This window comes from Citrobacter sp. 172116965, from assembly GCF_013458095.1.
Taxonomy (GTDB): Bacteria; Pseudomonadota; Gammaproteobacteria; order Enterobacterales; family Enterobacteriaceae; genus Citrobacter; species Citrobacter braakii.
In genome coordinates, this window is the sequence record NZ_CP046673.1 from 2,127,670 (window position 1) to 2,240,634 (window position 112,965).

Here is a 112,965-nt window from a genome sequence, read left to right on the forward strand (position 1 = left end):
GAAAAACACTCAGCCCACTGGACATCATGTAATGACGAGAAAAAATATCGTTGGTCGTCTGAATGATGGCCTGGTTAGCTTAATGACCTCGCTCGGCGAGAAGATTGGCGCAGTGCGGTATAGCAGCAGTAAGCCTGACGTACCTGATAAAGAGCTGCTCGCGATGTATAAAAAATCGTGGGTGGTTAAAAAGTACATCAACAAAACCGCCGACGACATGCTGAAGTTGCCCCGTAAATTTTCGGGCGATGTCGATAGCTCCATAACCAAGCGCATCGCTGATGCTGAAAAAGAACTGAAATTGAACGCAGTCTTTCACAGCGCGCTGGGATGGGCCTCCCTGCTGGGAGATTCGCTAATCGTGGCTATCACTGATTGTGCCGATGACCAGATAGCCCTGCCGCTCAATTTGCAGAGCGAAGATATCGTTAAATTTCTGGTGTTCCGTAAAGGGGAGTACACGCCGGACAGTAATGTCATCACCGACATACGTTCGGACTGTTTTGGTGAACCGCTGACGTATCAACTTGATGTCGGGACAAAGCAACTCAGGTTTCACCACTCCCGCTGCTGCCGAACGAAGCTTGGAAATCACAGCATCAAGGACCGCGCCAAGTTTGGCACGTCAGACCTACAGGCGCCCTACGAGCACATCAAAACGTTCGACACTGCAATTCTGAGCACCGGCGACACCATTCAGGAGGCAAACGTCGATGTGCTGTTTATCCCCGGCATGAATAACCAGATCGCAGCGGGTCAGGAAGGACAGGTGCGCGAGTACGCCAGGGTGATGAAGGACACCAAATCTTCAACCGGGATGTTATTGATTGATGCTGGTGATACTCAGGCGCAGGGGCGCTATGAGCAAAAAAACGCGCAATTTACCGGGCTGTCGGATGTGATCAGCAAAATGGCGATTGTACTGGCCGGGGCGCTGGACAGACCGATAACGGTTCTGTTTGGTGAGTCGGCCAGCGGGTTCAGCAGCGGCGAGGAAGATAACAAATCCTATTACGAGACGATTAACGGCCTGCAGGAGTCCAGGCTTCGCCCTATGCAGGATTTCGCCGACCAGTTCACACTGGACAAACTCGCCATCACAGAAAGCCTTACCTACGAATATCCGACAATCGACAGCATTAACGAGGCTGACGAAGCTAACCGGTTTAGCCAGTATGCGACGGGCTTCAATACGCTGGTAACGTCGTCAATTCTGACGGAAGAGGTTGCCATCAGGGAGATGGTAAACCGCGGCGTGCTGAAGACTGTTACCGAAGCTGAAATCAAGGCGATAGTCAGCGTCGGGGCGAATGCTGGCTTCTGAGGGGATTATGGAATTAAAACTGCTTCTTGAGCGTAAGCAGGGACGTTTGAAACCGCGTCGCCGGCGAATGCGTCCACCAACCGCCAGTAAGCGCGCAGAGGTCTGGTATCGAGACAGGCTGATAGAGTTTGTCGATAGCATGCTTCAGACGCTCCTGGATGAGCTGGACAAGCCCACGCTCACCGACGCACCCGATACCACTCCTTTGTCGATTACGGCGCGCCTTGCGGCAGTCATGCAGCGTCTGGCGAGCATTTCAATTCAGGAGGTTGCCGCCCGACTCTCTGCCGGATTCGTTACGCGGGCAAACCTGCAGAACAAAGAGCAGACGCAGCGCACTTTCTCTCAGGCTTTTGGTATTGATCTGACCGGGATGCTCGGGGATGGCGCGATAAAGCCAGAAATGGAAAAGGCGGTTAATGACAACGTTGACCTGATCACCTCCATCCATACCGACTTTATCCACGATATCGGCGCGGCGGTCTTCGAGAACATGAAAGACGGTGGCCGACATGAAAACCTGATTGACATAATTAAGGAGCGCGGGAACGTCACCCGCAACCGCGCCAGGCTAATCGCACGTGACCAGACCTCGAAACTTAACGCAGACCTGACTGAAGCACGTAATGTGGCGCTTGGCCTTGACTTGTATGAGTGGGGCGGCACTGGCGACGAACGCGAGCGTGATAGTCACTTCGTTCTGAATCACATGCTCTGCAAATATTCCGACTCGACGGTCTACTCAGACGACGACGGCAAAACCTGGAAGAAACGCTCAACCATCGGGGCATTCATCGGCAAACCCGGAGAAGACTACCAATGCCGATGTCTGGCTCTCCCTCGCGTCTTATGGGGCTAATCAATGAAGTGGAAACGAACAGCGCAGGGGTATGTGATTACCACTGCGACTATCACCCGTGCCGGGCCGATTGAGTATTACGGTCATGAGCTGGGAAAAACTGGCAGCAACGCCAACAAAAAATTCACTGTAGTTCGAACCCTCGACGAACTCTCAAAACCAGAAACACTCGCTTCATTCAATGGGCTCCCGTTCACCATAACCCACCCCGACGACGGGGAGGTCACCGCAGCAGACCACAAAGACAAAGCATCCGGACACATTGCCAACACTCGCATCGAGGGCGGTGAAGTGGTTTGTGACGTTTTTCTGACGGATGCCGCGGGAATCGAGACGCTGGAAGAGACGGGGATCCGAGAAGTGTCCGTTGGGTATGAGCCTGCCGAACTCGAGGAAAGAGGCGGGAAGTTTTACCACATTAACATTCGCGGCAATCACGTCGCGGGCGTGGCAGCGGGGCGCTACGGGCCTCAGTGTAAGTTAAACGATAAAAAAGGTAAGCCAATGTTCAAAACATTAACTGACGCCCTGAGTTTCCTGAAGGGCAAAAAACTGAAGGATGCAGACGGTGTCGCGTTAACTCCTGATGAGCTGGTCGGCATGATTGCCGCGCTGGAAAAGGCGCTCGAAGAACTACAGGGGCAAGGGACTGAAGAGGCCACTGCTAAAGCACAGGAAGTGCTGGCGCAGCTCGCAGACCTGAAAAAGCAACTGGAAGGCGCGACGAGTACACCAGCGCCGAATGATGAAGATCCCGGTGCTGGTGACGACAAGGACGCGAAAATCACCGCGCTGGAAACCGAAAACGCCGATCTGAAAGCGAAAGTTAAAACGCTGGAAGAAGAACTGGAGAAGCTGAAATCCGGCAATGAAACCAGCACCACACTGGCAGACGCGAAAGCCCGCTTTCCTAAAGTCAGCTTCAATGATGCCAAATCAGCGCGTGACGTGCGCGCCGCCGTACTGGTGAGCACTAAAGCATTTAACGATGCTGAGGTCAAAGCAATGACTGACAGTGAAGTCCGTGCAGCTTATGCAGCTATTCAGGCCACCTCGAAGCCACGCAGTGAAATCGGTGCTCATCTGTTTAACGACTCCGCGAACAAAAGCACTAAAACCGCAACTCAACGCCTTGGGGGTAAATAACTATGGCTTTCGGATTTACTGATTGGGATGGTGCCGACGGCACTATTAAACCAGGTTCAATCAAACGCGCCTCCAGCTCTAACGATAAAGTCTGGGGAGAAGAGAACCTGACCGAAACGAAGTTGCCCTATGGCACGTTCGTAGCTGTCAACCCGGACGGCGGCGTGATGCCTCTCGCCGCTGGCCTGCGCATTCATGGGATTGTGGTGCGTGATATCTACGGTGACGGTGCACCGCATAACAAACAGGTCAACGTGGGGCATTTTTCCCACGGCGATTGTGTTGGCGCGCTGACAGTCGATGACGCTGATTTTACTCGTGGCGCGGCGGCCTACATCGTGGCGACGGGTGCCGATGCCGGGAAGGTGACAACAGAAGCAGCCGGCAACATTGATTTGGGTTACTGGGTTGAGGATGTAAGCGCAGGTAATAAATGCGTAGCGATCACCCTGGGTTACGTACAGCAAACGGCAGCAGGAGTATAACCAATGCCAATGGAAGCCGCAGATTTTGAAAACGTACTGCAAGAGGCGCTAACGGAGCGCGATATGCAGTTGCAGGAAAAAGAGTTGCCGGAAATTAACATCGGTGAAGCATTGCCGGTTAAAGAAGGTCTAGATTACTCACTTGATTACGTTGATTTCGGTGTATCTGAAGTGATGGGCTCTGTTAAAGACGGCATCATTGGTAACAAAACCAACAGCCTGAAAACTATTGATAGCGATATTGAATGGCTGAAGGCTCCTGTTGGCCAGTGGGCTAAAAGCGCAACCTGGACTCAGCAGGAACTGGAGAAAATCGCTCGCCTCAACATCAACTTGCAGACGAAAAAGCAGGATGATCTGTATGCCAACGCCCTCGCGACAATTCAGTATGCGGGCTACGTCGGCCACCAGGGTGTAAAAGGGCAGGAAGGCTTGCTGACAGGCAAGAGCGTTCAACTCGTCACTGACTCGTCAGGAAAGACCATTACTGACATGACCTCTGATGAGTTCGTGAAGCTGGTTCTGGATGCTTACAACGTGGCCTGGCGCAAATCCAACTATCGCATTCAGCCGACGAATATCGCAATGGACGCCAGCGACTTTATGCTTGCCATGCAGAAATTCGACCCTAACCCGATCGTTGTGGGTACTGACCTGCTGCCGATTGCGGCAATGGATCGCATTATGGCGGCGCTGCGCAAGGCTTCTGGTAATGAGTCCTTCAACATTTCCTTCGTAAAAGTTCCAAGCAATTACGCGGTAGGTATCAAAGCGGGTAAAACCCGCCTGGCCATCTACACCTACGAAGCCGATTACGTCGAAATGGAAGTGCATATGCCGGAACTGCTGGCAGCACGACAGCGTGATCTGCTGACATATGAGTGTGGCTATCGTTCTGCCTTCGGTGGCGCGATGTGGAAACAGCCGCAGTCCGCGGTGTACGTGGATTACAAATCCTCTCCGGCAGAGTAATCACAGGGGGTAGCATGGAATTCACCGTTCGTTACCCCGAGTTCGCCAGTGTTGCCCCTGCACGCATAGAGGGGGCGCTACAGGATGCAGCTAACCAGATGAGCCGCAAGGTGTGGAACAAGCTCTACGAGCAAGGGCTTCATGCTTTAGCGGCGCATCTGCTGTATGCGGCTGGCGCGCTCACTCCTTCGGGCAGTAGTAATGGCAAGCCTGTCCAGAGCATGACAAGTCGGTCAGTCGCCGGGGTCTCTTTGGGATTTTCCGCGCCGGATGCCGGGTTTGGGACCAGCCATGATGGGTACGGCTCAAGCTCATTCGGTCAGGAGTACCTGAGGCTTCGTAAGCTGGTAGGTGTGCATGTGCTGGCGATACGGTAGTTAACAGGAAGTGTTTGTTATGACTCCGGAAGAAACGCTAAAACTTACCACCGAATACCTGAAGAACCTGCAGGCGATGAAAACGCATTACGTTGCAGTAGGTTTGCCAGCAGGCAAGGTGGGTAATAAAACTCACGATGACGGAACATCGATTATTGAAATTGGTGCGGTTCACGAGTTCGGTGCTGAAATTGATCACCCTGGCGGGACGGGGTATATGGCAACCGGTGGAAAAGCTACTTTCACCCGCAAGACCTTCATGGGACCGGTTAGCGGATTTACAGCGGCTCACAAGATAACGATTCCTGAACGATCCTTTCTTCGCGCTCCCTTCACCCTCAAAAAGTCGGAAATTAACCGGGCAATCGAAAAAGCATGTGAGGCCGTAGGCTCCGGCCGTATGAATGCTGACACCGCTTTAAATTTGATAGGCGCGACGGCGCGAAATATCAGCGTGAAGGCCTTTGAAACAGCAGGCTATGGCACGTGGCCGGATATCACTGCTGCAACTAAAAAGGCTAAAGGATCGTCTGCGCCGTTAATTGATACAGGCGCCCTGCGTGGTGCCATAACGTGGGAGGTTCGTAAGTGAGCGACTTATCAGACCTTGATATGAGCGACGCATTAATCGGCTGGGAGCAGCCTGTAAAACTCAAAACCCGAACTGAAACCACTATCGATTTTGAACCGTCCGTGACTGTTAGCTGCCAGGACATTCTGGCGGTGGTACAAAGTGCGAACAAAGAGAATCTGACGCTGGATAGTCTGGACTGGTCGAAAGAGTATCTGCTGATTCATGCTCGGCTGAAAATTGAAACCGGTCAGTTTATCGAGAAGGGAGGCAAGGACTACAAAGTCGTGTCCCCGGCCGATTTTATGGATTACGGATTCTGCGCTGTCATCGCCGAGGAAACCCGGCTCCCGCTACTGGTGCCAACGCCATGACACAACCTCATTTGAAAGCGGTCGCTCGCTTCGTGCGTGACCTTCTGGACTACGACGAGCAGTTGATCAAGTTCGACCGTCGGAATGTGCAGGCGTCCGACTTTTCCACCAGTTATATCGTGGTCAACGGATCGCTACCGCAATCGATTCTGGCCAGAGGCCAGCGCTTTAATGGTGACACGGAAGTGATGACTTATAGCGCCTCAGTGAGCCACTCGATTGTCCTGGAGTTTTACGGGGACGGTGCATACAACAACGCTGAAAGCTTCCTGATGCTGAGTGAAAGCCAGCACGCTAACGAACTGCGCCGCACGCATTCACTCACCATCATGGCCGTCTCAAACATCATCGATGTGGGGCAACTCTTGGGACAGTCCCACAGCAACCGTGTTCACCTGAGTTTCAATGTTCAGTATGCCACTGCGCGGGACGAGCAGACGCTGCGCATCGATACGCCGCAGTTTCAATTTATAGAGGACAAATAAATGTCGGCATCAATCAATAACGTCATTAATGTGACGCTTCTCGAAGAGGGGCGTGCGGCGGCGCGCGATAACATCAACGTTTGCGCAATTATTACCAGCCAGACGGGGGTATTGAGCACCGCAGAGCGCTGGCGTTCATACAAAAGCGCACCCGCTGTCGAACAGGACTGGGGGGCTTCTTCGGTCACCGCAGCTTTTGCGAATGTGTTTTTCGGGACCAGTCCTAACCCGGTATCCGCGGGCGGCACGCTGATCGTCGGTTACTGGAATGCTGCCGGGGAAACGCTGCCAGCGACCAGCGGTGTACTGCGTGGTGGTGAGATTTCTCAGGCAGCCGTACTGCCAGCGTTACGCGAGAAGTCTGACTGGTCATTCAGTATTGAGATTGACGGAACGAAGCACGATGTAACCGCAATTAATGGCATGACTGCGGCGACACTGGCAGATGTCATCGCCCAAATCCAGGCGAAAATTACGCCAGAGGTCGCATCGGTTGTTTTTGATGGCAGCCGTATAGTGGTCACCAGCAAATCCACAGGGGCTGACTCTGTGGTTGGTTATTCGAAAGCAATCGCTGGTGGTTCTTTTATTGGTGATCTGCTGGCGATTGCTGAGGGTTCTGGCGCATCACAGACTAATGGCAGTGCATCAACAGATGTTTCACCGGAAACCCAACTGGAATCTCTCAGCAAACTCAAAGCGCAGGTCAACGTAAAAGGCGCGGCCTTCATCGACAAAATTCTCGATGCGCAGGTGCCGTTGATTGCTTCATGGTCTAAAGCGAACGCGGTAATCGTGTATGAGACATTTACCGGTTCGGCAGCTCTGGAAGTTGACCAGACTAACCCGGCATGGGCGGTAACACTCGCCAGTCAGAGTAATTTCCGCATGCTCTACAGCAAAGCAGGCAACCGGAAATTTGGTATCAGCTATATGGCCCGTACGCATACCGTTAATTTTAACGGGGAACGCACGGCGATAACCCTGCATCTCAAAACCATGAATGTCCCGGCAGAAGATTATTCGCAAACAGAGATCGATAAAGCTAAGCGTGTGGGGCTGGACATTTACACAACGATTAAGGATGTGCCCTGTGTACTCACCAGCGGTGCAAATGACTTTGTGGATAACGTCTACAACCTGATGGCTTACGTTGACGCAGTGCAAACGGATAGCTTCAATCTGCTGAAAACCACACCAACCAAAGTCCCGCAAACTTACTACGGTGTTGACCAGCTCGAAGACTGTGTTGAAAAGACCACAGTCGGATTTGTTCGTGCTGGTGTGTTCAATCCGGGTGCCTGGACGCTGCCTGACTTCTTTGGGGATCGGGAAATGTTTCTGCGAAATATCGAGCAAAACGGGTATTACGTGCTGGCCGGTGATCTGAAAGACCAGTCAACCGCAGACAGGCAGGAACGCAAATCCCCGGTTGTTCAGGTTGCAGTGAAGAATGCTGGTGCTGTTCACAGTGCCGATATCATCATCAATTTCAATAAATAAGGAGCGGTAAATGTCTCAGATTGTTATCAGTGCAGATACCGCGACCATCGTTCTTAATGGGCGAATCATCACGGATATCGCTGCGGGGGACTACGTCACGCTGACGCCATCCAATCCTCTTACAAGCCGCGCCAATAGTGCGAATAACGGCGTCACAATCTCCGGGCGTGTTGATGCCGGGGTGCATGTGATGGTGATACGTGTCCAGAAATTTTCTAACGATGATATCTGGCTTAACCAGCAGCGCAACGCCGCGATCCCCGTTGTCCTTAACGGCTCAGTTAAAGAGTCGTTCGTGCGCGACGGCGCGGCACTGAAGGAAACCTACGATCTTCAGGCCGGTTCTATCACCACACAACCGACGCAAACCAAAAACAACCAGGACGTTAACGCACTTATGGAATACACCATTGAGTACCGCAATGTCGTGCGTAACGTATAAGGCCAGATATGTCTAAAGAACAGCAGAAAAAAGCACTCGAGATGATCAAGGCGGTCTACGATGACGGTTTTGCTGAGATTAACGGCAACCGCTACGACTTTGCAGCGATGACGCACAAAAAACGCCGCAAGGTTTTTGCCTTCTTCACAGGCATTGCATCTGAGTTATCGCGGCAGTCTCTTGAGTTTCTGGACTCAGAGCGATTCGAGGAAATTGAACGCCTGATGTTCGATTACGTTCTGTTTGACGGTGTGCAACTGTCCAAGCAGCCGGAACACTTCGAATCCTACCCTGGTGATTACGTCATGCTAATCACAACAGCGCTTCAGGTTATCAGCCTGCCTTTTATGGGCGGGAGCAATATGAACTCACGTTCAGAAGCTCCAGACGTTCAGAAATTTACGTTAAATCCTCGAACATAAGCGACGACATGAGCATGTATCTGGCGCTGTCAAAGGCCGGATACGGCCCCTATCACGAACTTGTTAAATTAGACACACCAGAGCTGTTTGACATGCTTGAGTTCGAGAATATCAGCGCAGACATTCAACACTACGAGATGGAGAAGGCGCGGAATGGCGATAGTTAACGAGCTTATTACCAAATTCGGTTTTATCGGTAATCTGGCGCCGCAGGAAACCTTCAATGCGAATCTGAAAGCGTCTATTGGTTTGCTTGCAGGGCTTGGGACCGCGATTCAGGGATCTGCTGGGACGATGGCTGCATGGTTTACTTCTATCATTGACGGCCTCGATCCCCTTGTCCAGTTCCACCGCGAGACCGGGCTTTCTGTGGAAGGGCTGCAAGAGCTTGGACGCGTGGCAGAGCTTAACGGCTCCAGCATGGAGGCAGTGACCGATTCCATCGGCGAAATGACCATGAGGATTGGCGAGTTTGTTTCAACTGGCGAAGGTGAAATGGCTGATATTAGCAAGCGGCTGGGTCTTCAGTTCAAGGATGCCAAAGGCAATGTTAAAGACGCCACGCAAACATTCACCGAGTTATCAGATAGAATGCGCGGCATGAGCCAGGCTGAGAAATTCTCTGTCCTGGACAAGATGGGCATAGACCGATCAATGGTGCAGATGCTGTCACTCAGCCGCGAGGAGCTGGATAAGTCACTCAAACAGGCCCGTGACTGGGGTGTTGTAACCACAGAGCAGGCCGATGCTGCAGCCGAGTTTAACAAATCCCTTAAAGATCTTCGGATGGGCTACGACTCTGTATCCACACAGGTGGCGTTAGGTTTTCTTCCCATGCTGAAGGATGTCATTGACGGCATGAGGGAGTGGCTTCACACAAACTCCGACCTGATAAAGAACGGACTGCATCATTTAGGTGAAATCATTTTTTCAGTGGCGGGAATGATCCGGCGCCTGATGCCGCTTATCGCCATAATCGCTGCCGGATTTGTTGTGTGGAAAATAGCTGCTATTGGGCTGCGAACGGTGCTAGCGACTGTCTTTTCTCCAGTCCTTCTGATAACCGCCGCCATAGTAGCCATCATCCTTGTCATAGATGACCTGGTCGTGGCAATGCAGGGCGGCCAAAGTGTTATTGCTGATTTTTTCAAAGACACCTGGGGGATCGATATCGTACCCGGTTTGCTGGCGATTAAAGACGCGGTCATGGTGGTGGTCGATTACATCATCGAGGTATTCAAACAGGGTATTGAGAATATCAAACTGCTCTTTAGCGCGCTGAGTAAGCTGGTCACAGGTGATTTTCAGGGGGCATGGGATGATGTCGTGAAATCTTTCACTGAAAGTGTCGCTCTGCTCAGAAAGCCGTTTGATGAATTTATGCAGTGGGTGATGGGATTGTTCGCAAACCTCGGTGAGACAATTAAAAACACGATCAGCAACGCTGCTTCAAATGCCTGGAATGCGACAAAGTCATTCTTCGGGTTCGGTGAGGATGAACAGCAGCAGGGTGTAACTGGCGGCGGTAACGGCGGCATGAGTCCTGGTGGTATTCCTTACGGCATGAATGCGGCGGTGGGTCTCGCTGGTGGAGGTATGACAAGCAATTCAAATGTCAGCCAGCAGAACACGATTCACATCAACACATCCGATCCGGTTGTGGCCGGGAATACCGCGGCAGATAACCTGCAACAAAACATGAAAGATGCCAACCGGTTGAGCGGCAGAGGGGGGCGTTGATGGGAATTCTAGACGGCCTCATGCAGGCGCAATCTTCTGGCAAAGATACTGTTAAAAAGGTAGGGATCGGCGGGTTCTCAATGTTTGCCCGAGTGAGCGATGCTACTGAATACCCGTCTCAGGTTCCTGTAGACGTGCTGGAGGATGGCAGTAACGCGTCAGACGACATTATCAATGGCCCGCTGACGATAAAAATCAGCGGTGTTGTTGCCGATATCTATGTCGATGCGAAACCAAACTCTTCTTTTAGCCTGATGCCAGATTATTCGAAGTATGGTGAGGTGCTGGAGTACATCCCCACAAAGACGCAGCAGCAGTTGCAGAAAATGAATGAGATTGCCGATCGCGCAGAGCAGGCCATCTTAAAGGCAAAACGCCTGGCTGATAAAGGCGCCGACCTGTTTGGTCTGGTGGGCAGCCCGTCTACTGGCGGAGCGAAGGGGATCCGTGAGCAGTTCCTCGACTTCATTGAGGGGGTCTACTACGGCAAGCAGCTTATTTCCGTGGAGGTGGATTATCGCACTCATGAAAATATGGCATTAAGCGGCCTGACCATCAGCACCGACAATCAGACATTGGAAACAAAGTTTGAGGCCAGTTTTACAAAAATCACCTTCACGCAACTGACTACCGCACCGATTGAGCAGCATTTCAAATCCCCCTCGGCAGCTGCTAAATCAAAAACGGCAGGCGTTGCTAATAAGGGGGCGCAGACGCCCGCTGATAATTCTAAAAAAAGTAACGGGACCAGCCAGTCAAAATCAGTCATGACCTCGTTAAAAGGGGCGGCGAAATCTTTATTCTAATGAGATCAACGTATGGATCCGATAACCAACATCACTGACGAACCTATCCAGCGGCATATTCTGATTTTTGACCGTGGTGAGGCTGTGGTCACTATTCGTTATCTGCCCACGGTAGAAATGTGGAAAATGCGCGTCGAGTACAACGGCGATTACATCGACGGCGTGAAACTGTCGCTGGGAACGCTTCATTTTCGGCACAAGAACTGGCCTTTCGATATCGCGTTACTTTGTACTGACAGCTCCGGCATTGACCCGTATCGGGCTGATGACTTCGCCAGTGGTCGCATCGAAATGCACATGGTCACACCAGAAGAAATGGCGGAGATACGAGGGGGAGATGTACCGTAATGGATACTTTTTATCGTGACTACCGGCTAACAGTGGGAATTGGCAACCAGAGCGTGATTATTGAGCCACCGATCACCGTGTCATTCAAGGCGCTGGAAACCGTGGACAAGAAGTCACTCGGCAAGTTGAGTGTGTCCATCAACGGTTTAAAGCCCTCCACACGCCTGCAATTGCTCAAGTCCGAAGATGAAGAGAAGTATATCCCCGTTCGCCTCGAGGTGGGTTACGAAGGCAAGCTGCGCCAGGTATTTCAGGGTTCGGTTAAAAGCGGGGCGGTAAAACGTGAAGGTGCGATCCACATCGTCAGCCTTGAATGCGAAGACGGCGGTCACGACTATATCAATTCCTTCACATCGCGCACGGTGCGCGGTAAGGATCAGGTCGTCGATTCCGTTTTACAGGACATGCCAAACACGAAAAAAGGCTCTGTGACGAAGCAACAGGCGCTTATCAGGCCGAGGGTTCTGGTAGGTAGCTCCAGTAAAATTCTTACCGATACCCTTGCGCCTGACGAGTCATTTTTCATCAAAGATGAGCGCGTCCACATCCTAAAGGCTAATGAGGTTACATCGGGTAACATTCCAGTCGTGAATGCGCGTAGTGGCCTGCTAAACACGCCTCAGGCAACGAAGATCAGCGCACAGGATGACGGGGGGAAGAAAGCCAAAACGCCAACCAATGAGCCTGATTCCGACCCGGCGGGCAAAAAAGACACCGACTCAAGCACGCTAGCCCCTCAATCAAAAGGACAGCTTGTATTCGATACCAAGCTGAACCCAATGCTTCGGATTGGTGGTCTTTGTGCGCTTGAGAGTGTCACGAACCCCGCACTGAACGGGGTTTATAAGATATACCAGATTGAAACCAGCGGGCAGAACAACGGTACTGCGTGGCATCAGAAGGTCGTGTGCCAGCCTGCAGGGAATTATCACGTTGTTAGATAAAGGTATTCATTGCTGTTCATACTTATAAACAATTGGAAGCATTTATTTAACTTGCTATCATCACATTCCCTTTGCAAAGGAGATTTTGGGAAATGTCTTATATCGACTCTAATTTGATTGGCAATGAAGAAGTTTTGTACCGTGGGAAAGTAACACTTTTGGCACTGATCCCATGGATTATATGGGGACTAATTCTGGCTCCCTTTACTGTTGGGTTTGGGTTGTTGCTGATCCCCTTGGGGTATCTGGTATTAAGGTCTAGCGAGGCTGGTATTACTAACAAAAGACTGATTGCCAAGGCCGGGCTTATTAAGCGTGACACCGTAGAAATTCCGATCAAAAAAGTATCAAGCCTTCAGATTAAGCAAGGGATTTTTGGTCGTATCTTTGGTTATGGATCCTTGGTTATCAGTGATACTGGCTCAGCACATGCACCAATACGGTTTATTAAGGACCCAATGCGTTTCCGCCAGCGTTTCTTTGAGGTTCAGGAAGCCGTTGAAGCAGCATAGTTAGAAAAACTACTCCAGACGCAACAGACACTAAACCTGCCTAATCGCAGGTTTTTTTATGGGCTTAATTTATGATCGAAGAACTTCACGACACTATCGACCTTGGCGTTGAGTTCGCCTTGGCCGATGTTCACACCATTGTTGTCGCAAAAATAACGGTTGTAAATGACAACACGATCAGTTGCGTCCCGGTTATCAACCGGGTTGTGAAAGGTGAAAGTAAGCCTTTACCAGAGTTTATCGAAGTCCCGCCCGTGATTTTACAGGGTGGGGGGAGCTATATCGCCGAGCCGATTAAAGCCGGTGATTACTGCCTGGTGTTGATTTCTGAGCGCTGCTATGACGCCTGGTATGCCGGTAGTGACTTTGTTTCACCACTTGAAATGCGTATGCATGACTACTCCGATGGTTTTGCATTATGTGGCGTTAATCCGCAAGCAACCGCAATTTCCATCCCGAAGCGCAACCGGATGATGAAAGGAGATACCGACCATGAAGGAGACCTGAATCTTACGGGCAACGTCTCCATAACAGGCAACCTGTCGGTGTCAGGGGATATCAACTGCGCAGGTAGGCTGACGGTTGCGGCGGCTACTATCTGCGGGATTGACTTCGGCACGCATAAACATAAAGGCGACAGTGGAGGCACTACAGGAGGCCCGCAGTGATTGTTTCAGCACTGGATAAAGATGACGACTGGGGATTTGGACGCGGGCGTGCAAATTATATTACCGGCGGCGCAGCTATTGCGCAAAAAGCCAAATGCCGGATCCGCTCGTTCAAAAACGATAATCCTCTCAACATGGATGACAACATCGACTGGCTTTACCTGTTATCAGAAAAAAACACCGAGCAGGAGATTCTGCGGGAGATAGAGCGTGTGACGCTGGCGACGGATGGGGTTATGCGCATTACCGCCCTGGCGATGGAGGTCAATAAGGCCACCCGGTCACAAAAAATCGAACTCAGCATTGAGACCGTCTATGACCAGCAGACGATCACCTTCCCGGTCAACGGAGAGTTGAAGAATGGCACTACAGTTTAGCGACAACGGCCTTGAGACAAACACTCTCCGGGAGTTATTTCAGGAACTGAGCGACGGATATAAGGGAATTTATGGTCAGGATATCGATTTGGACCAGGAATCTCCCGACGGTCAACGCGTGGCAATCGAAGCTCAGGCTCGGGCAGATATTGAAGCCGCGCTGCAATGGCTTTATTCCCAAATGGACCCCGATTTTAATACTGGTGATATGCAGCAGATTATTGCCAAACTTCACGGTCTTTTCATGCGCCCCGGCTCCCGGTCTCAGCGTGACCTTAAAGTCACAACAGACAGGCCGGTGCTTCTCTATAGCGGGTACAAGATACGGGACCAGGCAAATCAGGTCTGGGCTATCCGACAGGACGTGACCGTTCCGGCGGGCGTCACAACAGCCACCTTTTTTGCTCAAAACTTTGGGAAAGTTACTGGGCTTGTGAACGACACCTTCACTCAACTCACACCAGAACTAGGGATTGTGAGCATTATCTCTGATTCTGCGGTTGTGGTCGGTCGGGATGAGGAAACGCCTGAAGAATTCAGGCAACGCCGGAACCGGTCGCTTGAGAACCCGGCAACAGGTAGCACTGGGGCGGCTTTCGCTAAAGTTGCTCAACTGACAGGTGTAATTGATCTGAATATCGGAGAGAACGACACAAAAATTGATAATCCGACAACGGGGATCCCGGCCAATTCAATATGGCTGGTCGTTGAGGGGGGAGCGATTTCAGAAATTGTGGAGGTGATGGTTAAACAGAAAGGCGGTGGAACGGGAACGAAAGGCAGCATAACCGGACGTTTTACCGAGACCCTGATTCGGCCTGACGGCACTTCATTTCTGATAGCCCATGAACTTCAGTTTGATCGGCCCATCTATAAGCCGCTTCATATCAGGATTAATGCCCGCCGGAAGATTCAAAGCGAACCGATAGATATCGATACTCTCAAAAAATCTCTTGCATCACGCACCATGCATATTGGTGAGTCTGTGGATGCCAATGAATTTTATGAGAATGGGTATGGGGTAGGACGGGTAAATTTTGTGCTGACCAATCTGCAAATTAGCAGTAATGGGGCAGATTACACCGATGCTGAGTTATCGCCAGGCTTTCAGGGAAAGTTCACGTTGAGTGTGGAAAATATAGACGTTAACGAGGTGGTCCAGTGAATGACGACATCATTAACCGCTACACGCTAATGCTCATCAAGCAATATTGGGAAAAGAAAAATGCAAGGTCAGAGATACAGGCCATGCTCAGGCACTGGCAAATCATCGCCGATTTTATTCGTAACCCAGATAACTTTGATCTCGACCGGGTTACCGGATACCGGCTTGATGTTATTGGCCGGATAGTCGGCCTTCCCCGCAGTGTGCCGGCTGTTATTGCACGTGTATTTTTCGGGTTTGAAGGACATCTGAATACCGCGGGCTTCGACAGTAAATCTAATGCCGCGTATGTCGGAGCACCTTTCTACAGCAAGTTTTCCCCGGCATATGGTGACTATCAACTGGCTGACAATGAGTATCGCAGGTTCCTTCGGGTCAAAATTGCGCGAAACGCCGCAGGTGCAACGATAGCGTCAGACGATCGGGTCAGCCTGCAGGATGTTATACAGACGGCTTTCAACGGCGAAGCTTACGTGACCGACAGAAAAGACATGACGCTTGCTTTGAACGTTTCGCCGCGGGTATCAGTTGAAGAGTTACGCCTGATTGTGAAGCTTGGCCTGCTGCCGAAACCTGCGGGCGTTCGATACGATTATTTTTATCAGGTGACTCCTGGTCTGACATTCGGTTTCTCGCGAAACCCTTCGACCAGAGGATTCGCCAGCAAGTTTAATACCGCCTACCAGGGCGGATTTTTTTCGAGGAAAATCCATGTCTAAGATTGCACGATATCAGGGAAATGTTCGGGCTTTTGCCTCTGATGCACAGGGAATGGAAAGAACCGTGTTTGGTGGAACAAATCAGGCGGATGACCTGACCTCGCAGATCACGGCATCTTTCCTTCGCGGATGGGGCATTGTTGGCGCTTCCGAACACCCCTCGCTTGAGGACTTCAATGCGGCAATGTATGCAATGAGTCAGTTCATTGCGTATCAGCACCAAATGGGGGTTCCAGAGTGGCATGCACGGCAGGAATACCATATCGGTTCGATCTGTACACATAACGGTGAATCTTATCAGTCCTTACAAAATGCAAATATTGGTAGCCAGCCGCCATCAGCAAAATGGACTCCTGTATTAACGTCAAAAAACGGTCTCGCAAACCTTGGTCTGGGAGAATTGGCTCTGGCAGGGACAATGACAGGCGTTTTTGATACCAATGGCTACCTGAAAGTCCCAGCTATCATTGGAGGTGTTAAGAAGACACTCATCATTCAATGGGGACAGGGAAATAACACACCATCAGCCACATCTCAGACCTCATACCCTATTCCATTCCCGGAAAAGGTTTTTCAGGTAATCCCGATTGGCTTTCAGGTTGCTGGAAACCAGCAATCATACGTAACGCTTAACAGCACAACTCCATTAGATAAATTTACCTGGAACGGCTTCTTCGCATCAGGAGGAACAGCTCCATCATTAAGTTCGCGAGCTGGGCAGGTTAGCTGTCGCTATATCGTTATTGGCTGGTAAGGAGGCACTAAAATGTACCAGTATTCACCATCTACAAATTCGTTTTATCCGGATGATTTGCTTTCTGCATATGAAAATGCAGGGACTCTGCCCAATGATTTAGCACCCGTTTCTGAGGATGTATTTCGTGAGTTCACCGCCACGCCTGAACCAGGCAAAATGAGAGTTGCAGGTAGTGACGGCCTGCCTGCATGGGGTGATACCCCGCCGCCCACCCATGAAGAATTGATCGCCATTGCCGAGCAGGTACGCCAGCAACTACTGACCCAGGCTGACGCGGTAATGCTCGACTGGCGAACGGAACTGATGCTGGGTGAAATCAGCGACACCAACAGAGCGAAACTGTCGGCATGGCTGGCTTATAAAACCGATGTGAAGGCGGTTGATGTGACAACCGCCCCCGATATCAAATGGCCTGAACTGTCCGTTTAGTTTGCCATTCCCCACGTGGGTAGCCCATTGCTACCCACAACACGCTTCATTCCCTCCGGTGGTACACCTAAAAACTCCAGAGCCATATCGTCATCGACGGGCTTAATATCATCAGGCAAAACGCCATTTGCACGGTATGCGTCGAGTAACACTGTCGGGTAAAATTGATTCATTGACGCGCTATAAAAGTAAATATTCATTATCACCACCCCTTCGCATACCAGTTACATGTCAAATTCGCCGGATTGACGTTATTACCCTCTGCGGTTGCGCAGCCAACTCTGAATTTTGAGTTACTGACAGGGAATGCCTGTGAAATCTCAGCATATGACGTGTCATTCGGATCTGAGCTAATCAAAACGAACACACAACGGTTCGGGAACGGGATGACGAAATCCCCATCGCCGTTTCCATAATTACCGCGCCCCCACTGCTCCAGAAATCCGTCTGGAGTCAACCGCCACCCGTAATCCGCTTTCAGCGATGTCCATTTGCTCATGTCCGGGATTTGTCCCGATCCGGTACCCACATCCTTTTTCGCCGCTGTTCCCAAACCAACCTTTGATGGAATGGGCGCGTGCAGTCATATTGGTTGCATTAGCTCTGCCACCTGATTTTTCACATTACAGATAGCATGCGTAACGGCGTGCCGTAGAAATTTCTGTCCTGGAGTTTTGATCCCGAAGATTTCCCGACGGCGCCACGAAACCAATGGCAACTGATTGATCTTGAATGATTGCAATAGTAAGTATCAGGAGGTGTTTTTTAGTGGGTTTTTGGTGTTAACTTACTGAAGTATATGGGTTATTGAGGTTTGAATTGTAAACAGGAATCGTATTCGGTCTCTTTTTGTGTACTTTATAAACCAAAAGGTTAGAATGCACGGTGCCAAAACACACGAAATTCTTTGTGCGGCATTTTATGCCTGCTACAACAATCTAAACATTTTTGCCCCCATATCCAAGTACTTTTCTGTCATTTTTCACTTTGGTCTTGGACTCGGTGCTATCTGCATCCCTTTATGCAAATGTTCTCGTAACGTGGCAGATGGATATGATTTAAATGTTGTACTATTGAAAATGACAGTATATTAATTTTTTCATGGCCATGGGGATATCGGATAAAGTTAATTGGTAATAATCTAAGGATTATGATTTATTATGAACGGGTTATAGCGATAAAATTATTAAAGATGGAATGGATATATGAATGACTCAGATGGTTATGTTTATATTTTAAAGAATGATGCATATCAGGATAATCTTTTTAAGATAGGGTTTACAAAGAACATGCCTGAGCATCGGGCTAAGCAATTGTTTAATGGAGTGACCGGTGTTCCACTACCATTCGATGTTGTTATGGCATGTAAAGTAGGAAATTATCGGGAAGCAGAAAAGAATATTCATCTTCGCTTAAAACCTTATAGAGTAAACCATAGAAGAGAGTTTTTTGAACTACCAATAGAAATTTGCAGTAAGGTAGTTCTAGATGAATGTAATAAGATAAATGCACGACTTAATTTCAATTGTATTAATCCTATAATATTGGTGGAAAAGAAAGAGATCGCTATTGAAATTGAAAAGTATCATGAGTCTAACTTTTTGATATCTATGAAAGATATACTTATGCAAGAAAAATATAATTCTAAATTAAATAGCGAGCAAAAAGATAGAATCGAAATATTGATGCTTGTATTAGCTGAGGTGTTCCCTAACGATCTTGCGGGTTGGTATGATGGATTTATGAAAGACCATGATCCGGAAAAAGAAATACAAATTGGGGAATCGTTAGTTAAGGCTTTTTGTAAAGCCAGGCGTTATTATGAATTCAATGCATATAAACAAGAAGTTTTTAATAGCCTGCTTCTACGGACCATTAATGATAAATCTTTTGTCATGAAAGCTATGGCTTCATCGGAGGTTCCTCATGACTTACTTTCAAGAATACTTGACTGTTACGATTTAAAGCCAACACCACTTGTCGTTATTACAGCGAATGGGATTAAAATGGATGCCCGATTACATATCCATAAATAATTATGTCTCGGATATAAATAGAAACGTCCCCGCCTTTCTGATGTATTTGCTAAAATTAAAGTTGCATGAGAACTATGTACAGGAGATCAAATGGGACTACCTGACAATGCTTATCAAAGAGTGGAAGCGACGTGCTGGCGACATGTTTGGGTGGTCGGGGATATCCACGGTTGCTTCTCATTATTGATGGCGAAATTGCGCCTGTGTCATTTTGATCCGTGGCAGGACCTGCTGGTTTCAGTGGGGGATGTTATCGACCGCGGACCAGACAGTCTGCGTTGCCTGAAACTACTGCGTAAACGCTGGATTATCGCGGTCAGAGGGAATCATGAACAGATGGGGCTGGACGCGCTGGCAACCGGGGAGCAATTCCTGTGGTTTATGAATGGCGGTTCGTGGTTTGCGCAGGCGGAGCAGCCAGCGGCGACAACCGCTCTTGAAACGTGTCGGCAATTACCCTGGATTCTGGAGCTGCGTTGCCAGAACGGCATACACGTTATTGCTCACGCAGATTACCCTGATGATAATTATCAGTGGCAAAAAGAGGTCGATTTACAGCGGGTACTGTGGGATCGCACAAGGCTGATGAATAAAGGCAACGGCATTCGTGGCGCGGATCACTTTTGGTTTGGCCATACGCCTCTGCGTCAGCGGCTGGATCACGAGAATCTGCACTATATTGATACCGGTGCGGTGTTTGGCGGCGAGTTGACGCTGGTGCAACTGCAATAATCAAAAATCGCTGTATTCCTGGGCCGGACGCCAGAAGCTGTCGATGTAGTCATCCGCGGGTAAACATCCGCCGTTACGAATACGCTGATCGTCCATCGATATCAGGCACTGCTGCTCAGTTTTGTAGACATCAACAACGATATCTTCACAACCGCCACCCAGGTAGCACACAAAAAGAACCAGCGTGAACATTCCATCCTCAAATGGTAAAGCCATAGCTGTAGTGTAGAAGATGTTGATAGATGAGGGAAATTAACCAAGAAATAACCCGTCTGGCGACGGGTTCTTTTTGAATCAGGCAAGGCGCATGATCCAGGCATCTGACTTACGATCGTAGTGCTCGCGAAATAGAACTGAATGTTCTCCGTTAAGAAGGGCCGGGACGCTGGTGTCGGCATCCCAGGCATCAAGTTGCATGCATAAATCCGGATCGGATTTACACGGAATGGTTAACGTTCGGTCCCCTGGCGATTCGCCATGTAACTCGGCGTCGTCGATTTCAAAAGCGCCAATGCGCACACTGGTTTTCATCATCGTGCTCTCCGTTTATTTGCTGGTTGTGGTACGACCAGTTAGGCCGTCCATTTTTCAGCGTAGTCAACGTTAGCAAAAGCGCCAGTAAAAACGTGCGTTATCCTGTAAAGAGTTTGCCATCCCGGACAAGATCGCGCGGGTAGCTATTCTTTAATCGCGATCCAATACGTTTCGCCAGGCCAATAGGCTGATGCTGGAACGTAACCAGCACATCGTCTGTGGTCGGTGCGGTCTGCGGGTAGACATCTCGTCCGCGGTACCACTCTTCGGCTTCGGCAAGGGTCAGTTCAAACGCATGGCTGTGATTTGTGCTGGCGAGAGCAATGATGGCTTCATGCTGCCAGCGGTACCCTTTATTGTGCGTTTCAGCGAGTTTGATGCCGAGTCGGGAAAAGCGGACTTTGCCGATCAGGGTTTCAATCTCAGTTGGGAATAGCCAAATCTCTTTATCACGCTGCCACAGGCGCAGAGTGTCTTCCCACTGCAATCCACAGGCGTTAGCGGCCTGAGTGACAAGCGCGGATTCACGTCCTTTAAGCGGGCTGAACGGGAAGTTACCGACTTTGTATTTTGGCGTCGGTAGTGCAGGGATCGCGGTGATTTTGCGCAGACGCGCGACGAAAAAACCTTCACAATCGTAGATCTGCGGGAACACATGCAGGAATCCTTCCGGGGTCAGGGCGCGTTCAGCCTGCGGGAATAAATCGCCCAGTGGTAAAAACTCGACGGCGTCCGGGTAGGTCTCAATCAGCCACTGCATAATGTCTTCATTTTCGTCACGGTTCAGCGTGCAGGTCGAGTAAACCAACGTGCCGCCGGGACGCAAGGCATGAAAGGCGCTGTCGAGAAGTTCGCGCTGGGTTGCGGCAATTTCCAGATTACTTTCTGGCGACCAGTTTTTTAGCGCATCGGGATCTTTACGCACCACGCCTTCACCGGAACACGGGGCGTCCAGCAAAATGGCATCGAAGGCTTCTGGCAACGCTGCGCCAAATACCCGCCCGTCAAATTGGGTTAGCGCGACATTGGCTATCCCGCATCGGCTGATATTGGCATGCAGGACTTTGACGCGACTGGCGGAAAACTCATTCGCCAGAATCGCACCCTGATTTTTCATTTTTGCGGCAATTTGCGTGGTTTTGGAGCCGGGGGCTGCCGCGACATCCATCACGCGATCCGGGGTATTGCCATCGGCAAACAGCGCGGCTACCGGCAGCATTGAGCTGGCTTCCTGAATATAAAACAGGCCGCTTAAATGTTCCGCGGTACTGCCGAGCGGTACTGACTTTTCATCATCGCGTTCGATCCAGAAACCTTCAGCGCACCAGGGTATCGGAGTGAGCGACCAGTTGTAAGGTGCTGTCAGAGCGAGGAAGTCGGCAACGGAGATTTTCAGCGTATTGACGCGGATGCTGCGACGCAGCGGACGCTGGCAGGCAGCGAGAAAATCATCAAATGAGAGCGTGGAAGGCATTGCTTCACGCATTTGGTTTAGAAAGGCGTCGGGAAAATAAGCCACTTGGTACCACCGGCAAAAAAACAGGTGCGCAGTGTAGCATAAGTGCTCCGGCGCGAGTATGTACGCCGGAGCAAGGGGAGAGATTAACGTGGCAGGGCGGTTCCCCATTCACGCCACTCTTTTGGTTCGCTTTCGAGCAGCAGGAAGTGTTTACCTGCCTGCGCTTTCGGGGCCAACGGCGTACCCGGTGGCGTAGCGAAGGCGATTCCGCCGCGAATGAACTGATTGAAGGTACCGGTCTTCACGACGCCGCCGGTCAAACCAAAGTCGAGATTGTATCCGGATGCCAGCCAGAACACGGAGTTGTTCCGCACCAGATGCTGATAACGCTGGCTAATGCGCATCGCCACCATCACGCGGTCAGAAAGCGAGCCCAGCGTCAGCCCAGTGACGGTCCCCACTTCAATGCCTCTGAACAGGACTGGCGTACCGATATTCAGCGAACCTGCTTCCGGCGCTTCTACCACAATACTCAGACCATCGAGGTAACGAGAGTCGGTAATGGTGGCTTCCTGCAGTTCAAAATCACGGCGCGGGTTACCGCGTCCTGGTTCAACGTTAATATACGGCTGTAAGATCGTATCCAGATGCTCGACGCCTGCCGCTGAGATTTGCGGTGTGATCACGGAGAAGCGGGTACCGCTACGGGCAAAAGTCTGCACGTATTCCGGATACAGAACCGCTTTTGCCTGAACTTCGTTACGGGCGGTGATCAGCTCAAGCGTCTGGATCTGGCCGATATCGATCCCCAGGTAGCGAATTGGCATGCCGGCCGCGAGTTTACCGGCATCGAACGCGTGCAGGGTTATCTGCCCGCCCACCGCACGCGCGGCGGTTTCGGAAGCATACAGAATACGCTTGTCGCCTTTGCGTTGGCTGGCGCTGGCGCCGCTGAGGTTATCGAAGCTAATCGCCCCTTTGAGCGCTCGCGACAGGGGAGATGCCTGTACGGTCAATCCGCTACCATTAAGCTGAACCTTTGCCCCGCCTTCGGCCCAGAATACGCTGTTGCTGGTCAGCAGGTTGCGATATTCCGGTTTGATATGCAGATCGATATCAAACGCATCGGCGCGTGGGCGAACGCTAATCACTTCACCGACCTCGAATTTGCGGTATAACACCACCGAACCGGCCTGCACATCAGGCAGCGTTTCGGCGCTCAGGCTGAGCGTGGTAGTTGGCAGATCGCTCAGGCTGTTTTCAATCGCTTTTTCCAGGTTGGCATACAACGGGTAGCTTTTTTTCATTTCACCCTTGGTACCGGGCAAAATACGAATGCCGCCGCTGAGCCATTCGCTGGCGCTGGCGCCAAGGAATTCCACGCCATCAAGCCCGACCTTGACGTCAACCCGGCTGTTGACCACAAACTTACTGTCACCTTGCACCAGGGCGCGATGCTGTGGTTCGATGGCAACGGTAAATGAAACACCTTTGCCAGAGAGCGTGCGATCAATCACCTGACCGACCTGTACGCCGTGAAGAATCAGTGGCTGACCGGCATCAATACCGTAACTCTCCGGCGCGGTCAGCGTAAGCGTCATGACGCCCGGATCGTGTAACAACGACTTCTCAGCAGGAATAACCGCAAACTGGTTACGCGGCTCGCCCTCGCCAGGTACCAGCTCGAAAGTTTTGCCCGTCAGTAACGAACTGATATTGGCATCGTTTAACGATAATTTAGGGCTGTGTAATTCAATCCGCGTATTGTCGCGCAGCAGCGTTACGACGCTGGGATCGACCGTCATTTCGCCGGTCACTTTACCGCCAGGATTTAAATCCAGTTTGGTCAGTTGCCCGACTTCTAATCCTTGATACATCAGCGACGTTGAGCCAGCCTTGAGTCCATCGCCGCTGGGTAAATCAAGCTTGACGATCACTCCCCGCTGGCTGTGCGCGAGATCCTGATACAAACCAAACGTGTCATCGGCCACCGCGGGTTTAGAGTCTTCGGGCGAATCAAAAGCAATGGCGCCATTGACCAGCGCCGCCAGACTCTCCAGCTTGATCTTCGCTCCGCTGAGGCTGACATCCGCATTCACACCGGACACGTTCCAGAAACGGCTGCCTTTTTTCACCAGGTTGGTAAAGCGACGTTCGATCAGCACGTCGATGGTTACGCCCTGATGATTTGGGTTGATGGTGTAGTCATACACCCGGCCCACCGGAATCTTGCGGAAATAAACCAGCGAACCGCTATTGAGCGACCCGAGGTCAGGGGCGCGCAGGTGCAGCATCAAATCGCCATTATCCAGACGATATTTGGGCTGCGTATCGAGGGCGACGAAATGATCTTCCGGCTCGCCGGTTCCGGGCATCATGCCGATATAGTTGCCGCCAACCAACGCATCCAGGCCAGAAACCCCCGCCAGCGACGCTTTCGGCGTGACCAACCAGAACTGGGTATCTTTGCGCAGAGCATCTTTCATGGTCGATTTGATGCTGACGCGTACTTCAATTTTGCGTAGATCTTCGCTGAGGTTGATATCCTGCACGGTGCCCACTTCAACGCCCTGATAGCGAACGGGAGTACGGCCCGGCACAATGCCGTCAGCAGACATAAAGTCAATGGTTACGGTATTGCCGCGATCTTCATAGCTTCCCCAGATAAGCCATCCTGCAATCATCAGCGCGATGAAAGGCAGCAGCCAGAACGGAGAGATACGGCGTTTAGTTTTAATCTGCGCTTCAGTCTGCGAAGCGGGCGTTTCCTGACTCATGTGCATCCCAAAGTAAGCGGCTGTCCAGCCATTCCACAGCAAGAATAGTCAATATTACCGCTGCGCCGAAATAAAACGCAGCTGGCCCCATAGTAAAAGCAAGTATCTGATCGCGATTAATCAGCGACATGGTTAAAGCGATAACAAAGAGATCCAGCATCGACCAGCGACCAATCCAGGTCACCATACGCAGCAGTTTGATGCGGGTACGCAATCCTTGCTCACATCTAAAATGGATGCTGATGAGCAACGTAAACATCACAATCACTTTGGTGAATGGCACCAGAATACTGGCGATAAAAACAATCGCCGCCACGCCGACGTTGCTGTTCGCCAGGGACATTATGCCAGACAGGATCGTGTCTTCCTGGCGGCCGCCATTGACATAAATTACCGAGATGGGCAGCAGATTAGCAGGCAAAAGCAGGACGATCGAGGCCAGCAGAGCAGCCCAACACTTTTGGATACTTTGATTCCTGCGCCAGCGTAACGGGATATGACAGCGAGGGCAGCGACCTCGGGCGTCCGGATAACCTGTAAAGTGGCAGCCGAGGCAGACGCGAAGTTTTTCATCGGGCCGACGGGCTGGTCTTTGCGGGTAGAAACGGTCCCAAAGCTGCTCAACGTTAAGGTGCGACAGCGTCAAAACACTGAGGATCACCAGCGCAATAAAAGCAAACAGACCTACACCGGGTTGCAAAAAAGCATAGTCCTGAACTTTGATTGATGCGACGCCAATGCCCACCAGATAGATATCAAGCATCACCCACTCTTTGAGCCTTTCCAGCATCAGCAGCACTGGGCGCAGGTTCATCCCAAGAATATTGCCAAACCACAGATAAGCGATTGAGGTCACGAGAATGATGGGCGCACCGGCAACGCAAAAGAGTACGAAGGATGCGGTGAGTGGGTCGCCTTGTCGGGTCATTTGCCAGATGCCTTGCAGCACATTGGCGTCAATGCGCACACCTAATAAATAGATGTGCAGAAGCGGTTCTCCCCAGGCAAAGGGCATCAGCAGCAGCATGGTGAAAGCCATAGCCGCCAGTCGTGTTAATGACCAGTCGCGTCCGTCACGAATTTTTGCCTGGCAGCGTGGGCAAAATGCACTTTGGTGCGAACGCATTTTAGGCAAGCTAAAGATCAGGTCACATTCAGGGCAACGATGGTAATGCGCACGAGGGAGTGCATCACCAATGGACCTGATGGCTATTTTTTTAGTCGGCGTGATGCGTGGTGTCGTTAAGGCCATGTATCGCGAATCAAATTGTTGAAGTAATGTTATCTTAACTCATGACGGGAATGATCTTGAGCATTAACGCATTTAATGTTTATTTTAGTAGGCTGCAGCTTTAAGTAAGACAACTAAGTGATTACATAATGAACAAAACAGAGCTATACACGGATCTGAACCGTGACTTTCAGGCATTAATGGCAGGTGAAACCAGTTTTCTGGCAACGCTGGCAAATACCAGCGCGTTGTTGTTCGAACGTCTTGCAGAAGTGAACTGGGCCGGTTTTTATCTGCTCGAAAACGATATGCTGGTGCTGGGACCTTTCCAGGGAAAAATCGCCTGCGTGCGGATCCCGGTAGGACGCGGGGTGTGTGGGACCGCAGTAGCGCAGAACCAGGTTCAGCGCATTGAGGACGTTCATGCTTTTGACGGACACATCGCATGTGATGCCGCCAGCAACGCTGAAATCGTCCTGCCAATCACCGTCGAAAATCAGATAATCGGCGTGCTGGATATCGATAGCACGGCGTTTGGCCGCTTTACTGACGAGGATGAACAGGGGCTGCGAACGCTGGTGGCACAGCTTGAAACCGTGCTTGCAACGACGGATTACAAAAAATTCTTTGCGCGCGTCGCAGGATAATCAACGGATAACGTAGCAATTACTGATGACGTCATTATAATGTCGCCTGTTCATGCCTGCGCTTGTTGGCTACGTCCGTTGTAATCAGGAAATTTCATGGAAAATCAACCTAAGTTGAATAGCAGTAAAGAAGTCATCGCGTTTCTGGCCGAACGCTTCCCGCAGTGTTTTAGTGCGGAAGGCGAAGCACGCCCACTGAAAATTGGCATTTTTCAGGATCTGGTAGAGCGTGTTGAGGGCGAAATGAACCTCAGCAAGACGCAGCTCCGCTCTGCCTTACGTCTCTATACTTCAAGCTGGCGCTATCTGTATGGCGTTAAATTGGGCGCAACGCGTGTTGATCTCGACGGCAACCCTTGTGGTGAGCTGGATGAGCAGCACGTTGAACATGCTCGCAAACAGCTGGAAGAAGCTAAAGCCCGCGTTCAGGCGCAACGTGCAGAGCAACAGGCGAAAAAACGCGAAGCAGCCGCTGCTGCTGGTGAAAAAGAAGACGCACCGCGTCGCGAGCGTAAGCCGCGTCCTGCACCGCGTCGTAAAGAAGGCGCTGAGCGTAAACCTCGCGCTGAGAAACCAGCAGCAAAAGCACCGCGTGCTCCTCGTGAAGAACAGCATACCCCGGTATCTGATATTTCAGTACTGACGGTAGGGCAGTCTCTGAAGGTGAAAGCAGGTAATAATGCGATGGATGCCACCGTATTAGAAATCACCAAAGATGGCGTCCGTGTACAGCTGAATTCGGGTATGTCTTTGATTGTACGCGCAGAACACCTGGTGTTCTGAAACGGAGGCCAGGCTTGGCATGAACACTTTTTTTAGGCTTACTGCGTTAGCTGGTCTGCTTGCATTAGCAGGCCAGGCACTTGCTGTGGAAGATATCACGCGTGCCGATCAAATCCCCGTTTTAAAGGAAGAAACCCAGCATGCGACGGTAAGTGAACGTGTGACATCGCGTTTTACGCGTTCGCACTATCGCCAGTTCGATCTTGATCAGGCGTTTTCGGCAAAAATTTTTGACCGCTATTTGAATCTGCTCGACTACAGCCACAACGTGCTGTTGGCGAGCGATATTGAACAGTATGCAAAAAAGAAAACGGTCCTTGGCGATGAACTGCGTACCGGCAAGCTGGATGTCTTTTACGATCTCTATAATCTGGCGCAAAAACGCCGATTTGAACGTTATCAGTACGCTTTAAGCGTACTGGCACGTCCAATGGATTTCACCGGTACCGACACCTTTAACCTCGACCGGAGCAAAGCGCCATGGCCGAAGAGCGAAGCAGAGCTTAACGCGCTGTGGGACGGCAAGGTTAAATTTGACGAACTCAGCCTGAAGCTGACCGGCAAAACCGATGCGGAAATTCGTGAAACGCTGACGCGTCGCTACAAGTTTGCGATTCGCCGTCTGGCGCAGACCAACAGCGAAGATGTGTTCTCTCTGGCGATGACGGCTTTCGCCCGTGAGATCGACCCGCATACTAACTATCTCTCTCCACGCAATACCGAACAGTTCAATACTGAAATGAGCCTGTCTCTGGAAGGTATTGGCGCGGTTTTGCAAATGGATGATGACTACACCGTCATTAACTCCATGGTGGCGGGCGGCCCGGCAGCCAAGAGCAAAGCAATAAGCGTTGGCGACCGTATTGTCGGCGTGGGTCAGACCGGTAAGGGAATGGTCGACGTGATTGGCTGGCGTCTGGATGACGTTGTTGCGCTGATCAAAGGACCCAAAGGCAGCAAAGTTCGCCTTGAAATCCTGCCTGCCGGTAAAGGAACCAAGACGCGTACCGTCACGTTAACGCGTGAACGTATTCGTCTCGAAGACCGCGCCGTGAAAATGTCCGTGAAAACCGTTGGCAAAGAAAAAGTCGGCGTACTGGATATCCCTGGCTTCTATGTTGGCCTGACGGATGATGTCAAAGTTCAGTTGCAGAAGCTGGAAAAACAGAACATCAGCAGCATCATTATCGATCTGCGTACTAACGGTGGCGGCGCGCTGACCGAAGCCGTTTCGCTCTCCGGTCTGTTCATTCCTTCCGGCCCGGTGGTTCAGGTTCGTGACAATAACGGTAAAGTGCGTGAAGACAGCGATACCGACGGCGTTGTGTACTACAAAGGCCCGCTGGTAGTGTTAGTCGATCGCTTCAGTGCTTCGGCATCAGAGATTTTTGCTGCGGCAATGCAGGATTATGGTCGTGCGCTGATCGTTGGTGAACCGACTTTCGGGAAAGGCACTGTACAGCAGTATCGCTCTCTGAACCGTATTTATGATCAGATGCTGCGTCCGGAATGGCCGGCGCTGGGTTCTGTTCAGTATACGATCCAGAAATTCTACCGTGTAAACGGTGGCAGTACACAGCGTAAGGGCGTTACGCCGGACATCATCATGCCGACAGGTAATGAAGAAACGGAAACCGGTGAGAAGTTTGAAGATAACGCGCTGCCGTGGGATAGCATTGATGCTGCGACCTACACCAAATCAGAGAATCTGACGCCGTTCGGACCTGAATTGTTAAAAGAGCACAATGCACGTATTGCCAACGATCCTGAGTTCCAGTACATCATGAAGGATATTGCGCGTTTCAATGCGATGAAGGATAAACGCAACATCGCTTCTCTCAATTATGCTCAGCGTGAGAAAGAGAATAACGAAGATGACGCAATGCGTCTGGCGCGTATCAACGATCGGTTTAAGCGAGAAGGTAAGCCGCCGCTGAAAAAACTGGACGATTTACCGAAGGATTACCAGGAACCAGATCCCTACCTGGATGAAACGGTAAAAATTGCGCTTGACCTGGCGCATCTTGAAAAAGAAAAGCCAGCGGAACAGCCCGCAACCAGTAAATAACCTCCAACAGGCACAAGAAATTGTGCCTGTTTTTTTAACAAACGCATGAAGACGTCAGTGTGATACGATAAAATGTAAAGTTGTGTCTTTCTGGTGACTTAGCACCTATGGATGCTTGAAAATAGCCATAAGACCCATACGATATGGGTAATCGCATAGTGCGTTTTGTTAAATTGAGGTTAAAAGAAAATTATGATGCGAATCGCGCTCTTCCTGCTGACGAACCTGGCTGTGATGGTCGTTTTCGGGCTGGTATTGAGCCTGACAGGGATTCAGTCAAGCAGCGTTCAAGGCTTGTTGATCATGGCACTGCTGTTTGGTTTTGGTGGTTCCTTCATTTCGCTGCTGATGTCCAAATGGATGGCGTTAAAATCCGTTGGTGGGGAAGTGATCGAACAGCCTCGCAATGAAAGAGAACGCTGGCTGATGAATACGGTAGCGAATCAGGCTCGCCAGGCTGGGATCGCTATGCCGCAGGTTGCAATCTACCATGCGCCAGATATTAACGCGTTTGCCACCGGTGCGCGCCGGGATGCTTCGCTGGTGGCTGTGAGTACAGGCCTGTTGCAAAACATGAGCCCGGACGAAGCTGAAGCCGTTATCGCGCATGAAATCAGCCACATTGCTAATGGCGATATGGTTACCATGACGCTCATTCAGGGTGTGGTGAACACCTTCGTTATCTTTATCTCACGTATTCTGGCGCAAATTGCCGCTGGCTTTATGGGCGGAAACCGCGATGAGGGTGAGGGCAGTAACGGCAACCCATTGATCTACTTCGCAGTGGCGACGGTGCTGGAACTGGTGTTTGGTATTCTGGCGAGCATTATTACCATGTGGTTCTCACGTCATCGTGAATTCCATGCGGATGCCGGTTCAGCAAAACTGGTGGGGCGTGAGAAAATGATCGCCGCGCTGCAGCGTCTGAAAACCAGCTATGAGCCGCAGGAAGCGACCAGCATGATGGCGTTCTGCATCAACGGTAAATCCAAGTCGTTGAGTGAGCTGTTTATGACTCACCCGCCGTTGGATAAACGTATTGAAGCGCTGCGCAGCGGAGAGTATTTGAAGTAAGTTAATGGCTGTCACGGGGCACCCGTTGCTCCGTGACTCATAAAACATAATGGCTATTTAAAGCTATCGATTAAAGCCTCGCCCAGACTATTCTGTCCCAGTTCTGCTTTACCTCTCATTCCGCCATTTTTTCTCTGCCGGAGACGAAAATATTCCTTGTCGCTTTATCTCTGGTAAAAACATTAGAGCCCCGCTGGCTGGCAAAAAGAACAGTGCCGGGCATTTGGTGAAACCCAGTGGTCGACGGGCTATCATTGACAGCCCGTCTGGTAGGAAAAAACTAAATCAGAACTGGTAGTTTAACGATACCCAATAGTTACGGCCCGGGTTTACATATCCCGTAGTGGATTGTGCAGTCTGATAGTAATCTCCTGCGTAGGTGCTATTACGGCCCACTTGGTAAAGTTTAACCTCGCTAAAGTCTTTATCCAGCACGTTATTGACCGCCGTATTCAGCGTCAGATCTTTGGTCAGCTTATAAGACATCCCCATGTCGAGAACGGTCCAGGCTTTTAAATCAGCGCCTTTATCGTCATAGACGGCCTTTTGTACTGCGCTGAGGTTGTTGTAATTTTCGGTAAAGCGTGGGGCTTTACCGCGATAACGTGCGCTCAGCCAGGCATTCATATCTTCCGTTGCCTGCCAGTTCAGGCGAGCGTTAGCCATATGTTTTGGCGTGTAGCTTAACGGCGCGCCTTTATTGTCACCATCTTTTTGCTTGCTCTGGGTGTAGGTGTAGTTGAGGGATAAAGTCAGCACATCCGACCACAGAGGGAAGGTGCTGGCAAATTCAACGCCATCGGTCCTTGCCTTGCCGCTGTTGGTATAGCTGTTGGTATTATCATCGATAGAATACGAGACAATTTTATTTTTGTATTCGGTATAGAAGCCGGTAATGTTGGCGTTCAGCCCGGTGTCGTTCTCGTAATACAGCCCGGTTTCGTAGCTGATACTTTCCTCAGGTTTTAGGTCCGGATTACCGACCGTATTCACGGTTCCTTGCGCGGTTACGCCGCTGATCCCGTTATGTAACTGGCTCAGTGATGGTGCTTTATAACCTGTCGTCACGCCGCCTTTGAGCGTCCATTCGTCGGATACGTCCCAAACCATATACGCTCGTGGGCTGAAATGACCGCCAAAGACATCGTTATGCTCGTAGCGTGTCCCTGCGGTTAAGGCCAACGAGTCGAGAATATGCCATTCATCTTCTACATAGGCTGCCCACGTTTTTTGATGGAACGTCTCGCCGGTATTGGCCAGCACCACACCGTCTTTCATCCGCGCATCCCAATATTCCCCGCCGAGGGTTAAGAGGTGCGAATCACCTAATGGCGTCAGCAGTACTGAGTCCAGAATGACGTTGGTGTTCTTCAGTTCACGTGCGTCACCAGCCCGGCCTGCGTTCTCTGGCGTGAGTGCGGAGGAGACCAATTGTCGTCCTTTGTTCTCAGTTTCATTCCAGCCGAGGGAGGATTTCCATGTGCCGAACGTTAAGGCGGTATCGTGGCCGAGGGTGACTTTGTTACGCTCATAGCGCAGCGTTTTATCGTAACCCCCCGTCAGGTTACCCAACTGACCGTCATCGTTGTCATAGCGCTGTCTGGCGGAGTCGAGATCTAACCATAGCGTATTGCTTTCATTCGTTTTCCAGTCGAGTCGCGTGCCGATGTTATAGTTTTCTGACTCGGTAGGATAAGGTACGCGGGTGGAGGAGGTATCGCTCAGGGAGGTAACGCTGGAACCCTGACGTTGGGTGGTGCTACCCCGAACCTGCATATCCAGTACGCCAGCGATTAACGGGCCGCTTGACCAGAAGTTGGCGACCGTGCTGTTACCCCATTTATTACTCTCTTGCAGGTTAACGCCGGTATTGATGGAGGTGCTCCATTTATCGGTGCTTTTTTTGGTGATGATATTCACCACGCCACCGATTGCGTCGGAGCCATAAAGCGTCGACATTGGGCCGCGGATCACCTCAATATGATCGATTGCCGCCAGTGGAGGCATAAAGCTGGTATTCATAGCTGAGAAGCCGTTTGGCGTCACATCGCTGCTGCCGTTTTGACGAATACCATCAATCAGGATCAGAGTATAACTGGCGGGCATGCCACGGATGCTGATCTCCAGGCCACCGGTTTTACCGGTGCTGCTTTCGACATCCACCCCTTCAACAGAACGCAAGGCTTCGCCTAAATCATTATATTTATTGGTTTGTAACTCTTGCTGTGAAATAACGGAGACGCTGGCGGCAGCGTTGGTGATTTTCTTTTCGTAACCGGAAGCGGTTACCACCATAACATCTTCAGCGAAGGTCAGGGGACTGGAAAATCCTAGACAGGACAGAACAACAGAAGCAATAGGTTTTAAGCGCATAGTCAAACTTCCTTTGTTAAAAATTCAAAGGAAGTAAGATAATTGATGGGAATGATAATAAAAATAATTATCATTATATGTTTACATAACTTATCACTTCTGGTGTTTTTCTTGAATAAATATACATAAATTGTCATTAGTTTTAGCTAAGTAAATAGCGGAAATGACCAATAATTAGTATTTGTAATCATTAGGTTGTAATTAATTTGCCATTAATTGACTGGCTAACATTTAATCTATTTTCTGTGATTCAGAGGGTACTCAATTAGGAGTATCAGAAAAAAGTATGATAATTTTATAGAATCGTCATACTTTTCTGCGCCGCATCATTTTTTTCGTCATTTCAGTCCGCCATAATCCCTTCCCCAGGAGACCGTTTAACGGCAATGAATCGTTGAGCGGCATAAAAATAACGCAAATCTGGATAACATAATGATTAAAGGCAAGCTGGCACTGCTTACGTGCGCATTGACTCTCGCATTAACCTCACCACTTCTCGCCGCGCAAAATGTGAGCGAGGGGCAGACGTTGAAGCTGGCAATTGGACCTGAGCCAACGGAAGGGTTTGACCCGATGCTGGGCTGGAGTCATGGCAGCTATTTGCTTTTGCATGCACCATTATTAAAACAAAACGCAGATATGAGCTGGGGTAACCTGCTGACGGAAAAAGTTGAAACCAGTGCTGACGGCAAAACCTGGACGTTGACGTTAAAACCCGACCTTAAATTCTCCGATGGTTCCCCGCTAACCGCTGAAGATGTGGTGTTCACCTATAATAAAGCCGCAAAGAGCGGCGGCAAAATCGACATGGGAAACTTTACTCATGCCAGCCTGAAAGATAACCGCACGGTAGAAATCACGCTGCGCAGCCCGCAGAGCACCTTTGTGAACGTGCTGGGCTCTTTGGGTATTGTTCCCGAAAAACGGTATGACGAAAAAACATTCGCCAAAAATCCGATTGGCGCGGGCCCTTATCGGTTGGTGAGTTTTCAGCCGGGGCAGCAGTTGATCGTGGAGGCGAACCCCTGGTATGCCGGTAAGAAAAATGATTTCAGTAAGCTGGTGTTTGTCTTCCTTGATGAAGATAACGCTTATGCCGCAACGCGCAGTGGCCAACTGGGACTTGTGCGTATTGCGCCTTCGATGGCGGTCGCCCCTCAACAGCAGAATTTGAAGCTTTGGGTACGCGACAGCGTGGAAAACCGTGGCATTGTGTTCCCGATGGTCCCTGCGGGTAAAAAAGACGCCAATGGTTATCCGGTCGGCAACGATATCACGGCTGATATCGCCATCAGACGCGCCATCAACTACGCCATCGATCGTAAACAACTTGCCGATCAGGTCATGGAAGGTCATGCGATTCCGGCGTATAGCGCGGTTCAGGGCCTGCCATGGCAGGGACAGTCAGTTGCGTTCAAAGATGGCGACAGCGAAAAAGCACGGATGATTCTGGAAGAAGCCGGCTGGAAGGTGGGGAAAGACGGCGTACGCGTGAAAGACGGTAAAGAGGCTCGCCTGACTCTATGGTACGCCAGCGGTGACAGTACGCGCCGGGATTTAGCCGAGGCCGTACGTGCGATGCTGGAGCCCGTGGGTATTCAGGTCTCGCTGCAATCCGGAAGCTGGGAAACCGTTGAGCGGCATATGCATGCGAATCCGACGCTGTTTGGCTGGGGAAGCCTGGATCCGATGGAGCTTTTCCATCACTACAGCAATCAGGCCGCGGGCGTGGAATACTACAATCCAGGCTATTACAGCAATCCCGTCGTTGAACAACATCTTAAACAGGCCATTGATGCTCCGGACTGGCAAAAAGCGTTGCCTTTCTGGCAACAGGTGGAGTGGGATGGCAAGCAAGGGGCTGGGGTGCAGGGCGATGCCGCCTGGGCATGGCTGCTGAACATTCAGCACACTTATCTGGCAAATCCGTGTATTGACCTGGGCAAAGGCGCGCCGGAGATCCACGGTAGCTGGTCCCTGCTCAATAATCTGGATGAATGGACCTGGACCTGCCGTTGATGAAGTCTGTTGTAGGCCATTTTCTACGGCTGATAGTGTTATTAGTGCTGGTTGCGGCTGGCACTTTTATGCTGCTCAGCTTTTCTCCTGTCGATCCGATTCGCGCCTATATCGGCAACGATCTCCTGCACGTGCCACCGGAACAATATGCGCGTATCGCTGCCCGCTGGGGATTAGACCAGCCGTTATGGGAGCGTTTTGGTCACTGGTTTATACGTGTATTGCAGGGCGATCTCGGCTACTCAATGTTGTTTAATGCACCGGTTGCCAGCGTAATCAAGGAGCGCTTTGCGACTTCGTTTGCCTTGCTTGGCGGCGCGTGGCTGCTCTCCGGCATACTGGGAACGGCAATGGGATTTGTCGCGGGTCGTTATCTGAATCGCTGGCCGGATAAAGCAATCTGTCGACTCAGCTATCTGCTTTCGTCGTTGCCGACCTTCTGGATTGGCATGCTGCTGCTGGCGTTATTTGCCGTGCGCTGGCCGGTATTTCCGGTCTGCTGCGCGTGGGAGCCGGGCAACAGTGGTGATATGGCCACGCTGGCTGAGCGTCTGCGCCATTTAGTGCTGCCCGTTTGCGCGCTAAGTTTATTGGGACTTGGCCAAATTACACTTCATACGCGGGAAAGTATCGCCAGCGTGATGAAAAGCGATTTTGTCCGTTTTGCGCGTTCTCAGGGTGATAAAGGCTGGTCGCTGCTGCGTCATCAGGTTCTGCGCCATGCTATCACGCCCGCGCTGTGCCTGCAGTTTGCCTCGCTGGGAGAATTGCTGGGCGGCGCACTGCTGGCGGAAAAAGTTTTTGCTTATCCGGGACTGGGACAGGCCACTATTGATGCCGGATTACGCGGCGATCTGCCGTTACTGATGGGAATTGTGTTGTTCAGTACCGTGTTAGTGTTCATTGGTAACTCGCTGTCTACCTGGCTTGTCCATGTGTTGAACCGTGCTCTGGAGCGACCTGATGCTCTATAATCCGACGCCGACGCTGATTCGTCTTCTGCTCTCTTTTAGCTGCCTGCTAGGCATTGCGGTGTATGGCGCAGCGACGCTGGATAACCCATTGAGCGTTAATCTGCTTGCCCGTCATTTACCGCCTGATGCGCTGTATTGGTTTGGCACCGATAACCTCGGTCGCGATCTGTGGATTCGTTGCTTTCAGGGCGCGTTAACCAGTCTGCAAATTGGTATTGGCGCGGCATTGTGCAGCGGCTTCATCGCATTACTGATGGCGGCGGTTTCACGTATACATCCGCGTATGGATGTACTAATGCGTCTGATTACCGATGCCATACTGTCAATGCCGCATCTGCTGTTGCTCATATTGATCTGTTTCACTCTGGGTGGTGGAAAGAATGGGGTGATTATGGCGGTTGCGTTGACCCACTGGCCGCGTCTGGCGCTAATCCTGCGTGCCGAAGCGCAGCGCGTGGCCCACAGTGACTATCTGACGTTAACCTGGCGTCTGGGACACGGACATTTTTACTGCTGGCGGCATCACTATCTCCCGGCATTGTTACCCCAGTGGTTAACGGGAACCTTGCTGATGTTTCCCCACGCGGTGTTGCACAGCGCGGCGTTGAGCTTCCTCGGTTTTGGGCTGGCGCCGCATGAACCATCGCTGGGCCTGTTGCTGGCTGATGCGCTGAGGTTTATCAGTCATGGCGACTGGTGGTTAGTGCTGTTTCCCGGGCTGATGCTATTCAGTCTGGTTATGTTATTCGATCAGCTCGCAAGGGCAGTGCATCGTTTATGGTTACGAGGTGACGCATGTTGAGTTTAAGACAGGTCTCGCTGGACGTGGCGCGTTATCGCTGGTACGGCGCGAGAAACTGGTCTTCGCTGTTGCAGGATATCTCTTTCGACGTAGCGCCTGGTCAGATGGTGGCGTTAGTCGGGGGAAGTGGGGAAGGTAAAAGCCTGTTGCTGCAATGTCTGCTTGATCTCTTACCGGACAATTTGCGCTTCAACGGCTCCATCACCCTGGAGGGGAAAACGCTGGACAGTGATGATATTCGCAAATGTCGTGGCAATACTTTCAGCTATGTCCCGCAAGGTGTTCAGGCACTTAACCCGCTGCTCTCGATTGAAAAGCATCTGCGCAGGGCAAGTCAGCTCTCTGGCCAGGCCTGGAATGCCGGAAAAATTGAACGATTGCTCCAGCGTAGCCAACTAGAAAGTCGCGTATTAGATGCCTTCCCACGCCAGCTTTCGGGGGGGATGGCGAAACGTGTTCTGGCCTGTCACGCGTCGCTGAGCCAGGCTCGCTATATTCTGGCTGATGAAATTACCGCCTGGCTTGATGCACCGCTGGCTAATCAACTGCTTGAACAGCTACGTGAGCAATGTGAGCAAGGGGCTGGCGTTTTATGGGTAACGCACGACCTTACGCTGGCCGCTCGCCACGCGGACCGCATTGTCGCGCTGCATCAGGGAAGGGTGTCGGATAACGTCAGCCGGGAACAGCTGTTACGCGGAGAGATCAGCGAGCATCTGCAACGCCAATGGCGGGCCCTGCCTGAAAGAAATCAACTTTTTGGAGAGCGCGATGCTGTGCTGTCGTGAGGTGACGATTTGTCAGGGAGGAAAGGTGCTATGGCAAAATCTGACCTTCTCTCTGCGCCCCGGAGAACGCATTGGGGTTTGCGCACCCAGCGGAACCGGCAAAACAACGTTGGGGCGCGTACTGGCGGGCTGGCAAAAACCGACCTCGGGTGACATTCTGGTTGATGACCAACCGCTGCCAATGCACCAGTATTGCCCGGTGCAACTGGTGCCACAGCATCCGGAATTAACCTTTAACCCGCGGCGTAGCACCGGCGATGCGGTTCATGATGCCTGGCGACCTGATGCTGAACTGCTTACCCGTCTTCACATCAACCCTGAGTGGTTAACCCGCCGTCCCGGACAGCTTTCTGGCGGTGAACTGGCGCGAATTACTTTACTTCGCGCGCTGGATCCGCGGACACGTTTTCTTATTGCCGATGAAATTACCGCCCAGCTCGATCCTTCCATTCAAAAAGATATCTGGGTATTGCTGCTTGAAGAGTGCCAGCGTCGGCCATTAGGTATGCTCATTATCAGCCATCAGCAGGCTCTGCTTGATCAGATCTGCTCCAGAAAACTCATTGAAGCGTGAGGCAATAACGTGCAGTAATGTCTATTGATTAAATTGTTACGTTATATTATAACAATTCACTCACAAACGATTTGAGGGTGAAATTTTGGCTATTCGTTTTAACAAACTGACAATCGCTCTGGGGATGCTTTTAGTCAGTGGGCAGGTTTTGGCGCATGGTCATCATTCCCATGGTGCGCCGATGAGTGAAGCAGAACAAAAGGCGTCGGAAGGGGTATTTGATGATAACCAGGTGCAGAACCGGGCGCTGTCCGACTGGGATGGCATGTGGCAATCTGTCTATCCGTATCTGGTCAGCGGCGAACTTGATCCGGTTTTCAAAAAGAAAGCGGAGAAAGATAAAAGCAAAACGGCAGAACAAATTAAAGCTTATTACCGTACAGGCTATGCAACCAATGTAGACACCATCGGCATCGAAGATGGCGTGATGGAATTTCACACCGGTAATCAGGTCGCATCGTGCAAATACGATTATGCCGGGTATAAAATCTTGCACTATAAATCAGGCAAGAAAGGTGTACGGTATCTGTTTGAGTGTAAAGCCGCTGACAGCAAAGCGCCTAAATACGTGCAATTCAGCGATCATATTATCGCGCCGCGTAAATCGAGCCACTTCCATATCTTTATGGGAAATACCTCGCAGGCTGCCTTGCTTGAGGAGATGGAAAACTGGCCTACCTACTACCCTTATCAGCTGAAGGGCGAAGAAGTAGTGGATGAGATGCTGCACCATTAATCTGGGCTAACCTTATCTGTACACACCCGCCACCAGTGGCGGGTTTTTTTAATTAATAACCTGCTCTTTCCATCACCTGTCGCATTCGTTAGCATATTGTATCGCAGCAAGTGCATGTGTTTTTTCAGGAAGAGGTTAACGTGTTCGCAGAGTATGGAGTTCTGAATTACTGGACGTATCTGGTGGGGGCTATTTTTATCGTGCTGGTACCGGGGCCAAATACGATATTTGTGCTGAAGAACAGCGTCGGTAGGGGAGTAAAGGGGGGGTATCTCGCCGCCAGCGGTGTGTTTATTGGTGATGCCGTGTTGATGTTTTTGGCCTATGCCGGTGTTGCTGCATTGATTAAAACAACGCCTGTTTTGTTCAATATCGTTCGTTATCTTGGCGCTTTCTATTTACTGTATCTTGGCGCGAAGATCCTGTATGCAACACTGAAATCGAAAGCAAGCGACGCCGCGCCCGAGGAAGTCCCGTTTGGCGCTATTTTTAAGCGCGCATTAATCCTGAGCCTGACCAACCCCAAAGCTATTCTGTTTTATGTGTCGTTCTTCGTGCAGTTTATTGATGTCAATGCGCCGCATTCAGGGCTGTCATTCTTTATTCTGGCTATTACGCTTGAGATAGTGAGCTTTTTCTATTTGAGCTTCCTTATTTTCTCCGGCGCGTTTGTGACGCAATATATCCGTACGAAGAAGAAACTGGCGAAAGTGGGGAATTCCCTTATCGGCCTGATTTTCGTTGGTTTTGCCGCCCGTCTGGCCACGCTTCAATCGTGATGCCATCGGCCCGCTGATTGCGGCGGGCCTTTAATATTGCGCTCTGCTTTTCATTTATAATCGTAGGGTTGTAACCAATAAATGGTATTTTAAATGTATATTTTGAGGCGTACCCTGTGTACAGCAGCGGTTCAATATGACTCGCTGGTTGTCGACTGGAAAAGGGAAGAAAAATGCTTCAAATTCCACAGAATCATATCCATACACGCTCTACGCCATTCTGGAACAAAGAAACGGCGCCTGCCGGAATTTTCGAACGCCACCTTGATAAAGGGACCCGTGCCGGGGTTTATCCTCGACTTTCGGTTATGCAGGGGGCGGTCAAATATCTCGGATACGCAGACGAACACAGTCCGGAGCCAGTAGAGGTGATGATTATTGAAGCCGGTCAGTTTGGCGTTTTTCCACCGGAAAAATGGCATAACATCGAAGTGATGACCGACGACACTTACTTTAATATCGATTTTTTCGTCGCCCCGGAAGTTCTGATGGAGAGTGCAAATCAACGAAAAGTCGTGCGCACCGGCAAGGAGTAAATCATGGGTAAAGCAACCTATACCGTAACCGTGACCAATAACAGCAACGGTGTTTCTGTTGATTATGAAACAGAGGCGCCAATGACATTACTGGTGCCGGATGTGGCAGCTGAAGTGGTCAAAGATCTGGTCAATACCGTGCGTTCGTACGATACCGAAAATGAGCACGAAGTCTGCGGGTGGTAGGCATTAGTCACTGCTACTGATTGAGTATATTAGTTTTTAATCTAAAAACTGCACTGCGCTTTGACGGCGCAGTGCGTTTTTTTTCTGGGCGAAACAGGGAAATATCCAGAAAGGATTCCTTAAGAATACCTTAAGAGATTCGCATTGATTGCTAATAGTTGATCATTCACAGGGGTTATGATCGCGAACCAGATATAAAACAGAACATCGCGCTTATGAAACTCAATACCCGACTTACATTACCCACAATCATTCTCGGATTAGCCATCGTGGCGATCCCGTTCGCCGCGAACTGGCATCTCCCGCTACTCAACGGTACTGTCGTCAGCTGGATTGAAAATGGCCAGGCGCTATGGCTGCTGTTTGGTGCCATATTTACACTCAGCTACATCAGGCCCTTATCACGTCCCGAAGGCGAGAAGCAATTTTGGCTTTGGGCGGCAGCGTGGTGGCTGGTATTACTGGGTCGAAGCACAAGTTGGGGCCGCGATTATTTTCCTGAGCATCCCAAACTCCTGTTCCGGGCTATCTCAGTGGTATTGATTGCCATGATTATTCTGCCAGTGCTGATTTCGAAGCGCTTACGCCAGGATATTGCCCGTCGCTTTCGCAATGAACCGCTACCTCTGTGGCTGTTAGCGATCACCACCTGTGCATTTTTGATCTCCGATACGGTAGAGCATCATCGTCTGCTGGCTCCCATCTTTCTGCACAATGCTCAGTATGGCGATCTGATTGAAGAACTGTACGAACTACCGTTTATGGCGGGATTGTTTCTGATGAACCTCGGCTTTATGCGGCGGGATAAGCAGGAGGAAGCTGCATCCATCCGCTTCAGTGAACCACAGCTGGCGAAGTCATGAGATAAGGCCTGAGTCTGGAAAGCCAGACTCAGGCGATGATGGCGGTGATTTACGCAATAGCCTCACATAGACGTGACTTCATATCGCTATACGTTTGTGCGGCATATTTTTCTGCCCACCCCTGATCGGTAATGTGCTCAATATTTACGGCGCAATATTTGGTTTCCGGCGTTTTCGAAATAGGATCGAGATTGTCCTGGGTTAACTCGTTACACGCGCCAATCCACCATTGATAGGTCATATAGACCGTTCCGGCATTGATGCGCTCGGAGACATCCGCGCGGCTGATAACCTTACCGCGGCGCGAGCTGACCCATACCAGATCGCGATGACGAATACCCAATTTTTCAGCATCATGGGTATTGATTTGCACATACCCAGGCTCGTCTGCCAGTGCTTGCAACGCTGCGCAGTTGCCGGTCATCGAACGGCAGGAGTAGTGCCCAACCTCACGCACGGTACACAGCACCAGCGGATATTGTTCATCAGGAACTTCTGCAGGCGCTCGCCACGGTGCGGCAAACAGTTTGCCTTTGCCATTGGCGGTATCAAACTGGCTGTGCGCGTAAAGGTAGGGCGTACCAGGACTATCGAGATCGGGACATGGCCACTGAACATGACCCATCTCACCCATTTTCTCATAGGTCACGCCGTAGAACAGTGGACACAGCTCGCGCATCTCATCCCAGATTTGCTGGTTATTTTGATACTGCATTGGATAACCCATTTCGCTGGCCAGCAGGCTGATAATCTCCCAGTCACGCTTTACATCACCGGTGGGTTCAATCGCTTTCTCAAAACGCTGGAAACCGCGATCGGCGCAGGTAAAGACGCCACCGTGTTCACCCCATGAGGTGGCAGGCAGGAGGACATCGGCCATTTCCGCCGTCTTGGTCATGAAGATATCCTGCACGACGATAAAATCGAGCGCGTTAAATCCTTCGCGGACCAGACCCAAATCGGCCTCGGTTTGCAGTGGGTCTTCTCCCATGATGTAGTAGGCTTTGATTTTGCCTTCGATAGCCAGATGCGGAACTTCGGTGATGCGGGTCCCAACCTTGTCATCCATCTGATTAACGTCAATGCCCCATGCGGTGGCAAATTTCTCCCTGACGGCGAAATCGGTTACGTCCTGATACCCTGGAAACTGGTTAGGTAGCACCCCCATATCGCACGCGCCCTGCACGTTATTTTGCCCGCGCACCGGGCCAACACCGACGTTAGGGCGTCCCAGATTTCCGGTCAGCAAGGCCAGGCTCGACAAACCACGAACCACGTCAACGGCCTGACCAAACTGGGTGACGCCCATCCCCCACATCACGGTGGCCGATGGCGCCGCAGCAAATGTACGCATCGCCTGACGAATCTGCTGTGCGGGAACACCGGTTAAATGTTCAACGTCTTCAGGCGCATACTCCTTAACGGTTTCCCAGTATGTTTCCAGTCCTTCCGCATGCTTTTGTACATACTCGCGATCGTAGAGTTGCTCCTCGATGAGAACATGGCCAAAGGCGTTGACCAGCGCCATATTGCAACCGTTTTTCAACTGCAAATGTTGGTCAGCGATACGGGCAGTTTCAATCCGGCGTGGGTCGCAGACAATGATTTTTGCACCGTTCTGGCGAGCTTTAATTACCCGGCGGGCCACAATTGGGTGTGAATCGGCACAGTTATAACCAAAGATCAGCAGGCATTTTGAGTTTTCAATGTCGCTGATGGAATTGCTCATGGCGCCATTGCCTAACGTTTCCTGTAACCCGGCCACGGAAGGGCCGTGACAGACGCGGGCACAGCAATCGACATTGTTGGTATGGAGCACGCCACGTGCGAATTTTTGCATCACGTAGTTGGTCTCATTCCCTGTTCCACGGGAAGATCCGGTGGTCATGATGGCACGAGGGCCATAGGTATTTTTGATTTCAGTTAAGCGTTTTGCGGTGTAACGAATGGCTTCATCCCAGCTAACGGGAGTGAATTTTCCACCTTTTTCATAACGGATCATCGGGCGGGTCAGACGGGGAGTCAGAAGGCGAGTGTCGTTAAGAAAGTCCCAACCATAATAGCCTTTCAGGCATAACTGATTTTGGTTCGTTACACCCTCTGCGGCCTCAGCGCGGATGATTTTGTTATTCTCAACAACAAGCTTGAGCTTGCACCCGGCCCCACAGTATGGGCATACACTGGTGATTTTTTTCATCAATAACAGACCTGTTAAATGCTGAAATAGCGCGAATTGTAGACGCAGTCACGCGATATGCATCGCGGACTACGATGTGTCGTAGTGACGGGCTGTTTAAGCATAAAGTGTGCCAGAAGTGAAAACCCAGCAATAGCAGGGGCTGACAGCCAAAGCGTTAAGCAGAATGACTGACGATTCGACATTAATGACGAGGCGCGACAAAATTAGTCTGCCAGTCAGCGATGTAACCTTATGAAACATCGGAAAAAGATGAAAAACAGAAGTGATAGCGATCACAAATTTTAATTTTTCAGCGCTATGCTATGCTTTTATACGACGAGTGAATCGTTAATTTAAAAACATAAGTGAGGGAAATTATGGGCATTATTTCATGGGTGGTTTTCGGTCTTATTGCTGGGATTTTGGCAAAATGGATTATGCCGGGTAAAGATGGCGGCGGATTCTTTATGACCATTATCTTAGGGGTTGTCGGTGCGGTAGTGGGTGGCTGGATCAGCACCTTCTTTGGTTTTGGTAAAGTCGATGGTTTCAACTTCGGCAGTTTCGCCGTGGCGGTGATCGGTGCGATTGTGGTGTTGTTTATCTACAGAAAAATCAAAAGCTAAGTAAACATACAGACAATAGAGGCCACTAATATGTGGCCTTTTTCTTAGGTCACCACCAGCCGAATTCTGTTCCCAGAACGACGATGATAGCCACGCCAATCATAATAAGCGTTGTTTTTTTCATCGTTATGCTCCCGGCGCAGCGTAGCCGCCAATAAAAAACCAGGATAAGAAAACGACAGCGGAAATGAAAATGATGACGGGGAAAATAATACCGAGTCGCATACGATTATCTGCCAGAGTTATTTAAAGACGGGTTAGCATAGCAGGGCTTAATGTACGACAAAAGTGGTTTTATCCTGACGCTTTTTATCCTTGTACATTGCGCTGTCTGCGAGGTGAAGCGCGCAGTTTACATCAGTCTCCAACGGATTAATTTCCACGATGCCAAGACTGGCGCCAGGATAAAATAGATGAATGTCACCCAGGTGGTAGTCACCGCAAATTTGCAGTTGTAGCTGATTTTTCACCTGCTGCAGGCGGTCTCGCGGATCCCTGTCATCTTCCGGTGACAGGCTCACGACTAAAAATTCGTCACCACCCAGTCGGCCAAGGATATCATTGTCACCGCATTCGCGAAGCAGACGCTGACCAATCTGGATCAGAAACTGGTCGCCAACCTCGTGGCCAAAGCGGTCATTGATCAATTTGAAATCATCCAAATCAATATAGGCAAAGATAATCTTCTGCCTGAGATGTCGGGCAAGGGAAAAAAGCGTCTCAACATTTTCAAAAATGGCGCGCCGATTCGGTAATCCGGTCAGGGCATCGGTGTAGGAGTGAGCAATCAGCGCGGCATTCGCTTCGCGTAACTGAGCAACCAGCGACTCTTTTTGAATTGACTGGGCGATCAGGCCCGCAAACAGATGTAACACCTGTTCGCCACGTTGGCTTAATGCGTGCTGGTGGCGACTGGTGGCGCAGAGCGTACCGTAAAACGTTCCGTCGGGAAGATGAACCGGCGTGCTCAGGAAAGTGGTTATCTCCAGCGCGCGGGCGGCGGTACACTCCGGCCAGCGAGCGGGGACGTTGTCGCTGTACAGACAGTTTTCGTCTATGGCGCGTTTGCATAGCGTCTCATCCCAGGGTACGGACAGCCCTTCAGGGATCTGCATCTGCTTGCTATTGCGCGCATACAAAATATGCTGCAGGCGGGCATCTAAATCGACCTTAGTTAAATAGGTGGATTCCATCTCAGTCACCACTTCCAGCATCTCCAGAAGTTGCCGAACCAGGCTCTCAACTGACTGCTCCGTGGCTAAGGATTGTGAGACTCTGGCAAGGATCATGTCCGACATGAGGTGTAAATGCTCCTGAGTAATGACTGGGCTGACGTGGCCCGCATGATAGAACATCAAGATGAAAGATGAAACACGCCATCCCGCTCAAAACTTAAACATTAAATTGAAAGCTGACAGTAAAACATGGAGATAGATGGAAAGTCGGGGTAACCTGCCGGGATAAGGTTTTTAACAGGAGTCGATATGAAACTGGCGTCTATTATTTTGCCCGGCTTGTTGGTGTTAGCGGGATGTACCACTCAGCCCGAAGCCCCCAAACCGCCGAATATTGGTCTGGCGAATCCGGCTTCGGTATATTGCGAACAAAAGGGCGGTTCGCTGATTGCGGTGCAGACCCCGCAAGGCGTAAGGTCGGACTGCAAATTACCGGGCGGGGAAGTGATTGATGAATGGGCGCTCTGGCGCAGAGATCATCCGACAAGGGGCAAATGAAATCCGGTTAGCATTGACGTATCCATTCAGCCAGCACCAGCGCGTGGTTTTGCTGGGTGTTTTTCGCCGCATACAGTAGCGTTAAGGTTTGCTGTCGGGCGATCTCTGCGAGACGCTTTCCTTCCTGCTGCTGTTGGGCGAGTTCAGCGCGATATTGCTCGGAAAAGTGTGTGAAATCAATCAATTCTGCGTGGAACGCCTTGCGTAAATCAGATGACGGCGTAAGCGCTTTATTCCATTCGTTAAAAATAAGGTCGGTCTTTTTTACCCCGCGAGGCCACAACCTGTCGACCAGTACGCGATAACCATCATTTTTTTCTGCTGGGTCATACACGCGTTTACATTGAATTTTCATCTTTTCATCCGCTCCATTAATCCACTGCTTTGATATATTTCGACACCTTTATTACGGTTAAATAAGATCGTAAAACGTGACAATTGTAACATTCTGCCCGTCCTGACTCCCAATTTAAGGGATTGTGATACCAACAAAAAATCGGTAGGCTGAGGCTCCTTATATTGTCCCTCATTGTCTGGACATAAGGAAAGCTTAATGGAAATTTCCCCGTTTAAAGATACGCTTCGCATTGCGCTGGTGGGTGATTACAGCCCTGATATTGTGGCGCATCAGGCCATTCCTCTTGCCATCGATGATGCCGCTGCCGTCCTGGAATTAGTGGCTGATTATGACTGGCTAACCACCTCTGATATTAGCAGCAGTGAAGATCTGATTGGCTATGATGCTATTTGGGTCGTTCCTGGCAGTCCATATCGGCACCTGGAAGGCGCACTGATCGCGATACGCTACGCGCGTGAAAACAGCATCCCATTCCTCGGGACCTGTGGCGGTTTTCAACATGCGATTCTGGAGTATGCCCGCAACGTGCTGGGCTGGAGTGATGCTGCCCATGCGGAAACGGATACCACGGGGCGGATGGTCATCGCACCGTTGACCTGCTCGCTGGTAGAAAAAACGGATGATATTGAACTGAGGGCCAATACGCTGATTGCCAAAGCCCACGGACGGGGTGTTATCTCCGAGGGGTATCACTGCAACTATGGCGTATCGGAAGATTTTGCCGCCGAGATTGAGAGCGGTGATCTTCGTGTGACTGGCTGGGATGAGGCTGGTGATATCCGTGCCATTGAGCTGGTGACGCATCCTTTTTTTGTCGGCACACTCTTTCAGCATGAACGTGGAGCGCTGGCGGGAAAACCCGTGCCGTTAGTTCAGGCAATGCTGCGCGCTGCGCGAGGATAAAAAAACGGGCAGGTTGTACCCAAACCTGCCCGCTGCATTATGCGCTTGCGATCTCCCGATTACGCCCTGCGCACAGACCAAACACCGCCATCAGTATCGCTAACACGGCAACCCCAGCTAATGGAATCAGCCAGCTACCATTGAGGTCGTGAATCTTACCCATCAGCGGTGGCCCACAGGCAGCCAGTAAATACCCGACGGACTGTGCCATGCCGGACAGGGCCGCGGCCTGATGCGCTGAGCTTGCGCGCAGGCCAATAAAGGTCAAACCAAGGATCATCGTAGCGCCTGAGCCAAAGCCAAACAGTATGGTCCACAGCAAAGCCTGCCCGGGCATTACCGCGAATCCCGCTGCGCCGATGGCGCACATTAACGAAACCAGTGCGGCGATGGCGCGCTGATCCTTAAATCTGTTCAGGACGAGAGGGATCAATAACCCCGGCGCGGCGGTTGCCAGTTGCAGTAAACCATGCAACGAACCGGCCTGCGCTTCGCTGTAGCCGTGGCTGATTAAAATGGCGGGTAGCCAGCCAATGATCACGTAGTAGATAAGTGAATTGATCCCGAGAAACAGCGTCACCTGCCAGGCGAGGCTCGAGCGCCAGATCGCGCGGGAATGCAAAGCGCGCGAGTTGCTCAAACTGGCATTGGCCGTCTGGCGACATTGGGGTAACCAGATAATCAGCGCCAGCAGCGGAAAGACCATCAGTACCATCAGCGCACCGCGCCAGCCAAACCCGTTCAGCGCCAGCGGAACCACAATAGCTGAACCCAGTGCCGCCGCTGCGCCCATAGTCAGCGAGTATGCGCCAGTGAGTTTTGCCACATGCTGAGCAAAATCACGCTTAATCAGCCCAGGTAACAGCACATTTCCCAGCGCGATTCCGCAACCAATGATAGCGGTACCGCTAAACAGGAAACCTGGCGTGGGCAGCGAACGTATCGCAATACCTACGCAAATCAGTAGCATTGCGGCAAACAGGCTGCGTTCGATACCCCAACGGCGTGCAACGGCGGCGGCCAGAGGCGATACCAGTGCGAAGGCCAGCAGCGGCAGGGTGGTCAGAAGTCCCGTCTGGGCGGTACTCAGGCCGTAGTCGGTGCGAATTGCATCCAGCAACGGGGCGGCTCCGGTAAAGGTGACGCGCAGCGTGGTGGCAATCATCAGGATCCCCGCGATCAGCCAGGCTGCGTTTTTGCCGCGGGAGGAAGGCATATTTGTCATTTTTTTCTCATATCGTCAGGCGAGGCGATACTTTAGCGTTTTTACTCAATGGATGAATCAAGCTAAAATGACAGTTTATCGCTAAAAACGGACATTTTTATGTTAGGACTGAGGCTGGATGGGTATGAGCCCGACCTTTACCACGATGCGGCGGTGGCGTTTTGTATACAGGCCCGGGAAGATGAACTCTTCAGTCCGCTGCATCAGCACCGTAAGGGGCAGTTGATTCTGGCCTTGCATGGCGCGATCACCTGTGAGGTTGAAAATGCTATGTGGATGGTGCCTCCACAATATGCGGTATGGATCCCCGGTGAAATTCCACACAGCAACCACGTTACCGTTGGGGCGCAACTGTGCTTTTTGTTTATTGAGCCGCAGGCAGTAGTGATGCCTGAACGCTGCTGCACCCTGAAAATCGCCCCGTTATGTCGGGAGCTCATTCTGGCGCTGGCGTCCAAAACGGATGATCAACGGCTGGAGCCGTCTACCCAGCGGCTGACGCAAGTGTTATTTGATGAACTCCCGCAGCAGCCGCAGGAGCAAATGCAGTTGCCGGTTTCCGATCACCCGAAAATCCGCAGAATGGTCGCGACGATGGCGCGGGAGCCCGCGCAGTGGCAGACGCTGGGACAGTGGGCCAGCGTATTTGCGATGAGTGAGCGGAACCTCGCCCGTCTGGTCGTTAAAGAAACGGGGTTGAGTTTTCGCCGCTGGCGTCACCAGCTTCAATTGATTCTGGCGCTGCAGGCGCTGATAGATGGTCATAACGTGCAACAGGTTGCACACATGCTCGGTTACGATTCGACCACGGCATTTATCACCATGTTCAAAAAAGGCCTGGGACAGACGCCAGGCCGTTATCTGGCTGGACTGGCTACTGCTTCCCAACAATCAATGACACCAGACCTGCCGCAATGAGCGGTCCCACCGGCACACCGCGAAATAGCGCCACGCCCAGTACCGTACCCACCAGTAAACCGGCCACAAGCTGAGGCTGGCTACCCATGAGCGTGACACCGCGCCCGCCAAGCCAGGAGACGAATACCCCGATGGCAATAGCGACCAGTGATTTCCAGTTCACAAAGGAGTGGATAAGCGTGGAGGGGGGGAGCGTTCCGCTGGCGATCGGCGCCATGACGCCAATGGTTAGAATTATAATCCCGACGGTCAGGCCCTGTTTTTCTATCCATGGAAAGAAAGTATTCAGAGGGGTAACACGAACAATGATCAGCACCAGAATTGAAACAGCGACAGTGGTGTTGTGGCTGACAAAGCCCAGAGCTGCCAGTCCGAGCAGGATCAGCAGAGTGACATCAAACATCGTAGTTTCCTTGCCAAAAGAAAAAATAAGCCTGCTTACTGTACGCGTAAACGCGTGACGGAACAGGCTTTTTTTAATGATTATGATTTTTTTTGGGCTAATGCACGATGCTACGTTTTTACACCTGACTCGGACGGCTATGGTACGCGGCGGAACGGGAGTAATTCCGGTTTCGCGATACGCAGGTAATCTGCGGTATCCATAATCACGGATTTTTCCAGCACTCCGGCATTGAACGCAATTTCATTAAAACGCTCAAACAATAGCGGATCGGCGACCAGCTTAAGTTTTGGATGGAAGCTAAACGGTGGGATAGCGCCAAATACGCAACCTGTCAGTGCATCGACTTCCGCCGGGCTGGCAAGTGATGCTCTTAACCCGCCGATATGACTGGCTAACAGGCTCAGGTCGGCCTGCTGGTCGGCAGAAAGAATCGCCAGGACATGCTGATTAACGCCGTTGCCTTTGACCTTACAAACCAGCGCTTTTGCTCCCTGGCCCAGTGCGGTACCGCGAATTTCAGAAACCGCTTCACATTTGCCGACCGCTTCATGGCTTACCACGCGATACGTCGCGCCTTGTTCTGACAACAGCGAAATTAAACGCTGATGCGTTGCGTTACCTTTGTTCACTTCCGTCATGACTTACTCCTGGTACAACAATGAAAATCCTGTCAGAAAAATGATTACGCATCCGCGCGTTTTTTCTGTTTGTTCAGGTAGAGCTGTGCATCGGATGCTTTGTAGGCATCATCAATGGTGTCGTTTGGCTGCATATTATAAATCCCTGCGGAGAAGCTGATTGCTCTATCTTGCGCAATAATTTGTAAGTTATAGCGAATCCTCTCCAGCAGACGAGGCGTTAATTCAGCGGGGTAATCAATGAGGATAATGCAAAACTCATCCCCACCGAGGCGGATGGCATAGTCGTTTTTGCGAATCGAGGTTTGAATGGCTCTAGCCAGAATGGTGATAATGCGATCGCCTTCCTTATGCCCCAGCGTATCATTAATGACTTTTAGTTTATCGCAATCAATGGCGATAAAGGTCACGAGGGTTCCCGCGTTTACTAACTGCTGTAAACGCTGTTCGAGCGTCGGCGTTAAAATTTTGCGGTTGTAGAGCCCGGTCATTGCGTCACTGATATTTTCACGCGTGACGTTGTGATACAGCCGAAAATGCGTTCTGACCATATTCAGCAACAGTATTGTCGCCAGCAGATAGAAGGCGAATACTTTCCAGGAGGAGACAATAAAGTACATAAAATCAAGCGATAAGGTGATGCGTATACCGCCGGGCATGTCCTCCTGGTAGTGAACATAGCTAAACAGGTTGTTCTCACTTTGGTGAACGAGTATCTCTTTACCTGAGTTGATGTCCGAAAGCGTCACGTTAAGATAGCGCCAGACGAGAGGGCGGTCGCTGGTATAGAAAATATTCTTTAAATTCTCTTTGTTGATATCCACCATCACCACGCCTTTTAACTTACCGGCATAGTAGACCGGTGTTAAAAAGCTCATCACTTTTTTCTCGGTCAGGTTATCTTCATAAATACGGGAGATTACCGTGCGGCCAGTGAAAATACCGTCAATATCATTCTGGTTGATACCCAGGTTTCCTTTTTGCAAAAACGACCAGTTGTGTATCGCAAATTTCCGCGAATCGACCAGATCAAAGAAATAGACGTAGTTATTTTTGAGATCGACGTAATATCGAAATTTATACTCCTGCATACCTAAACCATGACCGTAATCTTTCTGCTCACGATTAACGTTTACCGCCCGGTCAAAAGAGGGCAGTAGAAATATGTCTTCAAGTTTCTCGCTACATTTTGTAGTGGGGGTTTGCAACGTACCGTGTAATGGTAGGTAGTTATGCTGGGTGAGGTTGAGCCCATGAGTGCCGTTAACGCTGTCGAAAGCGTTGCAAAGTGCTTTTTGTTGCTCGATAGAAGCGGGTACCTGGGGGGATGAAAATGTGCGCATCAGATGGGCTGCAATACTTTGATTAGTATACTTATCATAGAGAAACGATGAGTCGGCTTTCTCATTGATATAGCGCATGTACGCATTCATTGCTTTATCGCTGGCAATGAGCTCATAAACCAAAAAAGAAAATGTCAAAACAACTACGCTGACGGAGATAAAGAGCCTGAGCGCTTTATGATGCAATTGCATAATGATGTACAGCCCTGTAAGTCTGATACTTCAGTCTATCACACGGCATTCATCCGCTCTAACGCTACTGGGAAGGGCATTTTGTAATAAAAATCATTCGCGTGCTTCACCTTTAACTCTTATTGTTGTATTTATAATGCAACTTATAAGAAAGGAGACAAGCAGATGAGCGCGACTGATAAAGCGGGCCATACGTTCTTAGCCAGTCTGGGCAAAACCCGTCTGCGTCCGGGGGGCGTTGAAGCAACAGAGTGGTTGTTCAGCCAGTCACAACTGACGCCCGACAGCCAGGTGCTGGAAGTGGCGTGTAACATGGCCACGACGGCGATAGAGTTAGTTCAACGTTTTGGTTGTACGGTATACGCCATTGATATGGATAAAACCGCACTGGCAAACGCCAGAAATAACGTGGCGGCAAATGGTCTGGAAAATCACATTCACGTTATGGCAGCTAACGCTAACACCCTTCCATTTGCGGATAACAGTTTCGACGTTGTGATCAACGAAGCCATGCTGACAATGTATGCCGATAAAGCGAAGGCGAAGTTAATTGCCGAATATTATCGCGTATTGAAGCCCGGCGGGCGTCTGTTAACTCACGACATTATGTTCACCGCACAAAAACTGGGCACGGGCGAGCAGGGCCAGCTTGTAGAGGTAGTGAAATCAAACGTTAGCCCGATGACCAGCCAAGGCTGGCGCGATTTATTTCTGAACGGTGGGTTTGCACAGGTCTTGCAGCAGAATGGTGATATGTCGCTGATGTCGCCGCGAGGATTAATTCGTGATGAAGGGCTGACTGGGGCGGTTAAAATTGTGTTTAACGGCTTACGCACACGCGAAAATCGTCGCCGGTTCCTGAAAATGTTTCGCTTCTTCCGTTCGCAACGTCACCAGCTAAACTACATTGCCTGCTGCTCCGTAAAGGGAAAATAAAAAAGGATAAACGGATGAATATTGATAAAATGAAAAATCAGCATGTTGAAATTCTGGAAAAAATATCATTTCTACGTACCTTGAGCCATGCAGGCGTATCATCCAATGCCCAGGAAATTGCAACTGCGATCGTTAGCATGAGTGCCATTATAAAAACACATTTGTCTGCTGAAGATCAGTTCCTTTATCCACATATTGAGCAGGATGGAAATAGTACGCTCAGACAGGTTAGCTCAAAATTTCAACGTGAAATGACGGATATCGTCAGCGAATATGAAGTTTTCTCTCGGCGCTGGAATATTGCCAGTAAATTAAAAGGTAATGATGAGGCATTCAGACGTGATGCCAACAATGTTCTACGCAAAGTGTATGTGCGTATGCAAAAAGAAAATAAAGACTTCTATCCGCTGGTGGAAAGGATGTAGGGTGTTTTAAAACACAATGATAAAAGGATGGCGAAGTGCTGAGAGATCCCCTCATAATTTCCCCAAAGCGTAACCATGTGTGAATAAATTTTGAGCTAGTAGGGTTGCAGCCACGAGTAAGTCTTCCCTTGTTATTGTGTAGCCAGAATGCCGCAAAACTTCCATGCCTAAGCGAACTGTTGAGAGTACGTTTCGATTTCTGACTGTGTTAGCCTGGAAGTGCTTGTCCCAACCTTGTTTCTGAGCATGAACGCCCGCAAGCCAACATGTTAGTTGAAGCATCAGGGCGATTAGCAGCATGATATCAAAACGCTCTGAGCTGCTCGTTCGGCTATGGCGTAGGCCTAGTCCGTAGGCAGGACTTTTCAAGTCTCGGAAGGTTTCTTCAATCTGCATTCGCTTCGAATAGATATTAACAAGTTGTTTGGGTGTTCGAATTTCAACAGGTAAGTTAGTTGCTAGAACCCATGGCTCCTTTGCCGACGCTGAGTAGATTTTAGGTGACGGGTGGTGACAATGAGTCCGTGTCGAGCGCTGATTTTTTCGGCCTTTAGAGCGAGATTTATACAATAGAATTTGGCATGAGATTGGATTGCTTTTAGTCAGCCTCTTATAGCCTAAAGTCTTTGAGTGACTAGATGACATATCATGTAAGTTGCTGATAGGTTTCCAGTTTTCCGCTCCTAGGTCTGCATATTGTACTTTTCCTCTTACTCGACTTAACCAGTACCAACCCAGCTTCTCAACGGATTTATACCATGGCACTTTAAAGCCAGCATCACTGACAATGAGCGGTGTGGTGTTACTCGGTAGAATGCTCGCAAGGTCGGCTAGAAATTGGTCATGAGCTTTCTTTGAACATTGCTCTGAAAGCGGGAACGCTTTCTCATAAAGAGTAACAGAACGACCGTGTAGTGCGACTGAAGCTCGCAATACCATAAGTCGTTTTTGCTCACGAATATCAGACCAGTCAACAAGTACAATGGGCATCGTATTGCCCGAACAGATAAAGCTAGCATGCCAACGGTATACAGCGAGTCGCTCTTTGTGGAGGTGACGATTACCTAACAATCGGTCGATTCGTTTGATGTTATGTTTTGTTCTCGCTTTGGTTGGCAGGTTACGGCCAAGTTCGGTAAGAGTGAGAGTTTTACAGTCAAGTAATGCGTGGCAAGCCAACGTTAAGCTGTTGAGTCGTTTTAAGTGTAATTCGGGGCAGAATTGGTAAAGAGAGTCGTGTAAAATATCGAGTTCGCACATCTTGTTGTCTGATTATTGATTTTTCGCGAAACCATTTGATCATATGACAAGATGTGTATCCACCTTAACTTAATGATTTTTACCAAAATCATTAGGGGATTCATCAGGGCGAAGTGTCAGAAAAACACTGGTCGAGAATGGAATACCTTCATCAGACAGTAACCAACCCTAATATAGTTATTAAGGGTACGCATAGCTATTACAGTGACTGCTGGGATCATGGATTCGAACGTTCGGTGGTGCGGTATTTACTCGGTGATGAGATCAGCCGGGACTGGGAACCGCTTGGGCATTTGGATAAGTTGATTATTGGGAATTTCGTCTGCATTGGCGCTGAGAGCGTTATTCTGATGGGGGGAAATAGTACGCACCGGCTTGACTGGATCAGTCTTTATCCCTTTATGGCGTCGATCAAAGATGCCTACGAGTTTCGGGGTGACACGGTGTTGCATGATGGTTGCTGGTTAGGCATGCGCGCCATGATCATGCCTGGCGTTACGCTCGGGGAAGGCGCTGTTGTCGCAGCAGGTGCGGTGGTGACTAAAGATGTGCCACCGTATGCGGTAGTCGGCGGCAATCCGGCAAAAATAATAAAATATCGCCTGCCGGTGGGGGATATTGAACGAATACTGGCTCTTAATTTGTATCAACTTCCGGAAGAGTCGCTCGTGAAAATGCAACCGCTGTTGTCTTCTGGCGATATTTCCGCGCTCGAAGTGGAAGTGGCTAGCCTGAGACAAAATGCTAAATGACATGACATGTGGTCGAAACGCGAAGTCATAAAAATCAACCAGAGGAGATAACCTCTGGCTGATTTATGTATGTGGTTAGCTATTGCTGGTTGTACTTTGCTTATGAAACAGTTCGCGAAAGACCGGATAAATATCATCCTGGTCGCGGATATGCTGCATCGCAAAGTTTTCAAACGTTGATTGCAGATGTTCGTATTCACGCCACAAGGTCTGGTGCGCGCGACGGGTGATTTCGATATAGCTATAATATCGCACCATCGGCAGCAGTTTTTTCGCCAGAATCTCATGACACAACGGGGAATCATCCGCCCAGTTATCACCGTCCGAGGCCTGTGCGGCATAGATGTTCCACTGAGCCGGGTCGTAACGGTCTTTTACCACTTCATCCATTAACTTCAGCGCGCTGGAGACAATGGTTCCCCCGGTTTCCTGAGAGTAGAAGAACTCGTGCTCATCCACCTCTTTCGCCTGGGTATGGTGGCGAATATAAACCACTTCCACGTTTTTGTAGGTCCGACTCAAGAACAGATACAGCAAGATATAAAAACGCTTGGCCATATCTTTGGTCGACTGATCCATTGAACCGGAGACGTCCATCAGGCAGAACATCACTGCCTGGCTGGAAGGATCGGGCCGTTTTTCATAATTCTTGTAGCGTAAATCAAAGGTGTCGATAAACGGCACGCGTTCGATTTTTGCCCGTAGTTCGGCAATCTCTTTGCGTAACCGTTCCTCTTCCAGCAACTGCGCTGGTTCACTTTTTGCGATGGTTTCCAGATCCGCTTCGAGCGCATGCAATTCGCGACGCTTACCTGCCGTCATCGCTGTGCGGCGCGCCAGTGAGTTTTGCAGGGAGCGCACCACGCTGATGTTGGCAGGCACGCCGTTAGAGGTGAAACCTGCCCGGTGCGTTTTGTACTCCGTTAACTGACGCTGCTGATTCTGCTTCAGGTTAGGAAGTGCTAAATCTTCGAACAACAGATCGAGATATTCATCTTTAGAGATCTGGAAGACGAACTCATCCTGACCCTCGCCATCCTGGCTGGCCTGGCCTTGTCCGCTTCCTGAACCACCGCCGCCGCCCTGCGGGCGTTCAATGCGGTCGTTCTGCACAAAATGGTCGTTACCCGGATGCACGCGATGGCGCAAGCCGCCACGCCCCTGATGGAACATCGGTTCGCTAATATCATCAGTCGGAATAGAGACAGATTCGCCGCTATCCACATCAGTCACCGAACGCTTGTTAATGGCCTCGGAGATCGACTGTTTAATTTGCGATTTATAACGGCGTAAGAAGCGCTGGCGGTTTACCGTGCTCTTGTTTTTGCCGTTAAGACGCCGGTCAATAAACCAGGTCATAAGCCCCCCGTACTGCATTTGCCAACTTTATGCTACATCAGTAACGCCGGATGCGCTGAGCATATCCGGCCTACGGATGTGTATTGTAGGCCCGGCAAGCGTACGCGCCTCCGGGCACTTATTTTAAGACGATTTACGTACGCGCAAATACCATTCGCACAGTAAACGCACCTGTTTACGCGTGTAGCCTTTTTCCATCATCCGGTCGACAAAATCGTCGTGTTTTTTCTGCTCGTCAGTTGAGGTTTTGGCGTTGAACGAAATGACCGGCAGCAGCTCCTCGGTATTGGAGAACATTTTCTTCTCAATGACCGTGCGCAGTTTTTCGTAACTGGTCCAGTTTGGATTGCGACCGCTGTTATTCGCTCTGGCACGCAGAACAAAGTTGACGATCTCGTTACGGAAATCTTTGGGGTTACTGATACCCGCCGGTTTCTCAATTTTCTCCAGTTCTGAGTTCAACGACTCGCGGTCAAACAGCTGACCGGTATCCGGGTCGCGATACTCCTGATCCTGAATCCAGAAATCCGCATAAGTGACATAACGGTCGAAAATGTTTTGTCCATATTCGGAATAGGATTCGAGATAAGCCGTCTGGATCTCTTTGCCAATGAACTCAGCATATTTCGGGATCAGATAGCCTTTCAGGAACTCAAGATAACGTTCTGCCAGCTCCTGCGGGAACTGTTCGCGCTCGATTTGCTGCTCCAGTACGTAGAACAGATGCACCGGGTTAGCTGCCACTTCGGCGTGGTCAAAGTTAAAGACGCGTGAGAGGATCTTAAACGCGAAACGCGTGGAAAGACCGTTCATTCCCTCATCGACCCCGGCGTAATCCCGATACTCTTGATAGGACTTCGCTTTTGGATCGGTATCTTTCAGGCTTTCCCCATCGTAAACGCGCATCTTCGAGTAAATGCTCGAGTTCTCAGGCTCTTTCAGGCGAGAAAGAATGGTAAAGCGAGAGAGCGTTTCCAGCGTGCCCGGTGCGCAAGGCGCATGGGTCAGCTCACTGTGGTTAAGCAGTTTTTCGTAAATTTTGATCTCTTCGGAGATCCGCAGGCAATAAGGCACTTTGACGATGTAAACACGGTCAAGGAACGCCTCATTGTTTTTATTATTACGGAACGTCACCCATTCGGACTCGTTCGAGTGGGCAAGAATAATTCCGTTAAACGGCAGGGCAGAGATACCTTCTGTCCCGTTGTAGTTTCCTTCCTGGGTTGCGGTCAGCAGAGGATGCAGCACTTTAATTGGTGCTTTAAACATCTCAACGAACTCCATAATCCCCTGGTTTGAGCGGCACAGTGCGCCCGAATAACCGTAGGCATCAGGATCGTTCTGGGCGTGGTGTTCGAGTTTACGAATATCCACTTTCCCGACCAGCGCAGAAATATCCTGGTTGTTTTCATCACCAGGCTCCGTTTTGGCAATAGCGATCTGCTCCAGAATAGACGGCCAGACTTTGACAACGCGGAATTTTGTAATGTCCCCGCCAAAATCATGCAGACGTTTTGCAGCCCAGGGCGACATGATCGTACCGAGATAACGACGTGGGATCCCATACTCTTTTTCCAGGATCTGCGCGTCTTCCTGTGGGTTAAACAGGCATAACGGATGATCGTTTACCGGGCTACGCTCGCCGTTGGCGCTCAGGACATAAATCGGTACTCGCTGCATCAGCGACTTCAGCCGCTCAGCAAGAGATGATTTCCCCCCTCCCACAGGCCCCAGCAGATACAGAATCTGCTTCTTCTCTTCCAGACCCTGAGCCGCATGCTTCAAATAAGAAACAATCTGCTCAATGGCCTCTTCCATGCCATAAAACTCTTCAAAAGCGGGGTATCGTGCAATCACCCGATTCGAAAAGAGTCGAGAAAGACGAGGTTCGTGGGCAGTGTCGACCATGACAGGCTCACCAATAGCCATTAATAGCCGCTCTGCCGCATTGGCATAAGCGCTGCGATCTTGCCGACAAGTGGTAAGAAACTCCTGCAGCGTGAACTCTTCGTCCTTGGCAGCTTCATAACGCTGGCGATAGTGATCGAATATATTCATGGTATGCCGTCCTTTCGTTTTTTTAGCACATGTTAAGAGCCGTTCATATGAATAGTAGAGGCCCCTGAAGAGGTAAACTGAACGACGTCGCTGCTGAAGAAATAAGCAACTCTCATGCCATTGTGGTGGTCAGGAGATCAACGTATTCGGTGATACACCTTCTAAAATTAAGCGTAGATGGCATTTGCAAAACTTGCCTGTGTGCGCAAATGAATTTCAATGGCATATCAATAACTCATCAGCAAAAAAAGCATATCTTTTGTAAATCTATGGGGCAGGATTCATGCGGTGTTCACTGTCCTGCAAGCAAAATGTCATCACTCGCTGAGAAATTAGGGGGTTACATTCTGGGGCGAATCCGTAAAATAGTTGGGCTGAAGCGTATTGACGGTTAAACTTTGACCGCTACACATTTAAATAAGGAATTATTGACTGTGACCAAACTCAAACTTCTGGCACTTAGCGTGCTTATTGCCACTTCCGCTAACGTCGCACAGGCAGAGAGCAACCTGACGCTGGGCGCAGGCGTTGGTGTGGTTGAGCACCCTTACAAAGATTACGATAGTGACGTTTACCCGGTCCCGGTTGTGACTTATGAAAGCGATAACTTCTGGTTCCGTGGTCTGGGCGGTGGTTACTACCTGTGGAATGACGATACCGATAAGCTGTCGGTGATGGCCTATTGGTCGCCAATGTACTTCAAACCGGGTGACAGCGACGACAACCGTCTGCGTAGTCTGGATAAACGTAAGAGCACCATGATGGCTGGCCTTTCTTACATTCACAACACGCAATACGGTTTCCTGCGTACCAGCCTTGCAGGGGACACGCTGGATAACAGCAATGGTATTGTATGGGATCTGGCGTGGTTATACCGCTATACCAATGGCGGTCTGACGTTGACTCCGGGGATTGGTGTCGAGTGGAACAGTGAAAACCAGAATGAATACTATTATGGTGTTTCACGCCATGAATCTGCCCGTAGCGGCTTGCGTAGCTACGATCCTGAAAGCTCCTGGAACCCGTATCTGGAGCTCAGCGCAAACTATAACTTCCTGGGCAACTGGAGCGTATACGGTACTGCGCGTTATACCCGCCTGTCTGATGAAGTGACAGACAGCCCGATGGTGGACAAATCCTGGACGGGTCTGATTTCAACGGGTGTTACCTACAAGTTCTGATACCACTGTGTGTCAAACACTCGCCCGCAGAGATGCGGGCTTTTTTGTGCATATCAGAGATGAATATTGATCCAAAACATGTGATTTGATTTTTTGTGCTGTTTTGGCATTACATCGGCCGCAACAAATAGTTAACGTATTTTTCCTGCCGCAATTACCAAAATTAAACCTGTTGTTTGATGAGACTGAAATCTATTCGTTTGTGAATGGAAGAGTATCTGTACAGTTTCACGAATTATTGTTCTGGGAGAGTGATTTCTGGTTTCGCAATATATTGATAATATTCTATTTTATAATCACGGTATAATTTTATCGTGAAACTCTCGCCACTAAAAATAGCAAGATAACTATTTTATTATTTTTGTGAGACGATGAAAGTTAACTTTCATTTGAAAAAATAAAATCATTAAGTTAATTTTTATTTTACATCTTTTAGGTATTTATCTGAAAACATTAAAATTGACATTAAATAAGCGATTGCAGATATTACTCCAACTTAATAAGTAAAGACAGTAACGCTGCATGGCTCAGATATTAAATGTCATGTGGTTTTCTTGCGAATAAACCTGGTAGAGATAATGAAAAAGGTAATCATGATAGCAGTGATGGGTGGGATTCTGACGGGATGTTCCACCGAGGCTTCACGCATGAGTGCTTGCGAAAGCAAGGGCGTGAGCCGCGATGCCTGCTATATCGCTGAGCAAAACCGTCAGGCGACAATCAATGCCGTAGCTGAAAAACAAGCTATGGAGAACGCGCAAAACGTATATAACTCAAATGATACTAATTCCAGTCATCACCACAAACACAATAATTATTAAGGTGTAACTTATGAAGAAATTAATAATTATCGCTGCACTGGTCGCAACATCTGCTGCTGCACCAGCCTATGCCATCAGCGAGGCTTACCGTCAGCAGTTACAGCATGAACATAAAACGATGGTCAGCGATGCTAATGCTCCGGTGCACGCCAGTAAAATCACACCCGTACATGTGAATAAACTGGGCGTAGACTTTAAACGTGGTGCTGATGGTATTGCTTATATTAATGGCAAAGCTGCGGTAAATGATGAGAACAATGCAGACGCTCAGTCTTATAGCGCGGGCTTGATTTCCGTTATTGTCTATAAAAACGGGAAAATTAACGCGATGAAAGAAGGGAAATATTTAGGTCGCTTAAAATAACCGCAGTGCAGTTAAGATTTTCTGTCATTCGGCCCGGGAGCATTGTTTGTTCCCGGGTTTTTTATTGCCGTTGCCATAGCGGTCAACTTCCAATCTTAGAAGGTGCAATTTGTGCACCCTAACAGGACACATGCCAGTTGTTTTGCTTTACTGTGGTGCATTAACACAGGAGGGCGCTATGACAGCGGAACAGGTGATGTTTACAAAGCAGGTATCGCTGCCTGCTATTGGGCAGGGAACATGGTACATGGGCGAGGATCCTGGCCGACGCCGGGAAGAGGTTTCAGCGCTGCGGGCTGGTCTGGATCTCGGTCTGCGGTTGATCGATACCGCCGAAATGTATGCAGATGGTGCAGCGGAAGAGGTAGTGGGTGAAGCATTAACCGGGCGTCGTGATAGCGCTTTTTTAGTCTCGAAAGTATATCCCTGGAATGCCGGTGGTCAGAAAGCCATTGCCGCCTGTGAAGCGAGCCTGCGTCGACTAAAAACCGATTATCTGGATCTCTATTTGCTCCACTGGACGGGCAGTTTTTCATTTGCTGAGACCGTTGATGCCATGGAAGCACTCATTGCGCAGGGGAAAATCCGCCGCTGGGGCGTCTCTAATCTCGATTACGATGACATGCAGGCGTTATGGCAAGTCACAGGTGGGCGGGAATGTGCCACTAACCAGGTGCTTTATCATTTAGCATCGCGCGGTATTGAATATGATTTACTGCCGTGGTGCCAGCAGCAGCAGATGCCGGTCATGGCTTACAGTCCGCTGGCTCAGGCGGGGCGATTGCGCGGTGACTTGCTTTCTCATTCTGTGGTGAACGACATCGCGCACGCGCACAATGTTAGTGCTGCGCAGATTTTGCTGGCATGGGTGATCCGTCTGCCGGGCGTGATGGCGATTCCAAAAGCGGCAAGCATAGCGCATGTCGAACAAAATGCCGCCGCGCTGGAGATAACGCTCTCTGTTGATGAGCTGAAGCAGTTAGATAAGGCATATCCAGCGCCAAAGGGTAAAACGGCGCTGGATATGGCCTGATTTGCCGAATGGCGATGCTCACGCTTCTTATCCGGCCAACGCAATGTTTGGTAGGCCGGATAAGGCGCAAGTTCCGTCAGGCTACAGACACAATTTTAGCGTTTAGCAACGCGGATAGTTTGTGCCAGGCGTGATGGTTTTTCTTCGCGGGTTTTCTGCGGCGCGGTCGCGTAAGCCGTCTCTACGCAAACAAACGTTTTATAGCCGTCATCCGGCATGTCGCCCATGCTAACGGACAGCGCCGGACCCGGGTTCCAGCCCACGACATTCAGATGGTGATGATGGACGACGTCGATATTGCGGTTGAGCGCATCATCATGGATAACGCTGCACGCTTGCGGATTCAGATAGACACGATCGGTGCGGTCCGGGAAGGTCTGGATACCATCAGCCAGCACATCTTCTTTAGCATCATTCACTTTGTCGATCAGGCGATCGCCAAGTCCACTGACTTTTACTGCCGCAATGTCACCGACGTTGAAATAGGTATGCAGCGCAGAGGTGGTTTCAAATTCACCGTGGGCTTCCAGTTCCATTTCACAGGTGGCACCTACTTTGAAACGGGCCAGCAGGCAGAACTCGTGCGGCCATAGCTGACGCGTTTCAGCGTTGCTTTGCAATTCAAACGTCAGCACCACGCCATTGTCGTCTTCATTGTGCGCTTTCAGCGTCCATGGCAGGTTGCGGGCAAAACCATGAGAAGGCAGGCCCTGCTGAGCAGCCGGACCAAACCACGGCCAGCAAATTGGTACGCCGCCACGCAGCGCTACGCCGGTTTTAAACGGGGTATTGTTACTTAGCCACAGGACTTCCTCTTCGCCGTTGGGTTTCCAGGAAAGAAGATGTGCGCCCTGCAGTGCGAAAGATGCTTTAACCTGTGGATGATCGACCACAAGAATCTCGAGTTCATCAAGCTGGCGGCGGGAGAGGACCGGGGTAATTTGTTCGATTACCGGAAGTGCAAAAATTTTATTAATCATTATGCAATCCTTTTTTTTACCCTAAATAATTCGAGTTGCAGGACGGCGGCAAGTGAACGATCCCGATGAGCTTACAGAAGTAAGTGATTCGGGTGAGAGAGCATTGCCAACACACCGGTAACTTGAAGTATGACGGGTATCTTCAGGCAAAAAAAAGAGCGACCTGAGTCGCTCTTACAGATTACTGTTTCATCTCAACTTATTTGGAGATGTGAGCAATCAGGTCCAGAACTTTGTTGGAGTAGCCGGTTTCGTTGTCGTACCAGGATACCAGTTTCACGAAGTTGTCGTTCAGTGCGATACCAGCTTTAGCATCGAACACGGAAGTGCAAACTTCACCGTTGAAATCGGTAGATACTACGTCGTCTTCGGTGTAACCCAGAACGCCTTTCATTGGGCCTTCGGAAGCAGCTTTGATTGCTTTCTTAATTTCTTCGTAAGAAGCAGCTTTTTCCAGACGAACGGTCAGGTCAACAACAGATACGTTCGGGGTAGGAACGCGGAACGCCATACCAGTCAGTTTGCCGTTCAGTTCTGGCAGTACTTTACCTACAGCTTTAGCAGCACCGGTAGAGGACGGGATGATGTTCTGGGATGCGCCGCGGCCGCCGCGCCAGTCTTTGTGAGACGGGCCATCAACGGTTTTCTGAGTAGCGGTGGTCGCGTGAACAGTAGTCATCAGACCTTCGATGATGCCGAAGTTGTCGTTGATAACTTTAGCCAGCGGAGCCAGGCAGTTAGTGGTGCAGGAAGCGTTAGAAACGATGTCCTGACCTTCGTATTTGTCAAAGTTAGCGCCTTTAACAAACATCGGAGTGTTATCTTTGGACGGACCAGTCAGAACCACTTTTTTCGCGCCAGCAGTGATGTGCTTACGAGCGGTTTCATCTGTCAGGAACAGGCCAGTAGCTTCAGCTACTACGTCAACACCAACTTCGTCCCATTTCAGGTTAGCCGGATCACGTTCAGCGGTAACACGGATTTTTTTACCGTTCACGATCAGATGACCGTCTTTCACTTCAACGGTACCGTTGAAACGGCCGTGAGTGGAGTCATATTTCAGCATGTAAGCCATGTAGTCAGCGTCTAACAGGTCGTTGATTGCAACGATCTCGATGTCAGAGCGTTCTTGAGCAGCACGGAAAACAATGCGACCGATACGGCCAAAACCGTTGATACCTACTTTGATAGTCATATATTCCACCAGCTATTTGTTAGTGAATAAAAGGTTGCCTGTAAAATTACAAAAACCTTACGCAGCGTCAAGCGGAATCGTGTCAATCATTGCGACAAATCAATCTGCTGCTTAAGCTTTGCGCAACTGACTCGCCTCACTCTTCCTTTGGGCTTGAAACCACATGGGGTCGGCGGCCCGAATTTTAAAGGGCAATCAAGATAAAAACGTGATTGTGATCACGAATTGCAGGCTGCCATTTCGCACGGATCAAGTTTAGAACAAAAGTTCGCACTCTGGTGTTAATGTTTTGTTAGAATCTGTCTCGCGATGTGAGTTTAGATAAAGCGAGATGTGAGCAAATGGCTAATCAACCTTCTCCAGAAGAACTAAAAAAAAATTTAACCGAAATGCAGTTCTACGTGACGCAGAATCACGGGACAGAACCGCCATTTACCGGGCGTTTGCTGCACAACAAGCGTGACGGCATCTACCACTGTTTGGTCTGCGACAAACCGCTATTTCGTTCCGAGACAAAATATGACTCTGGCTGCGGCTGGCCCAGCTTTTACGAGCCTGTCAGCGCAGAGGCTATCCGTTACATTAAAGATACTTCACACGGTATGCAGCGCATTGAAATCCGCTGTGGTAACTGTGATGCGCATCTGGGGCACGTCTTCCCGGATGGTCCGCAACCTACCGGTGAACGTTACTGCGTTAACTCAGCCTCTTTGAACTTCACCGATGGTGAAAACGGTGAGCAGACCAAAGGCTGAAGAAACGATTCAGCAAATTATTCTACGGAGAGTGGATTTAACATGAATCTTGATGAGATGATCAACAGCATGACGCCGGAAGTTTATCAGCGCTTATCAACTGCCGTTGAACTCGGAAAATGGCCGGATGGCGTGGCGCTAACGGCAGAACAAAAAGAGAACTGCTTACAGCTGGTGATGTTATGGCAGGCACGAAACAATATTGACGCGCAGCATATGACGATTGATACCAATGGTGAGATGGTGATGAAGAGTAAGCAGCAGTTGAAAGTGGAGTTTGGTATTACGCCCGAACCCATTGCGACGTTTAAATCCTGATTACTCAGGCCCGGCAAACATCTATGTCGGGCCGGCAGTTGAAGTTATTTCTTGTTCATCATCGCCTTCAGATCGGCGAACGGATTATATTTCGCTTCGCCCACCGCTTTCTGCGCATCTTCGCCTGCAACCACCGTTGAACCATACTGGTCCGCTTCCGTATATTTGGAATGTTCGTGATCGTGGCAGTACAGGCACAACATTTCCCAGTTACTACCATCTTCAGGGTTATTGGAGTGATCGTGATCGATATGGTGTACCGTCAATTCGCGCAAATTTGAGTACACGAACTCACGGGAACAACGTCCGCAGACCCAGGGGAAGAGTTTAAGCGCCTTTTCCCGGTAACCGACTTCCAGACGGGCGTAATTTTTAGGGATAAAAGCCATAAAGCTCATGCCTCCAGTAGAAAATGAAAAGCTGCGCCAAAAGCTGGCGCAGCAGAATGCGATAATCATAACCTATTGTGTCAGGCGTTGGGATCAGTGTTTGATGCCTAACGAATCGGCTAGCTGCTTCGCCAACTGGTTTTGGTCATCCGCACCGTATTCCCAGAACATGGCGCCTCCCAGCCCCTTGCTCTTGATATAGTCAGCCTTGATCGCTACCGAGCGCGGGTTTTCATAGGAGAGGGCAAAGAGCGCTTTTCCCTCCACAGACTGCACTGACAGCCACGGCACTTTTGCTTCATCATCCCAATGCTGGCTAAAGCGCTTCTGCGGATCGTTGATCAATTTCGCCACGATATCGTTGTACTTCACATAGGTATCTTTGCTCAGATCGACGCCCAGTGATTTGAACAATTCAATTTGCGCGGGCCCGAAATAGGGCTGGGTAACAGGATTTTTCTGTGCGTCAGGTTTGCTCCAGTCAATGCCAGGCTCAACAGCGCGTTTCGGTACGCGACCATAAAAACCAATGCCCAGGTTCATCTGACTCACTTTTAGACCGGCAGCAAGATAGTTGTTGACCACAAAATCAGCGCTGTACTTATCCGCCGCGGCGACTGTCGGCCATTGTGTCGAATCGTACAGGTTCGAGTTGAAATACTGCGTACCGTAAGCCATGTCATAGGTCATCAGGTTTATGTAGTCGAGCGATGGCGCAATGGCTTTCACATCCACCCAGCTTTTCGGGCTTTCCGCATTTGCGCCCACGGCGATAGTCAGTAGTTTTTTATGCCCCAATGCGGCGCGGAGCTCTTTTAACAGTGCGGTAAAGTTAGCTCGGTCGGCCGGTTGACTTTCGACCAGTCCCCAGGCGCCGTTGACCGGGTATTCCCAGTCGAGGTCGATGCCATCAAGGCCATATTTCGCAATTATCTCCTGAGCCGACTGAATAAACACCGCGCGCGATTCTTTCGTTGCCGCCGCGCCTGAGAATCCACGTGCCCCCCAACCACCGACGGAAAGCAATACTTTCAGGTTCGGATTCTGTTTACGCAACTGTGGAATTTTCAGTAAATCATCCTGCACTTTCGGTGAAAGCCAAATCTGATGCAGCTTACTAGCGTCTTTTAAGGCGTTATTGGTCTCGTCTTTTTCGTTGTTGTAGACAAGGCCAAACGAATAGTTGAGATGGGTTATCTGACGAACATCCAGTTTATTGATGTCACCACCAGGACCGGCAGTGACGTCGCCGCCACCATTGAAGTAGCCAACTGACATCAGTGAACTGGCGGAAACAACGCTGGCGCAAAGCAGGGGTAATGCTGCCAACAAAGGCAATAGTTTCATCGGTGTTCCTCTTTGACATTTAAACAAGCAAACACGCCACGGAAATGGCGTGGCGAAAAAAGCAGCACCTGCAGGTTAACAGTTTCATAACAGGAAAAATGCGAAGAGGTTCACGTCATGTCGGCGAAGCGGCAAACCATTTCTGGTAGGTTGTATCGGTTGGGGCAAACATTACTGATTGTTGACGCAAGTCCTTTTTCTGGCCTACAGATTTGCATACATGCGCAAATTCAATAGGCCGGATAAGGCGTTTTAAAGTATTAGCGATGGGTTTCCAGCCAGTCATCAAGCGTATACAGCGTTGCGCCCGCTGCGGCCATTTCCATAAACGCCTCTGCACTGTCCTGGGGTTGAATATTGACGCCACGGCAGCCGTCGGTAATAACGCTGACGGTATAACCAAGATCGAGCGCATCCAGAACGGTGAATTTAACGCAATAGTCGCTAGCCAGACCCATGATAATAAGCTCAGCAATACGGTGTTCGAGCAGCCAGGCGTTCAGCGCGGTTGCCTGACGACGACCGTTATCAAAAAATGCACTGTAACTGTCGACCAGCGGGTTCTCGCCTTTGGTGAAGGTTTTCGCTATTGCACGCTGGTTCAGCAGCGGATGCAGGGCCGCCCCTTCGCTGTTTTGCACGCAATGATCGGGCCAGAACGTTTGCGCCAGACCATCCAGTTGTCCCTGACTGTAGGGGGCGACCTGATGCTGGCTGGCAAAACTACCGTGATTAGCCGGATGCCAGTCCAGACTGGCAACAACCGTGTCGCCGCGTAGGGCGCACCAGTCAATCAGACGGTTGGCAATCTCGATTGTGCTGTCGCCTTGCGGAACAGCGAGAGCGCCGCCGGCACAAAAGTCATTTTGTAAATCGACCAACAGTAAGGCTCGGGCCATGGGCATAGACTCCTTTATTCGTCCGGGGTGAGCTCGCCGCGCAGATTTTGCGTCATTGCTTCACGAATGCTCTGCACATCCAGTCCCTGACTGAGTAAATAATGCAATTTGGTGAGCGTGGCTTCGACGGTCATATCCGCGCCGCCAATCACGCCAGCGTGGGCGAGGGCATTACCCGTCGCATAGCCACCCATGTTTACCTTGCCGGACATACACTGGGTCAGGTTCACCACCACAATGCCCCGCGAGCTCGCATCTTCAAGTTCTTGCAGAAACTCTTTATTTTGCGGTGCATTGCCCACGCCGTAGGAGCGCAAAATTAACGCTTTTACCGGCTGGCGCAGGAAGTTACGCACCACATCAGCGGAGATACCTGGGTAAATGGTGACTACGCCAATCGGTTGTGGAGTAATAGGATGAACAATCAGTTCACCTGCGCCGTGCGGTGCTGGCGGAGTTCCCAGTCGACGGATGTGGATCCCGGCTTCCAGTAGCGGCGCAAGGTTGGGTGAGGCAAAGGCGTCAAAGCCATCGGCGTGCGCTTTAGTGGTACGGTTGCCGCGAAACAGTCGATTGTTGAAAAACAGGGTTACTTCATTGATCGGATAATTTGCCGCAACGTACAGCGCGTTGAGCAGATTGATTTGCCCGTCTGAACGTAGCTCTGCCAGCGGAATTTGTGACCCTGTCACAATGACCGGTTTACCCAGGTTCTCCAACATAAAAGAGAGCGCCGAAGCCGTAAACGCCATGGTGTCGGTGCCGTGCAGAATGACAAAACCATCGTAATCGTCGTAGTGTGCTTTAATGTCTTCCGCAATATGCTGCCAGTCTTCCGGCGTCATGTCGGAGGAATCCATCAACGGGACGTATTCGTGGATGGTGAAGTCTGGCATCTCCGGGCGGTGGAATTCAGGCATCAATGCCAGTTGACGCTGGAGATGACCAGAAACAGGAATATAACCCTGTTCTGAGCGCTGCATACCAATGGTGCCGCCGGTATAGGCAACGTAAATCGATTTCTTTTGCATGACTTTTCTTCTGTCTCAATGAAAACCCCTCTTCATCCCGAAGAGGGGGCAATTGTTAGCGAACGTTGGCGCAGGTCAGGCAAAACGCATATCGGTTTTGCGGATCGTTAAACGCGGCCAGCTTATCGCTTTCCGCTTTAACTGCACTGGCCGCAGAAGCAAGCGGCGCCGGGAGCATGGCCTGAATAGCTTCGGGCAGCATGGCGCGAACGGAGCCTGACATGCTGTCCATTACCATATCGACGAATGTCGGTTCATCCTGATAATACGCAATGTGCCACTGTTTCAGCTTGGCAAGCTCAGCCGCTTTCGCGATGGCGTCGTCAAAATCACCGAGGCTGTCTACCAGTCCGTTGGCTTTCGCATCCTGACCGGTCCAGACGTGACCCTGCGCGATTTTGTCAATCTGCTCAGGGGTTGTCTTACGTGCATCCGCGACCAGCGTGATAAAGCGCTTATAGCCATTTTCAATGCTCAATTGCATCATTTGCTGCACTTCAGGCGGTAACGCTTTGGTGATGGAGATATCCGCCAGCGGGGAAGTGGCCACGCCATCGGTATGTACACCAATGGAATCCAGGCTGTTTTCTACGGTGTTGATCACACCAAAGATCCCGATTGAACCGGTTAAAGTGCTGGGGTTTGCCACAATGTAACTGGCTGGGGTGGAGATCCAGTAGCCACCGGAGGCCGCCATGCCGCCCATAGACACGACAACCGGTTTACCCGCCGCTTTTGCCGCAGCCAGCTCAGCACGAATGACTTCCGAGGCGCTGACGCTGCCGCCAGGACTGTTCACGCGCAGAACAATAGCTTTCACTTTCGGATCGAGACGCGCTTCGCGGATTTGTGCGGCAGTGGTGTCGCCCCCCACATTTCCTGGGGTTTCTTCACCGTCCATAATCGCGCCGTTCGCAAAGATAACGCCAATGCTGTCTCCGGTATCCGCCGGTGTTTTCAGCGAATAATCGTAATAGCTGACGGCGCGATAGTTTTTATCCGCTTTGCTCCAGCCAAACTGTTTGGTCAGCATTTTTTCGACTTCGGCGCTGGAGGCGAGTGCATCCACCAGTTTGTTGTCGAGCGCATATTTCGCCGTATCTCCATCGACCTTCGTCAAACCGTCCAGCATCGCCTGTGCGCCAGGGAACACCTGCTGAGCTGGGATCTGGCGGTTGGCGGCGACCGTGTCGAGATAGTTCTGCCACAGCTCGCCGATCCAGCGACTGTCGGCTTCACGCGCGGCAGGAGACATATCATCGCGGATAAACGGCTCTACGGCAGACTTATAGGTCCCGACGCGGAACACGTGCGTGGAGACTTTCAGCTTATCGAGCAGGGACTTGTAGTACAGACCGTTGGTGGCAAAGCCGTGCAGATCAACGGAACCCTGCGGAGAGAGGTAAATTTTGTTAGCAAAACTGGCGAGGTAATACTGCCCCTGGCTGAAGTTATCGCCCACGGCAAAGACCGGTTTACCGCTGTCGCGGAATTCCCGCAGTGCTTTGCCGATATACTGCATGGAAGGCTGGTCTGCCCCAGCAAAATTTTTCAGATCCATCACGATGCCGGTGATGTTGCGATCATCTTTTGCCTGGCGAATCGTATTCACGATATCGAACAGGGAGTTTTCCTGCAGACGATCGGAACTGGCGCCAAACAGCTGACGGCCAATAACGCTTAAACGACTGGTGCTCGAAGGCTTATCGACAATCACCCCGGAGATATCCAGCAGCAGCGCGCCTCGCTCAGCGTGTTCGCTGGTGTTGCTGCTGCTGACCTGCATCCAGATGCCCACGCCAACCAGCACCAAAAAGATGAAGAACAGGTTAAGCACAAATTCACGGACGAAATTGAGTAATCGCCATGTCCATTTAAAAAATCCGGCAATAAATCGCCACAGGGTTCGCATGTATTCTCCCTACCAATTAACAACACGCCACCCCGAAATCCCGGAGAAAGGCGATAAGATGAGGCTATCGTAATGACCCGACAGGCACTTGTCAGCAGGAATCACCGCCTGTGCTGTAACAAAATCCGCTCACGTGTTAATTTTGTGAACAAATTTCATTGTTGGAGTTAAGCAAATGGATGCACTCGAATTACTCATGACCCGTCGTAGCGCCTCACGTCTCGTCGAACCGGCCCCGGCAGGAGAGCAACTGCAAAATATTCTGCGTGCGGGAATGCGCGCGCCGGACCACAAAACGCTGCAACCGTGGCAATTCTTTGTCATTGAGGGCGAAGGGCGTGAACGCTTTGCCGCCGTGCTTGAAAAAGGCGCTATTGCATCTGGCAGCGATGAGAAGGCCCAGGAAAAAGCGCGCAGCGCGCCGTTTCGCGCGCCGCTGATTATTACCGTGGTGGCGAAATGTGAAGCAAACGACAAGGTTCCGCTATGGGAACAGGAAATGTCTGCCGGTTGTGCGGTGATGGCCATGCAGATGGCTGCCATTGCCCAGGGCTTTGGCGGTATCTGGCGCAGTGGCGCATTAACCGAAAGTGAGGTCGTCCGCGAAGCGTTTGACTGTCGCCCACAGGATAAAATCGTCGGTTTTCTCTATCTGGGCACACCACAGTTGAAAGCATCCACGACGATTACCCTTGCCGATCCGAGCGCATTCGTCCGTTATTTCTGATATCAACGGCAAAACTGTCTGGATTATGAGCAAAGGCACCCGAATTCAGACAGTCACTCTTACCACATCATGGAATGAGCGCTACCATATCCGGATTGCAATGACAGGAGATGTCCATGAGCGAGCAAGCTATTCGTTTAACGCAATACAGCCACGGAGCCGGTTGCGGTTGTAAAATTTCCCCAAAAGTGCTGGAAACCATCCTGCACAGCGAGCAGGCGAAGTTTGTTGATCCAAACTTACTGGTGGGTAATGAAACCCGCGACGACGCGGCTGTATACGATCTGGGGAACGGCACCAGCGTAATCAGCACCACCGATTTCTTTATGCCGATTGTCGATAATCCGTTTGATTTTGGCCGCATCGCCGCCACCAACGCCATCAGCGATATTTTCGCCATGGGCGGCAAACCGATTATGGCAATTGCTATCCTGGGCTGGCCGCTTGATAAGCTGGCGCCGGAAATCGCCCGCGAAGTAACCGAGGGCGGACGCTTTGCCTGCCGTCAGGCGGGTATCGCGCTGGCGGGGGGGCACTCTATCGATGCCCCTGAGCCTATCTTTGGTCTTGCGGTAACCGGCGTTGTTCCAACTGAACGCGTGAAGAAAAACAGCACCGCCGAGGCGGGATGCAAGCTGTTTTTGACCAAGCCTCTGGGTATTGGTGTCCTGACCACCGCAGAGAAAAAATCGCTGCTGAAGGACGAGCACAAAGGACTGGCGACGGAAGTGATGTGCCGGATGAACATTGCCGGGGCGGCATTTGCCGATATCGACGGCGTGAAAGCCATGACCGACGTTACCGGTTTTGGGCTGCTGGGGCATCTGAGCGAGATGTGTCAGGGGGCCGGCGTTCAGGCGCAGATCGTCTACCAGGTAATTCCTAAGCTGCCAGGTGTTGAAGAATACATCGCGCAGGGCGCGGTGCCGGGCGGTACCCAGCGTAACTTTGCCAGCTACGGACACCTGATGGGGGAAATGCCGCAGTCGGTTCGCGATCTGCTCTGCGATCCGCAAACTTCCGGTGGTCTGCTGTTAGCGGTAACGCCGGAAGCTGAAGCCGAAGTTAAAGCGGCAGCGGCGCAGTTTGGCATCGACCTCACCGCGATTGGTGAGTTAGTGGAAGCTCGTGGCGGTCGCGCCATGGTTGAGATCCGTTAACTCGATGCGGTTGTTTATTGCCGAAAAACCGAGTCTGGCGCGCGCTATCGCCGATGTGCTGCCGAAGCCGCATCGCAAAGGTGACGGTTTTATCGAATGCGGAAACGGGCAAGTGGTGACCTGGTGTATTGGTCACCTGCTTGAGCAGGCGCAGCCAGATGCCTATGACAGTCGTTATGCTCGCTGGAGTCTGGTTGATCTGCCGATTGTCCCGGAAAAGTGGCAACTGCAGCCGCGTCCCTCGGTGACCAAACAGCTCAACGTTATTAAGCGATTTTTGCATGAGGCCAGTGAAGTCATTCACGCAGGTGACCCTGATCGTGAAGGACAGCTGCTGGTGGATGAAGTGCTGGATTACCTGCAACTGGCCCCTGAAAAGCGCCAGCAGGTGCAACGCTGCCTGATTAACGACCTCAACCCGCAGGCCGTCGAGCGGGCGATTGAGCGTCTGCGCGCCAACAGTGAGTTCATCCCCCTGTGCGTGTCGGCACTGGCGCGAGCGCGGGCGGACTGGCTGTACGGTATCAACATGACGCGCGCTTATACCATTCTGGGGCGTAACGCGGGCTATCAGGGCGTACTTTCGGTCGGGCGCGTGCAAACGCCGGTGCTCGGACTGGTTGTGCGTCGCGATGAAGAGATTGAAAACTTCGTTGCCAAAGACTTCTTCGAGGTAAAGGCGCATATCGTGACGCCCGCCGATGAGCGGTTTACCGCTATCTGGCAGCCGAGCGAAGCGTGTGAGCCGTATCAGGATGAAGAAGGGCGCTTGCTAAACCGCACGTTGGCTGAACACGTGGTAAACCGCATTAACGGTCAGCCGGCGATCGTCACCAGCTATAACGATAAACGGGAATCAGAATCCGCGCCGCTGCCGTTTTCGCTGTCGGCGTTGCAGATTGAAGCGGCGAAACGCTTTGGCTTAAGTGCGCAAAACGTTCTGGATATCTGCCAGAAGCTGTATGAAACCCATAAACTGATCACCTATCCGCGTTCGGATAGCCGTTATCTGCCGGAAGAACACTTTGCCGGACGTCACGCGGTGCTGAACGCGATTAGCGTCCATGCGCCGGATCTGCTTCCGCAACCGGCGGTCAATCCCGATACGCGAAACCGCTGTTGGGATGATAAAAAAGTGGATGCGCACCACGCCATCATTCCAACAGCGCGCAGTTCGTCCATCAACCTGAACGATAATGAAGCGAAGATATACAACCTGATTGCCCGTCAATATCTGATGCAGTTTTGCGCGGATGCGGTATTCAGGAAGTGCGTTATTGAGCTGGATATCGCGAAAGGTAAGTTTGTCGCCAAAGCCCGTTTTCTGGCTGAAGCTGGATGGCGTACGCTGCTAGGCAACAAAGAGCGCGACGAAGATAACGACGGGACGCCGCTGCCGGTGGTGGCAAAAGACGACGAGCTGCTGTGCGAAAAAGGCGAAGTGGTTGAACGACAGACCCAGCCTCCGCGGCACTTTACCGATGCCACGCTGCTGTCAGCGATGACCGGAATCGCGCGCTTTGTGCAGGATAAAGATCTGAAAAAGATCCTGCGCGCAACGGACGGACTGGGAACGGAAGCGACGCGCGCCGGGATTATCGAGCTGCTGTTTAAGCGTGGTTTCCTGGTGAAGAAGGGGCGCTATATTCATTCTACCGATGCCGGAAAAGCGCTGTTTCATTCGCTGCCTGAAATGGCGACGCGTCCGGATATGACCGCGCACTGGGAATCTATCCTGACCCAAATCAGCGAAAAGCAGTGTCGATATCAGGATTTCATGCAGCCGCTGGTGGGGACGCTGTATCAGCTAATCGATCAGGCGCGCAGCACGCCGGTACGACGCTTCCGTGGTATTGCCGCACCGGGTAGTAGTGGTGGTGACAAGAAAAAGAGCGCGCCGCGTAAACGCACGGCGAAAAAAAGCCCGCCATCTGAAGAGGCGGGCCTGTAGTGCGCTCTTAGGCTGGATAAGGCATGTGTGCCGCATCAAGCCCACGGGAACAACAGATCTGAATTAAATCACACCCTGGCCCAACATCGCGTCGGCAACTTTCACGAATCCCGCGATGTTGGCGCCACGTACGTAGTTGGTTTGCTTGCTTTCGCCGCCGTACTCGACGCAGGCATGGTGAATATCCAGCATGATGTGGTGCAGGCGTGCATCCACTTTCTCCGCTTTCCAGCCCAGACGTGCGGCGTTCTGCGCCATTTCCAGACCGGATGTCGCTACGCCTCCCGCGTTGGCCGCTTTACCCGGCGCGAACAATACACCCGCTTCCAGGAACAGATCGGTGGCCTCGATGGTGGTAGGCATGTTTGCCCCTTCGGCGACAGCCTTCACGCCGTTGGCGATCAGCACGCGTGCCGCATCGACATCAAGTTCGTTCTGGGTGGCGCACGGCAGGGCGATATCAACCGGAACCGACCACGGCTGTTGGCCTTCCAGATAGGTCAGGCCAAATTCGCGGGCGTAATCCGCCACGCGGCCGTCGCGGCTGTCTTTGATCGCGCACAGACGCGCCAGTTTTTCTTTGGTAAATCCGCTTTCGTCGACCACGGTACCGCTGGAATCGGAGGCGGTGACTACTCGCGCGCCAAACTCCATGGCTTTCTCAATGGCGAATTGCGCCACGTTACCGGAACCAGAGACGGCCACGCGCATGCCTTCAAAGCCCAGGCCATGGCGTTTGAGCATCGCTTCGGTGAAGTACACCAGACCGTAGCCGGTAGCTTCCGGGCGAATCAGGCTGCCGCCGAAAGAGAGACCTTTACCGGTAAAGACGCAGGCGCTGTTGTTGGACAGTTTTTTCATCATCCCGGCCATAAAACCGACTTCACGACCGCCTACGCCGATATCGCCCGCCGGAACATCGGTATCGGGCCCTAAATGGCGGAACAGTTCGGTCATCAGCGCCTGGCAGAAACGCATGATTTCGCCTTCGCTTTTACCTTTCGGATCGAAATCGCTCCCGCCTTTACCCCCGCCCATTGGCAGCGTGGTGAGGGCGTTTTTAAATGTTTGCTCGAAGCCAAGGAATTTCAGGATCGACAGGTTCACGGAAGGGTGGAAACGCATCCCGCCTTTGTATGGGCCAATGGCGGAGCTAAACTGCACGCGCCACGCGCGGTTGACCTGCACCTGATTGCGATCGTCCAGCCAGACGACGCGGAACTGGATCACGCGCTCCGGTTCAACCAGACGTTCCAGCAACGACATCTGACGATAACGCGGGTTTTGCTCGAGGAAGGGCCACAGTGTCGTCATTACCTCACGAACGGCTTGCGCGAACTCGGTCTGATTAGGGTCGCGCTTTTGCACATGGTTAAGGAATGACTCCAGAGAACGTGTCTGATCCATAGATATAAGTACCTCTTATGTATTGATATGGTTATATTTTTGATTTTTGTGTTAAGTGTTTTGCAGTTTTTGACTATAACATCAGCAGTGTGACGGGACGCAAGAAAAAATTAACCGCGCTAAGTAAATTAATATTGCGGCGTGGGTCATAACCAAAAGCGATGATGGCAAGGGCTAAAGTTTCTGCCGGTTTATACCGTTATACTGAGCATAACTGTCAGTCAAAAAGGAAAGAATATGCGCCGTATAATCATGGCAGGAGCGTTGGCACTGGTGTCCAGCGCGACGCTGGCAAATCAGCCCTATCGCCCGGACGTGCAGGTGAATGTCCCGCCGGAAGTGTTCAGTTCCAGCGGTCAGCGGGCGCAACCCTGTAGTCAGTGCTGTATTTATCAGGATCAAAACTACTCAGAAGGGGCGGTGATTAAAGCGGATGGCGTTTTGCTTCAGTGCCAGCGCGATGATAAAACGATCAGCACGAATCCGCTGGTCTGGCGTCGCGTAAAAGGATAAACGCTTCTAATAGCGGGATATCGGCAGGCGCCAGCGGATAACGCAGCGCCTCTTCGGGTGAACACCAGACGATATCCTGATGTTCATACACTTTCAGCTCCCCCTGATATGACGGTACATGCCAGGCATGTAAGTGAATGAGTCGGCCTGAAACCTCGCGTTGATGGCTGGCAATGTAGCGCCCAACGACCGCCTCGATGCCCAACTCTTCACGCAGTTCACGGACCAGCGCCTTTGGCTGACTTTCCCCCGGCTCAACCTTACCGCCAGCAAACTCCCACATACCTGACTGATCCGCATGCTCCGGGCGTTGAGCCAGTAAAATTTTGCCATCACGTTCAATGATAGCGGCGACCACGTCGAGGGTTTTCATTATATTCATCAAGATCTAACGGTAGAAAATGACATACTATCGTTATCTTTGTTTTATCTAAAGTATTCAGGAGCCACCGTTGAACGATCCTCAGTCGTGGGTAAAACCGTTAACGCGTATCCCTTCCAGTTTGCAACCGCTCGTTGCTACGCAGAAAAAACATTATGGCGATGTGCTGCATCCCACGCGCTGGTGGGGGCGGATGCCGTTCCTGTTCTGGCTGGTGGCGCTGTTTGTCGGGTATCTGGAGCGTAAAAAGGCGCGCCTGTCGCCGGTGATGCGCGCGCTGTTGATGACCCGCGTTTCTCAGGTGTGCCACTGCGCTTTCTGCGTTGACGCCAACAGTTTACGGCTGGCTGAACGCTGCGGCGCGCTGGATAAAGTCTTACAGGTTGCCAACTGGCAAGAATCAACGCTATTTAGCGCAGAAGAACGTGTAGGGCTGGCCTATGCTGATGCGGTCACCGCAACGCCACCACAGGTTGACGATGCGCTGAAAGCGCAGATGAAGCAGTATTTTACCGATGACGCCATTACTGAAATGACCGCGCTGATTGCGTTTCAAAATCTCTCGGCGCGTTTTAATGCCGCTCTCGATATTCCCTCCCAGGGACTGTGCGACAGTTTTAAAGGACGCCCGCATGCTTGACCGCCATCTTCATCCGCGATTAAAACCGCTTTTGCATCGCTGCGTGGGCATCGTTGATCAACCGGCGATTACCCCGGACGGACTTACGCTGGTCGGTTTTGCTATTGGCGTGCTGGCGTTGCCATTTCTGGCGTTAGGCTGGTATATGGCGGCGCTGGTGGCTATTGTGCTCAATCGGCTGTTTGACGGGCTGGATGGGGCGCTGGCACGGCGCAGAGGGCTAACGGACGCGGGAGGATTTCTCGATATCTCGCTCGATTTTCTGTTTTACGCCTTAGTGCCGTTTGGTTTTATTCTTGCTGCGCCGGCGCAAAATGCGCTGGCAGGCGGTTGGCTGTTGTTCGCGTTTATTGGCACCGGCAGCAGCTTCCTGGCCTTCGCCGCGCTGGCGGCAAAGCATCAGATTGATAACCCCGGTTATGCGCATAAATCTTTTTATTATCTGGGTGGACTGACCGAAGGAACCGAGACGATTTTGCTGTTTGTGTTGGGATGTCTGTTCCCGGAATATTTTGCCGTAATGGCGTGGGTCTTTGGCGCGCTGTGCTGGATGACGACGTTCACCCGGATCTGGAGCGGATATCTGACGCTGAAAGCGGTCCAGCGTCAGGCGTAACGTAGTGCGTTGCCGGATGCGCTTCGCTTATTTGGCCTACAACGATGGTTTATGTAGGCTGGGTAAAGCGCTCTCGCTGCATCCGGCAAAAATGACAATCTTACTTGCTGGCGTCCGGACCCCGTTCACCGCTGGCGATCGGGTTTTTCGGAGAGCTGCTCCACTCATACCAGCCGCCGTCGTAGACGGAGACGTTTTTCCAGCCCATTGCGCGGGCATACATAAACGTTTCCGAAGCACGCCAGCCGGTACCACAATAGAATGAGACCTGTTGCTCTGGCAGGATATTCCATTGCTTCCACATGGCGGCGATGTCATCGGCGCTGCGCATGGTGCCATCCGGGTTATGGAAATCTTCCATGTGGGTGGAGTCGCTGCCTGCATGGCCCCAACGCGCCCCTGCGATCTCACCTTTTGGCTTAATGTAGCTATAGCCGCTGGTCGTACCGATAAATTCCGGCCATGAACGAATGCTCACCAAAGACGCATCCTGGCGATGCAGCAGCCCGCGAGCCTGTTCCATATCCAGCATCAGTTGCGGTTGGGCAGGGATCGTCACGCCGAAATCAGGTTCAGGCTTCACCGTTGGTGCCGTACCGCGTTCGACCGGTAAACCTGAGTCAGACCAGGTCTGCCAGCCACCGTCGAGCAGACGAACATCTTTCACACCTGCATACAGCATAATTTGCGCCACGCGCGCGGCGGCGTAGACATCGCGGCCGTATAAAATCACCGTGGTGTCGTGGCGGATGCCGTGTTTCGCCAGCATCGCTTTGAGCTGCGCGTCGGACACTTTATTCCACAGCGGTTCGCTTTCGACTTCGTTGGTATCAATATAGCCCGCGCCAGGGATATGGCTGAGCAGATACAACTTCGGCGCGCCCCAGGCGGCTTCAATCACTTTCCAGTCACTGGCCGGTTTGGCGGTCACCTCTTTACCCTGCTGAAGGTCGTGCAGCCACTGCGGGTAAACCAACTGTTCGAAGTGCGGCAGACGTTGCAGGCGGGCAGGGTCCGTAAGCGCATCGCTGAGGGTTGAGATAGCGTTAAAGCCGACTTTCTGCAGGCGGGATTTGACGGCCTGCATGTCAGTATCGCTGCCATACAATGCCACCGGCGCGTCGGTTTTCAGGTGATGTGCCTTAACCCAGGCGCTGAGTTGTTCATCATTCATCTTGTCGAGCCAGGCGGCAGACAGGTTCAGTGCGGAAGGCTCGTGTCCTGAAGGACCATTAAGCGATTGCGGCCAGCCGTTATAAAAAGCGCTCTGACGGGTATCGATCGCCGCGCCTTGCTTTTGCTGTAACTGGTTGAGGGTGAGCGTCTGTGCTGTTTCAGCAGCCCAGGAAGAAGCGCAAGCGAGCCCTAAAGCCAGTGCCAGCGCGGTCATTTGAGAAACACGTTTCATCGAATAGCCCGACGTTGAAAAAGAGGACGACATTCTGTGCCGCCAGTTAAGTAAAAACCTTGCGTTAACGCAGCATATCGGCACATTCACGCCCAGTTTTCCATCTGTAATACGCGACCTGCTGGCGGAACGTCCTGCGCATCGTGGGTAACCTGGACCACCGGAATACCCAGTTTACGTACTTCGGTGAAGACCCACTGGCGAAAGGTATCGCGCAGCGACGCATCCAGCCGGCTAAAGGGTTCATCGAGTAACAGCGCCTGGGGTTGCGCCAGCAGCGCGCGAAGCAGGGCGACACGCGAGCGTTGCCCGCCGGAGAGCGAAGCCGGATCGCGTGAATAAAATCCTGCCAGGCCCGCGCGTGCGAGGGCGCTTTCCACCTCATGGCGTCTGGCGGGACCTTGCACGCTGGCGGGTAAGGCCAGCAGTAAATTCTGCCCAACGCTGAAATGGTCAAACAGCAGCGCATCCTGAAACAGAATGCCAATCTGGCGCTGCGCGGTAGGCAGTGTGTCTACGCGCTGTTCGTTGAGCCACAGTTCGCCTGACGCCTGAAACTGAGGAGACAACGCCCCGATCATCCACGAAAATAACGAAGACTTACCGCTGCCGGAAGGTCCCATAATGGTGACAATGTCACTTTTATTAACCTGAAAATTAACGTCCTTCAGTAGCGCTGTCGTACCCTGGTACAACGAAACGCCTTGTACAATGAGCATTAGCGGAGTCCTTGTCGAAAGCGGCCAATCCACGCAGCGAGAAACGCCGCCAGTGCGAAAATTATAAGCGGTAACAGAAGCTGCCATAGCGCCTGGGTTGCCAGAATGGCGGTGCTACCGCCGCTGCTTAATGCCACCGCTTCGGTGGTCAGCGTGGGATAGCGCCCGGCGCCTAACCACAGCGTCGGCATATACTGGGCGATACTGACTGAGAACCCTACCGCGAAGGCAACCAGCGCCGGGCGCGCCAGCTGCGGACATTTTACTTGCCAGAATATGCGGCCCCGGGTCCAACCCAGCGTTTGCGCAATCAAAATCAACCGTGGGTCAATGCGTTGCCACGCCGGTTTGAGCACAAACAGCATCCATGGCATCACCCACAGCAGGTGTCCCCAGACAATGGTTATCATCAGCCCATCCTGTCCGGCATATAACGCCAACAGATACTGTCCAGTTACCAGCGGCAGCGCAGGCAAAATGAGCGGTAGCCAGACCCAACGGTGTCCGGTTTGCGGACCCCATTCCAGCCAGGCAAAAAGTATCAGCAGCGCCAGCACGCTGGAGATAAGCCCCAGTTGCAGGCTAGTGCTGAGCGCCTCACTATTTAGCGACGAATAGCTGGCGATCAGCGCCAGAACCAGCGCGCACACCACACCGCCAAAGGGCAAAAGTTGTACCAGCGAAAGGCCGATTGTACAGGATGAAAAACGCAGGCGTTCCCCGTTTACTGCGGGAATAGTGCGTTGCCAGGCGCGCCAGAGCAGATACCCCGCCAGCGCGATGATGAGTAGCAGCAGTACCAGCAGCAGGCTGGCGAGTGCTCCTTTAGCCTGTTGCTCGGCATCGCCCTGACTGAGCCATTGCAAGCTCAACACGGCAAGCGTTGGTGGGTTTCCGGGACCAAGGACGATTGCTACATCCACTACCGAGAGCGACCAGGCGACAATCGCCAGCATGGCTTTGCCTAATGCGGGGGCGAGAGAGGGCAGAACCAGCCAGTTCAGGCATTGCAGTCGGCTGTAACCCAGCGAATCCAGGACGATAACCTGCTGCGAAAGCTGTTTTTCACTCAGCAGAGCTGAGAGGATCCATAACAAAAAGGCACTCTCTTTTACCGCCAGCGTCACGCCAAGCCCAATGCCGTAGCGGTCAGGCTGGGAGCTGAGAAACGGGAGCCATTGCCAGAGCATGCCGCCTTCGGCAAAAACCAACAGCACGCTGGTGGCGAAGGCAACATGTGGAATTGCCAGCAGCCACGGAAGACGCGTGCACAGACGCGCCCAGCCTGCGCCGGGCCATAAGGCGAGGATCGCCAGCAGGGCGATGATCAGCGCGCCGCCAGCCGCGAGGCTTACGGAAACCAGCGTTGCCAGTAACGCCTGCGGGAGTTGAGGATCGCTAAATAGCGCCAGCCAGTGTCTGGTGCTCAGCGCCGGCGTTATCAGAGAAAAAGCCGCTGGCGCCAGCGGCAGATAAACGCCCGCCATGATGGCCCAGAGTAGCAGAATTAATGTGTACCGTAGCGGCGTAGCCATTCTTGTTCCAGAGCGTTTACCCATGCAGCATGCGGTTCTGGCAGTACGGCAGGGAGCCCTTGTGGGATCCGCGCCAGCAGCGCATTACGCTGGTCGACAGGCAATTTTTGTGGATCAAGCACCGAAGGATCTCCCCAGACTGACGGGTCGGCTTTACGCAGCTGCGCTTCGGGTGAAAGCAGGAAATTTGCCACGACTTTCGCTCCGGCGCTGGCACGCGCATTCGCTGGAATGGTGACAAAATGCACGTTGCCGAGCATGCCCAGTGAGAAACCAAAACTATAGCTGCTATTGGGTAATTCACCGCTGGCCACTTTTTGCTGCGCGTGGGCAGGATTAAAGGTCATTGATAAACGCAGGGTGCCACCGTTGAGCAGCGCATCCATTCGCGCGGGCGTGGGCGGAAAATCTTTACCTTCGCGCCACAGGGCAGGATGCAAAGCATCAAGGTAATGCCACAATGGAGCGGTAACATCGGCGAATGTGGACGCATCTGGCGCTATTTTCAGCGCCTGCGGCTTGTTGGTGAGCGAAATTAACAACTGCTCAAGAAAAGCCGTTCCGGTAAAGTCTGGCGGACGCGGATAGGTCACCGTGCCAGGGTGCGTCTGGGCAAACTCAAGCAGTGCCTGCGGGGATTGCGGCGGCTGCGCGGTGAGATCGTGCCTGGCAATAAATGTAAGCTGTGCGCCGCCCCACGGTGATTCAGCCACCTCCGTTGGAATGGAAAAGTCTTCGTTCACCGGTTTCTGGGTATCAACATAGCGCCAGTTAGGCAGCGTTTGCGCCCACTGGGTCTGTAGCAGCCCGGCTTCTTTCAGCGTGCGGAAATTTTCGCCGTTCACCCACAGCAAATCGACCGATCCACCGTTTTTTCGCCCGGATGCCGCTTCCGTCTGGATACGTTTTACGGCGTCGGCGGCATCCGCCAGGCGTACGATTTTCAGGTTAATGGCATAGTGCGTTTTCATCTCGCCGCTAACCCAGTCGAGATACTGGTTAACTGCGTTGTCGCCACCCCAGGCGTTGAACCACACCGTCTGACCGCGGGCGTCATTTTTGATTTGCTGCCAACTGGTGTCCTCGGCGAAAGCCGCCAGCGGAGAGAGCAGCAAACTCAGGCACAATAAGCAGTAACGCATAATATCTCCATTGCTAAAAATGGGGGGAAAGACTCAGGTCTTTTTCCGTTGATGCTCAAGATAAAGGCTTCTGGCCACGGCAATCACCACGCTCAGAGCGAACAGGAAGAACAGGCCGGTAACAAACCAAAATGTGCCGCCGGTTAACAGGCTACCAGCCCATGAATAGACGATAGTGGCCGGTAACTGACCGATGCCGGTGGCGATGAAGAAATGGCGAAAACGAATCGAGGTCAGGCCTGCTGCGTAGCTTACCGGGTCGAACGGCACAAAAGGTAACAGGCGACAGACAAGAATTGTGTGCTTGCCATAGCGCTCGAAAAAAGTGTCCATGTTGTTCAGCACCGTTTTTCCGGTCAGTTTTTCCACCGCGCTGCGACCTAAAACGCGGGCAATAAAAAAGCACAGCGCCGCGCCTGCCATCGCGCTGCTCCAGGACAGTACGCCGCCCCAAAATGCGCCAAACAGCGAGGCGTTGGCAAAGGTGATCACAAAGGCGGGAAGCGGCGCGACGATGGCCTGTAAGATCATCAGGAAGAACGACACGACCGCCGCCTGGGTTCCGTAAGAACGAATGAAGTTCTCAAGAGCATGCTGATCGAGCGTGGTAAATGCCGCCAGGCTGGCGTGAAGAAAATCACTCACGCCAGGTATCCACGCCCACGCCATCAGAGCGAGCAGCAGCAGGGCAAGCAAGCTTATACGGTAATAGCGTGTCCGCCGCGCTTTATTCATCTTGATCATTTACCCGCGTACTCGTGACCGGGCGCCGGATCGACATGTTTATGTCGCGCCCAGGCTTTGGCGGCCTGAACGAGGACGAATAGCGCCAGCCCCGCAACGCTGAGCTTACCGATAAATGCCCAGCTAATCCCTTCGCTGGCCAGTTCGTGCGACATCAGCGTATAGATAAAGATGCCGGGCAAGGTGGTTAGCGCAGATATCACGGTAAATGACCAGAACGGAATGGCCGTCAGCCCATAGGCATAGTTTTGAATGTTATAGGGGAACAGTGGCACGAGCCGGGTCAGGATCAGAAAGTCTACTCCACTATGGGCAATGCCTGTTTCGATAGCCTGAAACGTTGCCGTATGGCCAACGTATTTCAGCAGCAATTCCCGGCCAAGCCAGCGAGCCAGCATAAACGACAGCGCCGAAGCCATGGTTGCCGCCACCAACGAGATAAGCGTCCCTGTCACCGGGCCAAACAGCACACCGCCGACGATCACCAGAATGCTGCCAGGGATCAGACACAGCGCGGCAACTATAAACAGCAGGATATAAAGGGTATAGCCGAACAGGCCGCTTTGGCGGATGACATCTTGTAAATGATGGAAATTGGTGATCAGATCGGTCAGACCGTAATGATGGAAAACTCCCGCCAGAACGCAGAACAATACCGCAACAATTAGCAGCCGGTATTCTGCGTTATGCGAACTTCTTTTTCATGGGGGTTCTCCTGTAAAACCGAATGCAATGTAGCGTTTTCGTCAGCGAAAAGTGCGCGCGAAGATATAATAAATTTCCGGCCGCAACAATGTATTACCGTGGCTTTATTGATTTTGCACAGAATAAACAGACTCTCCAGGCAAGGCCCGGAGAGTGAAAATACGCAGACGATCAGACGCGGAATTTAGCCCATACAGGCGCATGGTCGGACGGCTTTTCCATGCTGCGGATTTCATAGTCGATACCGGTTTCTTCGCAGCGCTCCGCCAGCGGTTTGCTCGCCAGCAGCAAATCGATACGCAGGCCACGGTTATCATCAAAGCCTTTTGAGCGGTAATCAAACCACGAGAACTGGTCGTTCTTTTCAGGCCAGGCGTGACGGTAGGTATCTACCAGGCCCCAGCCCAGCAGACGCTCCATCCACTCGCGCTCTTCTGGCAGGAAGGAACATTTGCCGGTACGCAGCCAGCGTTTACGGTTCTCTTCGCCAATACCGATATCGAGGTCGGTTGGGCTGATATTCATATCGCCCATGATCAATACCGGATTGTCGCGCTTCAGTTCAGTCTCCAGATAGTTTTGTAGGTTCTGATAAAACGCGGCTTTGGCCGGGAACTTGGTTTCATGGTCTCGGCTTTCGCCCTGCGGGAAATAGCCGTTGATCACCGTGATGCTGCCCAGAGGCGACGGAATTTCCGCCATGATGATACGACGCTGCGCTTCTTCGCCATCACCCGGGAAGCCACGACGCACCGCAATCGGCGTTTCTTTCGTTAATAGTGCTACGCCGTAGTGGCCTTTCTGACCGTGATAAAAGACGTTATAACCCAGCTTTGCTACCTCTTCGAGAGGGAACATATCGTCGTGGACTTTTGTCTCCTGTAAGCCAATAACATCCGGTTGGTGTTTTTCGACAATGGCTGCCAGTTGATGGGGACGGGCACGCAGGCCGTTGATATTAAAAGAGACAAATTTCATAGTCGCTGCCAATTTGCAAGATGAATAGTGCAAGGATGGTAGCAGAATTTCTGCTGGCTGACTGCTTCTTGTCACCTGATTCCAACAATGATTGCTAATGGTGTTAACGATGGAGCAAAAACTGCACCGTTTTGGCGCGTAGCGCGTCGGAATAGAGCAATAATTTCCGATAAATTTCGTATACGATCACATTTCCAGAATTATATTTGGCGACTGAATAAAATTGCGTTTTTTCCTCTGTTTAGTCATCTGGTACGCAAACATATTCACTTTATATGCACATACAGTGAATATCGTCAGGTTGTAACTCGTTGATATTCCGTCACCGCCCTCCGTTTATGCACTTTTTTCGCTGGCTGGCACGAAGCCTGCAATCTACATTTACACCGCAAACACTATATTTATTAACATATAAATAACCTTTTATTTACCATTGAGGTCGCTATGTCTCTGTCAATTACGCGTGAAAATTTTGATGAATGGATGATGCCCGTATACGCTCCGGCCCCTTTTATTCCGGTGCGTGGCGAAGGTTCACGTCTGTGGGATCAGCAGGGTAAAGAGTATATCGATTTCGCGGGAGGCATTGCGGTTAACGCGCTGGGTCATGCACATCCGGCATTGCGCGAGGCATTAAACGACCAGGCGAGCAAATTCTGGCATACGGGAAATGGCTACACCAACGAGCCGGTGCTGCGCCTGGCGAAAAAGCTGATTGATGCCACTTTTGCCGAGCGCATTTTCTTCTGTAACTCTGGCGCAGAAGCTAACGAAGCGGCATTAAAACTGGCACGTAAATATGCCCACGATCGTTTTGGTAGCCAGAAGAGCGGCATTGTGGCGTTTAAAAATGCTTTCCATGGTCGCACGCTGTTTACCGTCAGCGCCGGAGGACAGCCCGCCTATTCACAGGACTTCGCGCCGCTGCCGCCGGATATCCGCCATGCGGTGTATAACGATCTCGACTCTGCCAGCCAACTGATTGATGACAACACCTGTGCGGTTATTGTGGAGCCGGTCCAGGGGGAAGGCGGCGTAGTGCCGGCAACAAACGCCTTTTTGCAGGGGCTGCGTGAATTATGCGATCGCCATAATGCGCTGTTGATTTTTGATGAAGTTCAGACCGGGGTTGGCCGTACCGGCGAACTGTATGCCTACATGCACTACGGCGTTACGCCGGACCTGCTGACGACAGCAAAAGCGCTGGGCGGTGGTTTCCCCATCGGCGCACTGCTGGCGACAGAGAGTTGCGCCAGTGTGATGACGGTCGGTACGCACGGTACGACCTATGGCGGAAACCCGCTGGCCACTGCGGTGGCGGGAAAACTGCTGGAAATTGTTAACACGCCGGAAGTGCTTAACGGAGTGAAACAGCGTCACGACTGGTTTGTGGAGCGTATTAACGCTATTAACGAACGTTTTGGACTGTTTAGTGAAATTCGTGGACTCGGACTGCTGATTGGCTGTGTGCTGAACGCGGAATTTGCCGGGAAAGCAAAACTCATCTCGCAAGAAGCGGCGGTTGCCGGAGTGATGGTGCTGATTGCTGGCGCTAATGTGGTGCGGTTTGCGCCAGCGTTAAACGTCAGCGAAGAAGAAATCGCCACCGGACTGGATCGCTTTGCGCTGGCCTGCGAACGCATTAAAGCAGGAGGTTCATCATGATGGTGATTCGTCCCATTGAACGCGCTGATATCACCGCGCTGATGCAGCTTGCCAGTAAGACCGGCGGCGGGTTGACCTCGCTACCGGCGAATGAAGCTACGCTGATGGCGCGTATCGAACGTTCGCTACAAACCTGGCGCGGTGAGTTGCCCAAAAGTGAGCAGGGATATGTGTTTGTGCTTGAAGACAGCGCCAGCGGAACCGTGGCAGGGATTTGCGCCATTGAGGTGGCGGTGGGGCTTAACGATCCCTGGTACAACTACCGGGTCGGTACACTGGTGCACGCCTCGAAAGAGCTGAACGTGTATAACGCGCTGCCGACGCTGTTTCTGAGTAACGATCACACGGGCAGTAGCGAACTTTGTTCTCTGTTTCTCGATCCGGACTGGCGTAAAGAAGGCAACGGCTATTTGTTGTCGAAGTCGCGCTTTATGTTTATGGCGGCCTTTCGTGACCGGTTCAATGAGAAGGTCGTGGCCGAGATGCGCGGCGTGATCGATGAACACGGTTACTCTCCGTTTTGGCAAAGCCTCGGCAAACGTTTTTTCTCAATGGAGTTCAGCCGGGCGGATTTTCTCTGCGGAACCGGGCAAAAAGCCTTTATTGCTGAACTGATGCCTAAGCATCCGATTTATACCCATTTCCTGTCTGACGAAGCGCAAAGCGTGATTGGTCAGGTGCATCCGCAAACGGCTCCTGCGCGGGCGGTGCTGGAGAAAGAAGGATTTCGCTACCGCAACTACGTCGATATTTTCGACGGCGGACCGACCCTGGAGTGCGATATTGACCGGGTACGGGCTATCCGTAAGAGCAGGCTGGTGGAGGTGGCTGAAGGGCAGCCTGCGCCGGGCGACTATCCTGCTTGTCTGGTTGCCAATGAAAATTATCAAAACTTCCGCGTCATGTTGGTTCGTGCCGACCCGGATACTCAGCGTCTGGTACTGACGGCGGCGCAACTTGACGCCCTGAAATGTCACGCGGGCGACCATGTACGTTTTGTGCGTCTTTGTGCAGAGGAGAAAACAGCATGACATTATGGATAAACGGCGACTGGGTGACGGGGCTGGGCGAGCGTCGGGTGAAAACCAATCCCGTAAGCGGTGATGTACTGTGGCAGGGCAATGATGCCGATGCAGCCCAGGTGGCGCAGGCGTGCCGGGCCGCGCGCGCAGCCTTTGCCAGTTGGGCTAAACAGCCCTTTGGCGCACGCCAGGCCATTGTTGAAAAATTTGCCTCATTGCTGGAAAGCAATAAAGCCGAACTCACACAGATTATCGCCCGGGAAACCGGCAAACCCCGTTGGGAAGCCGCTACGGAACTGACGGCGATGATCAATAAAATTGCCATCTCCGTGAAAGCCTGGCATGCGCGTACCGGAGAGCATCACAGCGAATTACCGGATGGCGCAGCGACGTTGCGCCATCGCCCGCACGGCGTGCTGGCGGTTTTTGGCCCGTATAACTTCCCCGGCCATTTACCCAATGGTCATATTGTTCCGGCACTGCTGGCAGGCAACACATTGATTTTCAAACCCAGCGAGCTGACGCCGTGGACCGGTGAAGCCGTGACAAAGCTGTGGGAGCAGGCGGGATTGCCGCCGGGTGTGCTGAACCTGGTGCAGGGCGGTCGCGATACGGGGCAGGCGCTGAGCGGGCAGGACGATCTCGATGGCCTGCTGTTTACCGGCAGTGCCAATACGGGTTATCAACTGCATCGACAGCTATCCGGCCAGCCGGAAAAAATCCTCGCTCTGGAGATGGGGGGCAACAACCCGCTGATTATTGAGAACCCGGAAGATATTGATGCCGCAGTGCATCTGACTATTCAATCCGCGTTTGTCACCGCCGGACAGCGTTGTACCTGCGCCCGTCGCCTGTTAGTTAAAAAAGGCGCGCAGGGGGATGCGTTCCTGACGCGCCTGGTGGACGTCAGCCAGAGTTTAATGCCCGGCAACTGGGACGCAGAACCGCAGCCATTTATTGGCGGGCTGATTTCCGAACAGGCCGCGCGGCATGTCTATGATGCCTGGCAGCGTCTGGAGTCGTTAGGGGGCCGGACGCTGTTAGCGCCACGTCTGGTGCAAGCCGGAACGTCACTGCTCACCCCAGGGATCATAGAACTGACCGGGGCGGCGAACGTACCCGATGAAGAGGTCTTTGGACCGCTGCTTGGCGTCTGGCGTTATGACAGCTTTGATGACGCAATTCGTATGGCGAACAACACCCGCTTTGGATTGTCGTGTGGGTTGGTTTCCCCCGATCGCAACCAGTTTGATCAACTGCTGCTCGAGGCGCGGGCCGGGATCGTCAACTGGAATAAGCCGTTAACCGGCGCGGCGAGTACAGCGCCGTTTGGCGGCGTTGGCGCTTCCGGGAACCATCGCGCCAGCGCGTGGTATGCCGCAGATTATTGCGCCTGGCCGATGGCAAGTCTGGAATCACCGGCCTTAACGCTGCCAACGACGCTTAGCCCCGGCCTGGATTTTTCTCGCGAGGATAAGCTATGAAAGCCCGTGAGGTAAATTTTGATGGTCTGGTGGGGCTGACCCACCACTATGCGGGGCTGTCATTTGGTAATGAGGCCTCAACCAAACATCGTTTTCAGGTATCGAACCCGCGTCTGGCGGCGAAGCAGGGTCTGCTAAAGATGAAAGCGCTGGCGGATGCGGGATTTCCCCAGGCGGTGATCCCGCCTCATGAGCGACCGTATATTCCGGTGCTGCGTCAGTTGGGCTTTACCGGCCGCGACGAACAGATACTGGAGAACGTGGCGCGTCAGGCGCCTCACTGGCTCTCCAGCGCCAGCTCCGCATCGTCTATGTGGGTGGCGAATGCGGCAACGGTCTGCCCTTCAGCCGATGCGCTGGACGGGAAAGTGCATCTGACGGTGGCGAATCTGAATAATAAGTTTCACCGTTCGCTGGAAGCGCCGACCACCGAAGCGTTGCTACGGGCGATTTTCCGTGATGAGAATAGTTTTACGGTCCACGGTGCGTTACCCCAGGTTGCACTATTCGGTGATGAAGGTGCGGCAAACCATAACCGCCTCGGCGGGGATTACGGCGACCCTGGCGTACAGCTGTTTGTTTACGGTCGTGAAGAAGGGAATGCGTCCCATCCGAAGCGCTATCCGGCGAGGCAATCCCGTGAGGCCAGCGAGGCGGTCGCCCGACTGAATCAGGTTAACCCGCATCAGCGCATTTTTGCCCAGCAAAACCCGGACGTTATCGATCTTGGCGTGTTTCATAACGATGTGATTGCGGTGTCGAATCGCCAGGTACTGTTTTGTCATCAGCTGGCGTTTGTCAGACAGCAGGCGTTGTTCGAGCAGTTACGCAGTCAGGTGGCAGGTTTTACCCCGCTGGAAGTCCCGGCTGCGGAAGTGTCGGTGCAGGATGCGGTGACTACCTATCTGTTTAACAGCCAGTTACTGAGCCGTGATGACGGTTCGATGATGCTGGTCCTGCCGCAGGAGTGTCGGGAGCATGCGGGCGTGTGGCGGTATTTGAACCATCTGCTCGAGGAAGACAATCCGATCGATGACCTGCAGGTATTCGATCTGCGTGAAAGTATGTCCAATGGCGGCGGTCCGGCATGTCTGCGCCTGAGAGTGGTGCTTACGCCACAGGAGCTGCAGGCCGTAAATCCGGCGGTTATCATGAACGATACGCTGTTTAACACGCTGAATAATTGGGTCGACCGTTACTATCGCGATCGTCTTACCGCCGCCGACCTTGCCGACCCGCAGCTGTTGCGTGAGGGGCGTGAAGCGCTGGATACGTTGACGCAATTGCTCAATCTCGGCTCTGTGTATCCCTTCCAGCAGGAGAGGACCAGCCATGGATAATTTTCTGGCCCAGACGCTGGCAGGGATAACCCCCGAGACAACCGAGGGCACAGCTCGCGGCTTTTCCTGGCAGTGGATTGGTCATGGGATTCTGGAGCTGACGCCGGACACTCCGGCGGAATATTCGCTGGTGCTGTCTGCGGGGATCCACGGTAATGAAACGGCCCCGGTAGAGATACTTGATTCAATTCTCTCCAGGCTGTTTAGCGGTGAACTAACGCTGACATGGCGGCTGCTGGTGATTCTGGGGAACCCGCAGGCGCTGGCGGCGGGACAACGTTATTGTCATAGCGACCTGAACCGTATGTTTGGCGGCCGTTGGCAGATTTTTGCCGCGAGTGAAGAAACGCACCGAGCCCATCAGCTTGAGCTGTGTCTGGAGGATTTTTATTCGCGGGCGAAAGAGCCAGTACGCTGGCATCTGGATCTGCACACCGCGATTCGCGGTTCGCAGCATCTGCGCTTTGGCGTGTTGCCACAACGCAACGTTGCCTGGGACGAAGATTTTTTGGGATGGCTGGGAGAGGCAGGGCTGGAGGCGCTGGTTTTCCATCAGACACCTGGCGGCACGTTCACCCATTTTAGCGCTGAACATTTTGGCGCGCTGGCCTGCACGCTGGAACTGGGTAAAGCGCTGCCGTTTGGACAAAACGATCTGACTCAGTTTGCGCAGACGGCAGATGCGCTGGCGAAGCTGCTAAAGGGCGAGCGAATGTCACCGGGAGAAACATCTCCGCTGCGTTACCGCGTGGTGTCGCAAATCACGCGGCGTAGCGACGATTTCATTCTTCACATGGATAACCAGACGCTCAACTTTACCCCTTTTACAGAGGGCACCTTGCTGGCGCAGGACGGTGATGAACGTTTTACCGTCACCCATGATGTTGAATACGTTCTCTTTCCAAATCCAAACGTGGCCTGTGGTTTACGTGCCGGATTGATGCTCGAAAAATTGTGACAAATATATATGCCCTTTTGGTTTATCCCTAAGGGCTTATTTTTACGTGCTGTTTTTATTTATTACGGATTATTCCTGGTGAATTGCTTTCTTAATAATCAGGGATAAGGTATAGTTCTTCATAATCCCTTCAAAATCATCCTGTTGTAATTTTTTATTGCAACTCTGCGCAATTTATTCTTTTTTTCTCCATAATTGATGAAAGTTTGTTTTTTACACTTTCATTGTTTTACCGTTGCTCTGATTAATTGACGCTTAAGCCGGTAAAGTTAATCTCGTCAACACGACATCACATTGCATAAGAGTCGCATGAGTGTCGTAAAAATAACTGAAAGAAAGGATAGAAATTATGCGTAAACTGACTGCTCTGTTTGTTGCCTCTACCCTGGCGCTGGGCGCTGCTAACCTGGCCCACGCCGCTGACACGACAACATCTGCGCCAGCTGATGCCAAACCAATGATGCACCACAACGGTAAGTTTGCCCCGCATCATGACATGATGTTTAAAGACCTGAGCCTGACCGATGCGCAGAAACAGCAGATTCGCGAGATCATGAAAGGTCAGCGTGATCAGATGAAACGACCGCCGCTGGAAGAGCGCCGCGCAATGCACGACATCATCGCCAGCGATAGCTTTGATAAAGCGAAAGCGGAAGCGCAGATTGCGAAGATGGAAGAACAGCGCAAAGCCAACATGCTGGCGCACATGGAAACTCAGAACAAGATTTACAACATTCTGACCCCGGAACAGAAAAAGCAGTTTAATGCCAATTTTGAGAAGCGTCTGACAGAACGTGCCGCGCAGAAGGGTAAAATGCCGCAAGCTGCTGAGTAATCGTTCAGCGTCTACACTATATCATTCACGCTGTGTGTGCTGATTGCCGCACAGTGTGAAACCAAACTCAAGACCGCCGCTCTTGTCCACAACACGTTTAACGAGGTGGGCAGGATCGGCGGTTTTTTCTTTGCTGCCTCTTGCACCGCGCTTGTGACACGTTATTCTCCTGAAGCCCGCGAAAATTCCACCTGGAGGGCGCGTTGTTCTTTTTTGCAAAACACCGGGTTCATCGCTAAGGCAAATCAACTCTGCTGCCGATAACAATAATCTGCAGGGTGAACATAACAATGATGAATTATGGCTGCCTGTTTACGGTGGGCTGCCGTGCTGCGCCTTTCTGGAGGGATGATGGAATACTTTGATATCCGCAAAATGCCGGTCAATCTGTGGCGAAATGGTGCGGGAGAAACGCGTGAGATTTGCTGTTTTCCGCCAGCAACACGAGATTTTCACTGGCGGGCGAGTATCGCCTCCATCGCAGCGAATGGAGAGTTTTCTCTTTTTCCCGGCGTAGAACGCGTGATTACTCTGCTGGAAGGCGGAGAAGTGACGCTGGAAGAGTCGAACACCTTCACGCATACCCTGAAACAGCATCAGCCTTTTACCTTTGCCGGTGACAAGGTGGTAAAAGCGAAGCTGACGGAAGGGCAGATGTCGATGGATTTTAATATCATGACCCGACGGGATGTCTGCCAGGCAAAAGTCAGAGTTGCCGATCGCACCTTTACGACCTTTGGTTCGCGCGGCGGCGTGGTGTTTGTTATCAGTGGAGCCTGGCAACTGGGTGATAAGTTGTTGACCGTCGATCAGGGTGCAAGCTGGCACGACGGTAAACACACGTTACGACTGCTGGAGCGCGAGGGGAAACTGCTGTTCAGCGAGATTAACTGGATGCCGGGGCATTCTCCGGACTCAGTTCAATAATGTCATATTGACCAGACAGAATAGGCCGGCAGAGAATTTTGTAGCCATCTTGATCAAAGCCGGCCGGCATTCGCGCGAGTGTAGCTGCCTCATCCAGCGTTGAAACGGCTCCCAGCCACAGCCAGTTATTGATGATATGGTACTGCGTCATTTCAGCGCGGGTTTCCTGCAGCGCAATGGCATTGCTCCACGGCCAGCAGATTACGCGCACTCTTTCCAGGGCTTCTACCAGACGCACATGATGCGCTTCAGGGCTTTCTTTCCCACAGCAGGCTCCGGCGCAGCGTTTAAGCGCGGAGCGAAAACAGGCGCGCCCGTGGCTCAGGGGTTCCAGCCCCAACAGGCCGTAGCATAGCTGTTGTTCATCGGCGAGGCTTTGCAGCGTCTGTAGCGCTGCGCGGCGGTTGGCAAACAGGCCAAACAGATTGGGGGCGTGGGAGAAATCAATATCTCGTGCGTAAACCACCTGAACCGTTCGGTCGGTAAGCTGCAAGGCACACAGCTGGCGATTGCGTCGCAGCCGTTTGTTAAACAGGGGCTGCTGTTCTTTGATAAGCCGCGCTTCCAGCAGCAGGGCGCCAATTTCTCCGGCCGTACAAATCCAGCTAATGCGCCTGGCCTGACGCAGCATACTCGCTTCGTCTGCGGTACGCAGATGCGCCAGCACACGGCTGCGAATATTGACACTTTTACCAATATAAAGCGGCATGGTGTCGCTATCACTGTGAAACAGATAGACGCCTGGCGCGGTGGGAAGCGCACTCAAAAACGGGCGCAGGTGCTCGGGATATTCATAGATTGCCGCTGCCTCAAATGTCAGACGAGGGGCTGATTGACGCTGTACCACTGTTGACTCCAGATGCTGGTTATTCATCCAGTATAGCAGTTTGAGGGCGATTAAAAAAGCGGCATGAGATTCAGCAGGCTAATGCCAGATAGTGCCAATCCTGGCGCTACCCGGCATTTTGAAGGGAAAAGGATTACGCTTTTTTCCAGAAATTATCAAACACGGTGATCGGTGTGCGACGTTTATGCTCAGTTTTCACGTACCAGCCTTCAATTTTTTTCGCGACGTCGGGATCCAGCGTTTTTCCTTCCAGATAGTCGTCGATATTGTCGTAAGTGACGCCGAGTGCGGCTTCATCCGGCAGAGAAGGGCGATCGTCCTCGAGGTCGGCAGTTGGTGCTTTCTTATATAAGTGCTCCGGGCACCCCAGCGCGGCGAGCAGTTGTTTGCCCTGGCGCTTGTTCAGACGAAATAGTGGGTTAATGTCGGTACCGCCATCGCCGTACTTAGTGAAAAATCCGGTGATGGCTTCTGCAGCATGATCGGTACCCACGACAACGCCGCTGGTCATGCCGGCGATACTGTATTGTGCCTTCATACGTTCACGGGCTTTTTCATTGCCACGCACAAAATCGCTCAGTTCAATACCCGCTTCACGCAGGGCCTGCTCGCTGGCCAGCACCGCGCCCTTAATATTGACGGTCAGTACGCGGTCCGGTTGAATAAAGGCGATGGCATCCTGGCAGTCCTGCTCATCGGCCTGAACGCCATACGGTAGGCGTACGGCAATAAACTGCAGTGCGTCATTACCCGTTTCTTTTCGCAGCTCGGTGATCGCCATCTGGCACAGTTTTCCCGCGAGCGTTGAGTCCTGTCCGCCGCTAATTCCCAACACCAGCGATTTCAGAAAGGGGTAGGTCTGCAGATACGATTTCAGGAAATCCACGCTGCGGCGAATTTCTTCTTCTGCATCGATGTGCGGTTTTGCGCCAAGCGCCTGGATTATCTCTTGCTGCAGAGTCATTTAACCCCCTCCGAAAAATAAAATGATCAAAAAAATGATGTGTTAAAGCTAACGCGTTGAGGCCCAAACGACAAGGGATGCGAGCCTGATATAGCATCATTTTGTTTTAATAGAATTTTCCGAAACCACCTAAGTATCCTCTGATTGCTTGAAAAATGCGTTGTTGTGCTCCAGGCTTATATAACACGCTGAAATACAAGAGGACGGAATATGAACAAGAATCTAACAGGAATTCTGAGCGCAGCGGCTGTTTTGACTATGCTGGCAGGGTGTACGGCCTACGATCGTACGAAAGACCAATTTGTTCAGCCCGTGGTGAAAGATGTGAAGAAAGGGATGAGCCGGGCGCAGGTAGCGCAGATTGCCGGTAAACCGTCTTCCGAAGTCAGTATGATCCATGCGCGTGGGACGTGTCAGACCTACATCCTGGGTCAACGAGATGGTAAAGCTGAGACCTATTTTGTTGCTTTAGATGACACCGGACACGTGATTAACTCTGGCTACCAGACCTGCGCAGAGTACGACACCGACCCGCAGGCAGCGAAGAAGTAACAACTGTTTATTGCCTGAGCACTCGGGAAAACCGGCCACTGCGCCGGTTTTTTTATGTCACACGATCTTAATTATTGACGCGAATTATTTACCTGAAGTGTGAGGGTGGTCATAACGCCAGGTCAAGGAGAGACAATTTAGTTGGTCAAGGAAATACCATCCGCTGGTGCAATCCCGTATACTCATTTCAGCCACCTAAAAAAGTAATTTAGCTGACGCAAGTTACCCAGAGCATGGATGCAGGTTAGGGCTTGCGGAGTGTCTGGTGACAGATAATCGCACATGAGGATCGTTTTAATGGAAAAGAAACACATTTATCTGTTTTGTTCTGCGGGCATGTCGACTTCATTGTTGGTTTCGAAGATGCGTGCTCAGGCCGAAAAATACGAAGTACCGGTTATTATTGAAGCGTTTCCTGAAACGCTGGCCGGAGAAAAAGGTCCAGTGGCCGATGTTGTATTATTAGGTCCACAAATTGCTTATATGTTGCCCGAAATTCAGCGTTTGTTACCCAACAAGCCTGTGGAAGTGATTGACTCGCTGCTGTATGGCAAAGTCGATGGTTTAGGCGTGCTTAAGGCTGCGGTTGCAGCAATTAAAAAAGCCGCAGCAAATTAATTATTTTATTTTAATTTTTCCCGTCAAAGAGTTATTTCATTAACATTCACCGCAATTATTAATTGCGGTATTTAAGGGTATTTTTCTATGAGTAACGCTATTGCTTCACTTGAAAAGGTACTCCTTCCTTTTGCTGTAAAAATTGGAAAGCAGCCACACGTTAATGCAATCAAAAACGGTTTTATTCGTTTAATGCCGTTAACCCTCGCAGGGGCCATGTTTGTATTAATCAATAACGTTTTCCTGAGCTTTGGGGAGGGGTCGTTTTTTTATTCAATGGGCATTCGACTTGATGCTTCAACTATTGAAACGCTGAATAGTTTGAAAGGCATTGGTGGAAACGTCTATAACGGTACGCTGGGTATCATGTCATTGATGGCGCCGTTCTTTATCGGTATGGCGCTGGCAGAAGAACGCAAAGTCGACTCTCTGGCTGCCGGGCTGTTATCCGTCGCCGCGTTTATGACCGTAACGCCATATAGCGTGGGTGAAGCCTATGCCGTTGGCGCGAACTGGCTCGGCGGTGCCAATATTATTTCCGGTATTATTATCGGCCTCGCGGTCGCGGAAATGTTCACCTTTGTGGTCCGTCGCAATTGGGTAATTAAATTACCTGATAGCGTACCGACATCCGTGTCGCGCTCTTTCTCTGCGCTGATTCCTGGCTTCCTTATCCTCTCCATTATGGGGATCATCGCCTGGGCATTGAACACCTGGGGTACGAACTTCCACCAGATCATCATGGATTCCATTTCAACTCCGCTGGCATCGCTGGGCAGCGTGGTGGGTTGGGCCTACGTGATTTTTGTTCCGCTGCTGTGGTTCTTCGGTATTCACGGTTCACTGGCGCTGACCGCGCTGGACAGCGGTATCATGACGCCATGGGCGCTGGAAAACATCTCCATTTACCAACAGTTTGGTTCCGTAGACGCCGCGCTGGAAGCTGGAAAGACCTTCCACGTCTGGGCGAAACCGATGCTCGACTCCTATATTTTCCTCGGGGGTAGCGGGGCTACGCTGGGTCTGATTATCGCTATCTTCCTGGCATCGCGTCGTCCGGATTATCGTCAGGTTGCTAAACTGGCACTGCCGTCAGGCCTGTTCCAGATTAACGAACCTATCCTGTTCGGTCTGCCGATCATCATGAACCCGGTGATGTTTATCCCGTTCATTCTGGTGCAACCGATTCTGGCGGCGATTACGCTGGCAGCTTATTACTCCGGCATTATTCCACCGATTACCAACATCGCACCGTGGACCATGCCAACCGGTTTGGGCGCGTTCTTTAACACCAACGGTAGCGTCGCAGCTCTGCTGGTTGCGCTGTTCAACCTTGGTATCGCCACGCTGGTTTATCTGCCGTTCGTGGTGGTAGCCAACAAAGCGCAGAACGTTATTGATCAAGAAGAAAGCGAAGAAGATATCGCTAACGCATTGAAATTCTAAAATTTAATCCGGCATGGCTTCACGGTCATGCCGGACTGAACCAGAGGAAAAAAGTATGTTGGATATCGAGAACATCGTCGACACGCAGTCAGAAGCAGAAGAACTCGAAGAAGTGGTGATGGGTCTCATCATCAACTCTGGTCAGGCGCGTAGCCTGGCGTACGGCGCGCTCAAAATGGCCAAGCAAGGCGATTTCGAGTCAGCTAAGGCTATGATGGACCAGTCCCGTCTGGCGCTGAACGAAGCGCACCTCGTGCAAACGAAACTGATTGAAGGCGATCAGGGCGAAGGTAAAATGAAAGTTAGCCTGGTGCTGGTTCATGCTCAGGACCACCTGATGACATCAATGCTGGCGCGTGAGCTGGTGACTGAACTGATTGAGCTTCACGAAAAGCTGAAATAGCGAGGAGTGCATAATGCAGCTACAGATTAACGCACCGGAAATCAAAACCGTCTATGAACAGCAGCTGTTTAATGGCAAAAATTTCCATGTGTTCATCTATAACAAAACTGAGAGCATCAGCGGGCTGCATCAGCATGACTACTACGAATTTACCCTGGTTTTAACCGGGCGCTATTATCAGGAAATCAACGGTAAACGCGTATTGCTCGAACGCGGGGACTTTGTTTTTATTCCATTGGGATCGCACCACCAGAGTTTTTATGATTTTGGGGCGACAAGGATCCTGAACGTCGGTATCAGTAAACGCTTTTTTGAACAGCACTACCACCCGCTGCTGCCATTTTGTTTCGTTGCATCGCAGGTCTATCGGGCGAATAATTCGTTTCTCACTTACATTGAAACGGTTATTGCATCACTAAACTTTCGCGAGAGCGGACTGGATGAATTTGTAGAAGTGGTCACCTTCTATATTATTAACCGGTTGCGCCATCATCGCGAAGAGCAGGTGCTGGATGATATTCCGCAGTGGCTTAAAACCACCGTGGAGACCATGCATGACAAACGGCAGTTTAGCGAGAATGCGCTGGAAAACATGGTACACCTGTCCGCGAAATCCCAGGAGTATCTGACCCGCGCAACCCAGCGTTATTACAGCAAAACGCCGATGCAGATCATTAATGAAATCCGCATTAACTTTGCTAAAAAACAGCTGGAAATGACTAACTATTCTGTAACGGATATTGCTTACGAATCTGGCTACAGTAGTCCAAGTCTGTTTATTAAAACGTTTAAAAAGCTGACGTCATTTACACCTAATAGCTATCGTAAGAAATTAACTGAATTTAATCAGTAGATATTATTAGCCAATAACCCATTTTTTATAGCTTGCCCAAAATAGCGTCGGGACAGCCACGCTATATCTGACAAACGGGTTGAGCATAATACACGTCAGTGTTTTGACACTGAAGGGAGAAAGTATGAGCCAGAAATTAAAAGTCGTCACTATCGGTGGCGGGAGCAGCTACACCCCTGAGTTACTTGAAGGCTTTATTAAGCGCTATCATGAATTACCGGTTTCTGAATTGTGGCTGGTTGATGTCGACGATGGAAAAGAGAAGCTGGACATTATTTTTGACCTTTGCCAGCGCATGATCGATAAAGCTGGCGTGCCGATGAAGTTGTTTAAAACGCTGGACCGCCGTGAAGCGTTGAAAGATGCTGATTTCGTTACCACCCAGCTGCGCGTAGGGCAACTGAAAGCCCGCGAAAAGGATGAACGCATTCCGCTGAGCCACGGGTATCTGGGGCAGGAAACCAACGGCGCTGGTGGGCTGTTCAAAGGTCTGCGTACTATTCCGGTTATCTTTGATATTGTCAAAGATGTGGAAGAACTGTGCCCGAATGCGTGGGTGATTAACTTTACTAACCCGGCCGGGATGGTGACGGAAGCGGTCTATCGCCATACGAATTTTAAGAAATTCATCGGTGTATGTAATATTCCTGTCGGCATGAAAATGTTCATTAGCGATGTGCTGGCGCTGAAAGAGAGCGATGACTTATCCATCGATCTGTTCGGTCTGAACCATATGGTCTTTATTAAAGACGTACTGGTGAATGGTAAATCACGCTTTGATGAACTGTTGGATGGCGTGGCTTCAGGTCAACTGAAAGCCTCCACCGTGAAGAACATCTTCGATCTGCCGTTCAGTGAAGGGTTGATTCGCTCGCTGAAGCTGCTGCCGTGCTCATATTTGCTTTACTACTTCAAGCCAAAAGAGATGCTGGCGATTGAAATGGGTGAATACTATAAGGGCGGCGCTCGCGCTCAGGTGGTACAGAAAGTGGAGAAACAACTGTTTGATCTGTACAAAAATCCGGATTTGAACGTGAAACCGAAAGAGCTGGAACAGCGCGGTGGAGCCTATTACTCCGATGCGGCCTGTGAAGTGATCAACGCCATCTACAACGACAAACAGACCGAGCACTATGTCAACGTTCCGCACCATGGGCATGTTGACAATATCCCGGCGGACTGGGCGGTTGAGATGACCTGTACACTGGGACGCAACGGCGCCACGCCGCACCCACGTATTACCCATTTTGATGAGAAAGTGCTCGGCCTTATCTATACCATTAAAGGCTTTGAAGTCGCGGCGAGCAATGCGGCACTGAGCGGCGAGCTGAATGATGTGCTGCTGGCGTTGAACCTGAGCCCGCTGGTGCATTCTGACAGCGATGCCGAGATTCTGGCGCGTGAGCTGATTCTGGCGCATGAAAAATGGCTGCCAAACTTCGCCGGGTGTATCGAGAAACTCAAAAGCGAACAACACTAACTGAGGTCGGCTATGGAACGCGTACTGATTGTAAATGCGGATGATTTTGGCCTGAGTAAAGGACAAAACTACGGCATTGTTGAAGCCTGTCGCAATGGCGTGGTTACCTCGACAACCGCACTGGTTAATGGCGCAGCCATTGACCATGCGGTACAGCTGAGTCGCGATATACCTGAACTTGCCGTTGGGATGCATTTTGTTCTGACGCTGGGCAGGCCGTTGACGGCAATGCCAGGCCTTACTCGTGACGGGTTACTGGGAAAATGGATCTGGCAGATGGCTGAAGAAGACACCTTGCCGTTGGATGAAATTTCTCAGGAACTGGCCGCGCAGTATCAGCGTTTTATTGACCTGTTCGGGCGAGAGCCAACGCATCTGGATAGCCATCACCATGTGCATATGTTCCCGCAGATTTTCCTTATCGTGGCCGGGTTTGCTGCCCAACGGGGGATTGCGTTACGGATCGATCGTCAGGCGGTATTCCAGGCGTCTGACTTTCCGCAGACGTTACGGACTTCCCAGGGATTCAGCAGCGAGTTTTATGGCGAAGCGATTTCTGAAGCCCTGTTTTTGCAAACGCTTGACGCGTCAGCAGACCGGGGAGAGTCCTCGCTGGAAGTGATGTGTCATCCGGCCTTTATCGATGACATTATTCGTCAAAGTGCCTACTGTTACCCCCGCTTAACTGAGCTTGACGTACTGACGTCTCCGTCACTGAAATATGCTATTGCGGAGCGCGGTTATCGTCTTGGCAGTTTTCTGAACGTCTAACTCCTGAGTTTGCGGCGCATAATGCGCCGCATTTTTTTAGGCAGGGATCGTGTCGATTTTTCCGGCGCGTGACCAGACGCGGTGCGCAGTCATTAGCGTCAGCAGGGTATCCATAAACTGTGCGTCTGCACTGTCTGCCTCCACCATGCCTTCTTCTCCTTCAGTTTTGATATCCAACGTTGCTTTAAACTGACGCGCATCGCCAGCCAGTGCGATAGGTTTTAAGTGCTTATACGCTTCGAGTAAGTAATATCGGGCATCACCGTTACTAGCGATATCTGCGATATTGCCACACGGAACGATAACCGCATCGACGGTCAGCGATGGTGAACCCGCAAAGGTACCGGCGATTGTCAGGACGGAACCATCATCGGCAACCACATTACCCATTCGGGAATAGAGCAGTTTGGCGTGAACGCCTTTGGCCTGTAAGGCTTGCATAATGGCAAGCAGGTCGCCCGATTTCACCTGGTCATTAAGTAGAATGGCGACCACGCGGCCCTTAATCTCACCTTGCGCACCCGCATATAAACTGAGTGACGGCGCACTTTTCAAACCATTGACGTTAGCCGGTGGGGCGATTTTGGCCTGTTCCTCGGTTAGCTCAAAACCGAGATTATCGGCAACCGCCTCGGCGAGGGCTGTATCAATATGGGCTAACTGTTCGACCACTCTTTCCCGAATATAAGGGCGCGTAACTTTGCTGAGTTCGAAGCTGAATCCGCCGATAATATGCTGCTGTTCAATTGGCGTCTGACTTAGCCAGAACAGGCGAGGGTGCGCATAGTATTCGCCAAAAGAGGGGCTACGTTCGCGGATTTTGTTTCCTTCAATCCGTTCCTGATACGACTCAAATCCACCGCGTTTTGGCCCCGGCGGCGTTTCACGCGGCCAGTTATCATTGATGGAATTTGGTTCATAGTTGGCAGGGTTGGTATCGATGTCCATACGATGCATGCCGTCACGCTGGAAATTATGGTACGGGCAGGTCGGGCGATTAATCGGGATTTCATGGAAGTTGGGCCCGCCCAGGCGGCTGATTTGGGTATCGGTATAAGAAAACAAGCGGCCTTGCAGCAAGGGATCGTTGGTAAAATCGATACCAGGGACGATGTGTCCGGGATGAAAAGCGACTTGTTCATTTTCGGCGAAGAAATTATCCGGATTACGGTTCAGCACCATTTTACCAACGCGTTGCACCGGAACCAGCTCTTCCGGGATCAGCTTGGTCGGGTCGAGCAGGTCAAAATCGAACTTGAATTCGTCTTCTTCAGGAATGAGCTGCAGCCCCAGTTCGTATTCTGGATAATCGCCTGCTTCAATAGCTTCCCACAGATCGCGGCGATGAAAGTCGGGATCACGACCGGTAAGTTTTTGCGCTTCATCCCATACCAGCGAAGCTTTGCCCGCCAGCGGTTTCCAGTGAAAACGGACAAAGGTGGCTTTCCCTTGCGCATTTATCAACCGGAACGTGTGAATGCCAAAGCCTTCCATCGTGCGATAGCTGCGTGGAATACCCCGGTCGGACATCGCCCATATAACGTTGTGCAACGTTTCTGGCTGTAACGAGACATAATCCCAAAAGGTATCGTGGGCGCTTTGACCCTGTGGGATAGCCCAATGCGGCTCCGGTTTTACCGCATGAACGAAATCCGGGAATTTATGGGCATCCTGAATGAAGAAGACTGGCGTGTTGTTTCCCACCAGATCGAAAATGCCCTCCTCAGTATAAAATTTGGTCGCAAATCCTCGAATATCTCTGACCGTATCCGCTGAGCCTGCGCCGCCCTGAACCGTAGAGAAACGGACAAAAACCGGGGTGATTTTATTTTCATCACTCAGAAAGTCCGCTTTCGTCGTCGCGCTGAGACTGGCATAGGGCTGAAAGTAACCATGAGCGGCCGAACCTCGAGCATGTACGATCCGCTCCGGGATGCGTTCGTGATCAAAATGGGTGATTTTTTCCCGCAGGATAAAGTCTTCCAGCAGAGTTGGCGCACGGTTTCCTGTGCGCAGAGAGTTTTGATCGTCCGCGATGCGCACTCCCTGATTGGTTGTCAGAGCAAAATCTTCGCTGCCTTTGCGAAAACTTTCCAGCGCGTTGAGTTTGTCACTTTTGGTGTCAGGCGCTTTTAAGCTGCCGGACGTAGTGGGCTGCATGCCAGGTGGCGTGGGTTCAGGTGTTGGCCGATGTGAACCGTCTGCTGGCTCCAGTGAGTCAAGTCCTGGCTGGGATTCGCTGGCATCATGAACCGGCGCTGAGTGATGGAGTGGGTGCTTATCATTCTGTGACATTAAACTCGTCTCCTGTTTTCATCGCTTAAAGGTCGTTGTTGCCGTCAAAAGCTTTAACTATAGACCACTTGCTCAGTGGTGCAGGAACTGACCGAGGGCGTAAAGCGCGATGAACCAGGCAAACAGCGCACGCAAGGCAGGACGTCAGGAGGCAAAATCGGCTAAGATAGCCGTTTTCTGATTTTTAGAATTAGTCTTTAGTGAAGCAACTGATTATGAAACCTCTTCGCCAACAAAATCGTCCGGTAATTAGCTATGTTCCTCGCGTGGAGCCAGCCCCACCAGAGCATGCAGTTAAAATGGATGCGTTTCGTGACGTATGGATACTGCGCGGAAAATATGTCGCTTTTGTCTTAATAGGGGAGGCGTTTCAGCGTTCGCCTGCATTTACGGTCCCGGAATCAGCGCAACGCTGGGCTAATCAGGTTCGCCAGGAAAATGAACTGAGCGATTAATGGATATAAAAAACCGCCGGAGCATGACACTCCGGCGGTTTTTTGTTTTTCAGATCTAACAGATTTAGCGATGCGCCAGTTCGGCGTTATCGTCGCTGTCCAGAATTGTTTTATCGGTCTGTTTCAGCCATTGGCTGGTCAGCGTACCGGCTGTCATAGAACCGCTCACGTTCAGCGCGGTACGGCCCATATCGATCAGCGGCTCAACGGAAATCAGCAGCGCAACCAGCGTGACCGGCAGACCCATAGCTGGCAGGACGATCAGCGCGGCAAACGTTGCACCGCCACCCACACCCGCAACCCCTGCGGAACTGACGGTGACGATACCGACCAGCGTGGCAATCCACATCGGGTCCAGCGGGTTGATCCCGACGGTCGGGGCGACCATTACTGCCAGCATTGCCGGGTACAGCCCTGCACAACCGTTCTGGCCAATGGTGGCGCCAAAGGAGGCGGCAAAAGAGGCGATGGATTCAGGCACGCCCAGACGACGGGTTTGCGCTTCAACGTTCAGCGGAATTGAGGCTGCGCTGGAACGGCTGGTGAAGGCGAAAGTCAGCACTGGCCACACCTTGCGGAAGTATTTCAGCGGGCTAACGCCGTTAACACCCAACAGGATCCCGTGTACCACGAACATAATGCCCAGACCGAGATAAGAGGCCACGACGAAGCTACCCAGCTTGATGATGTCCTGCAGGTTGGAGCCAGCAACTACTTTGGTCATCAGCGCCAGAACACCGTATGGTGTCAACTGCATCACCAAACGAACCAGCTTCATCACCCAGCTTTGCAGGGTATCGATAGCGACCAGCACGCGCTCGCCTTTCGGCGCATCATCTTTCAGCAGCTTCAGTGCGGCAACACCGAGGAATGCCGCGAAGATAACCACGCTGATAATCGACGTCGGGTTAGCTCCGGTCAGATCGGCAAACGGGTTTTTCGGGATAAACGACAACACCAGCTGTGGAACGCTGAGGTCAGCTACTTTGCCAACATAGTTGGTTTCAATCGCGTTCAGACGAGCGGTTTCGGCCCCACCTTGCACCAGACCTTCTGCGGTCAGGCCGAACAGGTTGGTCACCAGAACCCCTACCAGCGCGGCAATCAGCGTAGTAAACAGCAGTGTACCGATGGTCAGGAAGCTGATTTTACCTAACTGAGAGGCGTTGTGCAGACGCGCAACGGCGCTGAGAATAGACGCAAACACCAGCGGCATGACAATCATCTGCAGCAGTTGGACGTAACCGTTGCCGACAATGTTGAACCACTGTACTGAATCTTTAAGAACCTGGCTGTCGGAACCATAAATGGTGTGCAGGGCGAGGCCAAACACCACACCCATGACCAGACCGACCAGTACTTTTTTTGCCAGACTCCACTGCTTGTGACGGGCTTGCGCCAGCACGAACAGCAGCACTACGAACACGATAATGTTCGCGATTAATGGATAGTTCATCCCCGTTCTCCTGATCTTATTATGCGTATCACCGTGTGACGGTGATTCTGTTGGCGCAAGATTAGCAGAACTGTGACTTGCCTCTTATATTCAAATGGAATTGTTTATGCCAAAAATAACTTTATGGCTGATTTATTAGTCAACCTGGTGCGTTATAAAACGATTAAACTGCATTTGCAGCGTATTTATCATCTGTGATGACCAGCGCACCGCACTGTTCTCTTGTACGGTCTGCGGCATCCAGATTGCCCACGCGAACAGCGCCATGCACAGAAACCGCTCCAGTTGGTTGCCTTTTTGCGGCACGAGGATAGGCAGACGAAAACGCCAGCGGCAGGGCCAAAGCAGGGGGACGCCCGCCGGGGTCAACATGTCGGCCAGAATGTGGCTGAGATAACCGAGAACCATACCTTGTAAGGCATCCGCTGGAATTATCCAGGTATCAGGGACTTTCAGGTAAAACGTGGTCAGCAGGGCAAAAACCGCCAGCAGGCTATGCGTAAACCCGCGATGACCAAATGCCCGGGCAATGGGCTTTGATATCCACTTCAGACGCTGTCCCAGCAGGGATTTGGGATGATCGATATCCGGCAGCAGGCACGTTAAAATGGCTGAAGGAACAATATGCCACCAGTCACCCTGCGCAAGAACGGGCGTTAGCTCGGCATTCTTGGCAAATACCGCACAGGCAATAGAAAAAAGAAGGTGACCTTCCGCCGTCATGATAAAACCCAATAAACTGTCGATTCATACAGTATAGGGGTTTTATACAGTAGGCGGAAGAGGTGACGTTGTAACCCTTTGTCACAAGTGCGCCTTTACCGCGCCAGCCAACCGCCATCCACGGCCTGCGTATAGCCATGTATATATTCCGAGGCAGCACTTGCGAGGAACACGACCGGGCCTTTCAGATCATCAGGCGTGCCCCAGCGTCCGGCAGGCGGGCAATGCGATCATTGCCCGTCGCAGGATTAGCCGCGCAGGTGAGCGGCAGTGAGTTCGGTGAGCGAGGCCAGTTTGACGTCGGCCAGAACGAAGCGAGGATCGTCCTGATTTTCATGCGCAGGTACTACGATGGAACGCATACGGGCGGCTTTCGAAGCAATCATGCCGTTCACCGAGTCTTCCAGTGCTACGCAGTTTATAGGGTCAATGCCCAGTTTCGCCGCGCAATCGAGATAAACCTGCGGGTGCGGTTTGCTGTAGGGCAGTTTTTCCGCAGAAGCCAGTGCGTCGAAGCTGCTGCGCAGATCAAACATGGTTAGCACTTTTTCCAGCATATGCAGCGGCGAGGCGGATGCCAGTCCTACTTTCAACCCCTGAGATTTACACAATGCCACGGCCTCACGCACGCCCGGCAGCAGTGGTTTTGTTTCTTCAACTAACGCAATTGCGCGGGTAATGATGCGCTCGGTTACTTCCTGACGTGAGGGACCGTTCCACGGTTGCTGCGCAAACCACAAATCAACCACCATGTCGATGCGTAAGCCAAGTGTATCGGGAAGTTCATGGCGGCGGGAGATATCAACGCCTAAACTTGCTATCACATCCAGTTCGGCCTGATCCCAAAGCGGTTCAGAATCGACCAGTAATCCATCCATATCGAAAATTGCAGCAAGAATTTGACGCGGGGTTGACATCACAACCTCTCCTTTACGGGTGATAAAAGGGATTAAGAGCCAGCCTGGACGGGCTCTGAGCGTTCATTATGGCTAATTCAGCAGTATACCGCCTTTAAAGATCAGGCGAAAACGATAATCAACGGGTAAACTTAGGCCAAAATGACACGTCTTAATCAAGGGGAACTCATGACGTATCAACAAGCTGGACGCATTGCCATCTTGAAAAGGCTGGTGGGATGGGTGATTTTCATTCCCGCGCTGATTTCAACCCTGGTTTCAGTACTGAAGTTTATGTATGCGCACAGCGAAAAGCAGGAAGGGATTAACGCGGTCATGCTCGATTTTGCACACGTGATGATCGACATGATGCGTGTGAACACACCTTTTCTTAACGTGTTTTGGTATAACTCGCCGACGCCCGATTTTCAAAGTGGACTGAATCTCGTTTTTTGGCTGATTTTCATTCTGATTTTTATCGGTCTGGCGTTGCAGGATTCAGGCGCCAGAATGAGCCGTCAGGCGCGTTATTTACGCGAGGGCGTTGAGGATCAGTTGATTCTGGAACAGGCAAAGGGCAGTGAAGGGTTATCACGCGAGCAACTTGAGTCGCGTATTGTGGTACCGCACCATACGATCTTTTTACAAATTTTCCCGCTCTATATTTTGCCGGTGATCGTTATCGTGATTGGCTACTTCTTCTTTTCATTACTGGGTTTTTTGTAACTGCTGCACTATCAGGCCTGACGCGTTGTGAAACGCCAGGCCAGATAAGCAACGTGCGACTTTGCTAAGCCGCCAGTAACCTGTCCAGCGCTTTCTGCGCCACGACCAGATGCTGTCCCCCGAACAGAATAGCCCTATTCAGCAGCGTATAGAGCTGGTAGACAGGCTGTCTGTCGAGAAAATCCAATGGTAGCGGAGAAACAGACTGATAACCGTCATAGAGTTGCGGCGGCTGATCGGTATGTAACGGCAGCATTGCCAGGTCACACTCTCTGTCCCCCCAGTAGCAGGCAGGGTCAAAGATGTACGGGCCGTTCGGGCCGAGAGCGCAGTTTCCGGACCACAAATCACCATGCAGAAGAGACGGCTGCGGCTGATGAGAAGAGAGACGCTGCTGAACATGCTCGACAATGGCGTCGATATTGCCAAACGCAATGCCTTTTTCAGCGGCGAGTTCCAGCTGCCAGCCAATACGCTGCTCGGCAAAAAAGGTTGACCAGCGACGTTGCCAGGTGTTGGGCTGCGGCGTGGTAGAGAGCGCATTATCGAAGTCGAGCCCAAACTGCGGCTGATCGCTCCATTCATGCAAATGCGCCAACTGTTGGCCGAGGATAAACGCGTTGTGCGCATCAAGCGGACGGGGAGGGAGGAAATCCATCACCAGAAAGCTGTAATCTCTGTCTGCGCCTACCGCCCAGACTTTCGGTACAGATACGGTTTGACTGCGAGAAAGTAGCTCCAGCTGATCGGCTTCCGCCGTAAAGCCGGTTAACAGCTCTCTTTCATCGCATTTAACGAAAAAATCGCGCCCCGCATAGCGTAAATGCCATGCGGCGTGGATCTCTCCGCCGGGCAGTTCGTTACGCAGTTCGATTTCGCCTTCACCTAATTGCTCGCTTAAAAGACGACTGATAGCCTGCCACATGATGTCTCTCCCCATGTTGTCTGCCAGATCATAAGGTTAGCGCAAGAATGCGGTTAAAAAACACGAACTGACGCACACCACGGACGCGTCATCGCTGGAAAGGCACTTAATGTGTGTCGTTCTTCTTCACCTCGCATCGTTGTGAAGACGCCTGGTCGCACATGATTCACTTCTTTGTAATCATGTGATTTTTTATCATAGACGTATAACACCCATGCCGACAGTTTTACGGGGAAATCCCCTTGTATCTAGACAAGGGGAAGCCGTCATTACTGAGCCAGATACGCGTATATTTTTTGCGTATCGTCTAAAGCGCACAGACGCGTACCCTGATTCAGGGTGGCGGCGCTACCTGCGGCGACACCGTAACGAACAATATCTGCAAAAGGTGCGCTCTCAGCCAGTTTAAGCGTCATGGCCCCGACCATACTGTCGCCCGCGCCTACGGTACTTTGACTCTTCACCGGTGGCGGAACCACCTGGACACAGGTTTCACGATCAACGCCCAGCGCTCCTTGTGGTCCAAGCGAGACTACTACGCGATGCGCTTTTCCGCTTTGCACGATTTCTTGTGCGGCGTTGCGCACATCATCGGGCTGCGTGAGTTCGCGATTCACCAGCGCGCTCAGTTCTTTGAGGTTGGGTTTGACCAGTTCGATATTGCCGATGGTTAATGCTGCTGCCAGCGCTTCGCCAGAACTATCGACGATACAGCGAATCCCTTGTTTTTGTGCTGTGATAATGAGCCGGGTCAGCTTCTCAAGCTGTACGCCAGGCGGCAAACTGCCGCTAATAACCAGCAGTGCGCCAGACTCAATTTCCAGCACCTGATCCTGAAGCTGGTAGAACTCATCATCGGTGAGCGCAGCGCCTGGCATGACGAAGCGATACTGTTCGCCGCTGGACTCAACGTGCACATGGAGATTTTGTCGGGTCCAGTCTTTAGCTTCGACGGTGGATACGGGAACATTTTCGTCGGCGAGCAAAGTAACAAGATGCTCTCCGGTGGCGCCACCCGCAGGGAAGATGGCCGTAGCGGTGCCGCCAAGATGGGCAATTGCGCGAGCGACGTTGATGCCGCCGCCGCCGGGTTCAAAAACCGGCGAGGTACAGCGAAGCTTACCTTCCGGGTAGATTTGCGGCGTGATTGTTGCGCTATCGAGAGAGGGCGCAAGTGTTAACGTATAGATACGTACCATCTTTACCTCCTGTTAGGCTGTCCTCAGTCTGGCACTTAACCCCCCGAAAGTGAAGTAATTAACAACATGATTTTTCATATCTTTATTTAAAATAATCGCGTTAAAGATATATAAATAAAAAAACGGTTTAGGAACGCTCTTATTCAAAAAACGAAATAAGAATTTATTGCTATGTTATTCGAGTCTTTTTATAATTTGTTACCTTTCAAGGGTCTTTTGTCATTGATCCATATGAAAGTTTCCGAGACCGTTATGGTCTCTTTTTTTGTTGTACGGACTCTTAATAAATGAAGCTTTTGAAGACAGTGCCCGCAGCGTTACTGCTGACGGGTGGCCTGCTTGCGTCAATGCAGGCTGCCGCCGATGATTCCGTTTTTACTGTCATGGATGACCCTTCCAGCGCGAAAAAACCCTTTGAAGGTAACCTGAACGCGGGATATCTCGCCCAGTCAGGCAACACAAAAAGTTCTTCTTTAACTGCAGACACCACCATGACCTGGTACGGTCAAACTACGGCGTGGTCTTTGTGGGGAAATGCCAGCAATACCTCCTCAAATGATGAGCGTTCATCAGAGAAATATGCCGTAGGTGGCCGTAGTCGTTATAACATGACCGACTATGATTATCTCTTTGGTCAGGCAAGCTGGCTGACCGACCGTTATAACGGCTATCGCGAGCGTGACGTGCTGACCGCAGGTTATGGTCGTCAGTTCCTCAACGGACCGGTGCACAGCTTCCGTTTTGAATTCGGTCCAGGTGTGCGCTATGACGAGCACACGGATGGCACCACCGAAACACAGCCGCTGGGCTATGCGTCCGGGGCCTATGCGTGGCAGATGACGGACAATACTAAGTTTACGCAAGGTGTGTCGGTATTTGGTGCTGACGATACAACGCTCAATTCTGAAACGGCCTTGAACGTTGCTATCAACGAACACTTTGGGTTAAAGGTGGCTTACAACGTTACCTGGAACTCTGAACCACCGGCAACAGCGCCGGAGCATACCGATCGTCGTACTACTGTGTCACTCGGCTATCGTATGTAATGACAAGCCGGGTCAAATAATTGGCCCGGCTTTTCTCAATTAACGTTAAATTTATTTAATATTAAATCTGTGTTTTATTTTTAATACTTATCAATAACGCGCTATTTTCAGACGAATTCGATTTAATTGATAAATACAACGGAACCGGAACAGCGTGTGCCAGTATTTTAACCCCAGATCATCGCAGCCCAACGTAGCATCAGCATTGCCGCACAAATAACGAGCAGTATCACAACCATCTTCCAGTGTTTCTTCGCAAAGCGATTTGTTGGCATTGTCCTTTTCCTGCTCAGGTTAGATGACTTTATTCAAGTGTAACAAAAACGTCAGGGTGTCAGTGAATTGATTTACATCATAGAGTGCGCGTTGATTGTTGCTTTGATCGGCTCGTAATGCCGTGTACACTGTCAAACGGTGTTATCAAAAAGCGGGTGTAGGTCCAGTGTAGCCATTAAGGCGACCAGTGACATATTTCGCAGAGTGAAGCGGGAATCAGCCCACACCTTTTTGATGATTTTAAATATTGAATCTTTGTATGTGATCTTACGTGTGGGTCACCACTGCAAATAAGGATATAACATGCCTGTTATTACTCTTCCTGATGGCAGCCAACGCCATTACGACCACGCTGTAAGCCCCATGGATGTTGCGCTGGACATCGGTCCAGGTCTGGCGAAAGCCACTATTGCTGGCCGTGTTGACGGTGAGCTGGTAGATGCTTCCGATCTGATTGAGCATGATGCGAAGCTCTCCATCATCACCGCGAAGGATGAAGAAGGTCTGGAGATCATTCGTCACTCCTGTGCGCACCTGTTAGGGCACGCGATCAAACAACTCTGGCCGCACACCAAAATGGCGATCGGACCGGTTGTTGATAACGGTTTTTACTACGATATCGATCTTGACCGTACGCTAACCCAGGAAGATGTCGACGCGCTCGAGAAGCGGATGCACGAGCTCGCTGAGAAAAACTACGATGTCATTAAGAAGAAAGTCAGCTGGTACGAAGCGCGTGAAACCTTCGTGAAGCGTGGCGAGACCTATAAAGTCTCCATTCTTGATGAAAACATTGCCCATGATGACAAGCCTGGCTTGTACCATCATGAAGAATATGTCGATATGTGCCGTGGCCCGCACGTGCCGAACATGCGTTTCTGTCATCACTTCAAACTGATGAAGACCGCTGGGGCATACTGGCGTGGCGACAGCAATAACAAGATGCTGCAGCGTATTTATGGTACTGCATGGGCCGATAAAAAAGCCCTGAGTGCCTACCTGCAACGTCTGGAAGAAGCGGCCAAACGCGACCACCGTAAAATCGGTAAGCAGCTTGACCTGTATCATATGCAGGAAGAAGCGCCGGGTATGGTGTTCTGGCACAATGATGGCTGGACAATCTTCCGTGAACTGGAAGTCTTTGTTCGCTCAAAACTGAAAGAATACCAGTATCAGGAAGTTAAAGGTCCGTTCATGATGGACCGCGTGCTGTGGGAAAAAACAGGTCACTGGGATAACTACAA

Annotated in this window: 121 protein-coding genes and 2 pseudogenes (2 of these 123 cut by a window edge); 78 read left to right on the forward strand and 45 right to left on the reverse strand. The window is 51.4% G+C overall.

Annotated features, from left to right (window positions below; all coding sequences use genetic code 11):
• From terL to GPJ68_RS10265, 25 genes are all read left to right on the forward strand, one after another.
• Positions 1-32, forward strand: the 3' portion of a protein-coding gene (gene terL, locus GPJ68_RS10145; RefSeq protein ID WP_180837298.1) for a phage terminase large subunit. 1,387 nt of this gene lie to the left of the window's left edge; only the last 32 of its 1,419 coding nucleotides appear in the window; its start codon lies off the left edge, out of view; it ends in the stop codon at positions 30-32.
• Positions 32-1,324, forward strand: coding sequence for a DUF1073 domain-containing protein (locus GPJ68_RS10150; RefSeq protein ID WP_137398765.1), 1,293 nt, complete (start codon positions 32-34; stop codon positions 1,322-1,324). Before terL ends, GPJ68_RS10150 begins: the two co-directional genes overlap by 1 nt.
• A 7-nt stretch (positions 1,325-1,331) precedes the next feature.
• Positions 1,332-2,183 (forward strand): phage minor head protein, encoded by an 852-nt coding sequence (locus GPJ68_RS10155; protein ID WP_180837300.1) that lies wholly within the window; start codon positions 1,332-1,334, stop codon positions 2,181-2,183.
• Between the two features lie 3 nt (positions 2,184-2,186).
• Positions 2,187-3,329 carry a DUF2213 domain-containing protein gene (locus GPJ68_RS10160; RefSeq protein ID WP_180837302.1) on the forward strand — a complete coding sequence of 381 codons (1,143 nt, stop codon included), beginning with the start codon at positions 2,187-2,189 and terminating at the stop codon, positions 3,327-3,329.
• 2 nt (positions 3,330-3,331) lie between these two features.
• A complete protein-coding gene (locus GPJ68_RS10165; RefSeq protein WP_180837304.1) occupies positions 3,332-3,814 on the forward strand; it encodes a hypothetical protein in 483 nt (160 codons plus the stop codon).
• A 3-nt stretch (positions 3,815-3,817) separates the two neighbouring features.
• Complete coding sequence (locus GPJ68_RS10170; RefSeq protein ID WP_180837306.1) at positions 3,818-4,786, forward strand: major capsid family protein; 969 nt, start codon at positions 3,818-3,820, stop codon at positions 4,784-4,786.
• Positions 4,787-4,800: 14 nt separating this feature from the next.
• Positions 4,801-5,163: a DUF4054 domain-containing protein gene (locus GPJ68_RS10175; protein WP_171859102.1), complete on the forward strand. Its 363-nt coding sequence runs from the start codon at positions 4,801-4,803 to the stop codon at positions 5,161-5,163.
• 19 nt (positions 5,164-5,182) lie between these two features.
• The gene (locus GPJ68_RS10180) at positions 5,183-5,755 is read left to right on the forward strand and encodes a hypothetical protein (protein ID WP_180837308.1); all 573 of its coding nucleotides are present in this window, start codon (positions 5,183-5,185) and stop codon (positions 5,753-5,755) included.
• The gene (locus tag GPJ68_RS10185) at positions 5,752-6,108 is read left to right on the forward strand and encodes a hypothetical protein (RefSeq protein WP_090050853.1); all 357 of its coding nucleotides are present in this window, start codon (positions 5,752-5,754) and stop codon (positions 6,106-6,108) included. Before GPJ68_RS10180 ends, GPJ68_RS10185 begins: the two co-directional genes overlap by 4 nt.
• A complete protein-coding gene (locus GPJ68_RS10190; RefSeq protein ID WP_180837310.1) occupies positions 6,105-6,593 on the forward strand; it encodes a hypothetical protein in 489 nt (162 codons plus the stop codon). The genes GPJ68_RS10185 and GPJ68_RS10190 overlap by 4 nt, the downstream gene beginning before the upstream one ends.
• Positions 6,594-8,096 (forward strand): DUF3383 family protein, encoded by a 1,503-nt coding sequence (locus tag GPJ68_RS10195; protein ID WP_180837312.1) that lies wholly within the window; start codon positions 6,594-6,596, stop codon positions 8,094-8,096. It abuts the gene before it with no gap.
• A gap of 10 nt (positions 8,097-8,106) precedes the next feature.
• Positions 8,107-8,538, forward strand: a complete 432-nt coding sequence (locus tag GPJ68_RS10200) for a hypothetical protein (protein ID WP_016156265.1) — start codon at positions 8,107-8,109, stop codon at positions 8,536-8,538.
• An 8-nt stretch (positions 8,539-8,546) separates the two neighbouring features.
• Positions 8,547-8,960: a hypothetical protein gene (locus GPJ68_RS10205; RefSeq protein WP_000032481.1), complete on the forward strand. Its 414-nt coding sequence runs from the start codon at positions 8,547-8,549 to the stop codon at positions 8,958-8,960.
• A gap of 8 nt (positions 8,961-8,968) precedes the next feature.
• The gene (locus GPJ68_RS10210; RefSeq protein WP_019076900.1) at positions 8,969-9,127 is read left to right on the forward strand and encodes a hypothetical protein; all 159 of its coding nucleotides are present in this window, start codon (positions 8,969-8,971) and stop codon (positions 9,125-9,127) included.
• Complete coding sequence (locus tag GPJ68_RS10215; protein WP_180837314.1) at positions 9,114-10,700, forward strand: phage tail tape measure protein; 1,587 nt, start codon at positions 9,114-9,116, stop codon at positions 10,698-10,700. The genes GPJ68_RS10210 and GPJ68_RS10215 overlap by 14 nt, the downstream gene beginning before the upstream one ends.
• Complete coding sequence (locus GPJ68_RS10220) at positions 10,700-11,506, forward strand: phage baseplate protein (protein ID WP_180837316.1); 807 nt, start codon at positions 10,700-10,702, stop codon at positions 11,504-11,506. Before GPJ68_RS10215 ends, GPJ68_RS10220 begins: the two co-directional genes overlap by 1 nt.
• Before the next feature lie 12 nt (positions 11,507-11,518).
• Positions 11,519-11,854 carry a hypothetical protein gene (locus GPJ68_RS10225; protein ID WP_180837317.1) on the forward strand — a complete coding sequence of 112 codons (336 nt, stop codon included), beginning with the start codon at positions 11,519-11,521 and terminating at the stop codon, positions 11,852-11,854.
• Positions 11,854-12,798 carry a hypothetical protein gene (locus tag GPJ68_RS10230; RefSeq protein ID WP_180837318.1) on the forward strand — a complete coding sequence of 315 codons (945 nt, stop codon included), beginning with the start codon at positions 11,854-11,856 and terminating at the stop codon, positions 12,796-12,798. Before GPJ68_RS10225 ends, GPJ68_RS10230 begins: the two co-directional genes overlap by 1 nt.
• A gap of 92 nt (positions 12,799-12,890) precedes the next feature.
• Entirely contained in the window at positions 12,891-13,310 is a 420-nt protein-coding gene (locus tag GPJ68_RS10235) for a PH domain-containing protein (RefSeq protein ID WP_115643602.1), read from the forward strand.
• 71 nt (positions 13,311-13,381) lie between these two features.
• Positions 13,382-13,978 (forward strand): Gp138 family membrane-puncturing spike protein, encoded by a 597-nt coding sequence (locus tag GPJ68_RS10240; RefSeq protein ID WP_180837319.1) that lies wholly within the window; start codon positions 13,382-13,384, stop codon positions 13,976-13,978.
• Positions 13,975-14,355, forward strand: coding sequence for a hypothetical protein (locus GPJ68_RS10245; RefSeq protein WP_180837320.1), 381 nt, complete (start codon positions 13,975-13,977; stop codon positions 14,353-14,355). Before GPJ68_RS10240 ends, GPJ68_RS10245 begins: the two co-directional genes overlap by 4 nt.
• Positions 14,339-15,520, forward strand: a complete 1,182-nt coding sequence (locus GPJ68_RS10250) for a baseplate J/gp47 family protein (protein ID WP_180837321.1) — start codon at positions 14,339-14,341, stop codon at positions 15,518-15,520. Before GPJ68_RS10245 ends, GPJ68_RS10250 begins: the two co-directional genes overlap by 17 nt.
• Positions 15,517-16,239: a DUF2612 domain-containing protein gene (locus GPJ68_RS10255; RefSeq protein WP_180837322.1), complete on the forward strand. Its 723-nt coding sequence runs from the start codon at positions 15,517-15,519 to the stop codon at positions 16,237-16,239. The genes GPJ68_RS10250 and GPJ68_RS10255 overlap by 4 nt, the downstream gene beginning before the upstream one ends.
• Positions 16,232-16,993: a carbohydrate-binding protein gene (locus GPJ68_RS10260; protein ID WP_180837324.1), complete on the forward strand. Its 762-nt coding sequence runs from the start codon at positions 16,232-16,234 to the stop codon at positions 16,991-16,993. Before GPJ68_RS10255 ends, GPJ68_RS10260 begins: the two co-directional genes overlap by 8 nt.
• Before the next feature lie 12 nt (positions 16,994-17,005).
• A complete protein-coding gene (locus tag GPJ68_RS10265) occupies positions 17,006-17,425 on the forward strand; it encodes a tail fiber assembly protein (RefSeq protein WP_180837326.1) in 420 nt (139 codons plus the stop codon).
• Here GPJ68_RS10265 and GPJ68_RS10270 read toward each other — a convergent pair.
• Positions 17,422-17,598, reverse strand: a complete 177-nt coding sequence (locus tag GPJ68_RS10270) for a hypothetical protein (RefSeq protein ID WP_180837329.1) — start codon at positions 17,596-17,598, stop codon at positions 17,422-17,424. The two genes, GPJ68_RS10265 and GPJ68_RS10270, sit on opposite strands and share 4 nt — an antisense overlap.
• Positions 17,599-18,630: 1,032 nt before the next feature.
• Here GPJ68_RS10270 and GPJ68_RS10275 point away from each other — a divergent pair.
• Positions 18,631-19,461 carry a GIY-YIG nuclease family protein gene (locus GPJ68_RS10275; RefSeq protein WP_180837331.1) on the forward strand — a complete coding sequence of 277 codons (831 nt, stop codon included), beginning with the start codon at positions 18,631-18,633 and terminating at the stop codon, positions 19,459-19,461.
• Positions 19,462-19,551: 90 nt separating this feature from the next.
• On the forward strand, positions 19,552-20,193 hold the full coding sequence (pphA, locus tag GPJ68_RS10280) for a protein-serine/threonine phosphatase (protein WP_104652109.1): 642 nt from the start codon (positions 19,552-19,554) through the stop codon (positions 20,191-20,193).
• On the opposite strand, the gene GPJ68_RS10285 is transcribed toward pphA, so the two are convergent.
• The 5 genes from GPJ68_RS10285 to yebS form a co-directional block, all read right to left on the reverse strand.
• On the reverse strand, positions 20,194-20,385 hold the full coding sequence (locus tag GPJ68_RS10285; protein WP_016152779.1) for a YebW family protein: 192 nt from the start codon (positions 20,383-20,385) through the stop codon (positions 20,194-20,196).
• Positions 20,386-20,487: 102 nt separating this feature from the next.
• Positions 20,488-20,724, reverse strand: coding sequence for a YebV family protein (locus GPJ68_RS10290; protein ID WP_029139506.1), 237 nt, complete (start codon positions 20,722-20,724; stop codon positions 20,488-20,490).
• A gap of 100 nt (positions 20,725-20,824) precedes the next feature.
• Positions 20,825-22,246, reverse strand: a complete 1,422-nt coding sequence (gene rsmF, locus GPJ68_RS10295) for a 16S rRNA (cytosine(1407)-C(5))-methyltransferase RsmF (RefSeq protein WP_255489663.1) — start codon at positions 22,244-22,246, stop codon at positions 20,825-20,827.
• Positions 22,247-22,329: 83 nt separating this feature from the next.
• A complete protein-coding gene (locus GPJ68_RS10300; RefSeq protein ID WP_019076590.1) occupies positions 22,330-24,963 on the reverse strand; it encodes a PqiB family protein in 2,634 nt (877 codons plus the stop codon).
• Positions 24,932-26,215, reverse strand: coding sequence for a membrane integrity lipid transport subunit YebS (gene yebS, locus GPJ68_RS10305; protein WP_016152782.1), 1,284 nt, complete (start codon positions 26,213-26,215; stop codon positions 24,932-24,934). The genes GPJ68_RS10300 and yebS overlap by 32 nt, the downstream gene beginning before the upstream one ends.
• Positions 26,216-26,343: 128 nt before the next feature.
• Between yebS and GPJ68_RS10310 the strand changes: the two genes are divergently transcribed.
• From GPJ68_RS10310 to htpX, 4 genes are all read left to right on the forward strand, one after another.
• Positions 26,344-26,841 carry a GAF domain-containing protein gene (locus GPJ68_RS10310; RefSeq protein ID WP_104652112.1) on the forward strand — a complete coding sequence of 166 codons (498 nt, stop codon included), beginning with the start codon at positions 26,344-26,346 and terminating at the stop codon, positions 26,839-26,841.
• Between the two features lie 96 nt (positions 26,842-26,937).
• A complete protein-coding gene (gene proQ / locus GPJ68_RS10315; protein ID WP_003833781.1) occupies positions 26,938-27,624 on the forward strand; it encodes an RNA chaperone ProQ in 687 nt (228 codons plus the stop codon).
• Positions 27,625-27,643: 19 nt separating this feature from the next.
• Positions 27,644-29,692 carry a carboxy terminal-processing peptidase gene (prc, locus tag GPJ68_RS10320; protein WP_016156287.1) on the forward strand — a complete coding sequence of 683 codons (2,049 nt, stop codon included), beginning with the start codon at positions 27,644-27,646 and terminating at the stop codon, positions 29,690-29,692.
• 192 nt (positions 29,693-29,884) lie between these two features.
• Complete coding sequence (gene htpX / locus GPJ68_RS10325) at positions 29,885-30,766, forward strand: protease HtpX (protein ID WP_003034964.1); 882 nt, start codon at positions 29,885-29,887, stop codon at positions 30,764-30,766.
• Between the two features lie 285 nt (positions 30,767-31,051).
• Here the strand turns inward: htpX and GPJ68_RS10330 are convergent, their stop codons facing one another.
• Complete coding sequence (locus GPJ68_RS10330) at positions 31,052-33,139, reverse strand: TonB-dependent receptor (RefSeq protein WP_104652113.1); 2,088 nt, start codon at positions 33,137-33,139, stop codon at positions 31,052-31,054.
• 432 nt (positions 33,140-33,571) lie between these two features.
• Here GPJ68_RS10330 and GPJ68_RS10335 point away from each other — a divergent pair, with 432 nt between their 5' ends.
• The 10 genes from GPJ68_RS10335 to GPJ68_RS10380 all read left to right on the forward strand — a co-directional run bounded on the left by GPJ68_RS10335 (position 33,572) and on the right by GPJ68_RS10380 (position 41,396).
• A complete protein-coding gene (locus tag GPJ68_RS10335; protein WP_180837333.1) occupies positions 33,572-35,158 on the forward strand; it encodes an ABC transporter substrate-binding protein in 1,587 nt (528 codons plus the stop codon).
• A complete protein-coding gene (locus GPJ68_RS10340; RefSeq protein WP_016156289.1) occupies positions 35,158-36,132 on the forward strand; it encodes an ABC transporter permease in 975 nt (324 codons plus the stop codon). Before GPJ68_RS10335 ends, GPJ68_RS10340 begins: the two co-directional genes overlap by 1 nt.
• Positions 36,122-36,934 (forward strand): ABC transporter permease, encoded by an 813-nt coding sequence (locus GPJ68_RS10345; RefSeq protein ID WP_104652114.1) that lies wholly within the window; start codon positions 36,122-36,124, stop codon positions 36,932-36,934. Before GPJ68_RS10340 ends, GPJ68_RS10345 begins: the two co-directional genes overlap by 11 nt.
• Positions 36,928-37,722, forward strand: coding sequence for an ATP-binding cassette domain-containing protein (locus tag GPJ68_RS10350; RefSeq protein WP_016152790.1), 795 nt, complete (start codon positions 36,928-36,930; stop codon positions 37,720-37,722). Before GPJ68_RS10345 ends, GPJ68_RS10350 begins: the two co-directional genes overlap by 7 nt.
• The gene (locus tag GPJ68_RS10355; RefSeq protein ID WP_104652115.1) at positions 37,706-38,296 is read left to right on the forward strand and encodes an ATP-binding cassette domain-containing protein; all 591 of its coding nucleotides are present in this window, start codon (positions 37,706-37,708) and stop codon (positions 38,294-38,296) included. Before GPJ68_RS10350 ends, GPJ68_RS10355 begins: the two co-directional genes overlap by 17 nt.
• An 85-nt stretch (positions 38,297-38,381) precedes the next feature.
• Positions 38,382-39,032: a metal-binding protein ZinT gene (gene zinT / locus GPJ68_RS10360; RefSeq protein WP_016152792.1), complete on the forward strand. Its 651-nt coding sequence runs from the start codon at positions 38,382-38,384 to the stop codon at positions 39,030-39,032.
• Between the two features lie 140 nt (positions 39,033-39,172).
• Positions 39,173-39,811: a leucine efflux protein LeuE gene (gene leuE / locus GPJ68_RS10365; RefSeq protein ID WP_016152793.1), complete on the forward strand. Its 639-nt coding sequence runs from the start codon at positions 39,173-39,175 to the stop codon at positions 39,809-39,811.
• Between the two features lie 173 nt (positions 39,812-39,984).
• On the forward strand, positions 39,985-40,347 hold the full coding sequence (gene yeaR, locus GPJ68_RS10370) for a DUF1971 domain-containing protein YeaR (RefSeq protein ID WP_005120376.1): 363 nt from the start codon (positions 39,985-39,987) through the stop codon (positions 40,345-40,347).
• Between the two features lie 3 nt (positions 40,348-40,350).
• Entirely contained in the window at positions 40,351-40,533 is a 183-nt protein-coding gene (locus tag GPJ68_RS10375) for a DUF1869 domain-containing protein (protein WP_003832433.1), read from the forward strand.
• A 215-nt stretch (positions 40,534-40,748) separates the two neighbouring features.
• On the forward strand, positions 40,749-41,396 hold the full coding sequence (locus tag GPJ68_RS10380; protein WP_016156293.1) for a hypothetical protein: 648 nt from the start codon (positions 40,749-40,751) through the stop codon (positions 41,394-41,396).
• Positions 41,397-41,445: 49 nt separating this feature from the next.
• Here the strand turns inward: GPJ68_RS10380 and fdhF are convergent, their stop codons facing one another.
• Positions 41,446-43,593: a formate dehydrogenase subunit alpha gene (gene fdhF, locus GPJ68_RS10385; RefSeq protein WP_104652116.1), complete on the reverse strand. Its 2,148-nt coding sequence runs from the start codon at positions 43,591-43,593 to the stop codon at positions 41,446-41,448.
• Positions 43,594-43,952: 359 nt separating this feature from the next.
• Between fdhF and GPJ68_RS10390 the strand changes: the two genes are divergently transcribed.
• Positions 43,953-44,201, forward strand: coding sequence for a GlsB/YeaQ/YmgE family stress response membrane protein (locus GPJ68_RS10390; RefSeq protein WP_016152796.1), 249 nt, complete (start codon positions 43,953-43,955; stop codon positions 44,199-44,201).
• 49 nt (positions 44,202-44,250) lie between these two features.
• On the opposite strand, the gene yoaJ is transcribed toward GPJ68_RS10390, so the two are convergent.
• The 3 genes from yoaJ to GPJ68_RS10405 are packed head-to-tail and all read right to left on the reverse strand — an operon-like array spanning position 44,251 to position 45,499.
• Positions 44,251-44,325, reverse strand: coding sequence for a protein YoaJ (gene yoaJ, locus GPJ68_RS10395; RefSeq protein WP_101700011.1), 75 nt, complete (start codon positions 44,323-44,325; stop codon positions 44,251-44,253).
• Between the two features lie 2 nt (positions 44,326-44,327).
• On the reverse strand, positions 44,328-44,426 hold the full coding sequence (locus GPJ68_RS10400) for a YoaK family small membrane protein (RefSeq protein ID WP_032941789.1): 99 nt from the start codon (positions 44,424-44,426) through the stop codon (positions 44,328-44,330).
• A gap of 47 nt (positions 44,427-44,473) precedes the next feature.
• Complete coding sequence (locus GPJ68_RS10405) at positions 44,474-45,499, reverse strand: sensor domain-containing diguanylate cyclase (RefSeq protein ID WP_104652117.1); 1,026 nt, start codon at positions 45,497-45,499, stop codon at positions 44,474-44,476.
• Between the two features lie 186 nt (positions 45,500-45,685).
• Between GPJ68_RS10405 and GPJ68_RS10410 the strand changes: the two genes are divergently transcribed.
• Positions 45,686-45,934, forward strand: coding sequence for a DUF333 domain-containing protein (locus GPJ68_RS10410; protein WP_104652118.1), 249 nt, complete (start codon positions 45,686-45,688; stop codon positions 45,932-45,934).
• A gap of 7 nt (positions 45,935-45,941) precedes the next feature.
• Here GPJ68_RS10410 and GPJ68_RS10415 read toward each other — a convergent pair whose 3' ends face one another.
• Positions 45,942-46,289, reverse strand: a complete 348-nt coding sequence (locus GPJ68_RS10415; protein WP_019076603.1) for a DUF488 domain-containing protein — start codon at positions 46,287-46,289, stop codon at positions 45,942-45,944.
• Positions 46,290-46,487: 198 nt separating this feature from the next.
• Here GPJ68_RS10415 and GPJ68_RS10420 point away from each other — a divergent pair, with 198 nt between their 5' ends.
• Entirely contained in the window at positions 46,488-47,195 is a 708-nt protein-coding gene (locus GPJ68_RS10420; RefSeq protein WP_104652119.1) for a CTP synthase, read from the forward strand.
• Between the two features lie 37 nt (positions 47,196-47,232).
• Here GPJ68_RS10420 and GPJ68_RS10425 read toward each other — a convergent pair whose 3' ends face one another.
• Positions 47,233-48,420: a CynX/NimT family MFS transporter gene (locus GPJ68_RS10425; protein WP_019076604.1), complete on the reverse strand. Its 1,188-nt coding sequence runs from the start codon at positions 48,418-48,420 to the stop codon at positions 47,233-47,235.
• Between the two features lie 99 nt (positions 48,421-48,519).
• Between GPJ68_RS10425 and GPJ68_RS10430 the strand changes: the two are divergent.
• Positions 48,520-49,318, forward strand: a pseudogene (locus GPJ68_RS10430) (helix-turn-helix transcriptional regulator).
• Here GPJ68_RS10430 and GPJ68_RS10435 read toward each other — a convergent pair.
• The 3 genes from GPJ68_RS10435 to dgcJ form a co-directional block, all read right to left on the reverse strand.
• Entirely contained in the window at positions 49,295-49,741 is a 447-nt protein-coding gene (locus GPJ68_RS10435) for a DUF441 domain-containing protein (RefSeq protein ID WP_016152803.1), read from the reverse strand. The pseudogene GPJ68_RS10430 and the gene GPJ68_RS10435 sit on opposite strands and share 24 nt — an antisense overlap.
• A gap of 137 nt (positions 49,742-49,878) precedes the next feature.
• A complete protein-coding gene (locus GPJ68_RS10440; protein WP_172860417.1) occupies positions 49,879-50,382 on the reverse strand; it encodes a YbaK/prolyl-tRNA synthetase associated domain-containing protein in 504 nt (167 codons plus the stop codon).
• Positions 50,383-50,426: 44 nt separating this feature from the next.
• Positions 50,427-51,917: a diguanylate cyclase DgcJ gene (dgcJ, locus tag GPJ68_RS10445; RefSeq protein WP_016156302.1), complete on the reverse strand. Its 1,491-nt coding sequence runs from the start codon at positions 51,915-51,917 to the stop codon at positions 50,427-50,429.
• Positions 51,918-52,082: 165 nt separating this feature from the next.
• Here dgcJ and GPJ68_RS10450 point away from each other — a divergent pair, with 165 nt between their 5' ends.
• Together GPJ68_RS10450 and GPJ68_RS10455 are read left to right on the forward strand one after the other, a co-directional pair.
• A complete protein-coding gene (locus GPJ68_RS10450) occupies positions 52,083-52,853 on the forward strand; it encodes a class I SAM-dependent methyltransferase (RefSeq protein ID WP_047358594.1) in 771 nt (256 codons plus the stop codon).
• A gap of 14 nt (positions 52,854-52,867) precedes the next feature.
• Entirely contained in the window at positions 52,868-53,278 is a 411-nt protein-coding gene (locus GPJ68_RS10455; RefSeq protein ID WP_104652121.1) for a hemerythrin domain-containing protein, read from the forward strand.
• Positions 53,279-53,329: 51 nt separating this feature from the next.
• Here GPJ68_RS10455 and GPJ68_RS10460 read toward each other — a convergent pair whose 3' ends face one another.
• Positions 53,330-54,538 (reverse strand): IS4-like element ISVsa5 family transposase, encoded by a 1,209-nt coding sequence (locus tag GPJ68_RS10460; RefSeq protein ID WP_001339197.1) that lies wholly within the window; start codon positions 54,536-54,538, stop codon positions 53,330-53,332.
• 113 nt (positions 54,539-54,651) lie between these two features.
• Here GPJ68_RS10460 and GPJ68_RS10465 point away from each other — a divergent pair, with 113 nt between their 5' ends.
• Positions 54,652-55,290, forward strand: a complete 639-nt coding sequence (locus GPJ68_RS10465; protein WP_016156305.1) for a CatB-related O-acetyltransferase — start codon at positions 54,652-54,654, stop codon at positions 55,288-55,290.
• A 75-nt stretch (positions 55,291-55,365) separates the two neighbouring features.
• Here GPJ68_RS10465 and GPJ68_RS10470 read toward each other — a convergent pair whose 3' ends face one another.
• Both GPJ68_RS10470 and yeaG read right to left on the reverse strand, forming a co-directional pair.
• Positions 55,366-56,649: a YeaH/YhbH family protein gene (locus GPJ68_RS10470; protein ID WP_016152809.1), complete on the reverse strand. Its 1,284-nt coding sequence runs from the start codon at positions 56,647-56,649 to the stop codon at positions 55,366-55,368.
• A gap of 123 nt (positions 56,650-56,772) precedes the next feature.
• Positions 56,773-58,707, reverse strand: a complete 1,935-nt coding sequence (gene yeaG, locus GPJ68_RS10475) for a protein kinase YeaG (RefSeq protein WP_016152810.1) — start codon at positions 58,705-58,707, stop codon at positions 56,773-56,775.
• A 434-nt stretch (positions 58,708-59,141) separates the two neighbouring features.
• Here yeaG and GPJ68_RS10480 point away from each other — a divergent pair, with 434 nt between their 5' ends.
• From GPJ68_RS10480 to GPJ68_RS10495, 4 genes are all read left to right on the forward strand, one after another.
• Positions 59,142-59,888: a MipA/OmpV family protein gene (locus tag GPJ68_RS10480; protein WP_016152811.1), complete on the forward strand. Its 747-nt coding sequence runs from the start codon at positions 59,142-59,144 to the stop codon at positions 59,886-59,888.
• 578 nt (positions 59,889-60,466) lie between these two features.
• A complete protein-coding gene (locus GPJ68_RS10485; RefSeq protein ID WP_230330204.1) occupies positions 60,467-60,709 on the forward strand; it encodes a hypothetical protein in 243 nt (80 codons plus the stop codon).
• 10 nt (positions 60,710-60,719) lie between these two features.
• Complete coding sequence (locus tag GPJ68_RS10490) at positions 60,720-61,073, forward strand: hypothetical protein (RefSeq protein WP_172860419.1); 354 nt, start codon at positions 60,720-60,722, stop codon at positions 61,071-61,073.
• 178 nt (positions 61,074-61,251) lie between these two features.
• Positions 61,252-62,106: an aldo/keto reductase gene (locus GPJ68_RS10495; RefSeq protein ID WP_172860420.1), complete on the forward strand. Its 855-nt coding sequence runs from the start codon at positions 61,252-61,254 to the stop codon at positions 62,104-62,106.
• 95 nt (positions 62,107-62,201) lie between these two features.
• Here the strand turns inward: GPJ68_RS10495 and GPJ68_RS10500 are convergent, their stop codons facing one another.
• Together GPJ68_RS10500 and gapA are read right to left on the reverse strand one after the other, a co-directional pair.
• Complete coding sequence (locus tag GPJ68_RS10500; RefSeq protein ID WP_016156308.1) at positions 62,202-63,086, reverse strand: D-hexose-6-phosphate mutarotase; 885 nt, start codon at positions 63,084-63,086, stop codon at positions 62,202-62,204.
• Between the two features lie 199 nt (positions 63,087-63,285).
• Positions 63,286-64,281, reverse strand: coding sequence for a glyceraldehyde-3-phosphate dehydrogenase (gene gapA / locus GPJ68_RS10505; RefSeq protein ID WP_003030697.1), 996 nt, complete (start codon positions 64,279-64,281; stop codon positions 63,286-63,288).
• A 341-nt stretch (positions 64,282-64,622) separates the two neighbouring features.
• Between gapA and msrB the strand changes: the two genes are divergently transcribed.
• Together msrB and GPJ68_RS10515 are read left to right on the forward strand one after the other, a co-directional pair.
• Positions 64,623-65,036, forward strand: a complete 414-nt coding sequence (msrB, locus tag GPJ68_RS10510; protein WP_016152816.1) for a peptide-methionine (R)-S-oxide reductase MsrB — start codon at positions 64,623-64,625, stop codon at positions 65,034-65,036.
• A 42-nt stretch (positions 65,037-65,078) separates the two neighbouring features.
• Positions 65,079-65,354, forward strand: a complete 276-nt coding sequence (locus GPJ68_RS10515) for a YeaC family protein (RefSeq protein WP_016152817.1) — start codon at positions 65,079-65,081, stop codon at positions 65,352-65,354.
• Between the two features lie 44 nt (positions 65,355-65,398).
• On the opposite strand, the gene yajD is transcribed toward GPJ68_RS10515, so the two are convergent.
• From yajD to sppA, 5 genes are all read right to left on the reverse strand, one after another.
• Positions 65,399-65,743, reverse strand: coding sequence for an HNH nuclease YajD (gene yajD / locus GPJ68_RS10520; protein WP_003832478.1), 345 nt, complete (start codon positions 65,741-65,743; stop codon positions 65,399-65,401).
• 93 nt (positions 65,744-65,836) lie between these two features.
• Complete coding sequence (locus GPJ68_RS10525; RefSeq protein ID WP_172860421.1) at positions 65,837-67,090, reverse strand: glycoside hydrolase family 18 protein; 1,254 nt, start codon at positions 67,088-67,090, stop codon at positions 65,837-65,839.
• A 260-nt stretch (positions 67,091-67,350) separates the two neighbouring features.
• A complete protein-coding gene (gene pncA, locus GPJ68_RS10530; RefSeq protein ID WP_046275890.1) occupies positions 67,351-67,989 on the reverse strand; it encodes a bifunctional nicotinamidase/pyrazinamidase in 639 nt (212 codons plus the stop codon).
• 14 nt (positions 67,990-68,003) lie between these two features.
• Positions 68,004-69,020, reverse strand: coding sequence for an asparaginase (ansA, locus tag GPJ68_RS10535; RefSeq protein WP_016156311.1), 1,017 nt, complete (start codon positions 69,018-69,020; stop codon positions 68,004-68,006).
• 55 nt (positions 69,021-69,075) lie between these two features.
• Complete coding sequence (sppA, locus tag GPJ68_RS10540) at positions 69,076-70,932, reverse strand: signal peptide peptidase SppA (RefSeq protein ID WP_016156312.1); 1,857 nt, start codon at positions 70,930-70,932, stop codon at positions 69,076-69,078.
• A gap of 175 nt (positions 70,933-71,107) precedes the next feature.
• Between sppA and GPJ68_RS10545 the strand changes: the two genes are divergently transcribed.
• The 3 genes from GPJ68_RS10545 (at position 71,108) to topB (ending at position 74,770) form a co-directional block, all read left to right on the forward strand.
• Positions 71,108-71,659, forward strand: a complete 552-nt coding sequence (locus GPJ68_RS10545; protein WP_016152830.1) for an NAD(P)H nitroreductase — start codon at positions 71,108-71,110, stop codon at positions 71,657-71,659.
• A gap of 116 nt (positions 71,660-71,775) precedes the next feature.
• Complete coding sequence (gene selD / locus GPJ68_RS10550) at positions 71,776-72,819, forward strand: selenide, water dikinase SelD (protein ID WP_104652142.1); 1,044 nt, start codon at positions 71,776-71,778, stop codon at positions 72,817-72,819.
• A 4-nt stretch (positions 72,820-72,823) separates the two neighbouring features.
• Positions 72,824-74,770, forward strand: a complete 1,947-nt coding sequence (gene topB, locus GPJ68_RS10555) for a DNA topoisomerase III (protein ID WP_019076618.1) — start codon at positions 72,824-72,826, stop codon at positions 74,768-74,770.
• A 63-nt stretch (positions 74,771-74,833) separates the two neighbouring features.
• Here topB and gdhA read toward each other — a convergent pair whose 3' ends face one another.
• Positions 74,834-76,177: an NADP-specific glutamate dehydrogenase gene (gene gdhA, locus GPJ68_RS10560; protein ID WP_016152833.1), complete on the reverse strand. Its 1,344-nt coding sequence runs from the start codon at positions 76,175-76,177 to the stop codon at positions 74,834-74,836.
• A gap of 237 nt (positions 76,178-76,414) precedes the next feature.
• Between gdhA and GPJ68_RS10565 the strand changes: the two genes are divergently transcribed.
• The gene (locus GPJ68_RS10565; RefSeq protein WP_046275886.1) at positions 76,415-76,690 is read left to right on the forward strand and encodes a YnjH family protein; all 276 of its coding nucleotides are present in this window, start codon (positions 76,415-76,417) and stop codon (positions 76,688-76,690) included.
• On the opposite strand, the gene GPJ68_RS10570 is transcribed toward GPJ68_RS10565, so the two are convergent.
• Positions 76,650-77,063, reverse strand: a complete 414-nt coding sequence (locus tag GPJ68_RS10570; RefSeq protein WP_104652143.1) for a pyrimidine (deoxy)nucleoside triphosphate diphosphatase — start codon at positions 77,061-77,063, stop codon at positions 76,650-76,652. The two genes, GPJ68_RS10565 and GPJ68_RS10570, sit on opposite strands and share 41 nt — an antisense overlap.
• A gap of 79 nt (positions 77,064-77,142) precedes the next feature.
• On the opposite strand from GPJ68_RS10570, the gene GPJ68_RS10575 reads away from it, so the two are divergent.
• Together GPJ68_RS10575 and GPJ68_RS10580 are read left to right on the forward strand one after the other, a co-directional pair.
• Positions 77,143-77,712, forward strand: a complete 570-nt coding sequence (locus tag GPJ68_RS10575; protein WP_047417903.1) for a carboxymuconolactone decarboxylase family protein — start codon at positions 77,143-77,145, stop codon at positions 77,710-77,712.
• A complete protein-coding gene (locus tag GPJ68_RS10580) occupies positions 77,705-78,328 on the forward strand; it encodes a CDP-alcohol phosphatidyltransferase family protein (protein WP_049040424.1) in 624 nt (207 codons plus the stop codon). The genes GPJ68_RS10575 and GPJ68_RS10580 overlap by 8 nt, the downstream gene beginning before the upstream one ends.
• A gap of 100 nt (positions 78,329-78,428) precedes the next feature.
• On the opposite strand, the gene GPJ68_RS10585 is transcribed toward GPJ68_RS10580, so the two are convergent.
• From GPJ68_RS10585 to xthA, 7 genes are all read right to left on the reverse strand, one after another.
• Positions 78,429-79,736, reverse strand: a complete 1,308-nt coding sequence (locus tag GPJ68_RS10585; protein ID WP_104652171.1) for a sulfurtransferase — start codon at positions 79,734-79,736, stop codon at positions 78,429-78,431.
• An 86-nt stretch (positions 79,737-79,822) separates the two neighbouring features.
• The gene (locus GPJ68_RS10590; protein ID WP_047417900.1) at positions 79,823-80,455 is read right to left on the reverse strand and encodes an ATP-binding cassette domain-containing protein; all 633 of its coding nucleotides are present in this window, start codon (positions 80,453-80,455) and stop codon (positions 79,823-79,825) included.
• Positions 80,455-81,990 (reverse strand): thiamine ABC transporter permease, encoded by a 1,536-nt coding sequence (locus GPJ68_RS10595; RefSeq protein WP_104652144.1) that lies wholly within the window; start codon positions 81,988-81,990, stop codon positions 80,455-80,457. Before GPJ68_RS10595 ends, GPJ68_RS10590 begins: the two co-directional genes overlap by 1 nt.
• Positions 81,963-83,132, reverse strand: coding sequence for an ABC transporter substrate-binding protein (locus GPJ68_RS10600; protein WP_180837335.1), 1,170 nt, complete (start codon positions 83,130-83,132; stop codon positions 81,963-81,965). The genes GPJ68_RS10595 and GPJ68_RS10600 overlap by 28 nt, the downstream gene beginning before the upstream one ends.
• Before the next feature lie 33 nt (positions 83,133-83,165).
• Complete coding sequence (locus GPJ68_RS10605) at positions 83,166-83,876, reverse strand: TVP38/TMEM64 family protein (RefSeq protein WP_104652146.1); 711 nt, start codon at positions 83,874-83,876, stop codon at positions 83,166-83,168.
• Positions 83,873-84,529, reverse strand: a complete 657-nt coding sequence (locus GPJ68_RS10610; RefSeq protein ID WP_169330183.1) for a TVP38/TMEM64 family protein — start codon at positions 84,527-84,529, stop codon at positions 83,873-83,875. Before GPJ68_RS10610 ends, GPJ68_RS10605 begins: the two co-directional genes overlap by 4 nt.
• A gap of 223 nt (positions 84,530-84,752) precedes the next feature.
• A complete protein-coding gene (gene xthA / locus GPJ68_RS10615) occupies positions 84,753-85,559 on the reverse strand; it encodes an exodeoxyribonuclease III (RefSeq protein ID WP_016156323.1) in 807 nt (268 codons plus the stop codon).
• A 444-nt stretch (positions 85,560-86,003) separates the two neighbouring features.
• On the opposite strand from xthA, the gene GPJ68_RS10620 reads away from it, so the two are divergent.
• From GPJ68_RS10620 to ves, 7 genes are all read left to right on the forward strand, one after another.
• Positions 86,004-87,224 carry an aspartate aminotransferase family protein gene (locus GPJ68_RS10620; RefSeq protein ID WP_049271262.1) on the forward strand — a complete coding sequence of 407 codons (1,221 nt, stop codon included), beginning with the start codon at positions 86,004-86,006 and terminating at the stop codon, positions 87,222-87,224.
• Positions 87,221-88,255 carry an arginine N-succinyltransferase gene (astA, locus tag GPJ68_RS10625; RefSeq protein ID WP_016152846.1) on the forward strand — a complete coding sequence of 345 codons (1,035 nt, stop codon included), beginning with the start codon at positions 87,221-87,223 and terminating at the stop codon, positions 88,253-88,255. Before GPJ68_RS10620 ends, astA begins: the two co-directional genes overlap by 4 nt.
• The gene (gene astD, locus GPJ68_RS10630) at positions 88,252-89,730 is read left to right on the forward strand and encodes a succinylglutamate-semialdehyde dehydrogenase (RefSeq protein WP_103283886.1); all 1,479 of its coding nucleotides are present in this window, start codon (positions 88,252-88,254) and stop codon (positions 89,728-89,730) included. Before astA ends, astD begins: the two co-directional genes overlap by 4 nt.
• Positions 89,727-91,070, forward strand: a complete 1,344-nt coding sequence (astB, locus tag GPJ68_RS10635; RefSeq protein WP_104652148.1) for an N-succinylarginine dihydrolase — start codon at positions 89,727-89,729, stop codon at positions 91,068-91,070. Before astD ends, astB begins: the two co-directional genes overlap by 4 nt.
• A complete protein-coding gene (gene astE, locus GPJ68_RS10640) occupies positions 91,063-92,028 on the forward strand; it encodes a succinylglutamate desuccinylase (protein ID WP_049040430.1) in 966 nt (321 codons plus the stop codon). Before astB ends, astE begins: the two co-directional genes overlap by 8 nt.
• Before the next feature lie 349 nt (positions 92,029-92,377).
• On the forward strand, positions 92,378-92,863 hold the full coding sequence (spy, locus tag GPJ68_RS10645; RefSeq protein ID WP_016156328.1) for an ATP-independent periplasmic protein-refolding chaperone Spy: 486 nt from the start codon (positions 92,378-92,380) through the stop codon (positions 92,861-92,863).
• A gap of 351 nt (positions 92,864-93,214) precedes the next feature.
• Positions 93,215-93,790, forward strand: a complete 576-nt coding sequence (ves, locus tag GPJ68_RS10650; protein ID WP_046275875.1) for an environmental stress-induced protein Ves — start codon at positions 93,215-93,217, stop codon at positions 93,788-93,790.
• On the opposite strand, the gene cho is transcribed toward ves, so the two are convergent.
• Positions 93,750-94,637 (reverse strand): excinuclease Cho, encoded by an 888-nt coding sequence (cho, locus tag GPJ68_RS10655; protein ID WP_196093927.1) that lies wholly within the window; start codon positions 94,635-94,637, stop codon positions 93,750-93,752. The genes ves and cho overlap by 41 nt on opposite strands.
• Positions 94,638-94,770: 133 nt before the next feature.
• Entirely contained in the window at positions 94,771-95,601 is an 831-nt protein-coding gene (gene nadE / locus GPJ68_RS10660; RefSeq protein ID WP_104652150.1) for an ammonia-dependent NAD(+) synthetase, read from the reverse strand.
• Positions 95,602-95,811: 210 nt separating this feature from the next.
• Between nadE and osmE the strand changes: the two genes are divergently transcribed.
• The 7 genes from osmE to chbG all read left to right on the forward strand — a co-directional run bounded on the left by osmE (position 95,812) and on the right by chbG (position 101,724).
• On the forward strand, positions 95,812-96,153 hold the full coding sequence (osmE, locus tag GPJ68_RS10665) for an osmotically-inducible lipoprotein OsmE (RefSeq protein WP_003030621.1): 342 nt from the start codon (positions 95,812-95,814) through the stop codon (positions 96,151-96,153).
• 297 nt (positions 96,154-96,450) lie between these two features.
• Complete coding sequence (chbB, locus tag GPJ68_RS10670; RefSeq protein ID WP_003832547.1) at positions 96,451-96,771, forward strand: PTS N,N'-diacetylchitobiose transporter subunit IIB; 321 nt, start codon at positions 96,451-96,453, stop codon at positions 96,769-96,771.
• Positions 96,772-96,858: 87 nt separating this feature from the next.
• Positions 96,859-98,217 (forward strand): PTS N,N'-diacetylchitobiose transporter subunit IIC, encoded by a 1,359-nt coding sequence (gene chbC / locus GPJ68_RS10675; protein ID WP_003030619.1) that lies wholly within the window; start codon positions 96,859-96,861, stop codon positions 98,215-98,217.
• A 55-nt stretch (positions 98,218-98,272) separates the two neighbouring features.
• A complete protein-coding gene (chbA, locus tag GPJ68_RS10680; RefSeq protein WP_003030618.1) occupies positions 98,273-98,620 on the forward strand; it encodes a PTS N,N'-diacetylchitobiose transporter subunit IIA in 348 nt (115 codons plus the stop codon).
• A 10-nt stretch (positions 98,621-98,630) separates the two neighbouring features.
• Positions 98,631-99,473 (forward strand): transcriptional regulator ChbR, encoded by an 843-nt coding sequence (gene chbR, locus GPJ68_RS10685; RefSeq protein ID WP_085951046.1) that lies wholly within the window; start codon positions 98,631-98,633, stop codon positions 99,471-99,473.
• Between the two features lie 124 nt (positions 99,474-99,597).
• A complete protein-coding gene (locus GPJ68_RS10690) occupies positions 99,598-100,953 on the forward strand; it encodes a 6-phospho-beta-glucosidase (protein ID WP_016152854.1) in 1,356 nt (451 codons plus the stop codon).
• Between the two features lie 12 nt (positions 100,954-100,965).
• Positions 100,966-101,724 carry a chitin disaccharide deacetylase gene (gene chbG, locus GPJ68_RS10695; protein ID WP_103928133.1) on the forward strand — a complete coding sequence of 253 codons (759 nt, stop codon included), beginning with the start codon at positions 100,966-100,968 and terminating at the stop codon, positions 101,722-101,724.
• A gap of 36 nt (positions 101,725-101,760) precedes the next feature.
• Here chbG and katE read toward each other — a convergent pair whose 3' ends face one another.
• Positions 101,761-104,019: a catalase HPII gene (katE, locus tag GPJ68_RS10700; RefSeq protein ID WP_180837337.1), complete on the reverse strand. Its 2,259-nt coding sequence runs from the start codon at positions 104,017-104,019 to the stop codon at positions 101,761-101,763.
• 209 nt (positions 104,020-104,228) lie between these two features.
• Between katE and cedA the strand changes: the two genes are divergently transcribed.
• Complete coding sequence (gene cedA / locus GPJ68_RS10705) at positions 104,229-104,474, forward strand: cell division activator CedA (protein WP_369707928.1); 246 nt, start codon at positions 104,229-104,231, stop codon at positions 104,472-104,474.
• Between the two features lie 64 nt (positions 104,475-104,538).
• Here cedA and tcyP read toward each other — a convergent pair whose 3' ends face one another.
• The 4 genes and pseudogenes from tcyP to hxpB all read right to left on the reverse strand — a co-directional run bounded on the left by tcyP (position 104,539) and on the right by hxpB (position 107,570).
• Positions 104,539-105,930, reverse strand: coding sequence for a cystine/sulfocysteine:cation symporter (tcyP, locus tag GPJ68_RS10710; RefSeq protein WP_019078417.1), 1,392 nt, complete (start codon positions 105,928-105,930; stop codon positions 104,539-104,541).
• A gap of 135 nt (positions 105,931-106,065) precedes the next feature.
• On the reverse strand, positions 106,066-106,665 hold the full coding sequence (locus tag GPJ68_RS10715) for a metal-dependent hydrolase (protein WP_104652153.1): 600 nt from the start codon (positions 106,663-106,665) through the stop codon (positions 106,066-106,068).
• 83 nt (positions 106,666-106,748) lie between these two features.
• A pseudogene (locus GPJ68_RS10720) lies at positions 106,749-106,871 on the reverse strand (SDR family oxidoreductase); the annotation flags it as partial.
• Positions 106,872-106,901: 30 nt separating this feature from the next.
• Positions 106,902-107,570 carry a hexitol phosphatase HxpB gene (gene hxpB / locus GPJ68_RS10725; RefSeq protein ID WP_016156335.1) on the reverse strand — a complete coding sequence of 223 codons (669 nt, stop codon included), beginning with the start codon at positions 107,568-107,570 and terminating at the stop codon, positions 106,902-106,904.
• A 168-nt stretch (positions 107,571-107,738) separates the two neighbouring features.
• Between hxpB and GPJ68_RS10730 the strand changes: the two genes are divergently transcribed.
• Positions 107,739-108,275, forward strand: coding sequence for a YniB family protein (locus GPJ68_RS10730; protein ID WP_019076635.1), 537 nt, complete (start codon positions 107,739-107,741; stop codon positions 108,273-108,275).
• 64 nt (positions 108,276-108,339) lie between these two features.
• Here the strand turns inward: GPJ68_RS10730 and GPJ68_RS10735 are convergent, their stop codons facing one another.
• Entirely contained in the window at positions 108,340-109,200 is an 861-nt protein-coding gene (locus tag GPJ68_RS10735; RefSeq protein WP_016152861.1) for a fructosamine kinase family protein, read from the reverse strand.
• Positions 109,201-109,469: 269 nt separating this feature from the next.
• Positions 109,470-110,399, reverse strand: a complete 930-nt coding sequence (gene pfkB, locus GPJ68_RS10740; RefSeq protein WP_019076636.1) for a 6-phosphofructokinase II — start codon at positions 110,397-110,399, stop codon at positions 109,470-109,472.
• Positions 110,400-110,686: 287 nt separating this feature from the next.
• On the opposite strand from pfkB, the gene GPJ68_RS10745 reads away from it, so the two are divergent.
• Positions 110,687-111,445, forward strand: a complete 759-nt coding sequence (locus tag GPJ68_RS10745; RefSeq protein WP_016152863.1) for a YdiY family protein — start codon at positions 110,687-110,689, stop codon at positions 111,443-111,445.
• Positions 111,446-111,612: 167 nt separating this feature from the next.
• On the opposite strand, the gene yniD is transcribed toward GPJ68_RS10745, so the two are convergent.
• On the reverse strand, positions 111,613-111,720 hold the full coding sequence (gene yniD, locus GPJ68_RS10750) for a small membrane protein YniD (protein ID WP_003030590.1): 108 nt from the start codon (positions 111,718-111,720) through the stop codon (positions 111,613-111,615).
• A gap of 304 nt (positions 111,721-112,024) precedes the next feature.
• Between yniD and thrS the strand changes: the two genes are divergently transcribed.
• On the forward strand, positions 112,025-112,965 hold the start of the coding sequence (gene thrS / locus GPJ68_RS10755) for a threonine--tRNA ligase (protein WP_016152864.1). 988 nt of this gene lie beyond the right edge of the window; the window shows 941 of its 1,929 coding nt (coding positions 1-941); its start codon is at positions 112,025-112,027; its stop codon lies beyond the right edge, outside the window.

Coding starts and splice junctions, on each gene's coding strand:
- spy (WP_016156328.1), top strand. CDS start 92,378: ATGCGTAAACTGACTGCTCTGTTTGTTGCCTCTACCCTGGCGCTGGGC.
- GPJ68_RS10545 (WP_016152830.1), top strand. CDS start 71,108: ATGGATGCACTCGAATTACTCATGACCCGTCGTAGCGCCTCACGTCTC.
- GPJ68_RS10605 (WP_104652146.1), bottom strand. CDS start 83,876: ATGATCAAGATGAATAAAGCGCGGCGGACACGCTATTACCGTATAAGC.
- GPJ68_RS10155 (WP_180837300.1), top strand. CDS start 1,332: ATGGAATTAAAACTGCTTCTTGAGCGTAAGCAGGGACGTTTGAAACCG.
- GPJ68_RS10260 (WP_180837324.1), top strand. CDS start 16,232: ATGTCTAAGATTGCACGATATCAGGGAAATGTTCGGGCTTTTGCCTCT.
- katE (WP_180837337.1), bottom strand. CDS start 104,019: ATGTCACAGAATGATAAGCACCCACTCCATCACTCAGCGCCGGTTCAT.
- GPJ68_RS10600 (WP_180837335.1), bottom strand. CDS start 83,132: ATGCGTTACTGCTTATTGTGCCTGAGTTTGCTGCTCTCTCCGCTGGCG.
- GPJ68_RS10270 (WP_180837329.1), bottom strand. CDS start 17,598: ATGAATCAATTTTACCCGACAGTGTTACTCGACGCATACCGTGCAAAT.
- osmE (WP_003030621.1), top strand. CDS start 95,812: ATGAACAAGAATCTAACAGGAATTCTGAGCGCAGCGGCTGTTTTGACT.
- prc (WP_016156287.1), top strand. CDS start 27,644: ATGAACACTTTTTTTAGGCTTACTGCGTTAGCTGGTCTGCTTGCATTA.
- GPJ68_RS10195 (WP_180837312.1), top strand. CDS start 6,594: ATGTCGGCATCAATCAATAACGTCATTAATGTGACGCTTCTCGAAGAG.
- yajD (WP_003832478.1), bottom strand. CDS start 65,743: ATGGCTTTTATCCCTAAAAATTACGCCCGTCTGGAAGTCGGTTACCGG.
- astD (WP_103283886.1), top strand. CDS start 88,252: ATGACATTATGGATAAACGGCGACTGGGTGACGGGGCTGGGCGAGCGT.
- GPJ68_RS10380 (WP_016156293.1), top strand. CDS start 40,749: ATGAAACTCAATACCCGACTTACATTACCCACAATCATTCTCGGATTA.
- nadE (WP_104652150.1), bottom strand. CDS start 95,601: ATGACTCTGCAGCAAGAGATAATCCAGGCGCTTGGCGCAAAACCGCAC.
- GPJ68_RS10170 (WP_180837306.1), top strand. CDS start 3,818: ATGCCAATGGAAGCCGCAGATTTTGAAAACGTACTGCAAGAGGCGCTA.
- GPJ68_RS10435 (WP_016152803.1), bottom strand. CDS start 49,741: ATGTTTGATGTCACTCTGCTGATCCTGCTCGGACTGGCAGCTCTGGGC.
- GPJ68_RS10425 (WP_019076604.1), bottom strand. CDS start 48,420: ATGACAAATATGCCTTCCTCCCGCGGCAAAAACGCAGCCTGGCTGATC.
- ves (WP_046275875.1), top strand. CDS start 93,215: ATGGAATACTTTGATATCCGCAAAATGCCGGTCAATCTGTGGCGAAAT.
- GPJ68_RS10735 (WP_016152861.1), bottom strand. CDS start 109,200: ATGTGGCAGGCTATCAGTCGTCTTTTAAGCGAGCAATTAGGTGAAGGC.
- GPJ68_RS10290 (WP_029139506.1), bottom strand. CDS start 20,724: ATGAAAACCAGTGTGCGCATTGGCGCTTTTGAAATCGACGACGCCGAG.
- GPJ68_RS10440 (WP_172860417.1), bottom strand. CDS start 50,382: ATGACGGAAGTGAACAAAGGTAACGCAACGCATCAGCGTTTAATTTCG.
- sppA (WP_016156312.1), bottom strand. CDS start 70,932: ATGCGAACCCTGTGGCGATTTATTGCCGGATTTTTTAAATGGACATGG.
- GPJ68_RS10690 (WP_016152854.1), top strand. CDS start 99,598: ATGAGCCAGAAATTAAAAGTCGTCACTATCGGTGGCGGGAGCAGCTAC.
- GPJ68_RS10490 (WP_172860419.1), top strand. CDS start 60,720: ATGAAGAAATTAATAATTATCGCTGCACTGGTCGCAACATCTGCTGCT.
- topB (WP_019076618.1), top strand. CDS start 72,824: ATGCGGTTGTTTATTGCCGAAAAACCGAGTCTGGCGCGCGCTATCGCC.
- proQ (WP_003833781.1), top strand. CDS start 26,938: ATGGAAAATCAACCTAAGTTGAATAGCAGTAAAGAAGTCATCGCGTTT.
- gapA (WP_003030697.1), bottom strand. CDS start 64,281: ATGACTATCAAAGTAGGTATCAACGGTTTTGGCCGTATCGGTCGCATT.
- GPJ68_RS10215 (WP_180837314.1), top strand. CDS start 9,114: ATGGCGATAGTTAACGAGCTTATTACCAAATTCGGTTTTATCGGTAAT.
- yeaR (WP_005120376.1), top strand. CDS start 39,985: ATGCTTCAAATTCCACAGAATCATATCCATACACGCTCTACGCCATTC.
- GPJ68_RS10455 (WP_104652121.1), top strand. CDS start 52,868: ATGAATATTGATAAAATGAAAAATCAGCATGTTGAAATTCTGGAAAAA.
- GPJ68_RS10350 (WP_016152790.1), top strand. CDS start 36,928: ATGTTGAGTTTAAGACAGGTCTCGCTGGACGTGGCGCGTTATCGCTGG.
- GPJ68_RS10265 (WP_180837326.1), top strand. CDS start 17,006: ATGTACCAGTATTCACCATCTACAAATTCGTTTTATCCGGATGATTTG.
- GPJ68_RS10410 (WP_104652118.1), top strand. CDS start 45,686: ATGAAACTGGCGTCTATTATTTTGCCCGGCTTGTTGGTGTTAGCGGGA.
- chbC (WP_003030619.1), top strand. CDS start 96,859: ATGAGTAACGCTATTGCTTCACTTGAAAAGGTACTCCTTCCTTTTGCT.
- htpX (WP_003034964.1), top strand. CDS start 29,885: ATGATGCGAATCGCGCTCTTCCTGCTGACGAACCTGGCTGTGATGGTC.
- GPJ68_RS10335 (WP_180837333.1), top strand. CDS start 33,572: ATGATTAAAGGCAAGCTGGCACTGCTTACGTGCGCATTGACTCTCGCA.
- GPJ68_RS10205 (WP_000032481.1), top strand. CDS start 8,547: ATGTCTAAAGAACAGCAGAAAAAAGCACTCGAGATGATCAAGGCGGTC.
- GPJ68_RS10345 (WP_104652114.1), top strand. CDS start 36,122: ATGCTCTATAATCCGACGCCGACGCTGATTCGTCTTCTGCTCTCTTTT.
- GPJ68_RS10175 (WP_171859102.1), top strand. CDS start 4,801: ATGGAATTCACCGTTCGTTACCCCGAGTTCGCCAGTGTTGCCCCTGCA.
- GPJ68_RS10485 (WP_230330204.1), top strand. CDS start 60,467: ATGAAAAAGGTAATCATGATAGCAGTGATGGGTGGGATTCTGACGGGA.
- GPJ68_RS10495 (WP_172860420.1), top strand. CDS start 61,252: ATGACAGCGGAACAGGTGATGTTTACAAAGCAGGTATCGCTGCCTGCT.
- GPJ68_RS10580 (WP_049040424.1), top strand. CDS start 77,705: ATGCTTGACCGCCATCTTCATCCGCGATTAAAACCGCTTTTGCATCGC.
- GPJ68_RS10470 (WP_016152809.1), bottom strand. CDS start 56,649: ATGACCTGGTTTATTGACCGGCGTCTTAACGGCAAAAACAAGAGCACG.
- GPJ68_RS10150 (WP_137398765.1), top strand. CDS start 32: ATGACGAGAAAAAATATCGTTGGTCGTCTGAATGATGGCCTGGTTAGC.
- ansA (WP_016156311.1), bottom strand. CDS start 69,020: ATGCAAAAGAAATCGATTTACGTTGCCTATACCGGCGGCACCATTGGT.
- GPJ68_RS10160 (WP_180837302.1), top strand. CDS start 2,187: ATGAAGTGGAAACGAACAGCGCAGGGGTATGTGATTACCACTGCGACT.
- GPJ68_RS10390 (WP_016152796.1), top strand. CDS start 43,953: ATGGGCATTATTTCATGGGTGGTTTTCGGTCTTATTGCTGGGATTTTG.
- pphA (WP_104652109.1), top strand. CDS start 19,552: ATGGGACTACCTGACAATGCTTATCAAAGAGTGGAAGCGACGTGCTGG.
- gdhA (WP_016152833.1), bottom strand. CDS start 76,177: ATGGATCAGACACGTTCTCTGGAGTCATTCCTTAACCATGTGCAAAAG.
- chbB (WP_003832547.1), top strand. CDS start 96,451: ATGGAAAAGAAACACATTTATCTGTTTTGTTCTGCGGGCATGTCGACT.
- GPJ68_RS10515 (WP_016152817.1), top strand. CDS start 65,079: ATGAATCTTGATGAGATGATCAACAGCATGACGCCGGAAGTTTATCAG.
- GPJ68_RS10200 (WP_016156265.1), top strand. CDS start 8,107: ATGTCTCAGATTGTTATCAGTGCAGATACCGCGACCATCGTTCTTAAT.
- GPJ68_RS10590 (WP_047417900.1), bottom strand. CDS start 80,455: ATGCTCATTGTACAAGGCGTTTCGTTGTACCAGGGTACGACAGCGCTA.
- GPJ68_RS10595 (WP_104652144.1), bottom strand. CDS start 81,990: ATGGCTACGCCGCTACGGTACACATTAATTCTGCTACTCTGGGCCATC.
- GPJ68_RS10250 (WP_180837321.1), top strand. CDS start 14,339: ATGGCACTACAGTTTAGCGACAACGGCCTTGAGACAAACACTCTCCGG.
- GPJ68_RS10340 (WP_016156289.1), top strand. CDS start 35,158: ATGAAGTCTGTTGTAGGCCATTTTCTACGGCTGATAGTGTTATTAGTG.
- chbG (WP_103928133.1), top strand. CDS start 100,966: ATGGAACGCGTACTGATTGTAAATGCGGATGATTTTGGCCTGAGTAAA.
- GPJ68_RS10275 (WP_180837331.1), top strand. CDS start 18,631: ATGAATGACTCAGATGGTTATGTTTATATTTTAAAGAATGATGCATAT.
- hxpB (WP_016156335.1), bottom strand. CDS start 107,570: ATGTCAACCCCGCGTCAAATTCTTGCTGCAATTTTCGATATGGATGGA.
- GPJ68_RS10300 (WP_019076590.1), bottom strand. CDS start 24,963: ATGAGTCAGGAAACGCCCGCTTCGCAGACTGAAGCGCAGATTAAAACT.
- yebS (WP_016152782.1), bottom strand. CDS start 26,215: ATGGCCTTAACGACACCACGCATCACGCCGACTAAAAAAATAGCCATC.
- GPJ68_RS10235 (WP_115643602.1), top strand. CDS start 12,891: ATGTCTTATATCGACTCTAATTTGATTGGCAATGAAGAAGTTTTGTAC.
- GPJ68_RS10570 (WP_104652143.1), bottom strand. CDS start 77,063: ATGAAAACCCTCGACGTGGTCGCCGCTATCATTGAACGTGATGGCAAA.
- GPJ68_RS10330 (WP_104652113.1), bottom strand. CDS start 33,139: ATGCGCTTAAAACCTATTGCTTCTGTTGTTCTGTCCTGTCTAGGATTT.
- pncA (WP_046275890.1), bottom strand. CDS start 67,989: ATGGCCCGAGCCTTACTGTTGGTCGATTTACAAAATGACTTTTGTGCC.
- selD (WP_104652142.1), top strand. CDS start 71,776: ATGAGCGAGCAAGCTATTCGTTTAACGCAATACAGCCACGGAGCCGGT.
- GPJ68_RS10730 (WP_019076635.1), top strand. CDS start 107,739: ATGACGTATCAACAAGCTGGACGCATTGCCATCTTGAAAAGGCTGGTG.
- GPJ68_RS10415 (WP_019076603.1), bottom strand. CDS start 46,289: ATGAAAATTCAATGTAAACGCGTGTATGACCCAGCAGAAAAAAATGAT.
- GPJ68_RS10420 (WP_104652119.1), top strand. CDS start 46,488: ATGGAAATTTCCCCGTTTAAAGATACGCTTCGCATTGCGCTGGTGGGT.
- GPJ68_RS10745 (WP_016152863.1), top strand. CDS start 110,687: ATGAAGCTTTTGAAGACAGTGCCCGCAGCGTTACTGCTGACGGGTGGC.
- astB (WP_104652148.1), top strand. CDS start 89,727: ATGAAAGCCCGTGAGGTAAATTTTGATGGTCTGGTGGGGCTGACCCAC.
- fdhF (WP_104652116.1), bottom strand. CDS start 43,593: ATGAAAAAAATCACCAGTGTATGCCCATACTGTGGGGCCGGGTGCAAG.
- GPJ68_RS10180 (WP_180837308.1), top strand. CDS start 5,183: ATGACTCCGGAAGAAACGCTAAAACTTACCACCGAATACCTGAAGAAC.
- yeaG (WP_016152810.1), bottom strand. CDS start 58,707: ATGAATATATTCGATCACTATCGCCAGCGTTATGAAGCTGCCAAGGAC.
- astA (WP_016152846.1), top strand. CDS start 87,221: ATGATGGTGATTCGTCCCATTGAACGCGCTGATATCACCGCGCTGATG.
- dgcJ (WP_016156302.1), bottom strand. CDS start 51,917: ATGCAATTGCATCATAAAGCGCTCAGGCTCTTTATCTCCGTCAGCGTA.
- GPJ68_RS10230 (WP_180837318.1), top strand. CDS start 11,854: ATGGATACTTTTTATCGTGACTACCGGCTAACAGTGGGAATTGGCAAC.
- GPJ68_RS10285 (WP_016152779.1), bottom strand. CDS start 20,385: ATGTTCACGCTGGTTCTTTTTGTGTGCTACCTGGGTGGCGGTTGTGAA.
- GPJ68_RS10500 (WP_016156308.1), bottom strand. CDS start 63,086: ATGATTAATAAAATTTTTGCACTTCCGGTAATCGAACAAATTACCCCG.
- GPJ68_RS10310 (WP_104652112.1), top strand. CDS start 26,344: ATGAACAAAACAGAGCTATACACGGATCTGAACCGTGACTTTCAGGCA.
- GPJ68_RS10565 (WP_046275886.1), top strand. CDS start 76,415: ATGCGCCGTATAATCATGGCAGGAGCGTTGGCACTGGTGTCCAGCGCG.
- GPJ68_RS10585 (WP_104652171.1), bottom strand. CDS start 79,736: ATGAAACGTGTTTCTCAAATGACCGCGCTGGCACTGGCTTTAGGGCTC.
- GPJ68_RS10620 (WP_049271262.1), top strand. CDS start 86,004: ATGTCTCTGTCAATTACGCGTGAAAATTTTGATGAATGGATGATGCCC.
- GPJ68_RS10240 (WP_180837319.1), top strand. CDS start 13,382: ATGATCGAAGAACTTCACGACACTATCGACCTTGGCGTTGAGTTCGCC.
- GPJ68_RS10165 (WP_180837304.1), top strand. CDS start 3,332: ATGGCTTTCGGATTTACTGATTGGGATGGTGCCGACGGCACTATTAAA.
- GPJ68_RS10190 (WP_180837310.1), top strand. CDS start 6,105: ATGACACAACCTCATTTGAAAGCGGTCGCTCGCTTCGTGCGTGACCTT.
- GPJ68_RS10405 (WP_104652117.1), bottom strand. CDS start 45,499: ATGTCGGACATGATCCTTGCCAGAGTCTCACAATCCTTAGCCACGGAG.
- GPJ68_RS10400 (WP_032941789.1), bottom strand. CDS start 44,426: ATGCGACTCGGTATTATTTTCCCCGTCATCATTTTCATTTCCGCTGTC.
- GPJ68_RS10525 (WP_172860421.1), bottom strand. CDS start 67,090: ATGAAACTATTGCCTTTGTTGGCAGCATTACCCCTGCTTTGCGCCAGC.
- GPJ68_RS10460 (WP_001339197.1), bottom strand. CDS start 54,538: ATGTGCGAACTCGATATTTTACACGACTCTCTTTACCAATTCTGCCCC.
- pfkB (WP_019076636.1), bottom strand. CDS start 110,399: ATGGTACGTATCTATACGTTAACACTTGCGCCCTCTCTCGATAGCGCA.
- astE (WP_049040430.1), top strand. CDS start 91,063: ATGGATAATTTTCTGGCCCAGACGCTGGCAGGGATAACCCCCGAGACA.
- GPJ68_RS10210 (WP_019076900.1), top strand. CDS start 8,969: ATGAGCATGTATCTGGCGCTGTCAAAGGCCGGATACGGCCCCTATCAC.
- GPJ68_RS10225 (WP_180837317.1), top strand. CDS start 11,519: ATGGATCCGATAACCAACATCACTGACGAACCTATCCAGCGGCATATT.
- GPJ68_RS10375 (WP_003832433.1), top strand. CDS start 40,351: ATGGGTAAAGCAACCTATACCGTAACCGTGACCAATAACAGCAACGGT.
- GPJ68_RS10355 (WP_104652115.1), top strand. CDS start 37,706: ATGCTGTGCTGTCGTGAGGTGACGATTTGTCAGGGAGGAAAGGTGCTA.
- yniD (WP_003030590.1), bottom strand. CDS start 111,720: ATGCCAACAAATCGCTTTGCGAAGAAACACTGGAAGATGGTTGTGATA.
- GPJ68_RS10450 (WP_047358594.1), top strand. CDS start 52,083: ATGAGCGCGACTGATAAAGCGGGCCATACGTTCTTAGCCAGTCTGGGC.
- GPJ68_RS10220 (WP_180837316.1), top strand. CDS start 10,700: ATGGGAATTCTAGACGGCCTCATGCAGGCGCAATCTTCTGGCAAAGAT.
- msrB (WP_016152816.1), top strand. CDS start 64,623: ATGGCTAATCAACCTTCTCCAGAAGAACTAAAAAAAAATTTAACCGAA.
- xthA (WP_016156323.1), bottom strand. CDS start 85,559: ATGAAATTTGTCTCTTTTAATATCAACGGCCTGCGTGCCCGTCCCCAT.
- tcyP (WP_019078417.1), bottom strand. CDS start 105,930: ATGAACTATCCATTAATCGCGAACATTATCGTGTTCGTAGTGCTGCTG.
- chbA (WP_003030618.1), top strand. CDS start 98,273: ATGTTGGATATCGAGAACATCGTCGACACGCAGTCAGAAGCAGAAGAA.